This is a genomic window from Kitasatospora sp. NPDC001527 (assembly GCF_040298605.1).
In the GTDB taxonomy this organism is placed as follows: Bacteria; Actinomycetota; Actinomycetes; order Streptomycetales; family Streptomycetaceae; genus Kitasatospora.
In genome coordinates this window covers 1-103,746 of record NZ_JBEPAM010000029.1, presented here as the reverse complement: position 1 = coordinate 103,746, position 103,746 = coordinate 1, and the positions used below count along the sequence as shown (strand labels likewise).

Sequence of the window (103,746 nt, the reverse complement as noted above, 5' to 3'; positions counted from 1 at the left end):
CCGTCTTCCCCGCCGCCCCCCGCCCGGGGCCCCGGGGGGGGGCCGTGGTCGCGGCCCCCCGCGGGGGCGGGTGTGGTGTGGGGGGGGGGGGGGGGGGGGTGGGGGGCCCCCCCCCCCCCCCCACGCCGCATGGCGGGGCCGGTGGACCGGGAAGGTCAGTCGTTCCAGGTGACGGCCGTGAAGGCGGCGATCGTGATCAGCCAGGCGAGGGCGGGGAGGCCGAGGAGGAGGGCGGGCGGCAGCGAGGACCAGATGAGGCCGAAGCCCGCGAAGAACGCGAGGACGGCGGCGACGGCGCCGATGGCGGCGAAGCGGGCCGCGCTCGGGCCGAGCCGTGACCAGGACAGGCCGTGGGAGGTGAGTGTCGATCCCAGGCCGACCAGGAGCGCCACCCCGAGGAGGACCGCGAGGGACGACCTGTTCGGGTTGTCGGCGCGATGTCCCTGGTAAGCGACCGAGGCCACCCGTCCCCGGAAGATCATCAGGTCCACGGCCGCGCCGATCTCCACGTCCGCGTAGAACGCTGCGCCGACCTTGTAGCTCCGCGTGGGAGCCGCCTCGCGCGCCACGGTCACCGTGTGCGTGGCCTCGGGGTTGTCGGCGGCTGGACCGGCGCCGGCGTGGACGGCCTTGGCCGTCACCCGGCCCGGCTCGTGCCGCACGCAGTGCGTGCCGGGCCCGCGTGCCGCCGCCGTGTCGCACGCGGGGGCGGAGCGGTAGGCGTGCACCCGCATGTCGGCGGCGGCGAACCAGCCGAAGCCGAGAGCGGTGGTGGCCAGTCCCGCCAGGACGAGCAGGGCCGGTAGTTTCGTCCTCCTGATCCGAACGTTCAAGGCAACCCCCACAGATCGCCGTCCACGGGCACCTCCCCGATGCCCAGCAGCGATGGTCCCAGGGAAGCGGCGGCCGGGGAGCGGGACGGGTGAACCTGTCGCGAGGTTGTCGAAGTTCCGGCCTCAGATGTCGGTGGCGGCGGCGAAGTCGATGAAGGCCTGCCATGCGGCGGGCTCGAAGGTGAGGTGGGGGCCGGTCCTGTCCTTGGAGTCGCGGACGTGGACGGTGCCGGGGGCCGACCTCCCTGGAACCCTGGAGGTGCTGCCCGGCCGGGAAGCTCGGCTCCGGGGGTCAGGCGATGCGGTGTTCCCAGCGCATCTTGGGCTTCTCCCCGATCCAGTAGGTGTGCGCGCGGGGGGTGACGTGGAGGCGGACCTCGGTGATGTCGGGTCGGCCGGCGTCGTGCCAGGCGGTGATGGCGTCCTCGACCGTGTCCCAGAGGGCGACGGGACCGCCCTGCCGGACGGTCCACGCGCCGTCGGTCTCGGCCAGGGCGGCGAAGGACTCCCGGCCGGTATCGAAGAGGTAGGTCGTCGCGCTGCCGTCGGCGGCGACGGCGCGGACGAGCTGCGCGTCGGGGGCGGCGAGTTGGGCGAGGAACGCCGGCATCCATTCGGCGAGGAGGGCCGGACCGATCGGGGTGGGGCGCTCGGTGTCGGCGTAGGCGGCGCGGGCGGCGAGGTCGCCGTCGAGAGGGCGGGCGGCCTGGGAGCGGGCGGGCATGAACGAGCTGCGGCCGGTGATCCGACCCTCGGCGGTGCCGTCGTCGTTGACAGTGACCTTGGCCAGGCCGGTGCCGTAGGCCCAGGAACCGACGGTGGCGAGCACGATACCGCCGGGCCGGGTCTGGCGGATCCAGGCCTAGGGGATGCGGCGCACCGCGCAGGTCGCGATCACCCGGTCATAGGGAGCGCGACGAGGGTGGCCGAGGAGGCCGTCCCCGGTCACGGTCCAGGTGGAGTGCCCGGCCTCTTCGAGGGCGGCGTCGGCGCGCCGCGCCACGTCGGGGTCGACTTCGATGGTGGTCACGTTGTCGTCGCCGAGGCGGTGACACAGGAGCGCGGTGGAGTAGCCGGTGCCGGTGCCGATTTCGAGCACGGTGTGGCCGTCGTGGAGGCCGAGGGCTTCGATCATGGCGACGACGGTGACGGGAGTGGTGGAGGAGGACGTGGGGAAGCCGGCGAGCGGTTCGGCGGCCTGGTCGGCGGCGAACCGGGCGTCGGCCGGATCGAGGTGGTCGAATGCGGGCCAGTCCGGGCGGCGCCAGTACAGGGCGCGGATGCCCGTCAGGTCGGCGTTGCGGGAGGGGGTGCGCAGCTGCCCGGCCGTGCCGGCCGGGCAGCTGCCGAAGCGGGCGGAGACCAGCAGGCCGGTCCCGATGTCGGCGGGGTTGAAGCGGATCACCTCCGTGCCGCGCCGGTTGAGTTCGGTGATCACCATGTCGGCGGTCATGTCGTCCGCCGCAGTGGCGACGGCTACCGGTCCCGTGCCCGTCATCGTCATCAGTCCTGCTCGGAGTCCTGGTCGTGGTCGGTGTCGTTGCGGGAGTCCTGGTTGGTGGACTCGGGCTTGGTCTCGGTGCCCTTCGCGGTGCCGTGCTTGCCCATATCCACCACCCGGCCGTCCTGGTCGAGGAACACGGCGACCTGGGTGTGCGGGTCGAGGACGACGTCGGTGTAGGGCTCGACGGTCACCGACGGGTAGCGGCGGAGCCTGGTCAGGCCCCAGGGGGCGAGCGTGCTCGTGGTCATCGCTTCCTTCCTCTCACGCTGCTGGTGCGTGGAACGGGGTGTCCGGCGATCCCGGAACCACCGGCCGCAAGGTGTGATCGACCGTAGCGGGCCGGTTGCGGACAGTGCCAGAAAGTTGCGCGGAATTGCGAGTCCGGTCCGCACCGCAGGCGTAATCTCGCTCCCGAGAGCACGAGTTGAACGTCGGGCGAATCTGCGTAACTCGCGAGGAAGGGCCGACATGAAGAAGCTACGGTTCATTGGGATCGACCCCAACACGGGAGACGATGAGTGCCCGACGGTCTGGTACGACGAGGAGGCCGGAGAGATCGTCATCCAGGGCTGGAAGGCCGACGACGAGCTGCGCACCGCATGCCGGGAGACCGGAAGCATCCCCGACTCAGAGGATGGGGTCCGGCTGCCGGCCCGCATGGTGCCGATCTTGAGGGAGGCGTGCGATGCCGCCGAAGGTACCGACGTTCGCTGAGCAGTTGGCCGCCGCTCGGTCCAGCGCCGTGCACCTGGAGATGCGCGACTCCTACAGCGTCGTGAAGGAAGCGGACGCCTTCGCCGCGTGGCGGGACGGATTCCGGCACGACCCGAACGACCGCGCCTCGTGGTGGCGGCCGTGGCTCACCCTGATCCAGGAGACCGTCGCCCGCGGCGTCGAGGTCCGCCGGGCCAGGATCGTGTCCGAGCCGGTATCGGAGTACATCCGGTTCGAGCACTCCGGCACCTTCACCAACATCGCCGCCGGGGAGCAGATCCGCTGGCTGCCCCGGCGGCAGGCATCCGACATCGCCCTGCCGGGCAACGACTTCTGGCTGTTCGACGGCACGCTGGTCCGGTTCAACCACTTCACCGGCGACGGCGAGTCCGCCGGCCCGTCGTTCAACGACGACCCGGCCGTTGCCCGGCTATGTGCGACGGCCTTCGAGACGGTCTGGCAGCGGGCCGTGCCGCACGAGAAGTTCACCGTCTGACCCGTACCAGCGACAACCGCACCGATGTCGACCTCCCCGTCCTCCAGCGCCCAGGCGGTCCGCGTCGCGTTGGCCGCCCGCCTCGGCGAGCTGATGCGCGACGCCGGCCTGAAGGGCGGGGAGCTGTCCGCCCGCTGCGGCTGGCACGCCGCCAAGACCTCCCGCATCCTCCACGCCAGGGTCGCCCCCAGTGACTCCGACATCCGGGCCTGGTGCCAGGCCTGCGGCGCCGACGGCCAGGCCGACGACCTGATCGCCTCCAATCGCGCCGCCGACTCCCTGTACGTCGAGTGGAGGCGCATCACCCGTGCCGGCCTTCGGCAGGTCCAGCAGGCCCGCGTCCCGCTGTACTCCCGCACCAGCCTCTTCCGGGCCTACTCCTCCCGAGTCGTCCCCGGCGCCCTGCAGACCAGGGAGTACGCCGGCGCCCTGCTCCGCACGGTGGCCGATGTGCGCCGGACGCCGGACGACGTGGCCGATGCGGTCGAAGCCCGCCTGGCCCGTTCTCGGGTCGTCTTCGAGGGCGGGCGCCGCTTCGTCGCGGTCATCGAGGAATCCGTCCTGCGTTACCGAATCGGCGACGAAGCGGTGATGGCCGGACAACTCGGCCACCTGCTCCAGGTCATGTCGATGCCATCGGTCTCCCTCGGCATCATCCCGTTCACCGCCGGCCGCACCATGTGGCCGGCGGAGACGTTCAACCTGTTCGACGACGGGCAGGTCGGCGTGGAACTGCTCTCGGCCCAGGTTACGGTGACGGCGCCGAGCGACCTTGCCTTGTACGTGCAGGCGTTCTCCCGGTTCACCGGACTCGCCGTCCACGGAACTGCGGCACGCGCACTGATCACCGCGGCGATCGACACCCTGGGATGACGGGACAGTGTGGCTTCAGGCTTCAGGCTTCGGTGGCGGCGGCGAAGTCCACGAAGGCCTGCCAGGCGGCGGGTTCGAAGGTGAGGTGGGGGCCGGACTTGTCCTTGGAGTCGCGGACGTGGACGGTGCCGGGGGTTTCGGCGACTTCGACGCACGCGGCGTCCTCGTTGCTGCTGTGGCTGCTCTTGAACCAGGTCGGCTCGGTCATGGGACCAGGATGCGCCGACGGCCCGCCGCAGGGAAGCGGCGGGCCGTCGGTGGGGTGCTGTTTCAGACGTCAGCGTTCGCGGCGAAGTCCACGAAGGCCTGCCAGGCGGCCGGCTCGAAGGCCAGCTGCGGGCCGGACTTGTCCTTGGAGTCGCGGACGTGGACGGTGCCGGGGGTTTCGGCGACCTCGACGCACTGGGCGCCCTCGTTGCTGCTGTAGCTGCTCTTGAACCACGCGAGTTCGGCCATGCCTACCGCTCTCCCAGAATCTTCTCGATCAAGGCCAGGGACTCCCTCATGGTGAGCGCCTGTCCCCTGAGGGTGCCGTACCGTGCTGCCATCTTACGGATTTCCTCCGGATCCGTGATCAGCCTGTTCACGTGCTGCACCTCGACGTAGGCGATCTGCGGGCGACCGTTCGGCGTGAGGAGAGCGAACGAGCCACCCATGCCCGCGTTCTCCGTGCGATCGAGCGGCATGACCTGCAGCTCCACTCCGCGAATTTCGGCAACCTGGAGCAGATGGCGCAGCTGGGCATGGTGGACATCCCAGCCGCCGAGGGGGCGACGCAGGGCACTCTCGTCGATGACCCAGCTGAGGACGGGCAACGGCCACCGGTTCAGGATGTCCTGTCGGGCCATCCGCGCGGCCACCCACGCCTCGACCTGCTCGACGGAGAGCCACGGCCTCCGCATGTCGTACAACGCCCGCGCGTGCGCCTCCGTCTGGAGCAGCCCGGGAATGTGGAGGCTGCTGTACTCGTGGATCTCGATCGCCTTCGACTCCTCGGCCGTGAAGGCCTTGGAGAACGCCGGATGGCGCTCGCTGATCCGGATCTTCGCCTTCATCACGTCGTCCGCGATGAGCTTCAGCACGCCGCCCGCGTTGACGGCGTCGTCCACCTTCGCCAGGATCTCGATCCTCGGCGTCCGCTTGCCCCGCTCGACCGCGCCGATCATGTCCTCGCTGTAGCCGATGATGTCGGCCAGTTCGCGCTGCGTCAGCCCCGCCCGCTCGCGGAACATCTTGATCAACTTGCCCACGGCGCTGTAGAACTCCGCGACCCCGTCCGAGTTCTCCGCCGTCTCGCCGTCGTCGAAGACCGTACGCTCGACACCACTCACCATGGGAATCACCCCTGCTCACACGTGTTTGCGACCGAATGATCCGAGCCGCCCCGACCGGTCGACCCTCCGCGTCCGGACAAGCACCCTCCGTGCCCGCCTGACTCGTGGTCAGCGTACGTCCGGGCCGCCACGATTTTCTCCATGACGACCGAAATTCCGCTCGACAACTCCCGCCGTCACACCATCACACTCGCCGCCACGCCGAAGGGGGCCTGCCTCTGCCGCGCTGTAACGAGACGTCAACTCTCCCTCTGGGGAGTCGATTCCACGTTCGGAGAGCCCTTCCACTCCGCGCTGATCATCGTCGCGGAGCTGGCCTCGAACGCGATCAGACATGGGCGCGTTCCGGGGCGCGGGTTCGAGTTGCACCTCAGTCTCACCACCACTGTGCGCCGGGGCGCCACCCTCCGGATCGAGATCTCGGACTGCCGGGGCGACCGCCTGCCCGTCCTCCCCGTCCTCCCGACCGCCCGCAGTACGTCGCAGGCCCAGTCCGGCCGGGGCCTGGTGCTGATCGACGCCCTCGCCGACCGCTGGGGCACGCTGCCCCGGCACCCCAACGCCAAGACCGTCTGGGCCGAGGTCGACCTCACCGATGCCGGCTGAACCCCGCGACAGCGGCGGGAGCGCCGCACTCTGCACCCTGCTCCCGTTCGTGCTGCTCCTCGCCCTGCTGGCGTGGGCCTACCCGCTCACCACCCGCCACCACGACCGCCACCCGCGCCCCGTCCCGTTCCCCGTCCCCACCTCCACGATCACGGCCACGCCCCGGTGATCCCGGTGGCGTAGGACGTGGCCGCCGGGCTTCGAGACAGGTCTCGAAGCCCGGCGGCGGGGGGACCGGGGTCGCGCCTCCGGGGGCCGTCGGGGTTGCGCCCTGCTCGGGTCGTAGCAGCCGGTCGGGGAGGTGCGACCTGATGGGGAGGAGGGGGTGGACCTGAGTCCGACGACCCGCTGTCGTGACGCTGGGACCCCGGGCGGTGCCACCGCCGCGCTCCATCCTGCTCGGCAGGCTCATCGGGAGGACCACCGGCCGCAGTTGGCAGCAGGAGGTCGAGCACCGGATCATCCGCCCCCTCGGCCTGAGCGGGACCACCATGCCGGAGAACGACCCGACCGTCCCCGGTCACCACCCCCGCGCCTACGCCGCCATGCCCGGGGGCCCGGTGGACATCACGCTGTTCAACCCGACCGTCGCCGACCCCTCCGGCGCCGGCATCTCCACCGTACGACCCCGCCGGGCTGCCCGCCTCGGAGGCCGCCTTCGGCCACCTGGTGACCGCCGCGGCCTGCGCCGGCAGGCCGTAGGGTCCGTGCGGCGGCGCGGCGGTCACGCGAACGACGGCCACCGGTTGGCGGCCCACTCGCGCCAGCCCGTCCAGCCGGGTGGTGGGTCGGCGGTCCTGAGGCCCGTCAGTTCCGCCGCGTCGGGCTCCTCGAAGTTCGCCCGCCCGTACAGGATGTCCGCCTCCGACAGAGGCAGCGTCTCGTCGGGGGTGGTCGCCCAGCGATGGGCGATGCGGGCGCGTTGGGTCTCGTCGTCCACCGGCAGGTAGACCATGTGGAAACGCGCGCCCTCGGCCTCCACCAGTCGGCGGATCGCGGTCCGTTCGTCCCGTGACCAGCAGCCGTAGTCCAGGACGACGTTGGTCCTCAGCTTGACCGCCTCCAAGGCGAGCCAGAGCATGCGTCCTTCCAGCACGTCGCGCTTCCCGTCCGCCTCCACCTGGTCGAACAGGGGAATCATCCAGTCGTCGGTCGTCAGGCGCAGCGCGCCGTGCTCCGCGGCGAGCTGTCGAGCCCTCGTGGTCTTTCCGGCCCCTGGCAGGCCGACCATCAGGAACAACGTGGTCATACCCGGATCCTGGCAGGGAAGCCGGCCGGAGGACCACCCCTTTGTCGGCGCGCGCCCACCGGCCGGGGGCGAGCAGCGCCGGAGGGGGCGGGAAGCGTCGGCCCCGGCGGCCGGCTGAGGTACGTCCGCAGGACGAGGTGGTACGGGACTTCGGGATCACGAGGAGTCGATCTTGGTCGTCCGGTGAGCTGACGACGGGGCGTCAGGGCGCGTGATGTCGTGGGGATCACCGAGCACCCGCACCACCGTGGGAGAGACACCTCATGAACGCGCACACCTTCCGCTGGAAGGCGGTCGTCGCTGCCGCCGTCGCCGTCGGAACCCTCGCCGCCGCCCCCTCCGCCGTCGCGGCGCACCGGCCGGACGCCGTTCAGCGGCAACTCGACGCGCTGGTGGGCCAGGACGGCGCGCCCGGGGCGCTGGCGGCGGTCAAGGGATGGGACGAGCGGACCCGCAGCTACACCGCCGGCGTCGGGGACGTGGCCACGGGCGCCGCCGTGCCCAGGGACGGGCAGGTGCGGATCGGCAGCAACACCAAGACGTTCACCGCCGTCGTCGTGCTCCAACTCGTCGGCGAGGGGCGGATCGAGCTGGACGAGCCGGTGGAGAAGTACCTGCCGGGCGTGGTGCGCGGGGACGGCATCGACGGCAATCTCATCACCGTCCGCCGGCTCCTCCAGCACACCAGCGGACTGCCCGACTACACCCGCTACCTCGGCGACGACGTCCGCCCCTACCAGCCGCGGGAACTGGTCGACATCGCGCTGCGCCACCCGGCCGACTTCGAGCCGGGGCGGGGCTGGGCGTACAGCAACACCAACTACGTGCTGGCCGGCCTGATCGTCGAGGCGGTCACCCACCGCCCGCTCGCCGAGGAGATCGAGCGGCGCGTCGTCCGGCACCTCGGCCTGCGGCACACCTACTTCCCGGCGCCCGGCGACGCGACCATCCGCGAGGCCCACCCGCACGGCTACTACCGGGAGTCGGCGGGCGGGCCGCTGATCGACATCACGGACATGGACCCGTCGTGGGCGTGGGCGGCGGGGCAGCTGGTCTCCACCCCCTCGGACCTCAACCGGTTCTTCGCCGCGCTGGCCGGCGGGGACCTGCTCCAGCCCGCCCAACTCGCCGAGATGCGGCGGACGGTGGACGCGGGGAAGCCCTTCGCGCCCGGCGCCGGGTACGGGCTGGGGCTGGTGAGCACGCCGCTGTCCTGCGGCGGGGTGTACTGGGGCCACGGCGGCAGCATCCCGGGCTACGAGACGCGCGGCGGCGCGACCGAGGACGGCCGCGCCGCCAGCATCACGATCACCGTGCAGCCCGACGACGAGGCGACGGCGCGGCACCTGGAGGCCGCGGTGGACACGGCGCTGTGCGCGATGAAGCACGACAGGTGGTTCGGTACCCCCGCAGGGGGATGACAGCCTGCGGCGGCGCCCCTATGGTCCAGACCTATGTTGACTGGACAACGCATGACCAGGCCCTTGAGAGCCGTCGGCGCCGCACTCGCCCTGGTGCTCGCGGGCGCCGGAGTGGCGGAGGCCGCGCCGGAGCAGCGGCCCCGGCCGCTGGTGTGGACGGACTGCCCCGCCGACCCGTCCGGGGCGCCGGTGGACCCGAGGCTGCGCTGCACCACGCTGCGCGTGCCGCTGGACTACCGGGCCCCGCACGGGCGGACCATCGAGATCGCGGTGTCGAAGCTCGCCACCGCCAAGCCGGGCGTGCGGCGCGGCATCCTGGTGCACAACGGCGGCGGCCCGGGGGTGGCCAGCCTGCACCTGCCCAGCGCCCAGGAGGCCGGCTACCCGCAGGAGGTGCTGGACCGGTACGACCTGGTGAGCTTCGACCCGCGCGGCGTCGGCCGCAGCACGCCGGTGAGCTGCGGCCGGACGGCGGCCGAGGTTCCGTACGAGCTGGTCTTCCCGTTCCCGGCCCCGGACGGGTCGATCGCCCCCAACGTGCGCTTCGCGCGCGACCTGGCGCGCGACTGCCTGGCCCGCAACGGCGAGTTCATCCGCCAGTTGACCACCGCGAACACCGCGCGCGACCTGGACCGCATCCGCGCCGCCCTCGGCGAGCAGAAGATCTCCTACCGCGCCGCGTCGTACGGCACCTACCTGGGCGCGGTCTACGCCGAGCTGTTCCCGGGGCGGACGGACCGCTTCGTGCTCGACGCCAACGTCAGCCCCAACGTGACCTGGCAGGACCGGCTGGCCACCTGGGACCACGCCAGCGAGCTGCGCTTCGAGGACTTCGCCGCCTGGGCGGCCGAGCGCGACGCCACCCTGCACTTCGGCGCGACCCCGGCGGCCGTGCGCGCCAACTACCTCGCGCTGGCCGCGAAGCTGGACCGGACGCCGGTGACCCACCCGGTGGCCGGGCCGGTCAACGGCAACCTGTGGCGGACGCTCTACCGCCTGGACTCCTACCACTCCGCGCTGTTCCAGGAGATCGCCGACTGGTGGCGCTTCCTCGCCGACGACGGCGCGGGGCCGGTCCCGTACTGGTGGCTGGCCAAGGGCGACACGGGCATCCCCGAGGACAACGACGTGGCCGCGCTGGTGGCGGTGCTCTGCGCCGACACCCCGGCGCCGCGCGACCTCGGGCGGTACCAGCGGAACGTCACCGAGAGCGGGAGGCGCAACCCGATCCTGAACGGCATGGGCGCCAACGTCTGGCCCTGCGCGTTCTGGCCCGCCCCGGTCGAACCCGCCGTCCGGGTCACCGACCGGGGCGCCGCCAACATCCTGCTGCTGCAGACCACGCGGGACCCGGCCACCCCCCTGGTCGGCGCGCTGGGCATGCGGGCGACGCTCGGCAAGCGGGCCCGGATGGTCACCGTCGACGGCGGCAACCACGGCGCCTACGACCGGTGGACGCCGTCCTGCGCGGTGACCGCCGCCGACCGGTTCCTGAGCACCGGGGTGCTGCCCGAGCGGGACCTCTCCTGCAGCCCGGACCCCGCCCCCGCCCCGGACCCCGCCCCGGCCGCCGCCCTCAGCGGATCAGCCGGACCTCGGGGTGAGCAGGCGAGGGCGCGGTGAACAGCGGCGTGGGCCGGTGGCGCAGCTGGAGGTCGAAGAAGGCCGCCAGATAGGCGCGTTGGGCCGCGACGGCGCGGGCGGGGTCGATCACGCCGAGCAGATGATCGACCTCGTCGGCGGGCCAGGCGATGGCGGGGCGGGCGGCGCTCAGCAGGACCTCCAGGTCGGCGAAGCTGCCGTGCCCGGAGCCTTCCAGCACGATCTGCCGGCGCCAGGAGGTCAGGCGCGGCCAGAGCGCGTCCCACATCGCGTCGCGGGCCGGGCGCACGTCCGAGGCGCCGAACAGCAGCAGCGGGCGGTCCAGGCCGTCGGTGGCGGCGGTGCCGAAGACCGGGCCGTCCAGGGAGGCGCCGGCCCGTACGCGCGGGTCGTCGTGCAGGGTCTGGACGGCGGTGGCGCCGCCCATCGAGTGGCCGGCCACGCCGACGGCGCCGAGGTCGAGGGCCGCGCCGAGGCCGGGCGGCAGGGGGCGGTGCTCGGCGTCGGGGTCGGCGCCCGCGGCGAGGTCGGTCAGCCGGTCGAGGACGAAGCGGGTGTCGGCGGTGCGGTAGGCGACGATCTCCTCGTCGGTCATGGCGAACACGGCGGGCTTGTTGCGGACCTCCAGCCGGCCGTCGGGAAAGGCGACTTCACCGGCGTCGAAGGTGTGGTCGAGGACGGCGACCACATAGCCGCGGGAGGCGAGGTCCTCGGCGGCGAGGGTGGCGAAGGAGCGGTCGGCGCGCGAGCCGGGCGAGTACAGGACCACCGGGTGGCGGGCGGTGCGGTCGACGGGCGCGTCCTCGCGGGAGTGGGTGGCCGGCCAGGTCAGGCTACCCGGGGCGGCGCCGAGGTAGTCGGACTCCAGGTGGGCCCGCTCGGCGGCTCCCGTCCACGGCGCGAGCCGGTGGGCGGGGGCGCCGCAGGCGGCGGCCGGGTACCAGAGCTGCGCCATCAGCTCGCGCGGACGCGGGGTGGGCGCCCAGCGGTCGGGGCGCCGCGGGTCGACGAGGTGGAGCGTGGTCGTGCCGACGGGCTGCGGGCCGGTCGGCGCGGGCAGGGTGAGTGCGATCGGGGCGGCGGTGGTGGCGGCGGGAGGCCGGGCGTAAGCCGTGGAGGTGGGGGCGAGGGCGCCGGAGGCCAGCAGGACGGCGAGCGCGGCGGCGGTGCGGTAGCGGTGGTGCGGCATGAGGGGATTCCTCCGAGGAACGGGTCGGTCGGTGCCGTCACCACCGTGGCGGCCGGGCCCCGCCCGGCGCGTCCCGCCGTGGGCATACGACCGTGGTCGGATGCCGGCCCGCCGGGCCGTGGCTAGCCTGGCCGGATGCTGAACGACGAGCGGGTCGCGCCCGTCCCGTGGACCAAGCGGCTGGCGCCCGTGCACCGGGCGTGGACGGACCCGTTCGCCGCGCTGGCCGGCACCGCCGTGACCGCCGCCCGGGTGCTCGACGCCGTGCGGGACTTCGACCCGCACGGGCGCGGCAACCCGCCGCCGGCCGGACCGGCCGCCGTGGCCGTCGCGCTGCTCGCCACGGCGCTGCTGGGCCTGGCGCTGGCCGCCCGGCGGCGGGACGGGGCCGGGGCGTGCGTGCTCGCGCTCTGCGCCTGGGCGGGGGCGGTGGCGGGGTGCCGGCAGCCCGCGATCGGGCTGGTCGTGGGGTTCTGGGCGGTGCTGGTCGGCGTGCTGGCGGCCTACACGGCGGCGGCCCACGACCGGCGGGCCGCGCGGGTGGCGCTCGGCGCGGCCGCGGCCGGCTGGGCGCTCACCCTGGCGGCGCCCTCCGAGGTGGGCGGCAATCTGCTGCTCGCGGTGATCGGGCAGACGGCCGGCTGGGCGGCGGGGGACGCGGTGCGCCGGCACCGCGCGCACACCACCGCGCTCGCCGCGCACCGGGCGGCCCTGGAACGCGCCGCCCGCTCGGAGGAACGGCTGCGCCTGGCGAGGGAGTTGCACGATGTGGTGGCCCACAGTCTGGGGGTGGTGAGCGTTCAGGCGGGCTACGGCCGGTACGCGCTGGAGCGGGCCGCGCAGCAGGACGGTCCGGCCGGGGCGGCGCTCGCGGCGATCAAGACGGTGAGCGCGGAGGCGCTGCGCGAGATCCGGGCGCTGCTGGCCGTGCTGCGCGAGGACGCGGAGCACGGGGCGCCGCCGCCCGCCCCCGTGCCCGCACCCGGTCTGGCGGCGGCGGATCTGGCGCGGTTGGCGGACCGGACGGTCGCCGCGGGCGTCGCGGTGCGGGTGCGGATCCGCGGCCGGGAGCGCGAACTGCCGCCCGGCGTCGGCCTGTCCGGCTACCGGATCGTCCAGGAGGCGCTGGCCAACGTGGTCCGGCACTCGGGCGCGGCCTCGGCCCGGGTGGAGGTGGAGTACCGGGACGGCGAGCTGTGGCTGGAGGTCACGGACGACGGTCCCGCCGGTGGTCCCGCCGGCGGCGGCGCCCGGGTGGCGGCGGCGCCCGGCGGCACCGGCCTGGTCGGGATGCGCGAGCGGGTGGCCCCGTACGGCGGCTGGTGCCTCGCCGGGCCGACGCCGGCCGGCGGGTTCCGCGTCACGGCGGGGCTGCCACTGGACGCGGCGGTGGTTCGGTCGTGACGATCCGCGTCGTGGTCGCCGACGACCAGGCCCTGGTGCGGGCCGGGTTCGCCGGCATCCTGCGCCTGGCGCCCGGATTCGAGGTGGCCGGCGAGGCCGCCGACGGCGCCCGGGCCGTCGAACTCGCCCACCGGGAACGGCCGGACGTCGTCCTCATGGACATCCGGATGCCCGGCCTGGACGGCATCGAGGCCACCCGCCGGATCACCGCCGGACCGTCCGGCAGCCGGGTGCTGATCCTGACCACCTTCGAGCTCGACGAGTACGTGCGCGGCGCGCTGCACGCCGGGGCCGGCGGCTTCCTGCTCAAGGACGCCGAACCGGCCGAACTCCTCGCCGCCACCCGGGCGGTGGCCGCCGGTGAGGCCGCGCTCGCGCCCAGCGTCACCCGCCGACTGGTCGCCGCGCTGCTCGCCGGGGATCAGCCCGCCGCCCCCGAGGACCCGGCGCGGACCCGGGCCCGGGCGGCCGTCGCGGCCCTCACCGCCCGCGAGCGCGAGGTGCTCGCGCTGGTCGGCGACGGCCTCACCAACCCCGAGATCGCCGCCCGCCTGCACATCACCGAGGGCACCACCAAGACCCACATCGGCCGGCTGCTGCACAAGCTCGCCGCCCGCGACCGCGTCCGCCTCGCGATCCTCGCCCACCACGCGGGCCTGTCCCGCTGACCTCGCGGCGGGTTGACACGCTTCTTCGTATCGAGAATATTAGATGCGTCTTGAGGGATCGGGCTTGCCGAAGGAGGTGGACGGTGGATCCGCTGGCCGTTCACAAGGCGCTCGCGAACCCCGCGCGGGCGGAGTTCCTGCACTGGCTGAAGACGCCGGAGCGCTACTTCGACGAGGAGTACTACCGCGAGCGCGGCGTCGGGTTCCACATCGGCGTCTGCGTGACGGACATCCGGGAGCGCTCGGGGCTGGCCCAGTCGGTGGTCTCCGGCTACCTGCAGATCCTGCGGGACGCCGGACTGCTGGTCTCGGAACGGGTCGGCAAGTGGACCTTCTACCGTCGTGACGAGGAGACGATCGCCGCCTTCGCGGCGTACGTCCGCGACGAGCTCTGACGCCCGGACGAGGGCGCGCCCGTGCGGGCGCGCCCTCGTTCTTCGGCAATATTCATCTAACTATCTAGATTTGTAGGTTGGTCTGCCATGGGAAAGACCGGTCCTGTCGTCCTGACCCTCTCCCTGGGGGTGTTCGGGATCATCACCACGGAGATGGGCGTCGTCGGCGTCCTGCCCCGGGTGTCGGAGGAACTCGGCGTGCCGCCGTCCACGGCCGGCTGGCTGGTCGGCGTCTTCGCGCTGGTGGTGGCCGTGGCCGGCCCGTTCGCCACACTGCTGGCCTCCGGTATCCGGCGCAGGGCCGTGCTGGCGACCGCCCTCGCGGTGTTCGCCGTCTCCAACGCGGTCTACGCGCTCACCGACAGCTTCGCGGTGATGCTCGTCTTCCGGATCGTGCCGGCCGTCTTCCACCCGGTGTTCTTCGCGGTGGCGCTCACCGCCGCCGCCCGGCTGGTGCCCCCGGAGAAGGCGACCCGGGCCGCCACCACCGTCTTCGCCGGGGTGACGCTCGGCTTCGCCTTCGGCGTGCCGATCACCTCCTACCTCGCCGAACACCTCTCCCTCGCCGCCGCGTTCTGGTTCGGCGCGGGCGCCAACCTGCTCGCGCTGATCGGCATCCTGGCGCTCTTCCCGGCCATGCCCGCCGAGCGGCGGCTCTCCTACGGCAGCCAGCTGGGGATCCTGCGCCGCCCCCGGCTCTGGCTCGCCCTGGCGGCCGTGGTGCTGGTCTTCGCCGCGATGTTCTCGGTCTACGGCTACTTCGCCGAGTACCTGGAGCGCGTCACCCACCTCGGCGGGTCCACGATCGGCGCCCTGCTGATGGCCTTCGGCATCGTGATGGTCCTCGGCAACCTCGTCTTCGGCCGGCTGCTGGAACGCCACCCGGTCGGGACGGTGACCGCCTTCCCGGTCCTCTACGTGCTCGTCTACGCGCTGGTCCGGGTGGTCGGCCCGTGGCCCGCGCCGATGGTCCTCGGGGTGCTGATCTGGGGGGCGGTGCACTCGGGAGGGCTGGTCGTGAGCCAGACCTGGCTGGCCCGGGACGCCGGGGACGCGCCGGAGTTCGGCAACAGCCTCTTCATCTCCTTCTCCAACCTCGGCATCACCCTCGGCAGCGCGATCGGCGGCCTCGTCGTCGCCACCGCCGGGGCACACCGGCTGCCCTGGGCCGGAGCGGCGTTCGCGCTGGCGGCGCTGGCCGCGGTGCTGCTGCGGCGCCGGCTCGGGCCGGAGCCCGCGAGATTTTACCGAACGGTCGACCAGCCGGCCGAGGCGCTCGGGTAGCGTCCGAGACCTCCCTTCCGAACACCACCGCGAGCCCCGCTCGCCGAGGAGGCCCGCCATGAACCCGGTCGACCTGTACGAGGCGGCGTCCGCGCTGCCCGCCCCGTGGAACTCCGTCGCGCTCGGGCGGGTGGGGACGGCCGCCGTGAAGGTGCTGCGGATGGACGGGCGGCCGCTGCCGGTCGAGGTGCACGACGACGCCGAGCTGCTGGTCGTGCTCGACGGCCGGCTCGAACTGCTGGTGGACGGCGCCGAGGTGACGGTCGGCCCGGGCGGGCTCTACCGGGTCGCGGCGGGCGCCCGGCACGCCGTCCGGCCGGGCAGCACGGGCACGCTGCTCCTGGTGGAGGCGGCCGGGCAGGCCGCTGTCGGTGGTGCGGAGTAGGTTGCCGCCATGGACGATGCCGAACTCGCCTCCCTGCTGGCCGGACGCGCCGGGTGCCCGTACCCCGGCACGTGGCAGGACGCCCCGTTCGAGGACCGCGCGGTCGACGGCGTGCGCTACGCGCTGGTCGCGGTCGACCCGGGGCTGACCGCGCTCGGGGTGCGGCGCGACGACGGTTCGCTGTGGTACCTGGCGGACGGCGGCGGGCACGGCCTGCTGAACAGCGGTGTCGCGGCCTTCGTCGCGTTCACCCGCGCCTACGCGGCGGCCGCCGCCGAGGCCGCCGCGTACGACGGCCCCGGCGACGACCTGGACGACGACGCCTCGGAGGCGGCGGAGGCGGCGGCCGACGCGCTCACCGACCGGCTGCTGGAGCGCTTCGGCGAACTCGACGCCGCCGCGGTCGCCGACGAGAACGGGTTCTGGCACGTCGCCGCCGAGGAGCTCGGCTACGGCATGAGCGCGTGAGACGCGGCCGGCCTCGGGGCGGCCGACCTCAGGGGCGCCAGACCGCCGTCACGTGGGCGGGGTAGAGGCTGCCCGGTGAGCGGAGCAGCGCGAGGCCGACGACCAGTCCGGCGTTGTTGACGAACAGGGTGGTGTTGCCGGCGGTGTTGGCCGGGTCGAGGTCGGTGAGGGTGGTGTCGGCGGCCCAGATCCGGCCCGACTGGTACTGCCGGGCGGGGATGCCGTCCCACGCGTAACCGATCGCCGTCCCGGCGTCGTTGATGCCGACGGCCGTCGAGTTGCCGCCCGTCTGCGGCTGCCGGGGGAGCGGGGTGCGCGTGCCGTTCGGGCTCCAGCGGGCGGCGTGCGAGGCCAGGGCGGCCGGGTCGGGCTGGTAGCTGCCGACGACGGTGCCGGAGGCGTTGATCGCGGTCGGCTGGGTGTACGCGCCCAGGTCGCGCAGCTGCCCGCCGGGCGAGCGGACCAGCCCGTGCCGGCTGCTGCCGGTCCCCTGCGGACGGTCGGCGACGCCGGCCACCGTGCCCGCGTCGTTGATGGCGACCGGCCAGTCGCCGCTCCCGGCGGTCGGGCCGGCCTGGAACCGGACCGGGGTGCCGTCGGGGCGCCAGACGATGCCGTGGAACGCGCCGATGCCGGTGCGGGAGCGGCCGATGGCGACACCGGCGCTGTTGACGCCGATGACCTCGCTGGTGGTGTCGCCCGGCAGCGGGGCGAGGGTGACGGTGGTGCCGTCCGGGCGCCAGGCCACCGCGCGGGTGTCGACGGAGGAGGCGTAGGAGGTCCCGACCACGACGCCGTTGCCGGCGATCGCGACGGCCCTGCTGTACAGGTCGCCGGGCAGCGGGGGCAGCGCGGTGGGCGTGCCGTCGGCGGCCCAGCGGACGGCGGTCGACTGCCAGGAACTGGCGGCCGCGGGCCAGGAGATGCCGATGGCGAGGTTGGCGTCGTTCACCCCCAGGGCCTGCGCGTGGTCCGTGCCGGGCAGCGGCGGGAGGGTGGCGGGGGTGCCGTCGGCGGCCCAGCGGACGGCGCTGGCCTCGGCGCCCTGCCCCGAGGCGTAGGCGTAGCCGACGACGACGCCGTCGCGGTTGACGCCGGTGGGGTCGCTGTAGGACTTCCCGGGCACGCCGGTCGGCAGCACGGTCATGGTGGGGGCGGCGGTGGCGGCAGTGCTGGAGGCGGTGGCGGCGGGTGCGGCAGGGGCGGCCCCCAGCAGCGCTCCGGTACCGAGGGCGGCGGCGACGACGGCGGTGGCCGTCCGGCGGCCCGGTCGGATGGTCATGGCACGGGTTCCCTGTCTGCTCGGCGGCATGTCGGCCCGGCCCGGGGACGATCGTGGTGGGCGGGCCGCTGGTGCGTACGGGTGGTGCGGGGTGCGCCCTGTGCTCCCGCCGGCGGTCGGGGCGGCGGTCGTTACGGGCGCGACTCTAGCCCGGCCGTCTCACGTTCGCAGGTGAATCGGCCACTCCGGATGCGTTCCCGAGGTACTGGCCGGGCGTCGCCCGTGTCGCCCGCGTTGTCCGGCCGGCGTCCGACGGTCGATCAGATGATCCCGCGCGGGCGCTTCTGGGGCATGGTTTCGGTTTCCCGGCAGCAACGGGCCGGGGCCGGTCGCGGGGGGAGATCGCGACCGGCCCCGGCTGTCGGGGAGGTGGGGGGAGCGGGGTCAGCGGAGCCAGGCGTGGTCGCGGACGACCGGGAGGGCGGCCCAGCGGCGGGCGAGGCCCCAGGTGCGGCCGGCGCCGGTGGTGGCGAGGGCGATGAACAGCAGGGCGTAGACGACGTGGTAGTCGAGCAGGGGATTGGTCGATCCGCTCGCGGCGCCGTCGGCGAGGTGGCGGGCGGGCGGCCACTCGGCGGCCCACATCAGGGCGAGCAGGAGGGTGCCGCCGGCGGCGGCGATCCGCAGGGCGACACCGCCCACGAGGGCGAGCCCGAGGCCGAGCAGGCCGAGCATGAACATCCAGTCCGCCCAGGCCTGTCCGGCCATCGCGTGGAAGGTCTCGCGCAGCGGCCCGGCGGCGACGTGGCTGAGGAAGCCCTTGGTCGGCGACGCGCCGTCGATCCACGCCTTGCCGTCGGCGGTGGAGTAGCCGAGCCCGAAGGTCTTGTCGGCGAAGGCCCAGAGGAACACGGCCCCGAGGGCGATCCGGGCGGTGGCGAGGGCGGCGCCGGCGGTGGTGAGGGCGTGCGGGGCGGCGTCGGTGGCGGCGGCGGTGCGGCGCGGGGAGATGCCGAAGCTGCGGTGGGCGGCGGCGTGCTGAACGGCCATGGCGGGGCTCCTCGGTGGGGGTGGGTCCGCGGGCGGGACCGGGGCGGACCGACGGGCGTCGGACCGGGCCGTGCGGCTGTGCGGCGGTGCGGCGGTGCTGATCGTTCGGGCAACCACCCTGCGGTGTCGCCGAGTTGGGGTCTTTCTCGGTGCCGTGTTGTCCTTCTGGTGTCCAGCCTGCCGTGCCCGGGGCGGTCGCGCTGCGGGCCGTTGGTCCCGGTCGGGGGAACAAGGGTCCCGAAGGCGGGCGGGAGCTCCGCGAAAACGCCGAACCCGCAACGGCGTTCGCCGTTGCGGGTTCGGTCGGGCCGGTGGTCGTCCGGCACGGGGGCGGTTACAGGATGACGTCGAAGAACGAGGTCCAGCCGATGCCCACCAGGGTGCGGCCGGACGGCAGGAAGTCGTACAGCTCACCGCTGTTGGTGATGCCGACCGCTTCCGCCGCGCCGTCGTTGTTGAAGTCGCTGACGAACGGGTCCCACTGTCCGGGCCAGAATCCGTTGCCCCAGAAGTAGCGCCCGCCGAAGCTGGTGCCCGTGGCGTCGCTGGTGTTCGGGAAGATGTAGAGGTCACCGCCGTCGGTGCGCCCGACGATGTCGGGCTTGAAGTCGCCGTTGACGTCCGCGACCCGGATGGTGATCCAGCCGGACGGCCACCAGCCGTTGCCGATGAAGACCCGGCCGCCCAGGGTGGAGGTGCCGGTGCCGCCGGTGCCGGGGTAGACCCAGAGGTCGCCGTTGGCGTCCCGGGCCACGACGTCGGTCTTGCCGTCGGCGGTGACGTCGCCGAAGGCCAGCGTGGTGTAGCTCCAGCCGTTGCCGATCAGGCTGCGGGCGCCGACCGTGTTCGTGCCGGTGCCGCCGGTGCCGGAGTACAGCCACATGTCGCCCTCGCGGGTGATGCCGACGATGTCGGTGTGGCCGTCGTTGTTGAGGTCGGTGCTGTAGGCGCTGGTCCAGTAGTCCCGCCACCAGCCGTTGCCGGCGAAGTAGCGGCCGCCGAAGGTGGAGGTGCCGGTGCCGCCGGTGCCGGGGTAGACCCAGACGTCGCCGTTGGCGTCGCGGGTGAGGATGTCGGTCTTGCCGTCCGCGTTGAAGTCGGGCCGGCCCTGGGTGCCGCTGGTCCACTGGCCCTGGCCGATGGCGTTGTAGATCACCAGGACGCCGTGTTCGAGGACCATCGCGTAGGAGTTGGGCTTGCCGTTGGTGCGGGAGCTCCAGAGCGCCTTGGAGCCGTCGGCGCTGTAGACCACGAGGTTGCCGTCGGCCTGCATCCGGGCGAAGGCGTTGGGGTTGCCGCCGGTGTTGGAGGCCCAGAAGACCTTGCCGGCCTTGGTGAGCACCAGGTTGCCGTCGGCCTGCATCGCCAGCTTGGCGGTGCCGGTGGCGAACTCCTGGCCGGAGCCCAGGTTGGTGCCGGCGGGGAGGCGGGCGCCGACGACGCCGTCGACGGTCCAGCCGCCGGAGAAGGAGTTGACGCTGCCGCCCCAGGCCTGGCCGTACCAGGCGAAGAGGGTGTTGTCGGCCTTGCGCGCCCACAGGTCGGTGACGCCGTCGCCGCTGATGTCGCCGACCGAGCCGACCGTCGGCCAGAGCTCCTTGGTGACGCCGACGCCCACCTTGGTGCGGTCCTTGGTGCCCCAGGTCGCCAGGTCGACGACGCCGTTGGCGTCCTTGCTGCCGTAGGAGCGCAGGATGTCGCCGTTGGCCTCGTCGCGCAGCCACAGGTCGGGGACGCCGTCGCCGTTGAGGTCGCCGGGGGCGATCACGGTGTACTTGTCCCAGTCGTTGCCGCCGACCAGGACCGGGTCGGTGTTGTCCAGGTAGTCGTTGCGCGCGCCGTAGTAGGCCCACAGGTACGAGCCCTCGCGCACCAGCAGGTCGGGGCGCCCGTCACCGTTGATGTCGCCGGGGGAGAGGATCTGGGAGTTGGCGTTCTGCCAGTGGTCGTTGCCGGACGGGCAGGTGCCCTCCGCGTCGGCGACCGGGCAGAACAGCTTGAGCTCCTGCTTGCGCTTGCCGAAGTTGACGCTCGCGGTGCCGAGGCCGTTGTTCGGGTAGCTCCACAGCTTGCGGCGCTTGTCGACGTTGTCGTACTCCAGGGTGACGAGGTCGTTGTAGCCGTCCTCGCCCCAGTCGCCGGAGTAGCTGATCCGCGGGTCGGTGAAGTTCAGGCCGCCGTTGGTGGCGGAGGAGAACTGGCCGTTGCCCTGGCCCGCGTAGGTCAGCAGGGTGCCGTTGGAGTCGACGCTCCAGATGTCCTTGTGGCCGTCGCCGTTGAGGTCGTAGGCCTCGTCGCGGGTCTGCGAGCGGCCGGCGTAGAACAGGTACGTCGCGGTGTCCGACCGGTTGCCGGCGGCGTCCTGGCTGAAGGCGTGCACGAAGTGCGGGCCCACGCCGGAGGGCTTGAGGGTGATCGTGGCGGTGCCGCCGGGGGAGGGGGCGTCCACGGACTTCACCGACTGGTCCCAGTCGGTGAAGTAGCTGTACCGGACGACGTCGCCGACGCCGTTGGAGGAGAGGGTGAAGGCGCCGGGGTTGCGGGCCTTGCCGGTGCCGGCCGGCCAGCCGTTGTCACCGTTGGGGAAGACCGAGGAGTCGATGTGGGGCGCCTTCGCCGGACGGGTCCGGTCGACGGTGAAGCGGCAGGTGGTGCTCCAGCCGGAGTACTCGCTCTGGTCGTACGCGCGGACCTGCCAGGTGTAGTCACCGGTGGGCAGTTCGGCGTCCGGCACGACCAGGGTGGAGACCCGGCCCTTGAGCGCCGGGATCCACTTGTCGGCGACCAGCGAGCCGCCGCGGAAGATCTGGAACTGCGCCGAGAGGTTGCCCGCGTTGGGGTCGTCGACGAGTGCGTACAGGCTGACCGTGGTGTTGCCGATCAGGCCGCCGGTGGCGCAGTCGGTGCGCGGGTTGGTGCCCAGGCCGGAGGGGGTCAGCGGCGGGTCGTTGTAGATCGTCTCCAGGTAGGCCGACTTGGAGTCGAACTTCTTCCAGCCGAAGGTGTCGCCCTCGTTCTCGGCGTACAGGCCGAGGGTGATGTTGGGGTCCCCGGCCGCGGCGACCCGCTGCATCTTCCAGGTGACGTCCCATTCGAGGTTGCCGCCGGGGCAGCTGCTCGAACTCCAGCCCTTGGACTGGTTGACGGTGCCCAGCCAGTCGATCTTCCCGGGCTGGTTGGTCCAGGTGGTGTTCTTGTCGATGCCGCCGGTGTGCCAGAGCTGGACCGGACGGGCCTGGCAGGACCAGGACCAGGTGTTGTTGATCCGGAAGGTGGAGGCGATCACCTTCCGGCCCTTGATGTTGCTGGTGTCCAGCTGGAAGAAGGACCGGGAGAGGCCGTTGGTCTCGCTCTCGTAGCCGACCCGGGCCACCTCGTTGGCGTTCCAGAAGCTCGACTTCGGGTACTTCTTGTAGACCCGGGTCCAGTTCTGCCGCCCGCCCCAGGCCCAGGACGGGTCGATGTACACCGGGTACTTGGTGTCGGCGGCCGTCAGCAGCGCCTGGTCCGGGGTGATCTGCAGGGTGTTGCCGCTGACCGAGGTCGGCATCACGGCGTCCTTGGCGCCGGCCGGCTGCTCGAACCCGCTCGCGGGGTCGGTGGCTCCGCCGGTCAGCGCCGTGACACCGGCCGCGGGGGCGGCCGCCGACTTCGCGGCCGGGGCGGTGGCGGGCGCGCTGCTGACCGTGGTGGAGTCCCACATCATCGGCGGCGGGCTGGTGAACACCGGGCGCCCGGCCGGGTCGGTGGCCTGGACGGCGCCGGTGTTGGCGTCGGTGGCGACCGTCACACCGACCGTGGACATCGTGTACTTGAGCGTCGCCAGCTCGGGGTTGGCCGCCGCCTGGGCGGTCTTGACGACCACCAGCTGCGAGAAGCCCTCGACCTCGGCCTTCAGCTGGACGTCGACCCCGGGCAGCACCTCGGCGTAGGTGGCGACATTGCCGGCCAGCGTGGGCGCGGGCAGCGGCTTGGGCCAGGACAGCGAGAGCGTGCGCCCGTCCTTGACACCCGTCAGCAGCGGACCGGTGCCGCCGCCGGAGAAGGCGACGGTGACCGAGGCGGCCTTCGGCTTGACCGACCCGTCGGCGGCGAACTGCAGCGTCGGGTCGGTGGGCACCCAGGCACCGCCGCGCAGCACGCGCACCGGGGTCCCGTAGTGGCGCACCGAGAAGGTGCCGTCGGGGTTGGCCCAGGTGTCCGACAGCTCGGTGCGGGCGACGACGAGTTCGACGGGAGCGCCGGCGGTCCTGGCCTCCTGGAGGGCCTTCTCCTCGGGGCTGACCGAGCCGTCGTCGGTGGGCGTGGTGCCGGCGACGGCCGGGGCGGCCGGGGCGTCCTGGGCGTCCTGGGCGGCCGGCAGCGCCTGGGCGACGGAGGGCGGCACGACGGCGAGGCCGGCCGCGAGCCCTCCCGCCAGTGCCAGGGCTATCGCCCCGGTCGGCCGCAAGCCTCTGCGGCCGGTCTGGGAATTGATGGTCACGCTGATTCCTTCGGGATGGGTTCCTTGCGCGAAGCGATAGGACTCTATACGCCTGGTCAACCCCCACCGGGCCGGGCAATTCCGCCCCCCGCACAGCGGTGACTGTGAGTCATGAAATGGCTTTTTGCCAAACGTTGACTTTCCATCAGTCGCAATCTCCGCGATCTTGATCAATGGCCGCACAATCGGACATCTCACCCTTTCGTTCGCGGTGAAGACGCGGGGAAATTCGCCGGTGCCCCTTGCTAGCCTTCGCCGGCTCATTCAGAATCTTTGGAGGGGACCGGAGTGAGACATTCCGCTGTCCGCTGGTTGGCGACCGCTGTCGCCGCCACGGCGTTCATAGGTGTGCTGCCGGGGGCGGCCGTGGCTGCGGGTTCGCGCAGCTCACGGCCCGACCTGCCGGCTCTGCAGGACGTCAGGCCGGTGCCGGTCGCGCCGGTCCGGTTCGGCGACGGGAAGCGGCCGAACCAGGCCGCGGCCGCCGAGGGACCGGCGCCCGCCGTCGTGTGGCCGGACGCCGGCCGCATTTCCGCGCGGGCGCGCGGAGCGGCCGACAAATCGCCGGGCCTGAAAGCGAATTCACTGCGGAAGCAGTCCGACGACGTGCCCGCCGGAAAGCTGGGCGTCACAGTCGCCGACCGGGAGAAGGCCCGGGCGGCGGGGATCGACGGTGTTCTGTTCTCGGTGGCCGGCCCCGGTTCGGGCGGCGCGGAGAAGGTCGACGTCTCCCTCGATTACTCCGCCTTCACCAAGGCGTACGGCGGTGACTGGGCGTCACGCCTCACCCTGGTGCGGCTGCCCGATTGTGCGCTGACCACACCGGAGAACGCCGAGTGCCGGACGCCGCAGCCGCTGGCGTCCGTCAACGAGCCCGCGAAGGGCACCGTTTCGGCCTCCGTGGACGCACCGGCCCGCCCGGCCGTGGCGGCGAAGAGCGCCCCGCTCGCCGCCGTGGCCGCCGCCGACGCCGGCGCGCCGATGGTGCTCGCGGCCACCGCCGCGGCCTCCGGGCCGTCCGGTGACTACAAGGCGACCTCGCTCCAGCCGTCCGGCGCCTGGACGGCCGGCGGCTCCACCGGCAGCTTCGACTGGTCCTACCCGATCAGCGTGCCCTCGGTGCCGGGCGGGCTCCAGCCCACGGTGACGCTCGGGTACTCCTCGTCCTCGGTGGACGGACGCACCTCGGCCTCCAACAACCAGCCGGGCTGGCTGGGTGACGGCTGGTCCTACGAACCCGGCTTCATCGAGCGGCGCTACAAGGGGTGCAACGACGACCAGTCCGGCGGGACCAACACCGCCAAGGTCGGCGACCTGTGCTGGTACACCGACAACGCGGTGCTGTCGCTCGGCGACAAGCACACCGAGCTGGTCCACGAGGCCGGCAAGGGCTGGCACCCGGCGAGCGACTCGGGCGAGAGGGTCGAGAAGCTCAGCGGCGCGACCAACGGTGACAACGACGGTGAGTACTGGAAGATCACCACGCTCGACGGCACCCAGTACTTCTTCGGCCTGAACCGCCTGCCCGGCCACCAGTCCGGCTCGGCCGAGACGAAGTCGGCGTGGACGGTGCCGGTGTTCGGCAACCAGTCCGGCGAGCCGTGCTACAACTCCTCGTTCGCCAGTGCCTGGTGCCAGCAGGCCTGGCGCTGGCAGCTGGACTACGTGGTCGACCCGCGCGGCAACGCGATGGCGTACTACTGGAACACCGAGTCCAACAACTACGCCCGCAACTGGAGCACCACCACCGGCAAGGGCACCACGACGCCGTACGTGCGCGGCGGCTGGCTCGACCGCGTCGAGTACGGCCTGCGCTCGGACACCGTGTACAGCGCGAAGCCGACCGGCGTCGTCAAGTTCGACGTCGACGAGCGGTGCCTGGCCTCCTGCGGCACCTTCGACGACACCAACGCCAAGAACTGGCCGGACGTCCCGTTCGACCAGTACTGCAAGGACGGCGCGGACTGCAAGACCAACGCCTCGCCGACCTTCTGGTCCCGCAAGCGGCTGACCGCCATCACCACCAAGGTGCTCACCGGCGGTGCCCACCAGGACATCGACGCCTGGAACCTGACGCAGAGCTTCCCGCCCTCGGGCGACGGCATCTCCACGCCGATGTGGCTTGCCTCGATCACCCGCACCGGCAAGAGCAACGGCTCGGTCCCGCTCCCGCCGGTCACCTTCGCGGGCGAGCAGCTGGCCAACCGCGTCGACAGGACCGGTGACGGCCTCGCGCCGTTCGTCCGGCTGCGGCTGTCCGAGATCACCACCGAGACCGGCGGCACCATCGGGGCGTACTACTCCGCGCAGGACTGCACCCCCACCACCCTCCCGCCCTCGGACGGCAGCAACACCACCCGCTGCTTCCCGGTGAAGTGGGCCTACGAGGGCACCACCGCCAAGCTCGACTGGTTCAACACGTACGTGGTGACCAAGGTCGTCGAGAGCGACAACATCGTCGAGAGCCCCGACAAGGTCACCGAGTACGCCTACCTCGACGGCGCCGCCTGGGCGAAGAACGAGGATGAGTTCACCAAGGCCGAGGACCGCGTTCACTCCGTGTTCCGCGGCTACGGCCGGGTGCAGACCCGGCAGGGCGCCGGCTACGACGCCCGGACCCTCACCGAGGCCCGCTACTTCCGGGGCATCGACGGCGCCCAGGTCGCCGACTCCACCGGCGCCGTGGTCACCGACCGCCCGCAGTTCGCCGGCCAGGTCCGCGAGAAGGTCACCTACAACGGCGACGGCGGCGCGCTGGTCGCCGCCACCTCCTACACGCCCTGGCGCTCGGCCGCGGCGACGGCGACCCGCTCCAGGAGCGGCCTGCCCGCCCTGGAGGCGTACCTCACCGGCGTGGAGAAGGAGCGCACCCGCACCGCGGTCACCGGCGGCGAGCGCGTCACCTCGCTGTCCCGGACCTTCGACCAGTACGGCCTGGTCGGATCCGTCTCCGACCTCGGTGACGAGGCGAACGGCAACGACGACACCTGCACGACCACGACGTACGCCCGCAACACCGGGGCCTGGATGCTCGACCGGGTCGCCCGGGTGGAGACCGTCGCCGCGGCCTGCGGCGCCGCCGTCAGCCGCCCGGCCGACGTGATCTCCGACCAGCAGACCTTCTACGACGGCGCGACCGCCCTGGACGCCGCGCCCACCAAGGGCCTGGCCACCGAGACCCGGACGATCAACGGGGCCGGCACCGGCTACGACACCGTCTCCCGCACCGGCTACGACGGCTACGGCCGGGCCGTCTCGGCCTTCGACGCCTACGGCAAGGAGACCACCACCGCCTACACCCCGGCGGCGGGCGAGGTGCCCACCCAGGCCGTCGTCACCAACCCGCTCGGCCACACCAAGACCACCACGCTGGACCGCCGGGGCCAGGAACTGGCGATCACCGACGCCAACAACAAGGTCACCACCACCGCGTTCGACGCGCTGGGCCGGGTCACCAAGGTCTGGCTGCCGACCCGCTCGGCGACCACCTATCCCGACTCGCCCAACTACTCCTACGACTACCAGGTCCGCAACGACGGTGTGAACGTCATCAGCACCGCCACCCTCCAGCACGACTCCACGTACCTCACCCGGTACGTGCTGATGGACGGCCTGCTGCGCACGCGGCAGACCCAGGAGCCCTCGCCCAGCGGGACGGGCCGGCTGGTCCAGGAGACCTTCTACGACACCCGCGGCCTGGCCTGGCGGGACTCCGGCAAGTTCTACGCCGACGGCGCCGCCGAGGGCGTCCTGGTCCTCGGCCAGGAGCTGAAGTACCCCGCCTCCACCGACACCCTGTACGACGGCGCGGCGCGCGCGACCGCCGTCATCAGCAAGCGGTTCGGCGACGAGACCAAGCGGACCACGACCACCTACCTGGGCGACGCCACCACGGTCGTCCCGCCGCAGGGCGCCGTGGCCACCACCACCTACACCGACGGCCGGGGCCGCAAGACCGAGGTCAAGGAGTACACCGACGCGGCCCGCACCACCTCGCAGTCGATGAGGTACGCCTACGACAAGCGCGGACGGCTGACCGAGATCAGCGACCCGGCCGGCAACAAGTGGACCACCGGCTACGACGTGCGCGGGCGCGTGGTGCAGACCGACGACCCCGACAAGGGGCGGAACACCACCGTCTTCGACGCGGGCGACCGGCCGGTGGAGACCACCGACGCGCGCAACGTCACCCTGCACACCGACTACGACGCGATCGGCCGGCGCACCGCGCTCAAGCAGGGCTCGACCGTCCTCTCCGAGTGGGTCTACGACACGGTGGCCAAGGGCCAGCTGTCGAAGACCGTCCGGCACGCCGACGGCTCGGACTACGTGGTGGAGGTGACGGCCTACAACAGCCTGTACAAGCCGACCGCCAACCAGGTCACCATCCCCGCCGCCGAGGGTGCCCTGGCCGGCACCTACAAGTGGACCACCTCCTACAACGCCAACACCGGCCAGCCGATGTGGAGCCAGCAGCCCGCCGCCGGCGGACTGCCCCAGGAGCGGGTCACCAACGCCTACACGCCGACCACGGGCCTGGCCGCGACCGTCTACGCGGGCAGTGACGCGATCCTCGCCTCCGCCGTGTACGACCACTACGGGCGCACCACCCGCGAGGAGTTCGGCGCGTTCGGCAAGCAGCTCTGGGCGTCGTACGAGTACGACGAGCACACCGGGGCGCTGACCCGGGCGGTCACCGACCGGGAGACCGCCCCGCAGCGCATCGACGACACCGGCTACAGCTACGACCCGGCCGGCAACGTCACCGGGATCACCACCAGCAGCGGCCAGGACGCGGCGCGGGTCACCGACCGCCAGTGCTTCACGCTGGACGGGCTGCGCCGGATCACCGAGGCGTGGACGGCCGGGGGCACCTGCGCGGCCGGCCCGCAGGGCAACGTGGCGGGCCCGGACGCCTACTGGACGTCGTACACCTACGACGCGCTGGGCAACCGCACGACCGAGGTGCGGCACGACAGCGCCACCGGCGGAGCCGGCGACGTCAGCCGCACCTACGCCATCCCGGCCCCGGGCGCGGGCCGCCCGCACGCGCTGACCTCGGTCTCCGAGGCCGGGCCGGGCGGCACCCGGGTCGACCAGTACGGCTACGACGCGGCCGGCAACACCACCTCCCGGCAGACCGCGAGCGGGTCGCAGACCCTCGAATGGGACGCCGAGGGCCACCTGGCCAAGGTCACCCAGGGCGCGGCCGTCAGCAGCTACCTGTACGACGCCGAGGGCACGCGGTTCATCCGCCGCGACTCCACCGGCACCACGCTCTACCTCCCGGGTGGCAACGAACTGCTGCTCCCGAAGAGCGGCCCGGTGGTGGGCACGCGCTACTACTCCGTCGGCACCAGGACGGTCGCCGTGCGGACCGGGGGCGCGCTGACCTTCCTGCTGGCGGACCGCCAGGGGACGGCGACCGTCCAGGTGGACGCCCAGACCCAGGCGGTGACCCGGCGCAAGACCACCCTGTTCGGCGGGCCGCGCGGCCCGCAGGCCACCACCTGGTCCGGCCAGCGCACCTTCGTCGGCGGCACCCAGGACGCCGACACCGGGCTGACCCACATCGGCGCGCGCGAGTACGACCCGGTCACCGGCCGGTTCATCAGCGTCGACCCGCTGCTGACCACCGAGGACACCCAGCAGCTGCACGCCTACGCGTACGGCAACAACAACCCCGTCACCTTCAGCGACCCGTCGGGTCGGAAGATGTGCGCGGACAGCTGCGCGCCGGGCGAGGCCTGGGTCGGCAGCAACGGCGTCTACCACGAGGGCACCTCGTCGGCGCCCTCGACGCCCTCGCCGACCTGGGGGGTGGAGGCCGGACGGGTCGCCACCGACGCGGTGAGCGCCTACACCTTCCTCTACACCGAGAACGCCAACCGCCGCCGCAACCAGTACCGGGCCTCCGACCGGATCGCCAGGGACACCGCGCAGGAGATGCGGAAGGTCTACGGCGACAGGGCGGCCGCCCAGTGGGCCGTCGACGAGCGCAACGCGCTGCGCAGCCACTACCGGACCCCGTTCGAGGACTGGTACCTGCCGCGCAAGCGGGGGGAGCGGGACTTCCCCACCTACGACGCGCTGCGGCAGCGCAAGTCGGACGCCGAGATCATCGAGAGCGCGGCGAAGACCAACCCCCGCGCGAACCAGCTGGCCAAGGTGTCCAAGATCGGCGGCCGGGTCATGCTGGGGGTCGACATCGGCATCGGGGTCTACGAGGTCGCGACCGCACCCGAGGGCGAGAAGGTCCGCACCGCGGCCCGGGAGGCGGGCGGCATCGGCGGTGCCCTCGCCGGCGCCAAGGGCGGTGCCGTGATCGGCGCGGCCGTCGGTAGCCTCTTCCCCGGTCCCGGGACAGCCATCGGGGCCGTCGCGGGCGGCGTCATCGGCGCGGCGGCCGGCAGTTACGTCGGCCGGAAGATCGGCGGCTGGGTGGGAGGACTGTTCAAGTGACGGAGCCGATGCGGGGCGCGGCCCCGGCGGTGGCGCTGCGGGAGGGCGACGACCTGGTCGTCGCCGAACTGCGGGCGGGCGGGCTGCACCGGCAATCCCGGCTGCCGGGCTGCCAGGCCCGTGAGCTGCGGCCGTATCCGGTGCGGATCGTCCGCCACGACCGCGGAGTCTCGGTCGTCGCGGCCTCCGTCGACGGCGGCGCTCCGGTGCACGTCGCGGACGGTGCGGGCGGGGAGTTCAGCACCCTCCCGGCCTCGCCGGCCACCGATCCGCAGCCGGGCCAGTACCACGTGCTGCGGGACGGGACGACCGTGCTGATCGGTGCGGAGCACCGGCCGACGCCCCTGGGGACGGTGCGCAGCGTGCACCGGCTGCCCTGGGGGGCGACGGCCTGGGAGGAGGTGCCGGTCCCGGAGCACTACCTCGTCCTGGGAGCCACCGGCACGCCCCGGGAGCCGCTGGTGCTGACCGGCGGCAGGCTGGAGCCCCCGGACCGCTCCGGCGAGCCGCGGCGGCGCCCCGTGCTGCTCACCCCGGCTCCCGCCGGGGACGGGTGGCGCGAGCTGGACCTCACCGGGTGGGGCCGGCCGTCGGTCGGCCTGGGCCTGCGGTTCGGCGGGGCCATGGTCGACGCCCGGACGGGTGCGTTCGCGACGGCGGCCGGCGCCGGGGACCTCTGGTGCGCGCTCACCGAGTTCGGCGAGTGGTGGGAGCACACCCTGCTCTACGGGGCGGACGCGGCCGCACGGTCGTGGTCCTTCCACCGCCTCTCCCACGACAGCGTGGCGGGGCGCCCCTCGGTCACGGCGGACGGTGTCACCGCCGTCTCGGCCGCCGGGCTGCTGCTGCGCTACACCCGGAAGAGCCACCGCTGGACGTCCGCGGACCTGCGGCCCGTGCTGCGCGGGCTGCTGCCCGGCGCCGCCGGTGCGGTCGTCACCGACATGGCGGTGACGGGGGACCGGATGCTCCTCGCGGTCGGCCCCTCCGGCGGGGAACCGCCCAGGGCCGGGCTCGTCTGCTCGCTCCCGCTGGACGGGACGGCCGCCGAGACCGTGTACGACGCGGCGGATCCGGACCGCGAGGTGCTGGCCCTGATGGCCTGACACCCGTGCGACCCCGGGGCCCCGCTCCTCCCTCGGGAGGAGCGGGGCCCCGCAGGCGATAACCTGGGGTGCCCCACAGGCGGGCCGGCCGACCCCAGAGGAAAGAAGCGTGGCGCACGACAGGCAGGACCCGGCCCTGATCGGGCGGCAGCGGGAGACCGGACTGCTGGCCGCCGCCCTGGCCCGGGCCGGGGACGGCACCGGCGGCGCCACGGTCCTGCTGCGCGGAGACGCGGGCGTCGGCAAGAGCACCCTGCTGGCCTGGACCGAGCGCGCCGCCCGCGAGCGCGGGTTCACCGTGCTGCGCGCCGTCGGCGCGGAGGCCGAGACCGACCTCGCGTTCGGCGCCCTGCACCAGGCGTTCTGGTCGCTGCTGCAGCGCTCCGGCGCGCTCTCCGCCCACCAGCGCGACGCCCTGGAGAGCGCGTTCGGCGCCCGCTCCGGCACCCCGAGCGGCTTCGCCGTCGGCGCCGCGGCCCTGACCCTGCTCGACGAGGCGGTGCGCACCGCCCCCGTCCTGCTGGTCCTGGACGACCTGCACTGGATCGACTCCTCCAGCACCACCGTCTTCGGCTTCCTGCACCGGCGCTGCGCCGAACTGCCACTGGTGATCGTCGGCGCCACCCGCCCGGACGGCCCGTCCGCCCAGACCTGGTCGGCCGAGGCCGTCGACGTCCGGGCGCTGCCCCGGGCGGACGCGGCCGCACTGCTCGGCACCCGCTACCCCGAGCTGGCCGGGCGCGCCCGTGACCGGGTGCTCGCCGAGGCGGCCGGCAACCCGCTGGCCCTGGTGGAGCTGCCCCGCCAGCTCGCAGCCGCCCAGCAGCGCGGGGTCGCCCCGCTGCCCGAACGGCTGCCGCTGGGCCGCCGGCTGGAGCGGCTGTTCACCGAACGCCTCGACGCGATGACCCCGGAGGTCGGCCGGCTGCTGCTGCTCGGCGCCCTGGCCACCGGGCCGGACCTCAGCAGCGGCGTGTGGCTGCGCGCCGTCCCGGACGGCGGCGTCCGGGAGACCCTGGAGCGGATCGAGGCGGACGGCCTGGCCCGGCTGGACGCCGCCGGGCAACTGGTGTTCCGCCACCCGCTGGCCCGCACCGCCGTGGTCTCCGCGGCCTCCGACGCCGCGCTGCGCGAGGCCCACCGGGCCCTGGCCGGCACCCTCGCGCCGGACGACCCCCGGCGCCTGGCCCACGAGGCCGCCGCCGCCCTGCTCCCCGACGCGGACCTCGCGCACCGCCTGGAGGAGGCGGGCCGCGACCTCGCCCTGCGCGGCGGCGACGCCGAGGGCGCGCTGCTGCTCGAACGCGCCGCCGTGCTCAGCCCCGACGAGGGCGACCGCGTCCGCCGGCTCACCTGGGCCGCGGTGATGGCCGCCCGCGGCGGGCGGCTGCGGCACACCGCCGCCCTGGTCGAGGAGCTGAAGACCAGCACCGTCCCGCCGGACGTCGCGCCGCTGTTCGCGTACGCGGTGGTCTACGCCGACCAGAGCCACCACGTCGACTTCGCCTCCTCGGCCGCCCTGCTGCCGGCCGCCCTGGACACCCTGACCGCGCCGGGCGCCGACACCTTCGGCGGGCTGGCCGAACAGGCCTTCTTCAAACTGGTGCTGGCCGCGAGCTACACCGACGACCCCTGGGTCTGGCAGGCGCTGCACCGGCACCGGGACGCCGTCTCCGAGATGGGCCGGCTCTGCCTGCGGGCCTGGACCGAACCGGGCCCGGGCGTCGCCGACGCCCTGATGGCGGCGGGCCGGGAGATGACCGCGGAGCAGGAGGCCGGCGTGGCCTGGCTGCTGCTCTGGACCACCTCGGCCCTCGACTGCCCCGAGCCCGGCCTGTGGCAGCGCTTCACCGGGCTGCACGGCTACGCGAGCCAGGGCTCGGTGGCCAAGGCCAAGTGCCACCAGGACTTCCTGCTCGGCGACTGGGACCGGGCCGGGGACTGCCTGCGCGAGGCGGAGATCGCCGAGGAGCTCGGCTACCACACCAACGCCCTGCTGTTCCGCCAGTACCACGCCCACTTCCTGGCCGGCCGCGGCGACGAGGCCGGGCTGGCGGCCGTCGACCGGGCGGTCCGCCCGGCCGCCACCCGCTCCCGGATGCGCTACGTCCTGGACCGCCTGACCCATCTGCGCGGACTGGCCGCGCTCGCCCACCAGCGCCACGAGGAGGCGTACGCGCACTTCTGCGAGCTCGTCGTGCCCGGCCGGCTCTCCGGCGGACCGCCCTGGCACCACGCGCTGGTGTTCGACCTGGTGACGGCCGCCGTGCACACCGGCCGCCGGGAGGAGGCACTGGCCCACCTCGCGGCGGCGCGGGCCGCCCGCTCCGCGGAGATCTCCGGCCGGCACGCCTTCCTGGTCGCGGCCGCCGCCGCGGCGGCGGCCGAGGACGACGACGCCGAGGACGCCTACCGCGCGGCGTACGAGGTGCCGGGCGCCGAGCGGTGGGTCTTCGACCTCGCCCGGCTGCGGCTCGCCCACGGCTCCTGGCTGCGCCGGCGCCACCGCTCGGGGGCCCGGGAGGTGCTGCGCACGGCGCGCCACGTCTTCCGCCGGCTGGAGGCGGCGCCCTGGGCGCAGCAGTGCGAGGAGGAGCTGCGGGCCGCCGGCGAGGCGGTGGTCCCGCCGCAGCGCGCCCGGGCCGCCGAACCGGCCGCCCCGGCCCTGCTGACCGGCCAGGAGCTGCGGATCGCCCGGCTGGCCGCGACCGGCCTCACCAACAAGGAGATCGGCCGGCGGCTGCAGCTCTCGCCGCGCACCGTCGCCGCGCACCTCTACAAGATCTTCCCCAAGCTCGGCATCACCTCCCGCGCCGCCCTCGCCCACGCCCTGAGCCACGGCCACGCCGGCCTGACCTAGCGCGGATCCCGGCCGCCGCCCGGTACGGCAGTCAGATGACCTAACCCACCGCTTGCCCGATCGGTCAGGCTGATCGGGCAGGGAGTCGAGGGAAGGGCGGTCAGATGGGCGTACGGGTGACGACCGCGTCGGTTCCGGACGGCGAGAAGGCGGCGTACCTCGGCGGGGCGGTGTCGCGCACCCTGGTGCCGCTGGAGCTGCGCCCGCTCACCGGGCGGCCGTTCGACGGGCTGCTCGTCTCCCACCGGCTCGGGTACGTGCGGGTCTCCACGCTGGAGGCGGACGCCGCCCGGTTCTCCCGCACGGCGGCGCTGATCGCCCGCGCCCCGCGCAGCGAACCGCAGGTCGGGGTCGGCGTGCAGGTGTCGGGCCGGGCCGTGCTGGAGCAGGACGGCCGCCGCGCCGAGGTGGCGGCCGGCGGGCTCGTCCTCTACGACACGGCCCGCCCGTACGCCTTCGACTACCCCGAGCGCTTCCGCACCCACCTGTTCCACCTGCCGCGCCGGCTGCTCGGCGTGCCCGAGCAGGACCTGCGGCAGGCCTCGGCGACGGCCGTCGGGCCCGGGGACGGCTGCGGGCCGGTGCTGCTGTCGTTCCTCGACGTGCTCGCCGCCTCCGCGCACTCCTACCCCGCGCAGGTCGGCGACCGGCTGGCCGGCGGCGTCGCCGACCTGCTCGGCGCGCTCGTCGCCCAGCTCACCCTCGGCCGGGCGGCGGAGGAGCCGGACACCCCCAACGCGCACCTGGTCCGCCGGGTGCGGGAGTACATCGAGCGGCACCTCGGCGATCCCGGCCTCGGGCCCGAGCGGATCGCCCAGGCCCACCACATCTCCGTCCGGTACCTGCACCGGCTGTTCGAGGGGGAGGGGGTGACGGTCGGCCGGCTCGTCCAGCAGCGCCGCCTGGAGGCGTGTGCCCGCGAGCTGGCCCGGCGCGGCCGGACGGCGCCGACGGTGTCGGCGGTCGCCCAGCGCTGGGGGTTCGTCAATCCGGCACACTTCAGCCGGGCCTTCCGTGCCGCCTACGGCGTGCCGCCGCGTGAATGGCGCGCGCAGCGGTTAGGAGCGGAGGGAGCCGGCTGACGATCCGGCCCACCGCGGCCCGTGCCCCGTTCCCCGGGGCAGCGCCGCAGCGCACCACCGACCGAAGCCAGGAGCGAAGAGTTGTCCGACCCCATCCCCCACCCCGACCGAGGACCGGTGCTCGACCGGGCGCTCCAGGAGTTCCTGGCCGCCCGGGCGGCCGACCGGTCGGCGGGGGAACCGCCGGACCTCGCCGTGCTGCTGCCCGCCGACGACCCGCCCGGCGGTGCCCCGCCCGGCGGTGACGGCTTCGGCGACTCCGGGGGCGGCTTCGGCGCCGGCCGCACGGACGGTGCGGGCGACGCGGACGATCCGGAGGACCCGTACGGCACCTCGACGGAGTGGTTCGCCCTGCCCTGCGGTCCCACCGGACGGGTGTCCGTCCAGGTGACCAGGCCGGCCGGCGCCGCCGGGCCCTGCCCCGTGGTGCTGTTCCTGCCCGGCCTCGGCTGGTCGCCCGGCGGCGGCGCCGGATACCGCCGGCTGGTCCGCGAGGTGGCCCTGGGCACCGACGCCGCCGTGGTGTTCGTCGACTACGCGGGGCCGCCCGCCGCGCGCTACCCGGTGGCCGTCGAGCAGTGCTACGCCGTCGCCCGGTGGATCCAGGCGCACGGCCACGAGATCGGACTGGCGGGGGAGCGGGTCGCCGCCGTCGGCGACTCCGCCGGGGCCAACCTGGTGGCGGCCCTGACGCTGCTGGCCCGCGAGCGCGGGGACGTCCGGCTGGTCCAGCAGGTGCTGGTCTGCCCGGTGACCGACGCCGACTTCGACACCCCGTCCTACCACCGCTTCGCCACCGGGTACTTCCTGCACCGCGACCACATGCGCCGGTACTGGGACGCCTACCTTCCCGACGAGCGGCGGCGCCGGGAGGCGACCGCCGCGCCGCTGCACGCCACGCTGGAGCAGCTCGCCGGGCTGCCGCCGGCGCTGGTGGTCACCGCCGAGGCGGACGTGCTGCGCGACGAGGGCGAGGCCTACGCGGCCCGGCTCAGGGCGGCCGGGGTGCCGGTGGTCGCGACGCGCTACCAGGGCACCGTGCACGGCTTCCTGCTGCTGGACGCTTGCTGTCCGACCGGTACCGCCCGGGCCGCGCTGATCCAGGTCGTCGACACCGTGCACGTCGCCCTGCACCGCCGCGCCTGGTGACGCCGGCCGGCCCGCCGCGACGACCGCGGGCCGCCCACGACGCCGGCGGCGGCCCGCACCCGGGTGACGCCGGGGCGGCCGCCGTGGCCCGGGCGGTCGCGGAGCCGATCCCCGGAGACCGCCCGGGCGAGCTGCGCGGGGCGTCAGTCGGCGGCGCGCGCACCGGTCACCGTGCCCGGGACGGGGCCCGGGTGGTGCAGGACGGCGCGGGTGAGCAGGCCGCTGACCGGGCCGAACACCGCGGCGGCGACGGCGAGCCAGAGCGGCCAGGAGGTCAGGCCCACGGCGTGGTCGACGGACCACCGGCCCGCGCCGGTGAGCGCGAGCGAGCCCGCGACCACCACCAGCACCATCGGGTACTCGTACCCGTCGTTCTGCACCCAGAGCCCGTGCGGCACCTTGACGGTGACCGCCACCGTCATCACGCCCATGGCGACCATGGCCGCCAGTGGCGTGAGCGCGCCCAGGGCCAGGAACAGGCCCGAGCCGATCTGCCCGGCGCCCGCGGCGAGCGCGGTGAGCGTGCCGCCGCGGAAGCCGTCGTGCCGGAACTCCTCCGTCCCGCCCGCGAGGCCGTTGCCGCCGAGGCGGAAGCTGACCTTCTGCACGCCGTGTCCGGCGATGAGCAGGCCCACCACCACGCGGATGATCAGCAGTCCGGTATCCATCGTGTCCTGTTCCTGTCCCTGGTTCTGTCGCGCTTCTGGGTGTGCTTCCGGACGTGGGCCCGGGTGTGTGTGCGGGGGTGCGTGCGGGTGCCCGCCGGGTCCGGCCTCAGAGGACGAAGCAGGGGTCGAACGGAAGCTCCCGCTCGACGGCCCGGCCGCGCGAGACCCGCCACCGGTGGTGCAGCTCGGACTCCGCGACGACCTCGCCGAGCAGCTCGGCCTGGCGGGCGCCGGTGGACTGGTAGCCGCCGAAGCGGGCGACCGGGCTCCAGGCGGGGCTGACCGGCGGGAGCTCCTCGTCCATGCCCTCGTACTCGGCCGCGGCGTGCACGATCCGGCCGCCGACGACGGTCAGCACCGACTCGATGTGCGGGATCTCCTGCTCGGGCACGGTGAAGAAGTCGTCGGACAGCACCGCCAGGTCGCCGTAGTACCCCGGCCGCAGCACGCCCTTGACGTCCTGCTCGCCGGTGAGGGCGGCGCCCGCGGCGGTGTACATCGCGAGCGCGGTCGAGCGGTCCACCCGGTTCTGCGGTGGCCGCAGCGCCAGGCCGCCGACCGTGCGGCCGGAGACCAGCCAGTGCAGGGCCACCCACGGGTTGTAGGAGGAGACCCGGGTGGCGTCGGTGCCGGCCGCGACGTTCAGGCCCCGGTCCAGCATGGCGCGGATCGGCGGGGCCTCGGCGGCGGCGCCGGCGCCGTAGCGGCGGGCGAAGGCCTCGCCCTGGAAGGAGAGCCGGTTCTGCACCGAGAGCGCGCCGCCGAGCGCCGCGATCCGGTCCAGGCTCTCCGCGGAGACGGTCTCCGCGTGGTCGAACAGCCAGCGGTTCCCGGCCGGGAAGAGGCCCTCGGCGGCGAGCTTCTCGAACACCGCGAGGTCGCGCCGGATCGTCTCGTCGTAGGTGGCGTGCAGCCGGAAGCCCCAGCCGTTCTCCATGAGCAGCCGGACGGCCTTCTCGAACTCCGGCTCGTACGGGCCGAGTTCGGGGCGCGGCTCGGTGAAGTTCTCGAAGTCGGCGGCGGCCCAGGTGAGGTTCTCGCCGGCGCCGTTGAGCCGCAGCCAGCCGTCGCCGTCCTCGGGGCGGACCGTCTCGATCCAGCGGGTGAGGTCGTCGAGTTCCTGCCCGGCGGTCTGCGGGAACAGGTGGTAGGCGATGCGCAGCGAGAGCAGGCCCTCGCGGGCGAGTTCGGTGACCGTCGCGTAGTTCTCCGGGAAGTTCTGGAACCCGCCGGCGGCGTCGATCGCGGAGGTCAGGCCGAAGCGGTTCAGTTCCCGCAGGAAGTGCCGGGTGGAGGCCTTGCGGTCCTCGGGCGCCAGGGCGGGGGCCTTGGCGAGCGTGGAGTAGAGCACGAGCGCGCTGGGGGCGGCCAGCAGCATGCCGTTGGGCTCGCCGTCGCGGCCCCGGACGATCTGGCCGCCCTTCGGGTCGGGGGTGCCCCTGGTGTAGCCGACGGCCTTGAGCGCGGCGCGGTTGAGGATCGCCGACTGGTAGAGGTGCAGGACGAACACCGGGGTGTCCGGCGCGGCCTCGTTCAGCTCGGCGGGCGTCGGCAGCCGGCGCTCGGCGAACTGCTCGGCCGACCAGCCGCCGACCACCCGTACCCACTGCCCGGCGGGCGTGCGGGCGGCCTGCTCGCGCAGCATCGCCAGCGCCTGGCGCAGCGACCGCACGCCGTCCCAGCGCAGTTCGAGCACGTAGCTGAGGCCGCCCCGGATGACGTGCAGGTGCGCGTCGTTGAGGCCGGGCACGACGCGCCGGCCGAGCGCGTCCACCACGGTGGTGGACGGTCCGACGAACGGGGCGACGTCGGCGTCGTCCCCGACGGCGGTGATCACGCCGCCGCGGATGGCGAGGGCGCCGGCCTGGGGGCGGCGGGTGTCCCCGGTGTGGATCCTGGCGTTGCGGACGACGACGTCGGCGGCGTTCGCGCCCGCGTCCTCCTCCGTGCGGGGGACGAGCCCGCCGACCGGCATGACAGACACCTCGAAAGCCTCCTGTGCTGGGGTGCGGCCGCCGCCCGGTGCGGGCGGTGGCGGACGGGGCGGGAGCGGGCCTGGACGCGTGGGTCCGGGGCCGGTCCGGCCACCTGACAGGACGGTAGGCAGGGGGCGGGGCGGGGGATTTCCCCACAGCGCACTGCCTCCGACCCGGCAGCGCACCGTCCGCGGAAGGGCGGCCGGACACGCGGCGAGCCCCGGCTCCCTGCGTCCGGGCGGGACGGCGGGAGCCGGGGCTCGCGGGGTGGCGGTGCGGGTGTGGGCGGTTCAGCGGGCCTGGCCGGGCCGGACGGGGGTGCGCGGGGCGGGTCGGCGCTGGGCCGGGACGACGGCCACCGCCGGGCGCAGCGGGTGCAGGGCGAGCACGGCGCGGGCGATCGCGTCGGAGTCGCCGAGGGTCACCGAGTTGACGCCCGGGCGGATGCCGGCCGCGGTGACCCAGTGCACCGCCTCGGTGGGGATCCCGTAGGCGAAGCGGCGCGGGTGGGCCCGCCCCCGCGCGTCCAGCAGGTGGTACGGGCGCTCGGTGACCGCCAGCCCGCCCGTCTCGTACCCGGGCCCGGCGGTGTCGGGGATCCGGTAGACGCCGGCCTGCCCGTCGTCCAGCAGGCCGCGCAGCAGGCGGTCGCCGGTGCGGCGCAGGTCGGGCTCGGGCAGCCGGGCCTCGACCAGGACGCCGGCGCGCAGCGGCGGGGCGTCGACGGCGGGCGAGTGGGCGGTGAAGGCGGGCTGGGTGCCGCGCGGGTCGAGGGTGATCCGGAGGTCCGGGCCGAGCAGGTCGACCACCCCGGCCTCGATCAGGGCGCGCAGTTCGTCGATCCGGGAGGCCGGCGGGCCGATGGACAGGAAGGCGTTCAGCGGGGTGTACCAGGACTCCAGGTCGTCGCGGTAGGAGGAGCCCTCGATGCCGCCGTGGTCGACCGCCAGCCGGATCTCGTTGCGCAGGTCGCGCAGCACGTCCAGGGCGGCCTTCAGCGGGCCGCTGAGGTTGCCCGCCCGGGCGTCGCGGACGTCGCGCTCCAGGCGCTCGATGATCCAGGCGCGGTGCGCCGCCCGGGAGGGGAAGCGCCGGCCCGCGTACGGGTTGGCCAGCGTCTGCCAGTCCCAGCGCTGTTCGGCGCGCACGCCGTAGCGGTCGAGCAGGCCCGTGGCGCGGCCGGGGCCGTCGGCGGCCAGGTACTCCTCGGCGAGCCGTTCGCCGTCCTCCGGGCGGCCGGCGGCCGCGAGCAGGGTGGCGTAGTAGACGGCCTCGACCTCGCGGGCGACCAGCGGCCACAGGTCGCGGGCGAAGCGCACCGGCTCGCCGGCGGCGGCCCGTTCGCGCAGCCGGGCCGCGTACGCCTCGGTGAGCAGCCGGGGGCGGTGGCGGCCGTGCGGGCCCTTCTCGTTCTCGCCGCGCGCGTGGTACGGGACGCCGCGCCGGGAGCCGGCCAGGATCAGCGGCTCCTGTCCGGAGGGGTGGTAGACGAGCCGGCCGTCGCGTTCGGCGAACCGGCCGCCGCGGCCGCGGGTGAGCAGGGCGAGGTGGTCGAAGAAGTTGAGGCCCAGGCCCCGGAACAGGACCGGGCGGCCGGGCAGCAGGGCGGCGAGGTCGAGGTCGGCGGGGTTGGCGGGCGGCAGGTGGACCAGGCCGTGCGCGGTGGCGGACCTGGTCAGGGTGCGTTCGGCGGTGGTCGGGGCGGTCGCCAGGTGGCCGAGCGCCAGTACCACCGCGTCCAGGTCGGCGATCCGGCGGCCGTTGGCGAGCACGAGCACCTGGGCGGCGCCGGGCAGCGGGTCGGCGTCGGTGAGCCGCACGGCGCGGGTGCGGTGCTCGACGATCCGGCAGTGCGCCGGGGCGGCGGCGCGCACCCGGCGGTGGACGTCGCGCAGGTAGCGGCCGTAGAAGGCGCGGGTCGGGTAGGCGTCGGGTGTGAGGGCGCGGGCCTCGGCCCGCACCTGCTCGTCGTACTCGCCCGGACCGCCTTGCGGGACGGTCGACTTGGCCCACTCGTAGAGGCTGGGGCCCTGCTCGACCGGGCCCTCGATGGTGACGCTCGGGTCGGTGTAGACGGTGACCTGGGAGGCCACGGTGTTCATCAGCAGCAGGCGGGACTGGTTGGTGCGCCAGACCCGGCCGGCGCCGGGCGGGTAGGGGTCGACGAGGTGGACGGTGAGGGCGGCGGCCGAGGGGCGGGCCCGCTCGTTGGCGAGCAGGCGTTCGAGGACGGACAGGCCGCGCGGGCCGGCGCCGACGACGGCGATCCGGCGGTGGCGGGCGGTCGGGCCGGGGGAGTGGGGAGCCATGGGGTGAATGTCCTCCCGTGCTTGGGGCCGTTCGGACGGTGCGGCCCGGTCGGGCCGTTCATCGGGGTGACGCCCCGCCGGCGAAGGCGGAGTCCGGCGGGGCGTCGGTACCGGAGGGGTGGGGCGGGTGCGTCCTACGGGTGGCGCAGCAGGATCTTGCCGAGGCTCTCCCGGCCCTCCAGCCGGGCGTGCGCGGCGGGGGCGTCGGCGAAGTCGTAGGTGCGGTCGATCCGGGCCCGCAGGGTGCCGTCGAGGAGTCCGGCGAAGACGGCTCCGGTGCGGGCGGTGAACTCCTCGCGGGTGAGCACGTGGTCGGTGAGGCTGGGCCAGGTGAGCCGCAGCGAGCCCTTCTGGACCAGCGTGAACGGGTCGATCGGGTCGGGCTTGCCGCTGGCCCGGCCGTAGACGACGAGGGTGCCGCGCGGGCGCAGCGAGTCCAGGCTGTCGAGGAAGGTGTCTTTGCCGACCGAGTCGTAGACCGCGTCGGCGCCGGCGCCGCCGGTGAACCGGCGGACGGCCTCGCGGAAGTTCTCCCGGTCGTAGCGCACGACGGCGTCGGCGCCCAACTCGGTGACCAGCGCGGCCTTCTCGTCGCTGGAGACGGTGCCGATGACGTGCGCCCCGGCCCGCTTGGCGAACTGGACCAGGAACTGCCCGACCCCGCCGGCGGCGGCGTGCACCACGACCACCTGGCCCTTGGCGACCGGGTGCGAGTCGTGCGCCAGGTAGTGCGCGGTGAGCCCCTGGAGCATCGCGGCGGCGGCCGTCCCGGAGTCCAGGCCGTCCGGCACGGCGGTCGCCAGCCGGACCGGTACGGTCACGAACTCGGCGTAGGCGCCCGGGAGTTCGCCGTAGGCGACGCGGTCGCCGACGGCCAGCTCGGTGACGCCGGGGCCGACGGCGTCGACCGTGCCGACGGCGTCCATGCCCGGGACGAACGGCAGGGCGACGGGGAAGACGCCCTGGCGGTGGTAGACGTCGACGTAGTTGACGCCGATGACCTCGGTGCGGATGCGGATCTCGCCGGCGGCGGGCTCGGTCACCGGCACGTCGTCGACCTGCAGCTGCTCGGGGCCGCCGGGGGCGTGGACGCGGATCGCCTTCATGGGGTGGTACCTCGGCTGTTCTGGTAGGCGGGTCGGGTGGTGGTGTTGACGGGAACGGGCGGCGACGGGATGCCGTCGCCCGGGAGCGAAGGGTGGTCGGGGTCGGCCGGGGCGGGCGTGTCGCGCGCCGCGGCGGCGGGGCCGGATGCCGTGCCCGGCGCCGGGGCGGGCCGGTTGGCGAGCAGCCCGCCGCCGATCATCAGGGCCCCGCCCAGCAGTTGCAGCGGCGTCGGCGCCAGGCCGAGCGCCAGCAGGGCGACGAGCACCGTGAACGCCGGCTCCAGCTGGAGCACGCTCGCCGTCTCCCACGGCCGCAGCCGCTCCAGCGCCAGGTGCAGGGTGACGTAGGCGAGGCAGAAGTTGGTGACGGCGAGCAGGAGTTGGAGGCCGAGGGTGCCGGCCGTGGGGTGCCAGCGCAGCGGGCCGGGCGCGAGCAGCAGGACCGGCAGCAGCACGACCGCCGCCGGGACCAGCCGCCACAGGCCCAGTTGCAGCGCCGGCACCTTGGCCATCAGCGCCTTGGCGGGCAGGAAGGCCAGGCCGGCCAGCACCGCGCCCGCCAGCACCAGCGCGTCGCCGGTGCCGACGGCGGTGAAGCCCGCGCCGGGGTCGCGCAGCACCACCAGCACCCCGCCGGCCAGGGTGACCGCGAGTCCGGCCGACTGCCACCCGCGCAGCCGGTCGCCGAGCAGCAGCACGGAGGCCAGGACGGCCGTCGGGCCCTGGAGCTGGATGAGGAAGCCGCCGTTGACCGGGCTGGTCCGGCTCAGCCCGCTGATCACCAGGGCCAGCGAGAGGCCGGTGCCGATCACCGAGACGAAGCCCAGCCGGAGCCACTCCCGCCTGGTCAGGCCGCGCGGGACCAGCGGCCGGCGCCGTGCCGCCAGCTGGGTGGCGAGCAGCACGGCACCGATCGACAGGTTGATCTCGGTGGTCAGCAGCGGGTCGATCTCGCGGGTGACCCGGTTGGCCAGCACGGCGCCGGCGCCGAAGAAGGCGGCGGTCAGCAGCGCGAATGCGTACCCCTGCGCGCGCACGGTGGGCTCAGCGCGCCTTCACGCGGACGGTGTGCCCGCGCTCGACGCCGTACCGGGCCGCGAAGTCGCCCTGGTTGAGGGCGAGTCCGAGCTGGTCGCGGCTGGCGATGTAGGCCAGCGGCTCGCCCTCGCCGGTCTCGCCGAAGGTGCGGCGCAGCGGGGTGGTGATGCGGCTGTCGCCGATCTCGATCTCCAGCTCGGTGTCGAAGGCGATTCCCCGGGCGTCCAGGAATTCCCGGGTGATGCTTGTCCAGACGTTCCCGTAGTTCTTGTCGAGAATCGCCACCTCGCCGATTATCCAGTCGCCCTCGACGACCGGCTCGGCGACCTCCAGAAGGGTGATTTCGGAGGCGTCGATTTCCTCGCCTATTTCGCTGAACGGTACTCCGTCGGCGATGTGCGCGGCGGCCGAGATGACGATGTCGCGGCCGTAGAACGTCGGGTCGATGACGGGCCGGCGGACCTTCTCGGCGGTGATCCGGCGGACCTCGGCGACGCCCGCCTCCCGGACGATCCGGGTGAGCAGGCCGTTGTTGGGGGCGAAGTAGGTGTGGCCCTGCGGGGTGCGCAGGCCGATCGCGTTGTCCTGGACGCCGGTGTGCGGGAAGGTGACGCAGGCGAAGACCGCGTCGGCCGGGAAGTAGCGGAACGAGTCGCGGATGTACAGGCCGGCCTCGTAGATGTCGAACGGCGTGACGTCGTGCGTGATGTCGACGATGTTGGCGTGCGGGGCGATGCTGAGCACCATCCCCTTGCAGATGCCGACGGCGTCGTCGACGAGGCCGAAGTCGGTGAGCAGCCCGACGATCGGTCGGGGCGCGAGCAGGCCGGGGCCGGTGGACGTGGCGGGGGCGCTGGTGGAAGCGGACATGCTGAACCCTTTCAGGATTACCGAAACGGGGTGGCGTGCCAGGCGGTCCGGGATTTTTTCCGGCGGTGAATCGCCCGGGTAAAGGACGGTTCAAGCGGCGCGAGATTGAAGCGAGGCTAGCACCCGGTCGGCCGCGAAGAAAGCGTGTGCTGTTTCGGCTGTATGAAGTCGTTTTGAAGAAACGGAACGATACCGGCCGTTTTCCGGGAAAGCGGCCGCGCCGCTCGTGTGTTCGTGTGCCGGTGGATGCGGTGCGGGCGTGAACCGCCGCGGGCCGGGGCAGCCATCCGGGAGCCCGTGTCGCGCCCACCGCGGAGGTCCCGGATGCCACCCCTTCCCCAACGCGCCCTGCTCGCCGTCCTGTTGGCCGTGCTCGCCGCCGGCTGGGCGCCGACCCCGCCGCGGTGACCGGCACCGGACCGCTCGACCGCTGGAACACCAACCTCACCGGCGCACCCGTCGGTTACCCCGACCGCGCCACCACCGCCGGCACCCCGGACTGGCGCCGGCTGCGCACGCCCCGCTCCTACGCCGCCACGGCCGCCGCCCCCTTCCCCCCGGACACCCCCCAGCGCCTCGCCTTCGACCTGCTCCCCACCTCCGCCCTGTTCCGCCCCGGCGACCGCGTCCGCCTCACCCTGGCCCCCGCCAACCCCTCCTCCTTCGAGCCCCGGCCCGCCGCCGTCACGGCCCTGTCCTGGTGGGAGCCGCGCCGGCCGCGCCGCCGCCACGGGCTGACGGTCCGCGTCCCGCTGGGGCGGGAACGGCCGGATTATTCGCCGTGCCAGGCTCAATGACGGACCGTCGGCCCGTTCGAGCGGCCGGGTTGCGGGTGGGCGGCACGGCGTGATTGGCTGCGGCCCGTTCGCCGTCGTGATCACATCCGGCACACCGGCCGGACCGCCGCCGAACTCGCGCCGCCGTCCTGGTGGGATGCCCTGACAGGGTGGGCGGGGGGCGCTACGGTGGGCGGGGGCGAGAGGGGCGCGTGGGGGCAGGCGTGGAGCTGGCGGTGACGACGGGCGTGCGGCCCGAGGGCGGGCTGCCGCCGGTGAGGCAGGGGCACGAGGTGTCCGGGCGGCGACCGGGCGGAGCCGCGGCGGTGAGCGGGGGGAACCCGCACGCCGAGCAGCGCGCCGTGGTGCTGCCCGCCGAGGCCGCGCAGGCCGCCGTGGACATCGCCGCGCCGCCCGGGACGGACAACCTCCCGCCCCTTGTCTCCGGGGAACTGATCGGCCGGGCCAGGGAGCTGGAACAGATCGCGGACGCCTCGGCGGCCCGCGCGGTCACCGTGCTGCACGGGCTCGCCGGCGTCGGGAAGACGGCGCTCGCCCTGCACCACGCCCACGCGCGGCGCGCCGATCACCGCCTGGTGTGGTGGATCACCGCCGAGTCCGCCGAGCAGCTCGCCGAGGGCTTCGCCGACCTCGCCGTGCGGCTGCACCCCGCGTGGGCGCTCGGCGCGCCGCCCAGCCGCCAGGTGGAGTGGGCGCTCGCCTGGCTGCGCGCGCACGACGAGTGGCTGCTGGTGTACGACAACGTCGAGGACCCGGCCGACCTGACGCCCTACCTGGCACGGCTGGCGGGGCGCGGGCGCCACCTGGTCACCAGCCGCCGGGTGAGCGGCGCCCACCCGGCGGTCCGGGCGGTGCGGGTCGAGGTGCTGGACGGCACTCAGGCGGCCCGGCTGCTCTGCGCCACGGCCCGCCCCGGGGCGCCGGCCGACGACGCCGACCTCGCCGAAGCCCGGGCGCTGGCCGATGAGTTGGGCCATCTGCCGCTGGCGCTGGCACAGGCCGGCGGGTACCTGCAGCAGACCGGGGCCGACTTCGGCGCCTACCGGGACCTGCTGCGCTCGGCCACCGCGGTGCGGCTGGAGAAGCGGACGGCCGCCGACCCCGTGCCGGACGCCGTCGGCACCCTCGCCCGGCTGTGGCGCACCACCCTGGCCACCGTCCGGCACACCGCCCCGTTCGCCGTGGAGCTGCTGCGCGTCCTCGCCTGGTACGCGCCCGAGGCGCTGCCGCGCGAGGCACTGCTGCCGTTCGGCGAGCGCCGCCCCGAGGAGGTGGACGCGGCGCTGCGGGTGCTGGCCGACTACCACCTGATCACCCTCGGCCCGCGCACGGTGGCCGTCCACCGGCTGCTGCAGACCGTCCTGCGCGGCACCGACCCGGACGGGCGGGTGCGCCGGCGCGCCGAGCGGAACCTGGCCGGCGCGGTGACCGGACTGTGGGCCGCCGCCGACCGGCCGCTGCGGCGCGCGCTGCTGCCGCACATCCGCGAGCTGGCCGCCACCGGCCCGTCGGCCGCGCCCACCGAGCGGACCGTGGCGCTGTACCGGCTGGCCGCCGACGCCCTCGCCGAACCGGAGCAGCGGATCTTCGCGGTGCCGCTGCTGGCGGCGGTGGCGGACGGCGAGAGGCGGCTGCTGGGCGCCGGGCACCCCCGCGCGCTCGCCACCCGGGGCCGGCTCGCCGAACTGCACGCCCGGGTCGGCGACCCGGTGCAGGCGGTGGCGTACTGCGCGGCGCTGGTGGCCGAACGCGAGCGGGCGCTCGGCCCGGACGACCCGGCCGTGCTCGCCGACCGGCACTGGCTGGCCCACGCCCGCCGCCGGGCCGGCGAACACCGGCGGGCCGTCGAGGAGTTCCTGGCGGTGGCCGCGGACCGGGCGCGGGTGCTGGGCGCCGACCACCGGGACACCCTGGCCGCCCGGCGCGGGCTCGCCTACGCGCTCCAGGTGGCCGGCCGGCACCGGGAGGCGGTGGCGGAGTTCGAACGGCTGCTGGCCGACCGCGTCCGGCTGGGCGGCCCCGACGACCCGGCCACCCTGGCCTGCCGCAACAGCCTCGCCTACGCGCGGCTGACCGCCGGGGAGCACCGGCGGGCCGTGGAGCTCTACCGGCAGGCGGTCGCCGACCGGGCGCGGGTGCTGGGCGCCGAGCACCCCGACACCCTTACCGGCCGCTGCTGGCTGGCCGCCGCGCTCGCCGTCTCCGGCGACCACCCGGCGGCGCTCGCCGCCTACGAGGAGGTGGTGCGGGACCGGGTGCGCACCCAGGGCGCCGATCACGCGCAGACCCTGGACGCCCGGGTCCGGCTGGCCGCGGCCCGCGCCGAGGCCGGGCAACCGGCCCTTGCGGTCGCCGAGTTGGCGGCCGTGGTGGCCGACCTCGGCCGGGTGCTGGGCGCCGGCCACCCGGACACCCTGGACGCCCGCACCCGGCTCGCCCGGTCCTGCGGCGAGGCCGGTTCCCACCGCCGCGCCGTCGCCGAGCACGCCCTGCTGGCCGCCGACCGCGCCCGGGTGCAGGGCCCGGACCACCCCGACACCCTGGAGGAGCGGAACGCGCTGGCCGAGGCCCGGCAGGCCGCCGGGCAGTACGGCCGGGCCCTCGCCGAACGGCGGCGGCTGGTCGCCGACCGCGAGCGCGTCCAGGGCCCGGACCACCCCGACGCGCTGGAGGCGCGGGCCGCGCTGGCCCGGCTGCACGGCGAGGCGGGGGAGCGGCGGACGGCGGCCGTGCTGTGCGCGGAGCTGGTGGCGGACCGGGTGCGGGTGCAGGGTGCGGATCACCCGGACACCCTGGACGCCCGGTGGTGGCAGGCGTGGCTGTTCTCGTCGGCGGGTGAACACGCCCGGGCGGTGGAGGAGTTCGAGCTGCTGGCGGCCGATCGCGGGCGGGTGCAGGGGCCGGACCATCCGGCGGCGCTGAACACCCGGTGGTGGCTGGCCTGGTCCTGCCGCGAGGCGGGCAGGCCGGCGCGGGCCGTCGCGCTGTACGAGGCGCTGCTCGCCGACCGCGAGCGGATCCAGGGCGCCGAGCACCCCGACACCCTCAACACCCGCTCCGGGCTGGCCTGGGCCTGCCGGGAGGCCGGTGACCCCTGGCGCGCCGTCGGAGTGAACACGGCGCTGCTCGCCGACCGCGAACGGATCCAGGGCCCCGGGCACCCCGACACCCTCAACACCCGCTCCGGCCTGGCCCTGGCCCGCCACGAGGCGGGGGAGCGGCGGGCCGCCGCCGAGCTGTGCGCGGAGCTGGTGGCGGACCGGGTGCGGGTGCAGGGCGCGGATCACCCGGACACCCTGGACGCCCGGTGGTGGGAGGCCTGGCTGCTCTCGTCGGCGGGTGAACACGCCTGGGCGGTGGAAGAGTTCGAGCGGCTGGCGGCCGATCGCGGGCGGGTGCAGGGGCCGGACCATCCGGCGACGCTGAACACCCGGTGGTGGCTGGCCTGGTCCTGCCGGGAGGCGGGACGCTACGGGCCGGCCGTCGCCCGCTACGAGGCGCTGCTCGCCGACCGCGAGCGGATCCACGGCCCGGACCACCCGGACACCCTCAACTGCCGCTCGGCGCTGGCCTGGTCCCACCGGGAGGCGGGCGAGCACGCGCGGGCCGTCGCGCTGGCCGAGGCGCTGCTCGCCGACCGCGAGCGGATCCACGGCCCCGATCACCCCGACACCCTCAACTGCCGCTCGGCGCTGGCCTGGTCGTACCGCGAATCGGGGGACCACGCGCGGGCCGTGGTGCTGGCCGAGGCGCTGGTGGCCGACCGCGAGCGGATCCACGGCGTCGGGCACCCCGACACCCTGGCCGCCCTCGCCGACCTCGCCACCGCCTGCCGGGAGGCCGGCGACCACCGCCGCGCCGTCCTGCTCTGGACGTCCGTCGCCGCCGACCACGAGAACCTCCAGGGCGCCGCCGGCCGCCCGAAGCAGTTCGCCGCCCGGCTCGGCCTCGCCCTGACCCACCGGGCGGCCGGCGACCACCCGCGCGCCCTCGACGTGCTCGCCGAGCTGGTCGCCGACCGGACGCGGACGCAGGGCGCGGACCACCCGGACACCCTGGACACCCGCGGCTGGCAGGCCCGCGCCGCCCACGAGGACGGCCGGCACACCCATGCCGTCGCCCTGTACGAGGCGCTGCTCGCCGACCGCGAGCGGGTCCAGGGTCCCTTCCACCCGGCGACCCTGGACACCCGGGCCGGGCTCGCCTGGTCCTACCGGGGCGCCGGCCGGCACCGGGAGTCGGTCGCGGCCTACCGGGCGCTGCTCGCCGACCGCGAGCGGCTCCAGGGCCTCTCCCACCCTGCGACTCTGGACACCCGGGCGGGGCTCGCGCTGTCCCACCGGGCCGCCGGCGACCACGCCGCGGCCGTCGCCGGGCAGACCGAGGTCGTCGAGGCCCGGCGGCGGCTCCAGGGCGCGGACCACCCCGCCACCCTGCAGGCCCTCGCCGACCTCGCCCAGTGCCACCGGGAGGCCGGCGACCGGTCCCTGGCGATCGAGTCCTACACCGCCCTGGTCGCGGACCGCGAACGGCTGCAGGGCCCGGACCACCCCGCCACCCTCAACACCCGCTGGTGGCTCGCCCAGACCTGCCGCCAGAACGGCGAGCACGCGCGGGCGCTCGCGCTGTACGAGGCGCTGCTCGCCGACCGCGAGCGCGTCCAGGGCCCCGACCACCCGGACACCCTCAACACCCGCTCCGGCCTGGCCTGGGCCTGCCGCGAGGCGGGCGACCACCGGCGCGCCATGGAGCTGAACGAGGCCCTGGTCGCGGACCGCGAGCGCGTCCAGGGCCCGGACCACCCCGCCACCCTCAACACCCGCACCGGCCTCGCCCTCGCCCTCCAGGAGGCCGGCCGGTACGACCGGGCCGCCGAGCTGCACGCCGGGATCGTCCGGTGCCGCGTCCGGCTGCAGGGCGCGGACCACCCGGAGACCCTCAACGAACGGGCCAACCTCGCCGAGGCCCGCCAGCGCGGCGGACACCTGCGGCAGGCCGTCGCCGACTGGGCGGAGCTGGTCGCCGGCCGCGCACGCCTGCACGGACCCGACCACCCCGAGGTGCTGCGCGCCCGGCTCTGGCACGCCTGGGGCCTGCAGAAGGCCGGCGACGACCGGCAGGCGCTCACCCTGCTCCTGGCCCTGCTCGCCGACCGCGAACGGCTCCAGGGGCCGGACCACCCCGACACCCTGCACACCCGCTCCGCCGTCGCGTACGCGCTGCGCGAGGCCGGCCGGCCGCTCGCCGAGCTCGCCGAACGCGCCCGGCTCGCCGCCGACCGCGCACGCCTGCACGGACCCGACCACCCCGAGACGCTCGGCGCGCGGGCCGGCGAGGCCTGGGCCCACCGCGAGGCCGGCCGGCACCGGTCCGCCCGGCGCCGGTACGAGGCCCTGGTGGCCGACCGCACCCGCCAGCAGGGGGCCGACCACCCCGACACCCTCGCCGAGCGCGCCAACCTGGCCCTGCTCCACCGGTTCGCCGGGCGTCACGGTGAGGAGGCCGCCGCCCGCACCCGGCTGGTCGCCGACCGCGAGCGCGTCCAGGGCCCCGACCACCCGGACACCCTGACCGCCCGGCAGTCCCTCGCCAACGCCCTGCGCTCCGGGTACGCGTACGCCGCGGCCGAGGAGGCGTACCGCGCCGTCCTCGCCGACCGCACCCGCCTGCTCGGCGCCGACCACCCCGACACCCTGGACTGCCGCGAGGGCCTGGCGCGCACCGCCCGCGAGGCCGGCCGGCACGGCGCGGCGGTCGACGCCTACCGGCAGCTGCTCGGCGACGCGGCGGCGGCGCTCGGTGCGGACCACCCCCGGACCCTGGCGCTGCGCGGCGACCTCGGCGACACCCTGCGCGTGGCCGGGCGCCCGGCCGAGGCGGTGGCGGTGCTCGGCCCGCTGGCCGAGGACTGGCGGCGCGTCCTGGGCGCCGGCACCCGGGGCTTCCTGCGGACCGCCCGCCGGCTGGCCTATGCCACCCACCTCGACGGCCGGCCCGAGGACGCCGTCACCCCGCTGGGTGCGCTGCTCGCCCCGGCGGCGGAGGCCCTGGGGCCGGACCACGACGCCGTGCTCCGCTGCCGGGAGGCGCACGCCCTGCTGGTGGCGGTGGGCGACCGGCCGTTCCGGGGCGTGGTGCTGCTGGAGGAGCTCGCCGAGGAGTGCGAGGCGAGCCACGGCCCCGAGCACCGGCTCGCCCTGAGCATCCGCCAGAGCCTCGGCTGGGCCCGGCACCGGGCCGGGGACCACGACGGCGCCGTCCGCCAGTACCGCGCCGTCCTGACCGCCCGGACCCCGGAGGCCTCGCCGGCGCTGCTGGCGGAGGCGCACCGGGACGGCGGCGGCCCGCTGCCGGAGGCCGGGACGACGCGCCCGGGCGGTGTCGAGTTGTTCCCCACGCTTGCGGTCGGACTCGCGGAGGCGCTGGCCGGCGCCGGTCACCGGGGCCCGGCCGAAGACCTGCTGGTCGGCGTCCGCACCGGCCGGGAGGCCGTGTTCGCGGACGGCCACCCGCTCGCGGTGGAGGGACGGGCGGCGCTCGCCCGCCTGCGCGCGGGCATGACCGGCGGGCCGAGTGGGGCGGGCGGGTCCGCGCCGGCCGCCCCGCTCGGGACGACGGGCGGCCCCGGCGGGCCGGCCCTCGGCGCGGGGCCGGCCGGTCCGGCGGGACCGCTTCCGCCCGCGCCCGCGGCCTCGGCCGCACCCGCACCCGTTCCGGCACCTGTCCCGGCGCCCGCGCCTGTTCCCGCGCCCGTACCCCGTACGCCCTGGCGGCCCCGGGTCACCCTGGTCGACGAGTGGCCCGAGGTGGGCGTCCCCGCGCGGCTGGAACTGCGCTGGGAGCACGACGGCGCGGCGGCGGGCGATCCGTGCCCGCTGCCGGAGCTGTACCTGGTCGCTTCGACGGCCGGCGACGCGGTCGTCGAACCCCCCGCCGTCGACCACGATCCGGCCGAGGGCCCCGCGGAGTTCACCCTCACCGCGGGCTCGCCCGGCTCGCACCGGGTCCGGTTCACCGTCTACGAGCGGGAGTCGGGCGTGGTCCTCCAGGACCTGGCGACGGTGGTCGAGGCGGCGCGGGCGATCCGGGTCACCCGGGTCGGGTGGGGGAGGGACGACGGCGCGTTCGGGGTGGTCGTCGTCAATCCCTGGTCGCACCCCCACTCCGGCACCGAGGTCCACGGTCGGGAACGCACGTTCCACCACACCGGTTCCGGCCACGTGTACGTCCACGCCGAGGACCGCGACCCCTCCACCCACCACGCGCCGTGGCCCCCCGAGTCCGCCGACGAATCCGTCCACCCCGCCCACGATCAGGAGTAGCCAGGTGTCCCGGGACCTCGCGGTCGAGATCCGGCGGAACCCTTCCGCCGACTACACCCAGCTGCCCGGCCCCTCCCGCCGGCCGGGGCCGCTGGACCTGCTGGTGTCGCTGCGCCGCTCCAACGGCGGCCTGTACGTGCACGCCTTCCGCCCCGCCGAGCGCTCCCCGCGCACCCGCGCCCACCACGCGCAGCTCGACATCGGGGAGGCCGAACTGCTGCGCCGGGCCGGCCGGCTGCGCGGCATCTGGCGCGACCGGCTGGTCGGCTACGCGCAGGTGGACGAGCACGGGCTGCCGGTCGGCTACCCCTTCGCGCAGGCCGCCAACCTGGCCGCGACGCCGGGGCTCGCCGAGAACCGGATGGGCGAGCTGGTGGAGGAGGGCCGCTTCGTGCTGCAGAAGCTGCTCGCCGGCCCGGGCCGCGACCTCGGGGGGTTCCGGGAGTTCCTGCTCGGCGCGCTCACCGAGGAGGGGCCGCTGCGGATCAGCTTCGACTCCGAACTGCACCTGCCCTGGCCGCTGCTGGCCGTCGACAGCGGCGCCGCCCAGCCGTGGGAGGACTTCCTCGGCCACCGGCACCAGGTCGAGCAGACCGGCGACGCCTACCCCCGGGTCCAGGCGCCGTACCCGGTGCGCGACCGTCCGGTGACCAGCCTCAACACCGACGCCACCCTGGAGTCGGTGGGCCGGGCGCCGGAGGTCCGCAAGCTGCTGGAGGAACGCACCCAGCTGACCGTGCGCACCGAGTCCGAGCGCTTCCTGGAGGCGCTCTCCCGCGCGGTGCTGGACGAGGACCTGATGTACTTCTGGTGCCACGGCCAGTTCGTCGAGAACGGCACCGCCTACGCGCAGCTCGCCGTCCGGCTCTCCGACGGCCGGGACATCGACGCGGACCTGGTGCGCCGCTACCGCGAGCCGCACCAGGACGCTCCGGAGGCGCTGTTCCAGCCGTTCGTGCTGCTGAACGCCTGTCACACCGGCCAGTCGGCGGCCGCCGAGCTGGAGCACCTGGGGCGCGCCCTGGTGGAGCTGGGTGCCACCGGAGTGCTCGGCCCGCAGATCGAGATCCCCCAGGTGTTCGCCGCCGAGTACGCCTTCGCCTTCCTCGACCTGTACCTGACGGGGGAGCTCACCGCGGGGGAGATCGCCCGCGGGCTGGCCCGGCACTTCGCCGACGTCTACCGCAACCCCCTCGCCCTCACCTACTCCCTGCACTGCGGGATCGACAGCATGCTGGAGCTGACGTCATGACGCACGCCGTGGTGGATCTCGACGAGAACGGGCGGCTGCTGGTGCCGGGCACCCGGACGCCGGTGCCGGAGGCCAGGGTGGCCGAGCACCTGGCGCGCCATCTGAAGGTGCCGGAGCGGGCCACCGACCTCTACGTCTACGTGCACGGCTGGCAGACCGGCGCGCAGGCGGCCGGGCGGACGGCGGACGCCCTGATCGCGCGGGCCGTCGAGCTGGGGCGCGCGGCGCCGACGGCGTACCCGGGGCTGGCGGCGCGCGGGTACCGGCCGTGGTGCGTGGTGGTGCGCTGGCCGTCGTCGAGCCTGCCCACGCCGGCCGGCTACCGGCGGATCCGGGACCGGGCGCACGCGATGAGCGGGCCCGGGCGCGGGCAGGCGGGCTTCGTGATCGGGCACCTGCTCGGCTACCTGGACGCGGCGCGCGGCCGGCCGGACGCCCCCGAGGTGCTGGCGAACCGGTCGGGACAGTACCTGCACCTGGTCGGGCACTCCTTCGGCGGCCGGTTCCTGTGCGAGGCGCTGCAGTGGGCGGCCGAGCGGCCGGCGGCGGGGCCGCAGGTGCTGGGGTGGAGCGGGCGGACGGACCCGGCGCGGCCGTTCACGGTGGACAGCGCGCTGGTCTTCCAGATGGCCGCGCCGAGGGACGCCTTCGACCGGCTGTTCCCGCGGCTCTTCCCGGCGCCGGGGCGGCCGGGGGCGCCGCTGCGCGGGCCGCTGGTGCTGACGCACTCGCGGTGGGACCGGGCGACCGGCTTCTGGCACCTGCGGGCCGAGGGCCTGCCGGGGATCGGGCACTCGGGGGCGGGGACGGCGCCGGTCGGGCAGTTCTCGACGGCGCTGCTGGCGACGGAGACGCCGTACGCCAAGCGGCTGCTGGACCATCCGATCGTCAACGTCGACGCGGGCCGGGTGTTCCGGGGGAGTGCGGCGTCCCGCCGCCTGGCGCCGGCGGGCGCGCACTCGGACTTCCAGCACCCGGAGTCGGCGCACCTGCTGCTCAGCCTGGCGGCGTTCTCCCGCTGACACGGGGGCATTGCGTCCGTTTGCCCGATTCGGTCCGTCTCATCACCTGATGATCACTTGTCCGCCGGAACCGCGACGCCCCCCGTACGGCGCGGGCCGGTCCAATCCCCTCCGTACACAGCCGGTGTGTCCAGCCGGTCCAGTCCAGCGTACGGAAGGCAGTCCAGACCATGGCCCGCACAGACGACCAGGCCTCGCACGACCAGGAGTTCCGGGAGGCCGCGACCCGGCTGGGGATCGGCCGCCGCCGCTTCCTGACCGTCACCTCGGCCGCCGCCGCGCTGGCGTTCACCACCAACCTGCCGGGCGCCCACGCCGCGGACGCCGAGATCGCGCCCCGCGCGCTGACCGAGAACCCGTTCACCCTGGGCGTCGCCTCCGGTGACCCGCTCAGCGACGCCGTGGTGCTCTGGACCCGCCTCGCCCCCCGCCCGCTGGAGCCCGGCAACGGCCTGCCGCCCACCGGCGTCGTCCGGGTCGACTGGGAGATCGCCCGCGACGACCGCTTCCGCAAGGTCGCCCGCCGCGGCACCGCCAAGGCGTACGCCGAGTTCAACTACGCGGTGCACGTCGACGCGGACGGCCTCGACGCCGACCGCGTGTACTGGTACCGCTTCAAGGTCGGCGGCTGGACCAGCCCGGTCGGCCGCACCCGCACCTCCCCGGCGCGCGGCCGCCACATCGACGAGGTCCGCTTCGGCCTGGTCTCCTGCCAGGCCTACGAGGACGGCTACTTCACCGCCTACCAGCACCTGGCGAACGAGGACCTCGACGCGGTCTTCCACGTCGGCGACTACATCTACGAGTACGGCATCGACGCCGTCGGCGGCGACCGCAAGTACACCGACCGCACGCTGCCGTCGCTGTTCAACCACGAGACCACCACCCTGGAGGACTACCGCCTGCGGTACGCCCTCTACAAGAGCGACCCGGACCTCCAGGCCGCGCACGCCGCGCACGCCTGGTACGTCACCTGGGACGACCACGAGGTGGAGAACAACTACGCGGCCGGCGTCCCGGAGAAGAACCAGTCGGTGGACGCCTTCGTCGCCCGCCGCGCCGCCGCCACCCGCGCCTACTGGGAGAACATGCCGCTGCGCATGCCCAAGCCGGACGCCACCGACCTCAAGCTGTACCGCCGCCACCACTACGGCAGGCTGGCGCAGTTCGACATCCTCGACACCCGCCAGTACCGCTCCGACCAGGCCAACGGCGACGGCTGGCAGTTCCCCACCCCGGAGTCGGAGGACCGGACCCGCACGCTGATGGGCGCCACCCAGGAGCGCTGGCTGCTGGACGGCTTCCGCAAGTCCAAGGCGGTGTGGAACGTCGTCCCGCAGCAGGTGGTCTTCTCCCGCCGGAAGAACACCACCGAGGCGAAGTCCCGGCTCTCCATGGACGCCTGGGACGGCTACCCGGCCGCCCGGGAGCGGCTGCTGGCCGGGGCCGAGGACATCGGCGTGGAGAACCTGGTCGTCCTCACCGGCGACGTGCACGTCGCCTACGCGATGGACATCAAGCGCGACTTCGACAACCCGGACTCGCGGACCGTCGGCGTCGAGATCGTCGGCACCTCGATCGCCAGTGACGGCGACGGCCAGGAGCACCCGGGCAACTGGGCCACCCTGACGGCCGCCAACCCGCACATGAAGTTCTACGACGGCCGGCGCGGCTACACCGCGATCACGCTCAACGAGGAGCACGCCCGCGCCGACTACCGGGTGATCTCGCACATCACCCGCCCGGGCGGCACCGTCAGCACCGCCGCCTCCTTCGTCAGCGAGGCCTACAACCCGGGCATGCAGCGCGCCTGACGCCCCCCGCCTCCGGCCCGGCCGTACCGTTCCCCGACACGGTACGCCCGGGCCGGTCCGCGTCCGCCCCACCTCCGCCCCGCCGCTGCTCCCGGAACCTCCGTCCGTTCCCCGGGAGGGTTCGTGGACGATGCGGAGGAGTCGTGAACCTGCGGTGATCGGCCGTTGATCGGCCGTAGAGCAGGGCCGTGGACCATCTGCGGCAGGGGAAGCCCGGGTCGACGGTCACCACCGCTCGGCGCCGTCCTCGGCGTGCCACGCGGTGGCCCGAGCCCCTGGTCCCCGTAGTTGGCCAACCCACGGAAGGCGGACGGAGCATGGACGGCGTTCACACCCTGCAGTCGACGGCGGGCTTCGGAGAGCTGCTCAGGATCCGGCGCGAGCGCATCGGCCTGACCCAGCAGGTGCTCGCCGATCACGCGACCCTGAGCGTCCGGGCGATCCGCGACATGGAGAGCGGACGGGTGCAGCGCCCCCGGCAGGAGACGGTCCGGCTGCTGGCCGACGCGCTGCGGCTGGAGGGCCGCAGCCGCACGGTGTTCGAGGCGGCCGCGCGCCGCCAGGTGCCCGTCGAGGAGCCGCGCGACGAACCGGCCGCCCCGCCGGTGGCCCGCGGCGCGATCGTCGGCCGGGAGCCGGAGGTCGACATGCTGACCGAGGCCCTCGCCGACCACGGCGACCGGCTGGTCACGGTGACCGGCCTCGGCGGGGTCGGCAAGACCCGGCTGGTCCTGGAGGCGGCCCGCCGGCTGCACCTGACGGCCCGCTGGTCGGTGCGCTGGACGGACTGGGCGAGCCGGCCCGGCATGGGCCCCGAGCGCCGCGCCGAACTGGTCCGCGCGATCGGCAGCCGCCCCACCCTGCTGGTCCTGGACGGCGCCGACACCGGCGTGGAGCCCGCCCTGCTGGACGAGCTGTTCCAGCGCTGCCCCGGCCTGCGGGTGCTGATCACCGCCCGGGTCGCCCAGCCGCTGCCCGGCGGCCAGGTGATCCCGCTCGCCCCGCTGCCCACCCCCGGACCGGAACTCGACCACGACCCGGTGGCGCTCGCCGAGGTCGGCGCCGTCCGGCTGCTGCTGTCGCACCTGCGCCGGCTGCGCCCCGGCTACCGGCTGGAGCCCGAGGAGGCGCCGGCGGTCGCCGCGCTCTGCCGCCAGCTCGACGGACTGCCGGGCGCGCTGGAGCTGGCCGCCGGCTGGTCGACCGTGCTCTCGCCGCGCCAGCTGGTGGCCCGGCTGGCCGAAGGACCGTTCCAACTGGCGCCGCCGCCGGCCGGGTTCGGCGGACGCGGCGGGGTCGGCGAGGCGCTGGACGCGGCGCTCGACCGGCTGACGCTGGGCCAGCGCGACCTGCTGGCCCGGCTGGCCGCCGAACCGGGGGACTGGTCGGGCGAGGACGCCGTCGAGCTGAGCGGGCGACCGCCGCAGGAGTCGCTGGCCGCCGTGCACGAGCTGCTGGCGAGCGGGCTGATCCGCAGCGTCCCGGCCCGCGACGGTGTGCGGTTCACCGTGCTCAACCTCTGCCGCCGCCTCTTCGGCGCCGCCGGCGTGTACCCGGTGCTGGCGGCGGCGAGCTGAGGCCGGCGCCTCCCCGCACCTCCCGCGCCTCCCCAGCCTCCCCAGCCTCCCCGCACCTCCCCGCACCGATACTGCCCGTCACTTGCCGGACGAGCTGCCGGTCCGTCCGCCGGTACCTCCCTAGCGTTCTGTCCGTCACCCACCGACCACTCACCGACAGCAGAGGTTTGCGCCGTGGACCAGTTGGAGCAGCAGCGCACAGAGGCCGAACCGGCCGGGCTGGACGTCGTCGTGTCGACCATGGCCTCGGACTCGCACACCTGGAACCTGGTCTTCCTGCAACTGCTGCTGGAAGAGCTCGGCCACCGGGTCACCAACCTGGGCGCCTGCGTGCCGGACGAGTCGCTGGTCGCCGAGTGCCGCCGGATCGAGCCGGACCTCATCGTGCTGAGCAGCGTCAACGGGCACGGCCACCGCGACGGTCTGCGGGTGATCGGCGCGCTGCGCGGCTGTCCCGAACTGGCCCGCACGCCGGCGGTGATCGGCGGCAAGCTCGGCATCGCCGGGCCGGGCGACCCGGACCGGCAGCGGTCGCTGCTCGCCGCCGGGTTCGACGGGGTCTTCGAGGAGGGGCGCTCGGTCGCCGACTTCCGCTCCTTCGTCCGGTCGCTGCCCTCGGCGGCAGCGCCGCCCCTGTCCGTGCCGCCCCTGTCCGCCCCGCCGCTGGGCGCCCCGCTGTTCGTGCGGACCGCCGTCGGAGGGGCGCGATGACAGGACTCGCCGCCCCCGCCAGAACCGGCTTCGGCGCCTTCGTCGCCCGCGCCCGGGCCGCCGGCGCCCTGGTGGTCCAGCCCCGGATGGGCATGGCCGACCCGCTGCGGATGCGCGACGGCCTGCTCGCCACCCGGGGCGCGGACGCCGTCACGGTCGGCACCATCACCCTGGACAGCTACACCCGCACCGGCGACCTCGCCGCCGCCCGCCGGGCGCTGGCCGACGGCGTGGGCCTCAACGGCTACCCGATCGCCGGCCACCCGGTGGACGTCACCCGGGCGGTGCTGCGCGGGGTCGCCGGCGAGGGCTTCCCGGTGCAGGTCCGGCACGGGTCGGCGCAGCCCGAGCACATCGTCCGCGCGCTGCTCGCGGTCGGCCTGGACGCCACCGAGGGCGGCCCGGTCTCCTACTGCCTGCCGTACAGCCGCACACCGCTGCGCGAGGCGGTGGAGAGCTGGCGGCGCAGCTGCGAACTGCTCGCCTCCATCCGGGAGTTCGGCGCCGAGCCGCACCTGGAGACGTTCGGCGGCTGCCTGATGGGCCAGCTCTGCCCGCCGAGCCTGCTGATCGCGGTCAGCGTGCTGGAGGCGCTGTTCTTCCGGCAGCACGGACTGCGCAGCGTCTCGCTCAGCTACGCCCAGCAGCCCGACCCGCGCCAGGACGAGGAGGCGCTCACCGTGCTCGGGCGCCTCGCCGGCGAGCTGCTGCCCGACGTCGACCGGCACCTGGTGCTCTACGCCTACATGGGCGTCTTCCCGCGCACGCCCGGCGGCGCCCGGCTGCTGCTGGAGGACGCCGCCCGGCTGGCGGTGCGCACCGGCGCGGCCCGGCTGATCGTCAAGACGACGGCCGAGGCGCACCGGATCCCGACCGTCGCCGAGAACGTCCGGGCGCTGGAGACGGCCGCCGCGGCCGCCGGCGCGGAGCACCGGCGCCCGCCGCTCGCCGTGCCGGACACCGGCATCGAGGCGGAGGCGCGGGCGCTGATCGGCGCCGTGCTGGAGCTGGACGCCGACATCGGCCGCGCCCTGGTGCGTGCCTTCGCGGCCGGCTACCTGGACGTGCCCTACTGCCTGCACCCCGACAACGCCGGCCGGGCCCGCAGCTCGCTCGGGCCGGACGGGCGGCTGCACTGGTCGGACGTCGGCGCGATGCCGATCGCCGGCCTGGCCGGCGGCCCGCGCCCGCCGATCCTCGGCTCGGCCGAACTCCTCGGCGCGCTCTCCCACGTCCAGTGGAGCTACGACAGCCGCGCCGCCGACACCCCGGACCTCGACCGAACACCCGCCGCACCACGAGAGTTGGGACTCACCACGCCATGACCACCGACGGGCCCATCCCCGCGACCGCCGCGACGCTCCCCGACCCCGGCCGCCACCTGACCTCCCCGACCACCCGCGCCGCGCTGCGGATCCAGCACCAGCTGCTCTCCGCCGCCCGCGAGTTCCTGCGCGGCCGGGGCTTCACCGAGCTGCTCCCGCCGATCATCGGCCCGGTCACCGACCCCGGTTCGCGCGGCTCCAAGCAGGTCGACGTCGACTTCTACGGCCACCGCTACAAGCTGATGACCAGCGCGATCCTCTACAAGCAGGCCTCGCTGCTGGCCTTCGACAAGATCTTCTGCATCGCGCCGAACGTCCGGCTGGAGCCGCTGGAGACCGCCGGGACCAGCCGCCACCTGGCCGAGTTCCACCAGCTCGACGTCGAGGTGGCGGGCGCGAGCCGGGACGACGTGGTGCGGCTGGTGGAGGAGCTGGTGGTGCACATGGTCGCCCGCGCGGTGCGCGAGCTGCCCAAGGAGTTCGCCGAACTCGGCCGTGACACGGACGCGTTCGCCGAGCTGCTGAAGGGCTCCTTCGGCCGGATGCGGCACGCCGAGGCGGTCGCCGAGCTGCGGGGGCTGGGCCACCCGCAGAGCCCGGACGCCGAACTCGACTGGGACGGTGAGGCGCTGCTCTCCGCGCAGCGGGACCGGCCGTTCTTCGTCACGGACTACCCCAAGGGCTCGCGCGGCTTCTACGACCGCGAGAACCCCGAGGACCCGGGCCTGCTGAGCAACTTCGACCTCATCGCGGCCGAGGGCTACGGCGAGCTGTGCAGCGGCAGCCAGCGCACCAACGACTACGCCGAGATCGTCACCCGGATGCGCGAGACGGGGGAGAACCCGCAGAAGTACCGCTGGTACCTGGACCTGGTCCGCGAAGGCGTGCCCGGCAGCGCCGGCTTCGGCATCGGCGTCGAGCGGCTGACCCGCTACGTGGCCGGGCTGGACGCGGTCTGGCAGGCCAGCGCCTTCCCGAAGGTGGCGGGGGTGGTGTCGCCGTGAGCGAGCGAACCACCAGGGGCGGCGTCCATCGCGAAGCGGCTGCCGTGCGAAGCGAGGCGGGAGCATGAGCGACCTCTCGGCACCCGGCTTTCCGGAGGAGGAGGTCCGGCAGCGGGCCCGGGCCGGGACGGCGGCGGCCTTCCCGCCGCCCGGCACGTACGGGCAGGTGCTGTTCGGCGCCGGGCGCCCGGCCGGCGGGCCCGGCGCGGACGCCCTGGACGCGCTGCGGATCGTGCCGCCGGTGTTCGTGCCGCAGCGGCTCGCCAAACTGATCGACCTGGGCCGCGAGCCGGACTACCGGGACGTCGAACTCACCACTGCCATCGGCGGGTTCGGCTCGTCCCTGCCGGTGTACGTGTCGGCGACCGGCTCCACCCGGGCGGCCGGCGGGGATCTCGGACTGGCGCTGAGCCGGCAGGCGGGCGCGCTCGGCCTGCCGATGGTGATCGGCGAGAACGTCGTCCCGGTGAACGGCTACGGCCGGCTCGGCGAGGCCGCCGACCGCGCCCTGCTCGGCCGGCTGCGCGCCTACGCCGAGGACCTGCCGGACGGGCTGGGCGGGGTGGCCGTCCAGCAGTCCACCGAGGACGCCGACGCCGAGGTGTGGAACCTCGTCTACAGCGACCCGGCGGCCCAGCCGCTGCTCGAATCCGGGCGGCTCGCCTTCGAGTTGAAGGTCGGGCAGGGCGCCAAGCCGGGCCTGGGCGGGATGACCGTGCTGGACGCCGAGGCCGCCGCCCGGCTCGGCGACCGCTACGGCATCGACCCGGTCTTCGGCGAGGACGGCCGGGTGCTGCGCGCGAGCACGCCGGGCACCTTCACGGCGGAGATCCTGCGCCAGCAGGTCCGGCTGATGCGCAACAACTTCCCCCGGGCCCGGGTCTGGGTGAAGCTGCACCCCGGCCGGGACGTCGCCGAGGCCGCCCGGGTGGCCGCCGAGGCGGGCGCGGACGCCGTCACGGTGGACGGCGCGGAGGGCGGCACCGGCTGGGCGCCGGGCGCCTTCCCGGCGCAGGTCGGGCTGCCGCTGGCGGAGTGCCTGCGCCGGCTGGCGGCCGCCGGGCCGCCGCCCTGCCTGCTGGTGTCGGGCCGGATGTGGGAGGGCGGCCGGGCGGTCAAGAGCCTGGCGCTGGGGGCGCGCGCGGTGGGCCTGGGCCGGGCGGCCCTGCTGGCCGCGGCCGAGGACCCGCAGGCGGGACTGATCCGCTTCGCCGACTGCCTCGCACTCGAACTGCGGCTGCTGATCAGCGCGCTCGGAAAGTACGCGCCGGCCGATCTGGACCGGGCCGACGTGTGGTCCCCGGATTTCCCGTCGGAATTCTGAGCAGCACCCCCTCGATCATCGAAGAGCGGATTTCCCCGAGCCCGCCGAGGCGCCCCCGTGCGCCCCGGCGGGCCGCTCGGGTTTCCTCAAGTCCTTTTCTCCAAGCGGCAGTTGAAACTGCCGATCGTCTTCCGGGAGTTCTGCCGATCGGCCCCGGAAAGCCGCCCTATCGTCGAACCACTGCCCGCAGCGTCGTCAATTCATCGGGGTTGGATGATGGAATCTCGCGGTTTCCCCTTCATATCCGTCGCGCGCCGGTTCCCGGACCGGCCGGCCGTACGGCTCGGCGCCCGGACCGTCAGCTACCGGGAGCTGGACGAGCTGAGCGGCGCCCTCGCCGCCCGGCTCGCCCCCGGCCGGACGGTGGCCGTCACCGGCCGCGACCGGCTGGACCACCTGGTCGGTCTGCTCGCCGCCCTGCGCGCCGGGGCCGTCTGCCTGCCGCTGGACCGGGAGGCCCCCGAGGAGCGCAACCGCTGGATCCGCGAGGACGCCGGCGCCACCCTCGCCCTCACCGACGGCGAGCTCACCGGGCTCGCGCCGTCCGAGGGCGCGGCCGCCGCCCCCGGCTACCTCATCTACACCTCCGGCACCACCGGCCGCCCCAAGGGCGTGCACGTCCCGCTCGCCGCGCTGACCGGCCACCTGGCGGCCGCCGTCGGCCGCTTCGGCCTCACCGCCGAGGACGTCGTGCTGCACCTCGCCCGCCCCACCGTGGACGTCGCCGTCGAGCAGACCCTCACCGCGCTGTCCGCCGGCGCCTGCCTGGTCGTCCCCGAGCGGCAACTGCTGGGCCCGGACGCCCTGCTGGACCTGCTGGACGCCGAGGGCGTCACCGTCGCCAACCTGCCCGCCGGCTACTTCCAGGAAGTGGTGCCGGCCCTGCGCCAGCGCGACCGCGCGCCGCGCGCCCTGCGGCTGATGATCTCCGGCAGCGACCGGCTGCACCCCGGGGCCGCCGCCTCCTGGTGGGCCGCCACCGGAGTCCCGCTGCTCAACGCCTACGGGCCCACCGAGACCGTGATCACCGCCACCGTGCACGAGCTGGCCGGTGCCACCGGGGCGGACGCCGTCCCGATCGGCACCCCGCTCGGCGAGCGCCGCGCCTACGTGCTGGACGACCGGCTGCGGCCGGTCACCGCGCCCGGCGAGGCCGGCGAGCTGTACCTGGGCGGGCCGCTGCTCGCCTCCGGATACCACGGCCGCCCCGGCCTGACGGCCGGCCGGTTCGTCGCGGACCCGTTCGCGCCCGAGCCGGGCGCCCGGATGTACCGCACCGGCGACGTCGTGCGCCGCGAGGGCCCGGACGCCCCGCTGGAGTTCGTCGGCCGCGCCGACCACCAGGTGAAGATCCGCGGCTTCCGGGTCGAGCCCGGCGAGATCGAGCAGCTGCTCGCCGCCCGCCCCGGCATCGCCGGCGCCGTGGTCACCGCCCACGAGGGCCGGCTCGCCGCGTACGTCACCGGCGAGGCCCCCGACCCCGTGGAGCTGCGCGCCCACCTGGCCGAGCGGCTGCCCGAGCACATGGTCCCGGCCACCGTCACCGTGCTGGACGCCTTCCCGCTGACCACCGGCGGCAAGGTCGACCGCGGCGCGCTGCCCGAGCCGCAGGCCGTGCCCGCCGCCGCCCCGGCCGGCCGCCGCCCGCCGCGCACCCCCGCCGAGCAGCTGATCGCCGCCGTCTGGGCGGACGTGCTGGGCGTGCCCGAGGTCGGCGCCGACGACAACTTCTTCCACCTGGGCGGCGATTCGCTCACCGCCGTGAGGGTGGTCGGCCGGGTCTTCGACGTCTTCGGGATGATCTCCCCGTACCTCATCTTCGACGCCCCGACGCTCGCTGAGTTCGCCGCCGCCGTCACCGCCTCCGCGCAGGGGGAACGGCCGCCGCTGACCCGGGCCGGGGCCGGTTCGGCGCCGCTCTCCCCGTACCAGCGCGGGCTCTGGTTCCTCGACCAGTGGAACCCGGGCGCGCCGACCTACATCGTGCCGTGGGTGTTCCGCTTCGCCGGCCCGGTCGACGCGGAGCTGCTGCGGCGGGCGCTGGAGGGCGTGGTGGCCCGGCACGAGGCGCTGCGCACCACCTTCGCGTTCACCGAGGACGGCCCCCGCCAGCTGATCCACCCCGCCGTGGAGGTGCCGTTCGCTGTGACGGACACCGAGGCCGGGCGCGTGGACGCGCTGGTCGCCGAGGCCGCGCTGGTCCCCTTCGACCTGGAGGAAGGCCCGCTGCTGCGCGCCCACCTCTACCGCACCGGCGGGACCGCCACCCTGCTGCTGCTCTGCCACCACATCGTCTGGGACGAGGGCTCGCTGCCCGTGCTGGAGAGCGAACTCGCCGAGCTGTACGCGGCGCTGGCCGAAGGACGCCCGGCCGACCTGCCCGGGCCCGCCGTCCAGTACGCCGACTACAGCGCCTGGCAGTACCAGGACCCGGCCCACGCCGAGCGCCAACTCGCCCACTGGCGCGAGCACCTGGCCGACGCGCCGACCGAGGCCGCGCTGCCCACCGACCACCCGCGGCCCGAGGTCCAGCGTTTCCGCGGCGACTTCCACCGCTTCGCGATGCCCCGCCCGGTCGCCGAGGCGGTCCGAGCGCTGGCCCGCAGCGAGGACGCCACCCCGTTCATGGTGCTGCTGGCCGGCCTGGCACTCACCCTGCACCGCCGCACCGGGCAGCGCGACCTGGTGCTCGGCTCCCCGGTGAGCGTCCGCGGCAGGGCCGAACTCGACGCCCTGGTCGGCTACTTCGTCAACCTCCTGCCGCTGCGCGTGCGGATCGGTGAGCCGGCGGACTTCCGCGAGCTGGTCCGGCACGTCCGCGAGGTGGCGATCGCCGGCTACCGCCACCAGGAGGCGCCGTTCGACGACATCGCGGCGAGCGTGCTGGAGGACCGCCCGGACGACCGGGCCGAGAACCGCAACCCGCTCTGCCAGGTGCTGCTGGAGCTGCACCCGCTGGACACCCGGCCGCTGACCGTCGGCGGTACCGAGGTGACCCGCGAGCTGTACTCCAACCCGGTCTCCCGCTTCGACCTGTCGATCTCCGTCGACGACCGGGGCACCGACTTCACCGGCCGCTTCGAGTACGACTCCGACCTCTTCGACGCCGCCACCATGGCCGAGCTGTGCGAGGCCTGGCTGGGCACCCTCGCCACCGCCGTCGAGGCGCCCGTGCACGCCCTGTTCGAGGCCCGCGCCGCCGGTGCCCCGGACGCGCTCGCCGTCGTCTCCGGGGAGCAGCGCCTCGCCTACGGGGAGCTGAACACCCGGGCGAACCGCCTCGCCCACCACCTGGCCGAAGCCGGGATCGGCCGCGGCGACACCGTCGCCGTGCTGGTCGAACGCGGACCGGACCTGGTGGTCGCCCTGCTCGCCGCGCTCAAGACCGGCGCCGCCTACACCCTGCTGGACCCGGACTTCCCGGCCGAACGGCTGGCCGGCGCGGTCGCCGACAGCGCCGCAGCCCTGCTGGTCACCCACCGGCACGCGAGCCCGCCGTTCCCGGTCGGGCGCCACCTCGACCTGGACGCGCAGGCCGCCGCGATCGCCGCCCGCCCCGGCCACGACCCGGGCGTGCCGGTCAGCGGCGACGACCTCGCCTGCGTGATGTTCACCTCCGGCTCCACCGGCCGCCCCAAGGGCGTCGCCGTCCCGCACCGCGCGCTCACCACCACCTACCTCGGCCAGGACTACGCCCGCTTCGGGCCCGGGGAGGTCTGGCTGCAGTGCTCCCCGGTCTCCTGGGACGCCTTCGCCCTGGAGCTGTACGGCGCGCTCTCCTTCGGCGGCGTCTGCGTGCTGCAGCCCGGCCAGCGGCCCGACCCGCAGGCCGTCGCCGAGCTGACCCGGCGCCACGGCGTCACCCAGCTCCAGCTCTCCGCCAGCCTGTTCAACTTCCTGCTGGAGGAGTTCCCGGAGACCTACGACGACCTGAAGGTGGCCTTCACGGCCGGCGAGCGGGCCTCCGTCACGCACGTCGGCAAGGCGCTCGGCCAGTACCCGGACCTCGTCGTCGCCAACGGCTACGGCCCGGTGGAGAGCCTCGGCCTGACCACCTGCCACCGCGCCACCCCCGAGGACGCCGCCGGCAGCACCATCCCGATCGGCACCCCGCTGCACGGCAAGGCGATCCACGTGCTGGACGAGCGGCTGGCGCCCGTCCCCGACGGCACCACCGGCGAGCTCTACGCGGCCGGCGGCGGCCTGGCCCTCGGCTACGTCGGCCGGCCCGCGCTGACCGCCGAGCGCTTCGTCGCCTCCCCGTTCGGCGCCCCCGGCGAGCGGCTCTACCGCACCGGCGACCTCGGCCACCGGCGCCCGGACGGCCTGCTGGAGATCACCGGCCGGATCGACGACCAGATCAAGATCCGCGGCTTCCGGGTCGAGCCCGGCGAGATCGAGGACGCGCTGACCCGCCACCCCGCCGTCCGGGAGGCCGCCGTCACCGTCCACCGGCCCGCCGGCGGCGACCAGCGGCTGGCCGCCTACGTCACCCTGGACCGCGCGGACGGCACCGGTGCGGAGACGCTGCTGGACCACCTCGCCGGGCTGCTGCCCGAGCACATGGTGCCCGCGACCCTCGACGTGCTGGACGCGCTGCCGCTCAACGCCAACGGCAAGGTCGACCGCAAGGCCCTGCCGGCCCCCGCCGAGCGCCGGGCCGCCGCGCCGGCCGACCCGCTCACCCCGCACGAACGGCTGGTCGCGGACGCCGTGCGCGCCGTCCTGGACCTCCCGGAGGACCTCGGGCCGGAGGCCAACTTCTTCCGGATCGGCGGCAACTCGCTGGCGGCCGTGCGGGTCGCCATGAAGCTCTCGCAGCAGACCGGCACCCGCGTCCCGCCGCACGTGGTCTTCCGCGGCCGGACCGTGGGCGCCATCGCCGAACGGCTGGCCTCGTGATGACGGGCCGCCCCGACACCAGCCGGACAGGAAGGAACGACACCGTGAGCCCGTCAGCCGACCCCGTGGCCGCACCCCTGGTCGCACCCGTCACCGATCCCGCGACCGACCCCGCGACCGCACCCGCCCGCACCGCGCCGGTCTCCGGCCTCCAGCGCGGCCTCTGGTTCCTCGACCACCTGAACCCGCGCACCCTCACCTACACCACCCCCTGGACGTACGAGGTCACCGGCCCGCTGGACCTCGGCGTGCTGACGCGCGCCCTGGGCGCCGTCACCGCCCGGCACGAGGCGCTGCGCACCACCTTCGCGCTGCACCCCGACGGCCCCCGCCAGCACGTCCACGACACCCTCGCCGTCCCGCTCACCGTCACCGACCTGCGCAGCCTCCCGGAGGACCAGCGGGCGGACCGCGCCGAGGAGTTGATCGAACTCTGCGCCGCCGAGCCGTTCGACCTCGGCACCGGCCCGCTGCTGCGCGCCGAGGCGATCCGGCTCGCCGACGAGCGCACCACCCTGCTGTTCGTCGTCCACCACATCGTCTGGGACGGCTGGTCGGCCGAGCTCTTCGAGCACGAACTCGCCGAGTTCTACCGGGCGTTCGCCGAGCAGCGGACGCCGGAGCTGCCGGCCCTCGCCGCCGGGTACGCCGACTGGTCCGAGGAGGAGCGGCACACCTCCTACGAGGAGCACCTGGCCTACTGGAAGGACCGCCTCGACGGCGCCCCCGCCCTGCTCGACCTGCCCGCCGACCGGCCCCGGCCCGCCGAACGCGGCGACCGCGGCGCCACCGAGCACTTCGCCCTGGCCCCCGGTACCGCCGCCCGCGTCCGGGCCCTCGCCGAACAGGAGGGCGCCACCCCGTTCACCGTCCAGCTCGCCGCCTTCGCGCTGCTGCTGAACCGCTGGACCGGCGCCGACGACCTGCTCGTCGGCACCCCGGTCACCACCCGCAACCGCCCCGAACTCGCTGACCTCATAGGCTACTTCGTCAACCTGCTGCCGCTGCGCATCCGGCTCGCCCCGGGCGCGACCTTCCGCGGGCTGGTCGCCGACCTCCAGGACGGCGCCTTCGACGCCTTCGGCTACCTCGACCTGCCCTTCGACCAGCTGGTCGACCACCTCGGCACCGCCCGCACCCCGCAGCACCCGCCGCTGGTCCAGGTGGTGTTCGGCGCCCACGGCGAGGACCGCACCCCGCTCGCCCTCGGCCGGGCCACCGCCCGGCGCACCGTCCGCTCCAACGGCACCAGCAAGTTCGACCTGACCTGGTCCGTCTTCGAGCCGGCCGAGGGCACCGGCGGGGACGCGCTGCGCGGCGAGGCCGAGTACCGCACCGAGCTCTTCGACCCCGCCACCGTCCGCCGCCTCGCCGCCGACTACGCGGCCCTGCTGGACGCCGCCCTCGCCGACCCGGACGCCACCGTCCTGCGACTCACCGCCGCCCCCGCGGCCGGGCAGCGGCCCCGCCCCGCCCGGCTCGACCCCGGCCACTGCCTGCACCACCTCTTCGAGCGGGCCGCCGACGCGCACGGCGAGCGCCCGGCCGTCGACGACGGGCGGGAGACCCTCGACTACGCCGAACTCGACCGCCGCGCCAACCGCTTGGCGCACACCCTGCGCGCCCGCGGGGTGCGCCCCGGCGACCGGGTCGGCCTGCTGCTGGAACGCACCGTCGCCGTCCCGGTCGCGATCCTCGCCGTCCTCAAGACCGGCGCCGCCTACGTCCCGGTGGACCTCGCCGCCCCCGCCGACCGGGCCGCCCTGGTGTTCGGCGACACCGCCGTCACCGCCGTCCTCACCGACCGCCCCGACCGCGCCCCCGACGGCCCCTGGCAGACCCTCGACCTGACCGCCCGGGCCGCCGAGATCGCCGCCCACCCCGACACCCGCCCGCCCGCCGCCGGCCGCCCCGGCGACCTCGCCTACCTGATCTTCACCTCCGGCTCCACCGGCCGTCCCAAGGGCGTCGCCGTCGCCCACGAGCACGTCAGCCGGCTGCTCGACTCCGGCCGCGAGCACTTCGGCTTCGGCCCCGACACCACCTGGACGCTCTTCCACAGCTACGCCTTCGACTGGACCGTCTGGGAACTGTGGGGCGCGCTGCTGCACGGCGGGCGCCTGGTCGTGGTGCCCTACCTGACCAGCCGCTCGCCCGAGGAGTTCGCCGGACTCCTCGACGACCGGCGGGTCACCCACCTGTGCCTCACCCCGTCCGCGCTGCGCCAGCTCGAACCGGCCCTGCGCCGGCGCCCCCGGGCGCTGCCCGCGCTGCGCTGGATCATGCTCGGCGGCGAGGCCCTGGACCCGGGCGTCGTCCAGCGCTGGCACGACCTCGACCCGCTGCCGCCCGCCCGGCTCTGCAACCTCTACGGCATCACCGAGACCACCGTCCACGTCACGATCCACGACGTCGCCGAGGGCGGCGCCGGCTTCGAGCGCAGCTTCGTCGGCGACCCCATGGCGCACCTCACCGCGGCGGTCCTGGACGACTGGCTGCGCCCCTGCCCGCCCGGCGTCCCCGGCGAGCTGTACATCGGCGGCGGCAGCCTCGCCCACGGCTACTGGGGCCGCCCCGGCCTCACGGCCGGCCGCTTCGTCGCCGACCCCGCGGGACCGCCCGGCGCCCGCCTGTACCGCACCGGCGATGTCGCCAGGCGGCTGCCGGACGGCGGCCTGGAGTACGTCGGCCGGGCCGACTTCCAGGTCAAGCTGCGCGGCTTCCGGATCGAGCTCGGCGAGATCGAGAACGCCGTCGCCGCCCATCCCGACGTCGACGCCTGCGTGGTGACCGTCCACGACGAGCGGCTCGCCGCGTACGTCACCGGCCGCGCCCCCGAGGACCTCCGGGCCTTCCTCGGCCGCTCACTGCCCGCCTACATGGTCCCGGCGAGCGTCACCGTGCTGGACGCGCTGCCGCTGACCGTCAACGGCAAGGTGGACCGGGCCGCGCTGCCCGCCCCCGGGCGCGCCGCACCCGAGCGGACCGGGCGGCACGTCGAGCCGCGCAGCCCCGAGGAGGAACTGTTCGCCGCCGTCTGGACGGAGGTGCTCGGGGTGCCCGGGATCGGCGTCCACGACGACTTCTTCCACCTCGGCGGCGACTCCATCCGGGCCGTCCAGCTCGCCGGCGCCCTGCACGACCGGGGCTGGGAGCTGTCCCTGCGGGACGTCTTCAACGCGCCGACCGTCGCCGCCCTGCTGCCGCTGGCCCGGCCCGTGCGCTCCGACCCGGGCGCCGACCGGCCGTTCGCGCTGATCGCCGAGGACGACCGCGCCGAGCTGCCGCCCGGCATCGTCGACGCTTACCCGATGGTCTCCATGCAGCTCTCGATGGTCTTCCACATGGAGGTCGCCGGCGGCACCGACAGCTACCACAACGTCAACTCCTACCGGATCGGCGGCGACCTCGACGAGACCGCGCTGCGCCGCTCCGTCAACGAGGCGATGGCCCGGCACGCCGTGCTGCGCACCGGCCTCGACCTCTCCGGCTACGGCGAGCCGCTGCAGCTGGTGCACGGCACGCTGCCCGCCCCCGTCGAGTTCGCCGACCTGCGCGGGCGCACCGGACAGGAGCAGGACGCCGCGATCCGGTCCGTCTTCGCGCACCACCGCGACCGGCCGTTCGACCTCACCGCGCCCCCGCTGTTCCGGATCACCGTGCAGCGCCTCGCCGCCGACGCCTTCCAGCTCACCGTCTCCGAGCACCACGCGATCCTCGACGGCTGGAGCTTCACCTCCCTGCTCACCGAGATCCTCGAACGGCACGCCGCGCTCGCCGCCGACCCGGTCTCCGCGCCCACCCCGCCGCCGCGCACCGCCTTCCGCGACTTCGTCGCCGTCGAACGGGCCGCGGCCGCCGACCCGGACTCGCTCGCCTACTGGCGGCAGCGCCTCGACGGCGCCACCGGCCAGCTCTGGCCCGGCAGCGAGCACGTCCACGAACTGCCGCGCACCGTCGAGCGGGTGCTGCCGGACGCGCCCGGGCAGCTGCGCGCCGTCGCCGACGCGCTCGCCGTCCCGGTCAAGTCCGTCGCGCTCGCCGCCCACCTGCACGCCCTCGCGCACATCACCGGGCGGCGCCGGGTCACCACCGGGCTGGCGATGAACGGCCGGCTGGAGCGGCTCGGCGGCACCGAGGTGTACGGGCTCTTCCTGAACACCGTCCCGCTGGTCGCCGAGCCGGGGGAGGACCTCGCGGCGCTGGTGCGGCACGTGCACCGCGAGGAGCTGGACATGATGCCGCACCGCCGGGTGCCGTTCGCCCGGCTGGCCCGGATGATGGCCGACACCGCCCTCGACAGCCAGTTCGGCTACCTGCGCTTCCACGCCCTGGGCCGGCTCAGCTCGGCCCGCATCGAGGACGGCCGGATCGGCACCGAGCCCACCTACCGGCACGAGCCCAACAGCTTCACCTTCGGCGCGTCGCTGATCCAGGACCCGGTCACCCAGCGGGTGCTGCTCGCCGTGGACCACCAGCGGTCGCTGGTCGACGACGCCACGGCGGAGGAGTTCATGGACGCCTACGCGGCGGCCCTGGCCCGCCTGGCCGCCGGCGCCTGACGGGCCCCGACGCCGAGGACCACCGTTCCGCCCCCACCCAGCCCTTCACCGAGGAGTACCCCGCCATGACCACCTTCGCGGAGCCGGCCACCATCGCCCCCGCCACGGCCACCGACCTGCTGACCCGGCTGCGCGCCGCCGTCGCCGCCCACCCCGACCGGCCCGCCGTGCACGCCGCCGACGGCAGCCTCGACTTCGCCGCCCTGAACCGGCGCACCGCCGCCCTCGCCGCCGCCCTGCGCGCCGCCGGCGTCCGGCGCGGCGACCGGGTCGGCGTCCACCTCGCCCGCACCCTCGACCTGCCGGTCGCGCTGCTCGCCGTCTGGCGGGCCGGCGCCGCGTACGTCCCGCTGGACCCGGCCTATCCGGCCGAGCGGATCGCCTTCATGGCCGCCGACGCCCGCCTCACCGCCGTGGTCAGCGCCGACCCGGCGCCGCCCGTCCCGGCCGGCGTCGCCGTGCTGCGCCCGGACGCCGAGGGGCCCGCGGCCCCGGACACCGTCACCCACCCGCTGGACCCCGCCTACGTCATCCACACCTCCGGCTCCACCGGCCGCCCCAAGGGCGTCGAGGTGCCGTTCGGCGCCGTCGCCCGCCTCGCCGCCAACCTGGAGGCGATCGGCGCCCACCGGAGCGAGCCGGCCGTGGTCGCCTGGAACGCCAGCGTCTCCTTCGACGCCTCCGTCCCGCAGTGGATCCGGATCTGCCGCGGCGACACCCTGGTGGTCGTCGACGACGCCCGGCGCGCCGACCCGGCCCGGCTGGCCGCGCTGCTCGCCGAGCACGGCGTCACCGACCTCGACCTCACCCCGTCCCACTGGCAGCTGCTGCGCGAGCCGCTGCTCGACCCGAGGAACGGCGCCGGCGTCCCGCGCCTGTTCATGGGCGGCGAGCCGGTCCCCGAGCGCACCTGGCGCGAGCTGGCCGACGGCCGCGTCGAGGCGTTCAACCTGTACGGGCCGACCGAGTGCACCGTGGAGGTGATCGCCGCCCGGATCACCGGCCCCGGCCCGCACCTCGGCGAGCCGATGCCCGGCGTGCGCGCCTACCTGCTGGACGAGCGGCTGGTGCCGGTCGCCGGGCCCGGCGCGGTCGGCGAGCTGTACCTGGGCGGGCCCGTCCTCGCGCACGGCTACGCCGGACAACCCGGGCTGACCGCCGGGCGCTTCGTCGCCGACCCGTTCGCCCCGGAGCCGGGCGCCCGGATGTACCGCACCGGCGACCAGGCCCGCCGCACCGCCGAAGGCCTGCTGGAGTACGTCGGCCGGGTGGACCGGCAGGTCAAGCTGCGCGGCTTCCGCGTCGAACTCGGCGAGGTGGAGCACGCGGTGGCGGAGCTGGACGGCGTCACCGCCGCCGCCGTGACCGTGCACGAGCCCGCGCCCGGGGACACCCGGCTGGCCGCCTACGTCACCGGCCCCGCGGCCGACCCCGCCACGCTGCTCGCCGCCCTGCGCCGCACCCTGCCCGCGCACCTGGTGCCGGCCACCGTGACCGTGCTGGACGCCATGCCGCTCACCCCGAACGGCAAGACCGACCACCGCGCGCTGCCCGCGCCCGCCGCCGAGCCGGCCGCGGAGAGCACCGGCGGGGGAGTGGCGGAGCAGGTCGCCGAGGTGTGGCGCACCGTGCTCGGCGTCCCCGAGGTGCTGCCCACCGACGATTTCCTCGGCCTCGGCGGCCACTCGCTCGCCGCCCTGCGCGTCGTCCACCTGCTGCGCCGCAAGCTCGACGTCGAGCTCCAGCTGCGCCACCTGCTGGACGCCGCCGACCTGGCCGCCTTCACCGAGGCCGTCCGGCGCGCCACCACCACCGCCCCGGCCGCCGCCCGCCCGGCCCTCACCCCCCGCCGCCCGGCCACCCGGTGACCGCCCCGGCCCCGGGGGTTCGACCGCCCCTCACCGCCCGGCCCCGTCCGGCCGCCTCCTCCGCCCCGCTCCGCCGGGGCCCGGCACCCGCGGCGTCCGCCGCCTCCGCCCGGGCCGTTCCGGCCACCCGGCCGCGCGTCGAGGGGGACTGGTTCCTCCTCCCCGCACCCCAACCCGCCGCCCCCGTCCGGCTGTTCTGCTTCCCGCACGCCGGCGGTGACGCCACCGCCTTCACCCCGCTGGCCCGGGCCATCGCCCCCGCCGCCGAGGTGTGGGCGCTGCGCCCGCCGGCGCGGGGCGGGCGCAGCCGCGATCCGATGCCCGCCGACTTCGCCGCCCTGGTCGAGGCGGTCGCCGGGGCCCTGGCCCCGCACCTCGGCCCCGGCCGGCGGGCCGCCTTCTACGGGCAGAGCTTCGGCGCCCTGCTCGCCTACGAGGTGGCCCGGGCGCTGCCCGCCGACCGCCGCCCCGAGCTGGTGGTGGTGGCCGGGGCGCCCAGCCCGGCCGAGTGGACCGAGCGCGAGACCAAGGACCTCGACGCGGCCGAACTCCTGCGCCTGACCGGGATGGAGGAGTTGCTCCGGGCCGACCCGGAGCTGGTCGAGCTGGCCCTCGGCGGCATCCGCACCGACCTCGCGGTCAGCGTCACCTACCGCCACCGGCCGGGCCCGCCGATCGGCTCCGCGCTGTACGCGGTGGCCGGCGCCGAGGACCCGATGCTGGCCACCACCGGCCTCACCGGCTGGGCCGCCCACACCCGGGGCGCCTTCGGCCACCGGGTCCTGCCCGGCGGGCACCTGCTCGCCACCGTCGACCTGCCCGGCCCGGTCGACCTGCTGACCGCGCTCCTGACCACCTGACCTCCCGTCCCAGCACCCTCCCGAGCACCACCCCGCCCCGTACCGCCCCGCCCCCTCCCGGCCGGCCGTCGCCCGGCCGACCCGACCGCCACCGAGGAGCCGTACCCATGGTGACCACCACGACCGTCGACCTCACCGACCCCGGCCTCTGGGCCCGCCCGGACATCCCGGAGCTGGTCGCCGACCTGCGCGCCGAGGCGCCCGTGCACCGCACCGACACCGTCGACGACGGCCCGATCTGGTCGGTGATGACCTACCGGGAGTCGGCCGAGGTGCTGCGCAACGCGGCCGTCTTCAGCTCGGAGTCCGGCTCGCTGCTGGGCGCGGGCGTCGGCAACGTCCCGGTCGGCTCCGGCCGGATGATGGCCCTCACCGATCCGCCCCGGCACCGCGAACTGCGGGCCCCCGCCAACCCGTTCTTCTCCAAGGGCGGGGTGCGCGGCGCCTCCCGCTCGATCGCCGACCGGGCCGCCGAGCTCTTCGACCGGGCCGTGGAGCAGGGCGAGGCGGACCTCGTCGACGTGGTCTCCGCGCTGCCGCTGGCCGTCATGTGCGACCTGCTGGACGTCCCGGAGAAGGACCGCGACATGGTGGTCCGGGTCTGCGACGTGGCCTTCCTCGGCGCCACCCCGGAGGAACGCCGCGCCGGGCACCAGCAGTTGATCCCCTACCTGCTGCACCAGGTGATGCTGCGGCGCACCGACCCGCGCGACGACCTGATCTCGATGATGGCCACCTACAAGGTGAACGGCCGCCTGATGCCGGTCGAGGACGTCGTGCTCAACCTGGACAACATCGTGGTCGGCGGCGTCCAGACGGTCCGCCACACCGCCGCGATGGGGCTGCACACCCTGGTCAACCGCCCCGATCTGTGGCGGCGGTTGCAGCGCGGCGAGGTGTCCATGGACTCCGCCGTCGACGAACTGCTGCGCTGGACCTCGGTCGGGCTGCACACCCTGCGCACCGCGACCCGGGACACCGAACTGGCCGGGCGCCGGATCCGCCGCGGCGACCGGGTCGCGGTCTGGGTGTGGTCGGCCAACCGCGACCCGGAGGCCTTCGAGGCACCCGAGGAGATCCGCCTGGACCGCTCGCCCAACAAGCACCTGGCGCTCGGCCTGGGCGCCCACTACTGCATCGGCGCGCCGCTGGCGAAGACCGAGCTGAGCGCGCTGTTCACGGCGGCGCTGGAGAAGGCGGCGTCGATCGAGCCGGCCGGTCCGGCGGAGTTCAACCGCTCGATCATCAACTTCGGCCTGGACCGCTTCCCGGTCCGCCTGACGCCCCGCTGAGCGCGTCCCGCGCCACCCCGCGCGGCACCCGTCCGCCCAGCCCGTCCGTCCGACCGAGCCACCCACCCGACCCGCCACCCGACCCACCACCCGACCCACCCCCGATCCGCCCCCGCGCGAGGCCCGCGCAGGAGGACGGCAGTCCCGGAACTGCCGCTCTCCTGCCGGGCCTCGTGCCGCTTCCGCGCCCGCCGCGCCCCTACCTTCGAATCACCGCACCACGACCACCACTTCACCGAGGAGACCACCGTGAGCAACCCGTTCGAGGACGACAACGCCGGCTACCTCGTCCTGGTCAACGACGAGAACCAGCACTCGCTCTGGCCGGTCTGGATCGACGTGCCGGCCGGCTGGACCAGCGTCCACGGCGAGGCCCCCCGCCAGGAGTGCCTGGAGTGGATCGAGGCCAACTGGACCGACATCCGCCCGGCCTCGCTGGTCGCCGGCCTCGAAACCCGGTGAGCGCCGCCATGGTCACCTGGGAGCTGAACCCCGGCCGCCCGGCCCTCGCCCACGTGCCGGCCGTCGCCGACCTCGCCGAGGGCTGCGCCTGGCTGCGGGCCCACGAGGCCGAGCTGACCGCCGCGCTGCACGAGCACGGCACGATCTTCCTGCGCGGCCTGCCGGTCGCCGCCACCGAGGACGTCGCCGCGGTGCGCGACGTGCTGATCCCCGAGCCCACCCCGTACCGGGAGAAGGCCACCCCGCGCAGCGACTTCGGCAACGGCGTCTTCTCGTCCACCGACCTGCCGCCCGCGCAGCCGATCCGGATGCACAACGAGAACAGCTACACGCTGACCTTCCCCGGCCGGCTGCTGTTCGCCTGCCTGATCGCCCCCGAGCAGGGCGGCGCCACCCCGACCGCCGACGTCCGCAAGGTCCTCGCCGCGCTGCCGCCGCACCTGGCGGCGCGCGGCCGGACCTCCGGCTGGACGCTGCAGCGCAGCTACTCGGACTACGTCTCGCTCGGCTGGCGGACCGCCTTCGCCACCGAGGACCACGCCGAGGTCGAGCGCTACTGCCGGGAGAACGGCATCTCCTGGGAGTGGACCGAGGACGGCAACCTGCGCACCAGCCAGCTGCGCCCGGCCACCATCCACCACCCGCACACCGGCGAAGAGGTCTGGTTCAACCACCTGGCCTTCTGGAACGAGTGGTCGCTGGACCCGGAGATCCGGGAGGCCATGGTCGAGGAGTTCGGCCCGGACGGCCTGCCGTTCAACACCGGCTTCGGCGACGGCGAGCCGCTCACCCGCGAGGACGTGGACGCGCTGAACGCCGCCTACGAGGCGGCCACCGTCCGGGAGGCCTGGCAGGTCGGCGACGTGATGCTGGTCGACAACGTGCTGTGCTCGCACGGCCGTGACCCGTACCGCGGCGACCGCAGGATCGCCGTCGCGATGGGCCGCCCGGTCGACGTCCTCGACTGCCGCCCCTCGGTCCTGCCGACCACCGCCGTCGCCGCGTGACGGCGCCCCCCACCCGCCCGTGACGTGAGCAGAGGAAGCACCGTGATCCCGGTTTCGTACGCACAACAGCGTCTGTGGCTGATCGACCAGATCGAAGGGCCGACCGCGCTCTACAACCTGCCGTTCGCGGTCCGCCTGCGCGGCCCGCTCGACACCGCCGCGCTGCGCGCCGCGACGGCGGACGTGGTCGCCCGGCACGAGGCCCTGCGCACGGTGTTCCCGGTGGACGGGGAGGGCGTGCCGGTGCAGCACATCCTGCCGCCGGCGGAGGCGGCCGTCGCCTTCGCCACGGTGGAGTGCGCACCGGCCGACTACCCGGCCCTGCGGGACGCGGAAGCCGCTCACACCTTCGACCTGAGCGCCGAACTCCCGCTCCGGGTCACGGTCTTCTCGCTCACTCCGGCCGCCCCCCGCGGCGCCCACGACCCCGCCGGCACCCCCGAGCACGTGCTGCTCGTGGTGCTGCACCACATCGCCGGCGACGGCTGGTCGCTCGGCCCGCTGCTGCGCGACCTCGCCGAGGCCTACACCGCCCGGCTCGCGGGCGGCGAGCCGCAGTGGGAGCCGTTGCCGGTCCAGTACGCCGACTACGCCCTGTGGCAGCGCGAGCTGCTCGGCGAGGAGTCCGACCCGCACAGCCTGATGAGCCGTCAACTCGACTACTGGAGAGGAGTTCTCGCCGGTCTTCCGGAGGAGCTGGAGCTGCCCGCGGACCGGCCCCGGCCGCCCGTGCCGACCGGCGCCGCCGACGCCGTCCCGTTCGCCCTCGCCCCCGAGCTGCACGCCGCGCTGGCCGAGCTGGCCCGCACCCACCGCTCGACCCTGTTCGCCGTCCTCCAGGCCGGCCTGGCCGCGCTGTTCACCCGGCTCGGCGCCGGCACCGACATCCCGCTCGGCACCGGTGTGGCCGGCCGCTCCGACGAGGCGCTGAGCGACCTGGTCGGCTTCTTCGTCAACACCCTGGTGCTGCGCACCGATACGTCCGGCGACCCGTCCTTCGCCGAACTCCTGCGCCGCGTCCGGGAGTCGCAGCTGGACGCCTTCGCGCACCAGGACGTGCCGTTCGAGCGGCTGGTCGAGGAGGTCAACCCGGCCCGCGCGCTCGGCCGTCACCCGCTGTTCCAGACCCTGCTGGTGCTCCAGAACCACGAGGAGGGCGAACTCGGCCTGCCCGGGCTGGAGTCGGCGCCCGAGCCGCTCGGCCTGCGGGTCGCCAAGTTCGACCTCAACATCGGCGTCACCGAGCGGCACGGCCCGGACGGCGCCCCGGCCGGCCTGGAGGGCTCCGCCGAGTTCGCGGCCGACCTCTGGGACCGCGCCACCGTCACCACCCTGTTCGAGCGCTACGCCCGGCTGCTCGCCGCCGCGGTGGCCGACCCCGGGGTGCCGATCGGCACCCTGGACATCCTCGCCCCCGAGGAGCGCACCCGCCTCGCCCGGGAGTGGACCGCCACCGCCGCGCCGGTGCGCCCCGGCGCGCTGCCCGCCCAGGTCGAGGAGCAGGCCGCCCGCACCCCGGACGCCGTCGCCCTCGCCCACGACGGCGGCACCGTCACCTACGCCGAGCTCAACACCCGCGCCAACCGGCTCGCCCACCACCTGACCGCCGCCGGCGTCGGCCCCGAGTCCCCGGTCGCGCTGCTGATGGAGCGCTCGGTGGACCTGGTGGTCGCCACCCTCGCCGTGCTCAAGGCCGGCGGCTGCTACGTGCCGATGCACGCGAGCCTGCCGCCCGAGCGGATGGCCGCGCTGCTCGCCGACACCGGCGCGCCGGTGCTGCTCACCGACCGCGCCGAGCCCGGCTTCGCGCACACCGCCACCGTGGTGCGCCCCGGCGACGAGGCGGGCCGGCCGGACCACGACCCCGCCCTGCCCGTCCACCCGGACCGGCTGGCCTACGTGATGTTCACCTCCGGCTCCACCGGCACCCCCAAGGGCGTCGCCGTCCGCCACCGCGACGTGGTCGACCTCGCCGACGACCGCCGCTGGCGCGACGGCCGGCACGAGCGGATCCTGCTGCACTCCCCGCACGCCTTCGACGCCGCCACCTACGAGCTGTGGACGCCACTGCTGCACGGCGGCACGGTGGTCGTCGCCCCGCCCGGCACCCTGGACGCCGCCGCCCTGCACGCCCTCGCCACCCGGCACGCCGTCAGCGCGGTCTTCCTCACCAAGGCCCTGTTCGACCTGGTCGCCGAGCAGGCCCCGGAGACCTTCCGCGCCCTGCGCGTGGTCTGCACCGGCGGCGAGGCCGCCTCCGGCACCCTGATGCGCCGCGTCCTCGACCACTGCCCGGACCTGCTGCTCGCCCACGTCTACGGGCCCACCGAGGCCACCACCTTCGCCACCTTCCACCACCTGGTGCCCGCCGACCTGGACGGCGCCCGGGCGCCGATCGGCCTGCCGCTGGACAACATGCGCGCCCACGTCCTGGACGCCCGCCTCCAGCCCGTGCCGCCCGGCGTGCCCGGCGAGCTGTACGTCTCCGGGGCGGGCCTGGCCCGCGGCTACTGGCGCCGGGCCGCCCTCACCGCCGAGCGCTTCGTCGCCGACCCGTACGACGAGGGCGGCCGGATGTACCGCACCGGCGACCTGGTGCGCCGCCGGGCCGACGGCGCGATCGAGTTCCTCGGCCGGATCGACGGCCAGGTCAAGCTGCGCGGCTTCCGGATCGAGCTGGGCGAGATCGAGGCCGTGCTCTCCCGCCACCCCGCCGTCCGCCAGGTCATCGTGGTCGCCCGCGAGGACCGCCCCGGCGACACCCGGCTGGTCGGCTACTGCGCGGTGCCCGCCGCCGCCCTCGACGCGCACCCGGACCTCGCCACCGGGCTCAGGCGGTTCGCCGCCGACACCCTGCCCGGCTACATGGTCCCCTCCGCCGTCGTGGTGCTGCCCGCCCTGCCGCTGAACGCCAACGGCAAGGTCGACCGGCGCGCCCTGCCCGCCCCCGACCTCGGCGCCGACACCGCCGGCCGCGCCCCGCGCGACGAGCGCGAGCAGGCCCTGTGCGCGCTGTTCGGCGAGCTCCTCGGCATCGACGACATCACCATCGACGACGACTTCTTCGCCCTCGGCGGCCACTCCCTGCTCGCCACCCGCCTGGTCGGCCGGGTCCGCGCCGACCTCGGCGCCGAACTCGCCATCGCCGACCTCTTCCAGGCCCCGACCGTCGCCGCCCTGGCCGCCCGGATCGCCGGCGCCTCCGCCCGCCCCGCGCTGCGCCCCGAGCCGCGCCCCGAGCACCTGCCGGTCTCCTTCGCCCAGCGCCGCCTCTGGTTCCTCGGCAAGGCCGAGGGCCCCGCCGCCACCTACAACGTCACCTTCGCCCTGCGGCTGACCGGCCCGCTCGACACCGCCGCCCTGGAAGCCGCCCTCGGCGACGTCGCCGCCCGCCACGAGAGCCTGCGCACCGTCTTCACCGAGCACGACGGCGTGCCCCACCAGCGGGTGCTGGCCGCGCCGCCCGCACCGCTGCTCACCGTCACCGACCGCCCCGCGCAGGACCTCGTCCAGCACACCTTCGACCTGGCGACGGACGTCCCGCTGCACGCCTACCTGACCCCCGAGGGCCCCGAGGAGCACGTCCTCACCCTGGTGATGCACCACATCGCCAGCGACGGCTGGTCACTGCGCCCGCTGTTCCGCGACCTCGCCGAGGCCTACACCGCCCGCCGCACCGGCGCAGCCCCGGCCTGGCGGCCGCTGCCCGTCCAGTACGCCGACTACACCCTCTGGCAGCACCGGCTGCTCGGCGCGGACGACGACCCGGCGTCGCTGCTCGGCGGTCAGCTCGCCCACTGGCGCGAGGCGCTGGCCGGCCTGCCCGACGAGCTGCCGCTGCCGCTGGACCGCCCGCGCCCGCCGGTGGCCGGCCACCGCGGCGACGTCGTCGAGCTGGAACTCGACGCCGCCCTGCACGCCCGGCTCGCCGCCCTGGCCGCCGAGCACGGCGTCACCCTGTTCATGGTGCTCCAGGCCGCCTACGCCGCCCTGCTGCACCGCTTCGGCGCCGGCGACGACCTGCCGATCGGCACCCCGCTGGCCGGCCGCCTGGACACCGCCCTCGACGACCTGGTCGGCTTCTTCGCCAACACCCTGGTGCTGCGCACCGATCTCAGCGGCGCGCCCACCTTCGCCGAACTGCTGGCCCGGGTCCGGGAGGCCGACCTGGCCGCCTACGCCCACCAGGACGTGCCGTTCGAGCGCCTGGTCGAGGAGCTGAACCCGGCCCGCACCCTGGCCCGGCACCCGCTGTTCCAGGTGATGATCGCCTTCGACAACACCGCCGGCGACGGTCCTTCCTTCCCCGGCACCCGCGCCGCCTACGAGCCGCTGGGCCTGCCCACCACCGCCTTCGACCTCACCCTCACCCTCTCCGAGCGCCACCACCCCGACGGCGCCCCGGCCGGCCTGTCCGGCGGCCTGGAGTTCGCCGTCGACCTGTTCGACCGTGCCACCGCCGAGCGGCTCGCCGCCGCGCTGGTCCACCTGCTCGCCCAGGCCGCCGCGCAGCCGCACCGCCCGGTCGCCGAACTGGACGTGCTCGGCGCGGCGGGCCACGCGCAGCTCGCCCGCTGGCACGACACCGCCCGCCCCGGCGCCGAGGTGCTCCTCCCGGCCGTCTTCGCCGCCCAGGCCGCCGCCACCCCGGACGCGACCGCCCTGGTCTCCGGCGGGCTGCGGCTGAGCTACGCCGAGCTGAACGCCCGCGCCAACCGCCTCGCCCACGGCCTGACCGCCGCCGGCATCGGCCCCGAATCGCTGGTCGCGCTCGCCGTGCCCCGCTCGGCCGAGTCGATCGTCGCCCTGCTCGGCGTGCTCAAGGCCGGCGCCGCCTACCTGCCGCTGGACTCCGACTACCCGCGCGACCGGCTCGCCCACATGCTGGCCGACGCCCGCCCGGCCGCCGCGCTGAGCACCGACGGCTGGCCGCTGCCCGAGGTGCTGGAGGGCCTGACCGTGCTGCCCGCCGACGCCGCGGCCTGGGCCGACCGGCCGGCCGGTGAGCCGCCCGTGCGGATCGACCCCGAAAGCGCCGCCTACGTCATCTACACCTCCGGCTCCACCGGCCGCCCCAAGGGCGTCGTGGTCCGGCACGGCGGCCTCGCCAACCTGCACGCCTTCCACCGCGACGAAACCCTGAGGCTCGCCCGGCAGGCCCACCCCGGGCGGCGGTTCACCTTCGCCGCGACCGCCTCGATGTCCTTCGACACCTTCCTCGAAGGGATGCTCTGGCTGGCCACGGGCCAGGAACTGCACCTGATCGGCGACGACCTGCGCCGCGACGCCGGCGCCATCGTCCGGTACCTCGCCCGCACCGGCGCCGACGTCCTCGACGTCACCCCCGGCCAGGCCGAACGGCTGGTCGAGGAGGGCCTGCTCACCACCTGCCCGCCCGCCGTGCTGATGATCGGCGGCGAGGCCTGCGGCCAGCAGCTGTGGACCACCCTGTCCGCCGCCCCCGACACCCTCGTGCTCAACATCTACGGGCCCACCGAGTGCACCGTCGACGCCCTGCACCACCGCCTCGACGCCACCGTGACCCGCCCGGTGATCGGCCGCCCGCTGTCCAACCTGCGCGCCCACCTGCTCGACGCGCGGCTGCGCCCGGTGCCCGTCGGCGTGCCCGGCGAGCTCTACCTGAGCGGTGCCGGTCTGGCCCGCGGCTACCTCGGCCGCCCGGCGCTGACCGCCGAGCGCTTCGTCGCCGACCCGTACGAGGAGGGCGCCCGGATGTACCGCACCGGCGACCTCGCCCGGCGCCGCGCCGACGGCTCGGTGGAGTTCCTCGGCCGCACCGACCATCAGGTCAAGGTGCGCGGCTTCCGGATCGAACCCGGCGAGATCGAGACCGTCCTGGCCGGCCACCCGCAGGTGCGGCAGGCCGCCGTGCTGCCGCACCGGGACGGCACGGCCGGCACCCGGCTGGTCGCCTACCTGGCCACCGGCGCCGACCCGGCGGAGCTGCGCGCCCACGCCGCCGCCGCGCTGCCCGACTACATGGTCCCGGCGGCCTTCGTCACCCTGGAGGCGCTGCCGCTCAACGTCAACGGCAAGCTCGACCGGGCCGCCCTGCCCGCCCCCGACTTCGCCGCGAGCGCGGGCGGCCGGGCCGCCCGCACGGCCCGCGAGGAGATCCTCTGCGGCCTGTTCGCCGAGGTCCTCGGCCTGGACGGCGCCGTCTCGATCGACGACGACTTCTTCGCCCTCGGCGGCCACTCGCTGCTCGCCACCAAGCTGCTCAGCCGGGTCCGCTCGGTGCTCGGCGCCGAACTCGGCATCCGGGACGTCTTCGAGGCCCCGACCGTCGCCGGCCTGGCCGAGCGCCTGGACGGCGCCGAGGTCCGGCCCGCGCTCAGCGCCGCGGCGCGCCCCGAGCGGCTGCCGCTCTCCTTCGCCCAGCAGCGGCTCTGGCTGATCGACCGGATGGAGGGCCCCAGCGCCCTCTACAACATGCCGCTCGCGCTGCGGCTGACCGGCGAACTCGACCGCGCCGCGCTCACCGCCGCGCTCGGCGACCTGGTCACCCGGCACGAGAGCCTGCGCACCGTCATCGCCGAACACGACGGCGAGCCCTACCAGCGGATCCTCCCCGTGGCCGGCCCCGAAGCCGCCGTCCCGGTCGAACTCCTCGACTGCGCACCGGAATCCGTCGACGCCGAGGTGGACCGCGCCGCCCGCCGCCCCTTCGACCTGGCCGCCGAACCGCCCGTGCGGGTCACCCTGCTGCGCCTCGCCGAGGACGAGCACGTGCTGGTCGTCGCCCTGCACCACATCGCCGGCGACGGCTGGTCGATGGGCCCGCTGCTGCGCGACCTCGCCGAGGCCTACACGCTGCGCCTCGGCGGCGAGCCCCCGGTCTTCGAGCCGCTCGCCGTCCAGTACGCCGACTACGCGCTCTGGCAGCGCGGGCTGCTCGGCGACGAGGCCGACCCGCAGAGCCTGCTCGCCCGTCAACTCGCCTACTGGCGCGACACCCTGGCCGATCTGCCGGAGGAGATCGCGCTGCCCCGGGACCGCCCGCGCGGCGCCCGCGCCGACCACCGCGGCGGGCGCGTCGCCCTGCCGATCGACGCCGAGCTGCACCGCGCTCTCGTCGCGCTCTCCCGCGAGCACCGGGTCACCCTCTTCATGACCCTGCAGGCCGCGCTCGCCGCGCTGCTCACCCGGCTGGGCGCGGGCACCGACGTGCCGATCGGCTCGGTGGTCGCGGGCCGCTCGGACGAGGCGCTGGACGACCTGGTCGGCTTCTTCGTCAACACCCTGGTCCTGCGCACCGACACCTCCGGTGACCCCAGCTTCGCCGAACTCCTGGGCCGCGCCCGGGAGACCGGCCTCGGTGCCTACGCCCACCAGGACGTGCCGTTCGAGCGGCTGGTCGAGGAGCTCAACCCGGTCCGCTCGCTGGCCCGCCACCCGCTCTTCCAGGTCGCGCTGGTCCTCCAGTCCGCCGGCGAGGGCGCGCTGGAGCTGCCCGGCCTGACCGCCGAGGCGCTGCCCTCGGACACCGGTGTCGCCAAGTTCGACCTGAACGTCACCCTGGAGGAGTTCTTCGGCCCCGACGGCACGCCCGCCGGCCTGGACTGCGCGCTCGACTACGCCACCGACCTGTTCGACCGGGAGACCGCGGCGACGATCGCCGCCCGCTTCGGCCGCCTGCTCGCGGCCGTGGTGGCCGACCCCGACCGCCCGATCGGCCGGGCCGACCTGCTGGCCGAGCACGAGCGGGCCGAACTCCTCGCCCCCGAGGCCCCGTTGCCCGCCGAGCTGCCGCTGCTGCCGGCCGCCTTCGCCGCCCAGGCGGCCCGCACCCCGGAGGCGACCGCCCTGGTCTTCGGCGCCACCCGGCTGAGCTACGCCGACCTCGACGCCCGCGCCAACCGCCTGGCCCACGGCCTGACGGCGGCCGGGATCGGCCCGGAGTCGGTGGTCGCGCTCGCCCTGCCGCGCTCGGCGCAGACCGTGGTCGCCCAACTGGCCGTGCTCAAGGCCGGGGCCGCCTTCCTGCCGCTGGACGCCGAGTACCCGCGCGAGCGCACCGCCCACATGCTCGCCGACGCCCGCCCGGCGGCCGTCCTCACCACCGACGGCTGGCCGCTGCCCGAGGTGCTGGACGGCCTGACCGTGCTGCCCGCCGATGCCGCGGCCTGGGCCGACCGGCCGGCCGGTGAGCCGCCCGTGCGGATCGACCCCGAAAGCGCCGCCTACGTCATCTACACCTCCGGCTCCACCGGCCGCCCCAAGGGCGTGCTGGTCAGCCACGGTTCGATCGCCGCGCTGCTGGCCCACCACCGGGCGCAGACCTTCGGCGAGCCCGAGCGGGCCCACGGCCGGCTGCGCGTCGCCCTGACCGCCTCGCTCTGCTTCGACGCCTCCTGGGACAGCCTGCTCTGGCTGATCGCCGGCCACGAGCTGCACCTGATCGGCGACGGGCTGCGCCGCGACGCCGCCGCCCTCGTCCGGTACGTCCGCGGCGAGTCCGTCGGCGTCGTCAACGTCACCCCCAGCTACGCCGAACAGCTGCTCGCCGAGGGCCTGCTGGACGGCGAGGCGGCCCCGAAGGTGCTGCTCCTCGGGGGCGAGGCCGTCGGCCAGGCGCTGTGGACCAGGCTGCGCGAGGCCCCGCACACCGAGGCCCGCAACCTCTACGGCCCGACCGAGGCCACCGTCGACACCCTCACCCACCCCTTCGCGGCCACCGACCGCCCGTCCCTGGGTCGGGCCGTGCTCGGCACCCGGGCCTACGTCCTGGACGAGCACCTGGCCCCCGTCCCGCCCGGTGTCCCCGGCGAGCTCTACCTGTCGGGCCGCAGCCTGGCCCGCGGCTACCTCGGCCGCCCGGCGCTGACCGCCGAGCGCTTCGTCGCCGACCCGTTCACGCCCGGCGCCCGGATGTACCGCACCGGTGACCTCGTCCGGCGCACCCGCGACGGCGGTCTCGACTACCTCGGCCGCACCGACCACCAGGTCAAGATCCGCGGCTTCCGGATCGAACTCGGCGAGATCGAGCACGCGCTCACCCGCCACGAGAGCGTCCGCCAGGCCGTGGTCACCCTGCACGAGAGCGCCGACGGGGACCGCCGACTGGTCGCCCACTGCGCCACCACCGCCCCGCCGAGCTCCGAACTCGCCCAGGAGCTGCGCCGGTTCGCCGCCGAGTCGCTGCCCGGCCACATGGTCCCGGCCGCCGTCGTCCCGCTCGACGCCCTCCCGCTGACCGGCAGCGGCAAGGTCGACCGGCGGGCTCTGCCCGCCCCCGACTTCGGCCTCCTCAGCGGTGGCCGAGCGGCCCGCACCGCCCGCGAGGAACTGCTCTGCGGACTGTTCGGCGACGTCCTCGGCCTCGACCGGGTCTCCATCGACGACGACTTCTTCGCGCTCGGCGGCCACTCGCTGCTCGCGATGAAGCTGGCCGGCCGGGTCCGCTCGGTGCTCGGCTCCGAACTCGGCATCCGGGACGTCTTCGAGGCCCCGACCGTCGCCGGCCTGGCCGAGCGCCTGGACGGCGGCGCCGCGACCAGGCCCGCCCTCACCGCGGGCCCGCGCCCCGAGCGGCTGCCGCTCTCCTTCGCCCAGCGCCGGCTCTGGCTGATCGACCGGATGGAGGGCCCCAGCGCCCTCTACAACCTGCCGCTCGCCCTGCGCGTCGGCGGCCCGCTGGACCCCGCCGTGCTCGCCGCGGCCCTCGGCGACCTGGTCGCCCGGCACGAGAGCCTGCGCACGGTGATCGCCGAGCAGGACGGCGAGCCGTACCAGCGGATCCTCCCGGCCGCCGGGGCCCGCGTCCCGCTGGACCACCGCACCACGGCGCCGGCCGACCCGGCGGACGCGGTCGCCGCCTTCGCGGAGGTCCCCTTCGACCTCGCCGCCGAGCTGCCGATCCGCGCCCACCTCCTCCCGGCGGGCGACGGCACCGACGACCACCTGCTGGTCCTGGTGCTGCACCACATCGCCGGGGACGGCTGGTCGATGGACCCGCTGCTGCGCGACCTCGCCGCCGCCTACGCCGCCCGCCGTGACGGCACCGCGCCCGCCTGGCGCCCGCTGCCCGTCCAGTACGCCGACTACGCGCTCTGGCAGCGCGGGCTGCTCGGCGACGAGGCGGACCCGCAGAGCCCGGCCGCGCGCCAACTCGCTTTCTGGCGCGACACCCTGGCCGGACTGCCGGAGGAGATCGCGCTGCCCGCCGACCGCCCCCGGCGCGCCGACAGCGGCCACCGCGGCGACCGCGTCGTCCTGCCGCTCGGCGCCGAACTGCACCGCGGCCTCGTCCGGTTGGCGCGCGAGCACCGGGTGACGATGTTCATGACCCTGCAGGCCGGCCTCGCCGCGCTGCTCACCCGGCTGGGCGCGGGCACCGACGTGCCGATCGGCTCGGTGGTCGCGGGCCGCTCGGACGAGGCGCTGGACGACCTGGTCGGCTTCTTCGTCAACACCCTGGTGCTGCGCACCGACACCTCCGGTGACCCCAGCTTCGCCGATCTGCTCGGCCGCGTCCGGGAGAGCCAGCTCGACGCCCACGCCCACCAGGACGTGCCGTTCGAGCGGCTGGTCGAGGAGCTCAACCCGGTCCGCTCGCTGGCCCGCCACCCGCTCTTCCAGGTGATGCTGCTGCTCCAGGGCGGCACCCCGGGCGCCGCCGGGGTCGGGGACGCCCCGCCGGACCTCGCCGGGCTCCCGGCGGTGGTCGAGCCGGTCGGCGGGTACGCCGCCAAGTTCGACCTCTCGATCGGCATGGGCGAGTCCTTCGACGCCGACGGCGCGCCCGCCGGGCTGGAGTGCGCGATCGACTACGCCACCGACCTGTTCGACCGGGAGACCGTCGAGGCGATCGCCGCCCGCTTCGGCCGCCTGCTGGCCGCCGTCGCGGCGGACCCCGGCCGGCCGATCGGCCGGGCCGACCTGCTGGCGGACGGCGAGCGGGCCGAACTCCTCGCCGCAGCCGCGCCGTTGCCCGCCGAGCTGCCGCTGCTGCCGGCCGCCTTCGCCGCCCAGGCGGCCCGCACCCCGGACGCGACCGCGCTGGTCTTCGGCACCACCCGGCTCGACTACGCCGAACTGGACGCCCGCGCCGAGCGGCTCGCCGCCCGGCTGCGCGCGGCCGGCGCCGGGCCGGACCGGGTGGTCGCCCTGGCCCTGCCGCGCTCGGCCGAGACGGTGGTCGCCCTGCTCGCCGTCCTCAAGTCCGGCGCGGCCTCGCTCCCGCTGGACGCCGAGTACCCGGCCGAGCGGACGGCGGCGACGCTCGCCGACGCCGCGCCCGCCCTGGTCGTCACCGACGACGGCTGGCCGCTGCCGGAGCTGCTCACCGGGCTGCCGACCCTGCCGGTGCACTCCGACGAACCGGCCGTCCCGGCTCCGGCACCCGCCGCCGCCCCCGACCCGGCCCACGCCGCCTACGTGATCCACACCTCCGGCTCCACCGGCCGCCCCAAGGGCGTGGTGGTGACCCACGGTTCGATCGCCGCGCTGCTGGCCCACCACCGGGCGCAGACCTTCGGCGAGGCCGAACGCGCCCACGGCCGGCTGCGCGTCGCCCTGACCGCCTCGCTCTGCTTCGACGCCTCCTGGGACAGCCTGCTCTGGCTGATCGCCGGCCACGAGCTGCACCTGATCGGCGACGAGCTGCGCCGCGACGCCGCCGCCCTCGTCCGGCACGTCCGCGCCACCGGCATCAGCGGCGTCAACGTCACCCCGAGCTACGCCGAACAACTGGTCGCCGAGGGCCTGCTGGACGGCGAGGCCGCCCCGAAGGTGCTGCTGCTCGGCGGCGAGGCCGTCGGCCAGGCGCTGTGGACCAGGCTGCGCGAGGCGGCCCCGCACACCACCGCCCGCAACCTCTACGGCCCCACCGAGTCCACCGTCGACGCCCTCACCCACCCCTTCACCGCCACCGACCGGCCCTCCCTGGGCCGGACCGTGCTCGGCACCCGCGGCTACGTGCTGGACGAGCACCTGGCCCCCGTCCCGCCCGGCGTCCCCGGCGAGCTGTACCTCGCCGGCGCGGGCCTGGCCCGCGGCTACCTCGGCCGCCCGGCGCTGACCGCCGAGCGCTTCGTCGCCGACCCGTTCACCCGGGGCGCGCGGATGTACCGCACCGGTGACCTCGTCCGGCGCACCCGCGACGGCGGCCTGGACTACCTGGGCCGCACCGACCACCAGGTCAAGATCCGCGGCTTCCGGATCGAACTCGGCGAGATCGAGCACGCGCTCACCCGCCACCCGCGCGTCCGGGCCGCCACCGTGACGGCCCGCGAGGACGGCCCCGGCGGCCCCCGCCTGGTCGCCTACGCCGTCCCCGAGGGCGCCGGCGCGCCCGACCCGGCCGAGCTGCGCGCCTTCGTCGCCGAAGCGCTGCCCGGCCACATGGTCCCGGCGGCGGTCGTCCTGCTCGACGCCCTCCCGCTGACCGGCAGCGGCAAGGTCGACCGGCGCGCCCTGCCCGCCCCCGACCTCACCGCCTCGCCCACCGGCCGCGCCCCCCGCACCCCGCGCGAGGAGCGGCTCTGCGCGCTCTTCGCGGACGTGCTCGGTGTCGGCGGCGTCACCATCGACGACGGCTTCTTCGACCTCGGCGGCCACTCGCTGCTCGCCATGAAGCTGCTCGCCCGGATCCGCACCGCCTTCGGCGCCGACCTCGGCATGCGGGCCCTGTTCGAGGCCCCCACCCCGGCCGGCCTCGCCCGCCGCCTGGACACCGCCGGGGGCGAGCGCTCCGACGCCCTGGACGTGCTGCTCCCGCTGCGCGCCGAGGGTGCCGAGGCGCCGCTGTTCTGCGTCCACCCCGCCGCCGGCATCAGCTGGGTCTACTCCGGCCTGCTGCGCCACCTCGACCCGGAGCGCCCGGTGTTCGGCCTCCAGGCCCGCGGCCTGCGCGGCGGCTCACCGGCCGCCGTCAGCGAGATCGCCGCCGACTACGTCCGGGAGATCCGGGCCGTGCGCCCGCAGGGCCCGTACCATCTGCTCGGCTGGTCCTTCGGCGCCGTGGTCGCCCAGGAGATGGCCGTCCAGCTCCAGGCGGCGGGCCAGGAGGTCGCCCTGCTCGCCCTGCTCGACGGCCTCCCGGCCGGGGCGGTCACCGAGGAGCGCCCGGCCTCCGACGACCCGGTGGAGACCCTCGCCGAACTCCTCGCCTCGCTCGGCTACGACCCGGCCGACGGGCGCGGACAGGCCGACCTGGCCGCCCTGCTCGGCGAGGCCGCGGGCCTCCTGCCGGACGTCTTCGAGCACCACCGCAAGCTGATGGCCGAGCACGTGCCCGGCCACTACCGGGGCGCGGCCGTCTTCGTCGGCGCCACCGCCGACAAGCCCGCCGACTGGCCCTACGAGGCCGCCTGGGCCCCGTACCTCGGCGGTCCCGTCACCGCCCACCGGATCGACTGCGCGCACGGCGCCCTGACCCAACCCGAGCCCCTCGCACGGATCGCCGCCGTGCTGGCCGACACGCTGGAGAGTGACCCGCGATGACCACGACTACCGTCCCGGTCGAGCCGCCCGCGGTGGACGACGGACCCCGTCGCAGCCGCTGGGGCCTCTGGGCCCAGGCGAACTTCCGCAAGCTCTGGGTCGGCGAGACGACCAGCGGGCTGGGCACCGCCGTCGGCAACGTCGCCCTCGCCCTGGTGGCGGTGGTGACCCTGGACGCCTCGCCGTTCATGGTCGGCGTGCTGACCGCCTCCGCCTGGGTGCCGTGGCTCTTCCTCGGCCTGCTGGCCGGCGCCTGGGTGGACCGCTGGCCCCGGCTGAAGGTCATGCTGGTCTGCGACCTGCTGTTGCTGGTGCTGTTCGGCAGCGTGCCGGTGGCCGGCTGGTTCGGCGCGCTGACGATGGCCCAGCTGATCCTGGTCGCGCTGCTGGCCGGGGCGGTGAAGGTGTTCTTCTCCACTGCCTACGGGGCCGTCCTGCCGTCGATCGTCGCCAAGGACGACCTGCTGGAGGCCAACGTCAAGCTGCGCTCCGGGGACTCCGCGGCGGAGATCGCCGGGCCCGGCCTGGCCGGCCTGCTGTCCCAGGTGTTCGGCGCCGCCAGCGGACTGCTCGCCGACGCGGTGACCTATCTGGTCTCGGCGCTCTGCCTGGGCACCATCAAGGTGCAGGAGACCCCGCCGCCGGTCTCCGAGCGGCGCGGCATCCTGCGCGAGATCGGCGAGGGCGTGCGCTTCCTGGCCCACGACCCCTACCTGCGGAACCTGGCGGTCTTCGGGACGGTCGGCAACCTCGGCCTCAACGGCATCCAGGCCGTCCAGACGATCTTCCTGGTCCGCAGCGTCGGGGTCTCGCCCGGTGGCATCGGCGCCGTCTTCGCGGTGGTCTCGGTCGGCGGCCTGGCGGGGGCGGCCCTCGCCGGGCGGATCGCCCGCCGGTTCGGCACCGCCCGCGGGCTGCTGCTCTGCGAGCTGGTCGCCGCCCCGTTCATCCTGCTGCTGCCGATGGCCGGCACCCGGCTGCCGCTCGCGGTGAGCGCGGTCGCCTGGTCGGTCGCGGTCTGCGGGGTGATCGCCGGGAACGTCCTGGCCGGCAGCTTCTACCAGTCCTACTGCCCGCCCGCGATGATCGGCCGGATCCGGGCCAGCGCCTCCACCGTCAACTTCAGCGCCATCCCGGTCGGCGCCCTGCTCGGCGGCTGGCTGGGCGAGGTGCTCGGCGCCCGCACCACCATCTGGATCATGGCGAGCGTGCTGCTCTCCGCCGGCGCCGTCCTGCTGGCCGGCCCGCTGCGTACCCGGCGCGACTTCCCCGAGCGCCCCGCCGCCCTCTGAACCCCCGCCTCCCGCTCCTCCCGCCCTCACCCTCACCTCCGGAGCCTGCCGTGACCCGCACCGCCCGCCCGCGCCACTACCTGATGTGCCGTCCGACCCACTTCGAGGTCAGCTACGCGATCAACCCGTGGATGGACCCGGCCAAGCCCGTCGACACCGGCCTCGCCGTGGCCCAGTGGGAGCGCCTGTACGAGCTGTACCTCGACCTCGGCCACCGGGTCGACCTGATCGACCCGCTGCCCGGCCTGCCCGACATGGTGTACGCGGCGAACGGCGCCACCGTCGTCGACGGCCGGGTGCTCGGCGCCCGGTTCCGCCACCCCGAGCGGGCCGCCGAGGGCCCGGCGTACCTGGAGTGGTTCCGGGCCCGCGGCTTCGCCACCCACGACCCGGTGCACGTCAACGAGGGCGAGGGGGACCTGCTGCTGACCGACCGCTACCTGCTGGCGGGCCGGGGCTTTCGCAGCGTCTCCGCCGGGCACGCCGAGGCGCAGGAGTTCCTCGGCCGCCCGGTGGTCGGCCTGGACCTCGTCGACCCGCGCTTCTACCACCTCGACACCGCGCTCAGCGTGCTCGACGGCGACCGGATCATGTACTACCCGGGCGCCTTCTCGGCCGGCAGCCGGGCGGTGCTGCGCCGGCTCTTCCCGGACGCGGTGCTGGTGGGGGAGGAGGACGCCGAGGCGTTCGGGCTCAACGTGGCCGGCGACGGGCTGAACGTGGTGCTCCCGGAGGCGGCCACCGGCGTCGCGGCCCGGCTGCGCGAGCACGGCTACCGGCCGATCGGGGTGGACCTGTCCGAGCTGCTCAAGGGCGGCGGCAGCGTGAAGTGCTGCACCCTGGAGATCCGGCACGCGGCCTGACCCGGCCGGCCGGCCGTCAACGCTCCGATCAACGCTCCGATCAACGCTCCGATCAACGCTTCGAACAACGCTCCGGTCGGAGCTCCGGTCAACGCGGCCGATCGACGCACGCTGCTCCTGCGTCGATCGGCCGTTGAACGCCCCTTGCCATGCTGATCACGTCAGCCGGGGAGAGCCCGGCACAGCCCCTTCCCGGCAGGGAACAGCACCCGAGGAGCAGTCATGGCGAAGCGCTCGATCACCGGTACCGCCCGGATCAGCCTGGCCGTCGCGGGCCTCGGCCTCGGCGCCCTGCTCGCCCTCGGCGCGGCCGGCACCGCGATGGCGGACGGCGCGACCGGCACGGGCACCGGCACCACCGCCCCCACCGCCACGCCGACCCCGACCCCGACCGACGGCAGCGGCCACTCGGACTGGAACAGCACCGGCTCCTGAGCCCCGCCCGCCCTCACGACCGCACGCAGAACCGTTTCTGCCACCCCCGCACCACCCGCCGCTCAGGGATCCACCAGCGCGAACGCCGGCTCCGCGAGCAGCCCCGCCACCTCGGCGGCCTCCGGCAGCCCCAGCCGCCGGAAGATCGCGAGCGCCTCCCGCAGCCTCGCCCCCGCCTCGCCCCCGCGCCCGAGGTCCGCCAGCGCACAGCCCAGCACCACCAGCGCCTGCGCCTGGTCCCGCTCCGCGCCCAGCTCCACGCAGAGCGCCAGCGCCTGTTCCGCGTGGTCCAGCGCCTCGTCCGCCCGGCCCAGCTCGCGCAGGCTGTCCGCCAGCCGGTAGCGCGCATGCGCGGCCCGGTCCCGCAGACCGGCCGCCACCGACACCGCCAGGCACTCGCCGAACCAGGTCACCGCCTCCTCGTGCCGCCCCAGCGCGTGCAGCGCCAGCCCCAGCACGTACAGCGTGTACGCCCGGCCCGGGTCGTCCTGCCGGGTCCGCAGCTCGGCCAGCACCTCGTGACAGATCGTCACCGCCTCGTCCGCCCGCCCGCTGCGCACCCGCGCCAGCGCCGCGTTCACCGTCGTCACCAGCGCACCCGAGCGGTGCCCGAGCCGGTTGGCCAGCAGCAGCGCCTCGTCGTAGTGGTCCACCGCCTCGTCGTAGCGGCTCAGGAACTGGCAGATCAGCCCGAGGTCGTTGAGCGCCTGCCGCAGCACCACCGAGTCCCCGGCCGCGCGGGCCGCCTCCACCGCCCGGCTGGACGCCGCCTCGGCCGCGTCCAGCCGGGTCGCGGCCAGCGCGACGTTGCCGCGCAGGAAGTGCGCCCGCCCCTCGGCCCGGCCGTCGCCGTCCCGGGCGGCGGCCTCGGCCAGCGCGTCGGCCGTCGCGGCGAGCTGACGGCTCGGCGGGGTGAGCACGAACGGGGTGAGCGCGATCAGCAGGTCGATCGCCGCCCGCAGCGCCGCGCCCCGCCCGGTGGCGGCGTCGGCGGCGACCTGCGCGGCCAGCGCCACCGCGCCCGTCCCCTCGACGGCCGCCCACTCGCGGGCGGCGTCGCGCCCCGGCAGCGGGACGCCGGGGGAGCGGGCCGGGCCGAGCGCGCCCGCCGCCGGGTCGCCCGGCACGGCGTGCTGGAAGGCGGTGCAGGCGGTGGCCAGCAGGTGGTCCAGCAGCCGGTCCCGGGCCGCCACCGCCTCGGCGCCGTCCGCCTCCGGGCCGGCCGTCCCCCCGCCGCCCGTCCCCCCACCGGGGCCGGGGCCCTCGGCCGGTCGTCGGCGCGCGAACGCCCGCAGCAGGTCGTGGTACCGGTAGCGGCCCGGGAACGGCGACTCCACCATCGCCACGTCCACCAGGGCCTCCAACAGGTCCTCGGCGTCGTACTCGTCGAGGTCCAGCAGCGCGGCCGCCGCCGGCAGCCCGATGTCCGGCCCGTCCACCGAGGCCACCAGCCGGAACGCCCGGGCCTGGTCCTGGGCCAGCTGGCGGTAGCTCAGTTCGAAGGCCGCCGCCACCGCGAGGTCCCCGATCCGCAGCTCGTCGATCCGCCGCCGCTCCACCTGGAGCCGGCGGCTGAGCGTCTCCACCGTCCAGCCCGGCCGGGCGGCCAGCCGGGCGGCCACGATCCGCACCGCCAGCGGCAGGTGCCCGCAGGCGACCACCAGCTCCCGGGCGGCGTCCGGCTCGGCCGCCAGCCGCCGCGCGCCGATCGTGCGGCCGAGCAGGTCCAGCGCCTCCTCCGGCTGGAACACGTCCAGGTCGACCTGCACGGTCGCCGGCAGCCCGGCCGGCCTGGTGCGGCCGGTGGTCAGCACCGCGCAGCCGACCGCGCCCGGCAGCAGCGGGCGGATCTGGGCCGCGTCCTTGGCGTTGTCGAGCACCAGCAGCAGGCGACGGCCGTCCACCACCGAGCGGAACAGCGCCGAGCGCGCGTCCAGCCCGTCCGGCACCGCGTCCGCCGCGACCCCGAGCGCCACCAGGAACCCGCTCAGCACCGCCTCCGGGTCGGCCGGCACCGGATCCGAGCCGCGCAGGTCCACGTACAGCTGGCCGTCCGGGTAGGCGTCCCGGACGCGGTGCGCCACGTGCAGCGCCAGCGCCGTCTTGCCGACCCCGCCCATGCCGACCACGGTCGCGACCACCAGCGCCTGCGGGTGGCCCGGCGCGCCGCCCGCGCCGTCCACGCCGTCCGCCGCGGGAGCGGCCAGCGCCTCGCACAGCACCCGCACCGGCGCCGTCCGCCCGGTGAAGTCGGCGGCGTCCGGCGGCAGCTGGGCCGGCCGCGGCGGCGCGCCGGACGGCCGGACGGCCCGGCCGGGGGCCGGCGGGCCGTCGGCGGCGCCCGCCTCCGCGCCGTCGGCCGCCTCGGCCTGCCCACCGGCCGGGCTCTGCGCCGGGGCCGGGGCCGGCCCCGCCACCGCCGTGCCCGGCGCCACGGCCGCCACCGCACCGCCGGCGGGCGCCTGCGGGGCGGCCAGGGCCGGATCGGCCTCCAGGATCCGCCGGTGCAGCTGCTCCAGCTCCGTGCCCGGCCCCACCCCCAGCTCCGCCAGGAACAGCTGCCGCACGCCCCGGAACACCGCCAGCGCGTCCGCCTGCCGCCCGGCCTGATACAGCGCGCGCATCAGCAGCCCGTACGCCCGCTCGTGCAGCGGGTGCTCGGTGGTGAGCGCGGTCAGCTCCGGGATGCACCGCGAGTAGCGGCCCAGCGTCAGGTCCAGGCCGATCCGCTCCTCCAGCAGCGTCAGCCGCAGCTCCTCCAGCCGCTGCCGGTGCCGCTCCGCGAACGGCCCGGGGATCCCGGCCAGCGGCTCGCCCTGCCACAGCTCCAGCGCCTGGTTGAGCAGGTCGCGGGCGCGCAGCGGCTCGGCCCGGGCGGTCCGCTCCGCCTCGGCGGCCAGCGCCTCCGCCTGCGCCGCGTCCACCGCCAGCTTGGGCAGCACCAGCCGGTAGCCGTCGCCCATCGAGACCAGGACGCTGCCCGCCGCCTTCTCCCCGGAGGCGCCGGGCGCCCCCGGCTCCCCGGGCTCCGCCGCGGGCTCCACCGCGTCCAGCACCTTGCGCCACCGCCACGCGTACGTCCGCACGGTGGTCATCGCCGCGCCCGGCGGCTCCTCGCCCCACAGCGCGGCGATCAGATCCGTGGCGCTCGCCGAGTGACCGGGCCTCAGGAGCAGGACGGCCAGCATCGCCTGTTGCTGTGGGCTGCCCACCTTGAGCGCCGTCGCGCCGCGGTGAGCCCGCATCAGACCCAGTACGGAAAAACGGAGATCGCCCATCCTGCCCCCTGCTGCCCAGGACAGTGCCCGCCCCGCTCGTGCACATGTCAGATTCTCTGTGACGCTATCAACCACAAGGTCACGCGCGGTGTCGAGACTCCGTTGAGCCTGTGGTGACCGCGCGTTGAACCCGACCGGCCAGAATCACCGTGCCGGGGCCCGCCGGAGACGGTCCGGTCCGCCCCTCCTTCACCTCCCGCGACCGGATACCCCCAGTGCCCGGCCGTGCTCGCCCCGCCCTCGGCCGTCGGAGGCGTCGGGCGCCATGACGATACCTTCGGAGGCGGACGTCCGTGAACACCGCTTTGCTGTACAACCTGCTCGACGTCGACCCGGCCGACGGGCCGGCCGAACTGCTCCACCGCGCCCGCGGCAGCCGCCACCTGCCGCACCTCGTGCTCTCCGCCCTGGCCCGCGACGACGTCCGGATGGGCGAACCCGCCCGCGCCGAGCTGCGCCGCGCCCGCACCCGCGCCGACCACTACGCCCGCCTCGCCCACGACCTCGCCCGCTCCACCGGCGTGCGCGCCATTCACGGCATCCCGCTGGCCGGCTACTACCCGGCCGACCTGCTCCGGCCGCAGGCCTCCCTGGACCTGGTCGCCCCCGGCGAGGCCGCGCTCTGGCAGGCCGTCGTCCGGCTGGTCACCGACCACCCCGTGGAGACCGTCGACGTCACCCTCCTCGGCGACCGCCCGCACCACACCGCCGTCACCGTCCGCTGGCCCGCCGAGGACCCGCTGCTCGACCCCTGGTACCGCGTCCACCTCACCACCGCGGCCCTGCCCGGCGACCGCGCCACCGTGCCGGTCCGCCCCTACCTGGTGGCGGACGACCACGTCGAGTGCCTGATCGCCCTCGCCGAGGACCGCCTGCACCACCCCGCCGAGGAGCTCGACCCGCTCACCCTCCTCGACCTCTCCTGTCTCACCCACCAGCCCTACGAACCCGCCGAGACCGCCGCCGTGCTGGCCGCCTACCGCCTCGCCCCCGAGGCGGCCGCCCTGCTCGACCTCGCCGCCCCCCGCCTCCCGCTCGGCGCCCTGGCGGCCGTCCGCACCGCGCTCGCCCCCGAACTCGCCCCCGAGCGCCGCCGCCGCGCCGAGGCCGCCACCGGCCCCCGCCTGCCCCGCCGCAAGGGCACCCTGCTGCGCCGCACCGTCATCCGCCACACCTGGGACGAGGCCCGCCTGCTGCCGGGCCCGGACCGCGGCACGCTGCTGCTCACCCCGGTCGCCGACTACCTGCTCGGCCCGGCCGACCGCACCGCCGCGCTCGCGGCCCTCCAGCAGTGGGACGCGGTGCAGTGACCGCCGGTCAGTCCTCGATCTCCTCGGCCTCGCCCAGGTCCTCCAGGCGCACCGGCCGCAGCCCCTCGAACCACACCCCGACCCCGTACGGCTCGCAGAGCGGCAGATCCCCCTCCGCGAACCGCAGCATCCAGCCGTCGGTGTAGACGTTCACCTCCGGGGCGTCCAGCGCCGCCTGATCCTCCGTCACGCCGCACGCGGCGCAGACGAACCGCCGGGCCTCCTCCACCGCCTGCTCCAGGTGCTCCAGCACCTCAGCGAGCAGTCCGAGATCCACCGCCCCGACGTCCTCGCCCGCCTCCAGCATCACGTTGACGTCCACCGCCCACCGCTCCGGCTCGGCCACCCCCCACACCGTCAGCCCACCCGGCCCGTCACACACCCGCACCAGCGGCCCCACACCCATGCTTCGCCTCCGCAGTCTTCGCCTTCGCCACCCGGCTCCCCGACCCCTGCATCATCCTCCCAGGGCGAGGTGACGGCCACGCGGTGGGGCCGGCCCCTTCCGTGCGTGCTCGCGCGGCGCCGCGCGCCGCCGGAGACGGGACTGCCGGTCCCGACCGGAGGATCCGCGAACTCCCCGGGCCGTAGGCTGACATCACGGGCATTCTTCGACGGGAGGCGGGCGGCATGGCGGACGATCGGGTGGCCGGGGTGCGGGCGGAGCTCGGGGTGATCGGCGGGTCGGGGCTGTACGCGCTGCTGGACGACGTGGTCGAGGTGGCCGTGGACACGCCCTACGGGGCGCCGAGCGACTCGCTGTTCGTCGGCGAGGTGGGCGGCCGGCGGGTGGCGTTCCTGCCGCGGCACGGGCGCGGGCACGGCATCCCGCCGCACCGGATCAACTACCGGGCCAACCTCTGGGCACTGCACGCGCTCGGCGTGCGGCAGGTGCTCGGGCCGTGCGCGGTGGGCGGGTTGCGCCCGGACTACGGGCCGGGGACGCTGCTGGTCCCGGACCAGTTCGTGGACCGCACCGCCGCCCGGGCGCAGACCTTCTACGACGGCGTGCCGCTGCCGGACGGCTCGGTGCCCGGCGTGGTGCACGCGCCGATGGCGGACCCGTACTGCCCGGCGGGGCGCGCCGCGGTGCTGGGCGCGGCGCGCGGCAGCGGCTGGGAGCCGGTGGACGGCGGCACGCTGGCGGTGATCGAGGGCCCGCGCTTCTCCACCCGCGCCGAGTCCCGCTGGTTCACCGCCAACGGCTGGTCGACGGTCGGCATGACCGGCCACCCGGAGGCCGTGCTGGCCCGTGAACTCGCCCTCTGCTACACCTCCCTGAACCTGGTCACCGACCTGGACGCGGGCGTGGAGAGCGGCGAGGGCGTCACCCACGCCGAGGTCCTGGAGGTGTTCGGCCGCAACGTCGACCGGCTGCGCACCGTGCTCTTCAAGGCCCTGGAGGCGCTGCCGGCCGTCCGCTCCTGCCCGTGCCGGAACGCCCTCGACGGCTTCACCCCCGGCCTGCCGGGCGTGCCGGGGGAGTGAGGCCGGCGCGGCCGGTCCCCGGCCCCGGGGCTCAGCCGTCGAGCAGCGCCCGCAGCCACCGCTGCTCGCGCTGCTCGATGTACCCGGTGTTCGCCAGCCAGGTCTCGCCGTGCCCCTCCTGCCACAGCCGCGTCCACGGCTGGACGCCGAGGCCCGCCCGGGCGCGCAGGAAGTCGTGCATGGCCCGGGTGCGCCGCCCCAGCGTCGGGACCAGCCGCCGCCGTTCGTCCTCGTCGAGCCCGTAGGCGTCGACGAAGGCGCGCAGCCGCTCGGCGGCGTCGGCGCGGCCGTGCGCGGGGTCGGCGGCCAGCGGGACGAAGCCGTGCGCGGCGTAGGCGAGGTCCCAGAGCCGGGAGCCGGGCGCGGCCGTGTCCCAGTCGATGAACGTCCACCGGTCCGGTCCGTCGTCGACCACCAGGTTCCACGGCGCCAGGTCCTGGTGGGCGATGATCTCGCCGTGCCCGGCCCGCGCCGGGTCGTCGCGCATCAGCACCTGCCACCGGGCGTCGGCCGGCGGCGTGAAGCCGGCCACCGCGTCGTGGAACTCCCGGATCAGCCGGGCGACCCGGGCCAGCCGGGCCACCGGGTCCAGCAGGGCGAACCGCTCGCCGTCCCCGACCACCCGGCCCGGCACGAAGCTCAGCACCTCGCGCCCCTGCTCGTCGATGCCCAGCGGACGCGGCGCGGCCCGGAAGCCCACCCCGTGCAGATGCGTCAGCAGCGCGTGCACGGCGGGCGTCCACGGCCCGGCGGGGCGGCGCACGGTGTCCCCGACGCGCACGACGCCGGCCGTGGCGTTCCCGCCCGTCAGCCGCTCCTCGCCCCCGTCGGGTGTCCGCCCTCCGCCGTTCGGCTCTCGTTCGCTCACGCGCGGACGGTACCGCGCCCGCCGTCCGGCGGCATCCGGATTTCCGCCGTGCGCGGAGCGCTTGGCCCGAAGGTCCGCTGTCACCCGCGTCAGGATTCTGACAGCATCTCCCCCATGGAGATCCGCCGCGTCACCCGCGCCGAGGACGTCCAGGCCGCCGGGCACCTCTTCGACTCGCCCCCGCTCCCCGAGGCCACCGCCCGCTTCCTCGCGGACGACCGCCACCACCTGCTCGTCGCCTACGTCGACGACGTGCCGGCCGGGATGGTCACCGGCGTCGAGACCACCCATCCGGACAAGGGCACCGAGATGTACCTGTACGAGCTGGGCGTGGACGGGAGGTTTCGCGGCCGCGGCATCGCCCCGGCCCTGACCGCGGAACTCGCAGATCTCGCCCGCGCCCTGGGCTGTTACGGCATGTGGGCGGTCACGGGCGGCGACAACATGGCGGCGCGCTCGGTGTACCGGCGCGCCGGGGGCGTCGCGGAGCCGGGGGCGCAGGAGGTGCTCAGCTGGTCCTTCGACGAGGCCGATCCCGCCTTCCCCTGAGAAAACCGGGTGGCGGACCGGCCCGCCGCCGACGACCATGTCCCGCATGACCGAGCAACCCGAACGCTGGACCGAGGCGACCGTCTACCCCGACATGTGGATGGACCCGGACGACGACCCCCGCAACAACGAAGGCCCCAGTCCGGACGGCGAACTGGCCACCCTGCGGGAGGCGATCACCAACTACCGCCTCACCCTGCGCCTGAAGTGCCAGGGGCTGGACGCCGAGCAATTGGCCCGCCGCTCGGTGCCGCCGTCCACGATGTCGCTGCTCGGCCTGGTCCGCCACCTCGCCGAGGTGGAGCGCGACTGGCACAACTGGATCACCGACGGCGAGCCGCGGCCGAAGCTCTACGGCCCGCGTGACGCCGACTTCGACGGTGCCGTCGCCGACCAGGCCGTGGTGGACGCCGCGTTCGCCGACCTGGCGCGCGAGCAGGCCGACCTGGACGCCACCCTCGCCCGGTACTCCGAGGACCTCGGCACGCGCCTGGGCCGCGAGAAGCTCTCCGTCCGCGAGGTGATGGTGCACGTCATCGACGAGTACGCCCGCCACTGCGGCCACGCCGACCTGCTCCGCGAGTGCGTCGACGGCCGCGTCGGCCAGTAGGACGGGACGGGACGGCCGCGGCGGCAGGGCGGCAGCGGGATGACGGTCGCCCTGCCGGTCTGACGACGGCGGGGCCGGGCAGGCTCCGGGAGGACCGGCCGTTCCCGGCCCCGTCGACATCGAGGAGCGCCCATGACGATCACCCTCCGACCGGGGAACACCGTGATGTTCACCGGCGATTCGATCACCGACGGCCTGCGGCGGCAGAGCGGGGACGGTCTCGGGTTCGGCTACCCGGCGCGCGTCGCGGGCGAGTGGGGCCGCCGCCACCCCGACCGGCCGGTGACCTGGCTGAACACGGGGAACGCGGGCGACAAGGTGATGGACCTCGAAGCCCGCTGGAGGGCGGACGTGCTCGACGCGCGCCCGGACGTGCTGTCGGTCCTCGTCGGCGTCAACGACGCGGGCTGGCAGACGCTGCACCCGGAGGACGGGCGCGCGATCCCCGTGGAGGAGTTCGAGGCGGGCTACGACCGCCTGCTCGCGCCCCTCGCCGAGGCGGGCACCGGGCTGATCCTCGTCGAGCCGTTCCTGCTGCCGATCCACGGCGTCGTCGAGGCCGGCGCCGTGCTCGTCGGGGAGGTGGAACGCGCGCGGTGGCGCGCCGACCTCGACCCGAAGATCCAGGCCGTCCGCAGGCTCGCCCGCCGCTACGGCGCGCTGCTGCTCGCCGCCGACGGCATGTTCGCCGAACTCGCCGCGAAGGCCGAGCCGGAGCACTGGGCCGCGGACGGCGTGCACCCGACGTCGGCCGGCCACGCCGCCCTCGCGGCGGCGTGGCTGGGCCGGGTCGCCTGAGCGCAGGCGCAGGCGCGCGCGTGGGCGGGGCCGCGTCCGGTGGGACGCGGCCCCGCCCACGGGTCACCAATTCACTCTCAGCGCACCGGCTGCGGAGCGGTGCGCGCGGGCCGGGCCACCCGGTCGGCGCGGCCGGGCGCGGCCGAGGCCGCACCGAGCGCCGTGCCGCGGGTCTCCTCGGCCCAGAGCACGGAGACCAGCAGGCCGCACGCGGTGACGGCGGCGGCGATCAGCATGGTCGGACCGGTGCCGATGCCGCTCAGCGACAGCGGCAGCAGGAAGGTGCCGACGGCCGCGCCGATCCGGCTGACCGAGGTGGCCACGCCCACGGCGGTGGCCCGGACCTCGGTGGGGAACAGCTCGTTGGGGTAGGTCCAGTCGAGCACGTTCGGCCCGCCGCACAGGAAGGCGTACGCGCACAGCGCGACGACCACGACGGCGGCCGGGGCGTCCGGCCACAGACCCAGGACGGCGAGCGGGACGATCATCAGCGCGAAGGAGCGGATGATCACCGGCCGGCGGCCCCAGGTGTCGATCAGGCGCAGCGCGGGGTAGCAGCCGAGCAGGAAGACCAGGCTGATCAGGCCGGTGCCGAGGGTTTCGAGCACGGTGCCGCCCGGCATGCCGAAGGCCTCCAGGAGCTGCGGCCCGAAGGTGAGCATCGCGAACAGCGGGCCGACCTGGCAGAGGAAGAACAGCCCGCAGAACAGCGTCCGCCGCCGGTAGGGCGGGGTCATCAGCAGCCGCAGGCCGGTCGGGGCGCCGGGGGCGGTGGGCTCGGGCATCAGCTCGCGGCCGTCGACCTTCACACCGAGGTGCTTCTCGACCAGGCGCACGGCCTCGCCGACCCGGCCGTTGGCGGCCAGCCAGCGCGGCGACTCGGGCGAGCCGCGGCGGATCACCAGGAACACCACGCACAGCAGGGCGGAGCTGCCGAGCATCCAGCGCCAGCTGCCCGGTCCGCCGAACGTCAGGAAGAGGTAGCCGGTCAGGTAGGCGAGCACGGCGCCGGCGTACCAGGCGACGATCTGCTGACCGAGCAACCGCCCGCGGTGCTTGGCGGGCAGCCACTCGGCGAGCAGGGACGTCGCGATGGGGTAGTCGGCGGCCACCGCCATGCCGAGCACGAAGCGCAGCAGGGCGATCGCCCAGACCGCGTCGACCCAGAAGGACAGCACCGAGCAGACGATCATCACGAGCAGGTCGGCGGTGTACATCACCTCCCGCCCGATCTTGTCGGTCAGCACGCCGAAGAGCGCGCCGCCGACGAACATGCCGACCAGCGCGGCCGCGCCGATCAGGCTGACGTCGGCGGTGGAGAGCCCCAGTTCGGGGCGCATGCCGATGAGGGCGACGCCCACGATGCTCAGGATGTACCCGTCGAGCAGCGGTCCACCGGAGCAGGCGAGGGCGAGCCTGCGGTGGAAGGCGGTATACGGGGCGTTGTCGATGGTGCGCGACATTCGTTCGGGTCCTCCGGAGCGCACCGCGTGCAACTGCACGCGTGCGCCGCGTAGACGGTCGTTGGCGGCCCGCCGAGGAGGCCGGGCCACTCGCCCGGGGTCCACCAGGCGACCGTCCACAGTTGCCCGGCGCCACACCGTGACCCCCGGGGCCGAAGGTCAGCGGAAAACAGGGCGAAAGTCCTGAATCGGACGGGCCCTCGGCCCGTACACAACGGCCTTCCGCCCCGCAATACCGGGCCGCACCCGCCCCGGGAGCGCCTCACCCCGCCCGATGTGACCCTCGGCACTCCGGCCTCCGGGATCGGGCCCCGGAGGCCGAATTCGCTCGCCCCGTGGTCGCTGCATCATCCGGAGAAACGGCCCTGCCCACCGACGGAGCCACCGTCGAGATCCGCCCGGTCACCGCCGCGGACCG

Annotated in this window: 64 protein-coding genes and 3 pseudogenes; 45 read left to right on the top strand and 22 right to left on the bottom strand. The window is 75.3% G+C overall.

Translation table 11 applies throughout. The features are described 5' to 3' along the window. Nucleotides 1-155 precede the first annotated feature (155 nt). The 4 genes and pseudogenes from ABT238_RS24415 to tgmA form a co-directional block, all read right to left on the bottom strand. The gene (locus ABT238_RS24415) at nucleotides 156-833 is read right to left on the bottom strand and encodes a hypothetical protein (protein ID WP_350788559.1); all 678 of its coding nucleotides are present in this window, start codon (nucleotides 831-833) and stop codon (nucleotides 156-158) included. 123 nt (nucleotides 834-956) lie between these two features. After that, nucleotides 957-1,076, bottom strand: a pseudogene (locus ABT238_RS24410) (DUF397 domain-containing protein); the annotation flags it as partial. 49 nt (nucleotides 1,077-1,125) lie between these two features. Further along, nucleotides 1,126-2,331, bottom strand: a pseudogene (tgmC, locus tag ABT238_RS24405) (ATP-grasp peptide maturase system methyltransferase). A 5-nt stretch (nucleotides 2,332-2,336) separates the two neighbouring features. Further along, nucleotides 2,337-2,585, bottom strand: coding sequence for a putative ATP-grasp-modified RiPP (gene tgmA / locus ABT238_RS24400; protein WP_350788543.1), 249 nt, complete (start codon nucleotides 2,583-2,585; stop codon nucleotides 2,337-2,339). A gap of 220 nt (nucleotides 2,586-2,805) precedes the next feature. Between tgmA and ABT238_RS24395 the strand changes: the two genes are divergently transcribed. The 3 genes from ABT238_RS24395 to ABT238_RS24385 are packed head-to-tail and all read left to right on the top strand — an operon-like array spanning nucleotide 2,806 to nucleotide 4,420. Beyond that, nucleotides 2,806-3,051 carry a hypothetical protein gene (locus tag ABT238_RS24395; RefSeq protein ID WP_350788521.1) on the top strand — a complete coding sequence of 82 codons (246 nt, stop codon included), beginning with the start codon at nucleotides 2,806-2,808 and terminating at the stop codon, nucleotides 3,049-3,051. Further along, nucleotides 3,023-3,547 (top strand): DUF6879 family protein, encoded by a 525-nt coding sequence (locus tag ABT238_RS24390; protein WP_350564349.1) that lies wholly within the window; start codon nucleotides 3,023-3,025, stop codon nucleotides 3,545-3,547. The genes ABT238_RS24395 and ABT238_RS24390 overlap by 29 nt, the downstream gene beginning before the upstream one ends. A gap of 24 nt (nucleotides 3,548-3,571) precedes the next feature. After that, the gene (locus tag ABT238_RS24385; RefSeq protein ID WP_350788496.1) at nucleotides 3,572-4,420 is read left to right on the top strand and encodes a helix-turn-helix domain-containing protein; all 849 of its coding nucleotides are present in this window, start codon (nucleotides 3,572-3,574) and stop codon (nucleotides 4,418-4,420) included. A gap of 22 nt (nucleotides 4,421-4,442) precedes the next feature. Here the strand turns inward: ABT238_RS24385 and ABT238_RS24380 are convergent, their stop codons facing one another. The 3 genes from ABT238_RS24380 to ABT238_RS24370 all read right to left on the bottom strand — a co-directional run bounded on the left by ABT238_RS24380 (nucleotide 4,443) and on the right by ABT238_RS24370 (nucleotide 5,754). Continuing rightward, entirely contained in the window at nucleotides 4,443-4,628 is a 186-nt protein-coding gene (locus ABT238_RS24380; protein ID WP_350788472.1) for a DUF397 domain-containing protein, read from the bottom strand. A 62-nt stretch (nucleotides 4,629-4,690) separates the two neighbouring features. Next, nucleotides 4,691-4,876 carry a DUF397 domain-containing protein gene (locus ABT238_RS24375; RefSeq protein WP_350788460.1) on the bottom strand — a complete coding sequence of 62 codons (186 nt, stop codon included), beginning with the start codon at nucleotides 4,874-4,876 and terminating at the stop codon, nucleotides 4,691-4,693. A 2-nt stretch (nucleotides 4,877-4,878) separates the two neighbouring features. After that, nucleotides 4,879-5,754 carry a helix-turn-helix domain-containing protein gene (locus ABT238_RS24370; RefSeq protein ID WP_350788447.1) on the bottom strand — a complete coding sequence of 292 codons (876 nt, stop codon included), beginning with the start codon at nucleotides 5,752-5,754 and terminating at the stop codon, nucleotides 4,879-4,881. A 141-nt stretch (nucleotides 5,755-5,895) separates the two neighbouring features. On the opposite strand from ABT238_RS24370, the gene ABT238_RS24365 reads away from it, so the two are divergent. The 3 genes and pseudogenes from ABT238_RS24365 to ABT238_RS24355 form a co-directional block, all read left to right on the top strand. Then, nucleotides 5,896-6,360 (top strand): ATP-binding protein, encoded by a 465-nt coding sequence (locus ABT238_RS24365; protein ID WP_350788431.1) that lies wholly within the window; start codon nucleotides 5,896-5,898, stop codon nucleotides 6,358-6,360. Next, the gene (locus ABT238_RS24360; RefSeq protein ID WP_350564339.1) at nucleotides 6,350-6,529 is read left to right on the top strand and encodes a hypothetical protein; all 180 of its coding nucleotides are present in this window, start codon (nucleotides 6,350-6,352) and stop codon (nucleotides 6,527-6,529) included. The genes ABT238_RS24365 and ABT238_RS24360 overlap by 11 nt, the downstream gene beginning before the upstream one ends. Nucleotides 6,530-6,713: 184 nt before the next feature. After that, nucleotides 6,714-7,061: pseudogene (locus ABT238_RS24355) on the top strand (serine hydrolase); the annotation flags it as partial. A gap of 23 nt (nucleotides 7,062-7,084) precedes the next feature. Here the strand turns inward: ABT238_RS24355 and ABT238_RS24350 are convergent. Next, the gene (locus ABT238_RS24350) at nucleotides 7,085-7,609 is read right to left on the bottom strand and encodes a P-loop nucleotide/nucleoside kinase family protein (protein ID WP_350564337.1); all 525 of its coding nucleotides are present in this window, start codon (nucleotides 7,607-7,609) and stop codon (nucleotides 7,085-7,087) included. A gap of 263 nt (nucleotides 7,610-7,872) precedes the next feature. On the opposite strand from ABT238_RS24350, the gene ABT238_RS24345 reads away from it, so the two are divergent. Further along, complete coding sequence (locus ABT238_RS24345) at nucleotides 7,873-9,030, top strand: serine hydrolase domain-containing protein (protein WP_350788385.1); 1,158 nt, start codon at nucleotides 7,873-7,875, stop codon at nucleotides 9,028-9,030. A gap of 51 nt (nucleotides 9,031-9,081) precedes the next feature. Further along, a complete protein-coding gene (locus ABT238_RS24340) occupies nucleotides 9,082-10,653 on the top strand; it encodes an alpha/beta hydrolase (protein ID WP_350788367.1) in 1,572 nt (523 codons plus the stop codon). Here the strand turns inward: ABT238_RS24340 and ABT238_RS24335 are convergent. Then, nucleotides 10,607-11,821 carry an alpha/beta hydrolase family protein gene (locus ABT238_RS24335; RefSeq protein WP_350788349.1) on the bottom strand — a complete coding sequence of 405 codons (1,215 nt, stop codon included), beginning with the start codon at nucleotides 11,819-11,821 and terminating at the stop codon, nucleotides 10,607-10,609. The genes ABT238_RS24340 and ABT238_RS24335 overlap by 47 nt on opposite strands. 135 nt (nucleotides 11,822-11,956) lie before the next feature. On the opposite strand from ABT238_RS24335, the gene ABT238_RS24330 reads away from it, so the two are divergent. From ABT238_RS24330 to ABT238_RS24305, 6 genes are all read left to right on the top strand, one after another. Next, complete coding sequence (locus ABT238_RS24330; protein ID WP_350788339.1) at nucleotides 11,957-13,225, top strand: sensor histidine kinase; 1,269 nt, start codon at nucleotides 11,957-11,959, stop codon at nucleotides 13,223-13,225. Further along, nucleotides 13,222-13,893, top strand: coding sequence for a response regulator (locus ABT238_RS24325; RefSeq protein WP_350564328.1), 672 nt, complete (start codon nucleotides 13,222-13,224; stop codon nucleotides 13,891-13,893). The genes ABT238_RS24330 and ABT238_RS24325 overlap by 4 nt, the downstream gene beginning before the upstream one ends. Before the next feature lie 83 nt (nucleotides 13,894-13,976). Further along, a complete protein-coding gene (locus ABT238_RS24320; RefSeq protein WP_350564326.1) occupies nucleotides 13,977-14,288 on the top strand; it encodes an ArsR/SmtB family transcription factor in 312 nt (103 codons plus the stop codon). Between the two features lie 87 nt (nucleotides 14,289-14,375). After that, on the top strand, nucleotides 14,376-15,572 hold the full coding sequence (locus ABT238_RS24315) for an MFS transporter (RefSeq protein ID WP_350564325.1): 1,197 nt from the start codon (nucleotides 14,376-14,378) through the stop codon (nucleotides 15,570-15,572). 58 nt (nucleotides 15,573-15,630) lie between these two features. Continuing rightward, nucleotides 15,631-15,957, top strand: a complete 327-nt coding sequence (locus ABT238_RS24310) for a cupin domain-containing protein (RefSeq protein ID WP_350564323.1) — start codon at nucleotides 15,631-15,633, stop codon at nucleotides 15,955-15,957. A gap of 9 nt (nucleotides 15,958-15,966) precedes the next feature. Beyond that, complete coding sequence (locus tag ABT238_RS24305; RefSeq protein ID WP_350788273.1) at nucleotides 15,967-16,425, top strand: SUKH-4 family immunity protein; 459 nt, start codon at nucleotides 15,967-15,969, stop codon at nucleotides 16,423-16,425. 28 nt (nucleotides 16,426-16,453) lie between these two features. On the opposite strand, the gene ABT238_RS24300 is transcribed toward ABT238_RS24305, so the two are convergent. From ABT238_RS24300 to ABT238_RS24290, 3 genes are all read right to left on the bottom strand, one after another. Further along, nucleotides 16,454-17,707 (bottom strand): hypothetical protein, encoded by a 1,254-nt coding sequence (locus tag ABT238_RS24300; RefSeq protein WP_350788254.1) that lies wholly within the window; start codon nucleotides 17,705-17,707, stop codon nucleotides 16,454-16,456. 384 nt (nucleotides 17,708-18,091) lie between these two features. Beyond that, entirely contained in the window at nucleotides 18,092-18,697 is a 606-nt protein-coding gene (locus ABT238_RS24295) for a hypothetical protein (RefSeq protein WP_350564318.1), read from the bottom strand. Nucleotides 18,698-19,031: 334 nt separating this feature from the next. Next, a complete protein-coding gene (locus tag ABT238_RS24290) occupies nucleotides 19,032-23,180 on the bottom strand; it encodes an FG-GAP-like repeat-containing protein (RefSeq protein ID WP_350788234.1) in 4,149 nt (1,382 codons plus the stop codon). A gap of 606 nt (nucleotides 23,181-23,786) precedes the next feature. Between ABT238_RS24290 and ABT238_RS24285 the strand changes: the two genes are divergently transcribed. From ABT238_RS24285 to ABT238_RS24265, 5 genes are all read left to right on the top strand, one after another. Further along, nucleotides 23,787-29,642, top strand: a complete 5,856-nt coding sequence (locus ABT238_RS24285) for an RHS repeat domain-containing protein (RefSeq protein ID WP_350788220.1) — start codon at nucleotides 23,787-23,789, stop codon at nucleotides 29,640-29,642. Beyond that, the gene (locus tag ABT238_RS24280) at nucleotides 29,639-30,748 is read left to right on the top strand and encodes a hypothetical protein (protein WP_350788204.1); all 1,110 of its coding nucleotides are present in this window, start codon (nucleotides 29,639-29,641) and stop codon (nucleotides 30,746-30,748) included. Before ABT238_RS24285 ends, ABT238_RS24280 begins: the two co-directional genes overlap by 4 nt. A 109-nt stretch (nucleotides 30,749-30,857) precedes the next feature. Beyond that, nucleotides 30,858-33,608: an AAA family ATPase gene (locus ABT238_RS24275; protein WP_350564311.1), complete on the top strand. Its 2,751-nt coding sequence runs from the start codon at nucleotides 30,858-30,860 to the stop codon at nucleotides 33,606-33,608. Nucleotides 33,609-33,724: 116 nt separating this feature from the next. Continuing rightward, entirely contained in the window at nucleotides 33,725-34,690 is a 966-nt protein-coding gene (locus ABT238_RS24270; RefSeq protein WP_350564309.1) for an AraC-like ligand-binding domain-containing protein, read from the top strand. Between the two features lie 81 nt (nucleotides 34,691-34,771). Then, entirely contained in the window at nucleotides 34,772-35,839 is a 1,068-nt protein-coding gene (locus ABT238_RS24265; RefSeq protein ID WP_350564307.1) for an alpha/beta hydrolase, read from the top strand. Nucleotides 35,840-35,982: 143 nt separating this feature from the next. On the opposite strand, the gene ABT238_RS24260 is transcribed toward ABT238_RS24265, so the two are convergent. The 6 genes from ABT238_RS24260 to ABT238_RS24235 all read right to left on the bottom strand — a co-directional run bounded on the left by ABT238_RS24260 (nucleotide 35,983) and on the right by ABT238_RS24235 (nucleotide 43,806). Then, complete coding sequence (locus ABT238_RS24260) at nucleotides 35,983-36,507, bottom strand: DoxX family protein (RefSeq protein ID WP_350564306.1); 525 nt, start codon at nucleotides 36,505-36,507, stop codon at nucleotides 35,983-35,985. A gap of 106 nt (nucleotides 36,508-36,613) precedes the next feature. Further along, nucleotides 36,614-38,482 carry an amidohydrolase gene (locus ABT238_RS24255; protein ID WP_350564435.1) on the bottom strand — a complete coding sequence of 623 codons (1,869 nt, stop codon included), beginning with the start codon at nucleotides 38,480-38,482 and terminating at the stop codon, nucleotides 36,614-36,616. 291 nt (nucleotides 38,483-38,773) lie between these two features. Further along, on the bottom strand, nucleotides 38,774-40,792 hold the full coding sequence (locus ABT238_RS24250; protein WP_350788144.1) for an FAD/NAD(P)-binding protein: 2,019 nt from the start codon (nucleotides 40,790-40,792) through the stop codon (nucleotides 38,774-38,776). Nucleotides 40,793-40,926: 134 nt separating this feature from the next. Next, nucleotides 40,927-41,898 carry a quinone oxidoreductase family protein gene (locus ABT238_RS24245; RefSeq protein ID WP_350564303.1) on the bottom strand — a complete coding sequence of 324 codons (972 nt, stop codon included), beginning with the start codon at nucleotides 41,896-41,898 and terminating at the stop codon, nucleotides 40,927-40,929. Further along, the gene (locus ABT238_RS24240; protein ID WP_350788118.1) at nucleotides 41,895-42,935 is read right to left on the bottom strand and encodes a DMT family transporter; all 1,041 of its coding nucleotides are present in this window, start codon (nucleotides 42,933-42,935) and stop codon (nucleotides 41,895-41,897) included. Before ABT238_RS24240 ends, ABT238_RS24245 begins: the two co-directional genes overlap by 4 nt. 7 nt (nucleotides 42,936-42,942) lie before the next feature. Further along, a complete protein-coding gene (locus ABT238_RS24235; RefSeq protein ID WP_350564299.1) occupies nucleotides 42,943-43,806 on the bottom strand; it encodes an SAM hydrolase/SAM-dependent halogenase family protein in 864 nt (287 codons plus the stop codon). Nucleotides 43,807-44,210: 404 nt separating this feature from the next. On the opposite strand from ABT238_RS24235, the gene ABT238_RS24230 reads away from it, so the two are divergent. From ABT238_RS24230 to ABT238_RS24130, 21 genes are all read left to right on the top strand, one after another. Next, on the top strand, nucleotides 44,211-44,603 hold the full coding sequence (locus ABT238_RS24230; RefSeq protein ID WP_350788087.1) for a hypothetical protein: 393 nt from the start codon (nucleotides 44,211-44,213) through the stop codon (nucleotides 44,601-44,603). 305 nt (nucleotides 44,604-44,908) lie between these two features. Beyond that, the gene (fxsT, locus tag ABT238_RS24225; protein ID WP_350788076.1) at nucleotides 44,909-51,925 is read left to right on the top strand and encodes an FxSxx-COOH system tetratricopeptide repeat protein; all 7,017 of its coding nucleotides are present in this window, start codon (nucleotides 44,909-44,911) and stop codon (nucleotides 51,923-51,925) included. A 4-nt stretch (nucleotides 51,926-51,929) separates the two neighbouring features. After that, nucleotides 51,930-53,177: a CHAT domain-containing protein gene (locus ABT238_RS24220; protein WP_350564294.1), complete on the top strand. Its 1,248-nt coding sequence runs from the start codon at nucleotides 51,930-51,932 to the stop codon at nucleotides 53,175-53,177. Further along, the gene (locus tag ABT238_RS24215) at nucleotides 53,174-54,199 is read left to right on the top strand and encodes a hypothetical protein (protein WP_350564292.1); all 1,026 of its coding nucleotides are present in this window, start codon (nucleotides 53,174-53,176) and stop codon (nucleotides 54,197-54,199) included. The genes ABT238_RS24220 and ABT238_RS24215 overlap by 4 nt, the downstream gene beginning before the upstream one ends. Nucleotides 54,200-54,369: 170 nt before the next feature. Then, nucleotides 54,370-56,013, top strand: a complete 1,644-nt coding sequence (locus tag ABT238_RS24210; protein WP_350564290.1) for an alkaline phosphatase D family protein — start codon at nucleotides 54,370-54,372, stop codon at nucleotides 56,011-56,013. 317 nt (nucleotides 56,014-56,330) lie between these two features. Then, on the top strand, nucleotides 56,331-57,590 hold the full coding sequence (locus ABT238_RS24205) for a helix-turn-helix domain-containing protein (RefSeq protein ID WP_350788026.1): 1,260 nt from the start codon (nucleotides 56,331-56,333) through the stop codon (nucleotides 57,588-57,590). A gap of 240 nt (nucleotides 57,591-57,830) precedes the next feature. Next, entirely contained in the window at nucleotides 57,831-58,301 is a 471-nt protein-coding gene (locus ABT238_RS24200; RefSeq protein WP_502884230.1) for a cobalamin B12-binding domain-containing protein, read from the top strand. After that, complete coding sequence (locus tag ABT238_RS24195) at nucleotides 58,298-59,626, top strand: methylaspartate mutase (protein ID WP_350564285.1); 1,329 nt, start codon at nucleotides 58,298-58,300, stop codon at nucleotides 59,624-59,626. The genes ABT238_RS24200 and ABT238_RS24195 overlap by 4 nt, the downstream gene beginning before the upstream one ends. Further along, the gene (locus ABT238_RS24190; protein ID WP_350564284.1) at nucleotides 59,623-60,630 is read left to right on the top strand and encodes an asparagine synthetase A; all 1,008 of its coding nucleotides are present in this window, start codon (nucleotides 59,623-59,625) and stop codon (nucleotides 60,628-60,630) included. The genes ABT238_RS24195 and ABT238_RS24190 overlap by 4 nt, the downstream gene beginning before the upstream one ends. A 64-nt stretch (nucleotides 60,631-60,694) precedes the next feature. Next, a complete protein-coding gene (locus ABT238_RS24185; protein ID WP_350787988.1) occupies nucleotides 60,695-61,954 on the top strand; it encodes a glutamate synthase-related protein in 1,260 nt (419 codons plus the stop codon). Between the two features lie 216 nt (nucleotides 61,955-62,170). Next, nucleotides 62,171-66,856, top strand: coding sequence for a non-ribosomal peptide synthetase (locus ABT238_RS24180; RefSeq protein WP_350787965.1), 4,686 nt, complete (start codon nucleotides 62,171-62,173; stop codon nucleotides 66,854-66,856). A 44-nt stretch (nucleotides 66,857-66,900) separates the two neighbouring features. Next, nucleotides 66,901-71,418 carry a non-ribosomal peptide synthetase gene (locus tag ABT238_RS24175; RefSeq protein ID WP_350787944.1) on the top strand — a complete coding sequence of 1,506 codons (4,518 nt, stop codon included), beginning with the start codon at nucleotides 66,901-66,903 and terminating at the stop codon, nucleotides 71,416-71,418. Between the two features lie 65 nt (nucleotides 71,419-71,483). After that, entirely contained in the window at nucleotides 71,484-73,286 is a 1,803-nt protein-coding gene (locus tag ABT238_RS24170; RefSeq protein WP_350787927.1) for a non-ribosomal peptide synthetase, read from the top strand. After that, entirely contained in the window at nucleotides 73,283-74,146 is an 864-nt protein-coding gene (locus ABT238_RS24165) for a thioesterase II family protein (protein ID WP_350787912.1), read from the top strand. The genes ABT238_RS24170 and ABT238_RS24165 overlap by 4 nt, the downstream gene beginning before the upstream one ends. Before the next feature lie 107 nt (nucleotides 74,147-74,253). Next, the gene (locus tag ABT238_RS24160) at nucleotides 74,254-75,438 is read left to right on the top strand and encodes a cytochrome P450 (RefSeq protein ID WP_350564273.1); all 1,185 of its coding nucleotides are present in this window, start codon (nucleotides 74,254-74,256) and stop codon (nucleotides 75,436-75,438) included. 249 nt (nucleotides 75,439-75,687) lie between these two features. Then, complete coding sequence (locus tag ABT238_RS24155) at nucleotides 75,688-75,900, top strand: MbtH family protein (protein ID WP_350564271.1); 213 nt, start codon at nucleotides 75,688-75,690, stop codon at nucleotides 75,898-75,900. An 8-nt stretch (nucleotides 75,901-75,908) separates the two neighbouring features. Then, nucleotides 75,909-76,907 carry a TauD/TfdA family dioxygenase gene (locus ABT238_RS24150; RefSeq protein WP_350564433.1) on the top strand — a complete coding sequence of 333 codons (999 nt, stop codon included), beginning with the start codon at nucleotides 75,909-75,911 and terminating at the stop codon, nucleotides 76,905-76,907. Nucleotides 76,908-76,949: 42 nt separating this feature from the next. Further along, complete coding sequence (locus tag ABT238_RS24145; RefSeq protein ID WP_350787838.1) at nucleotides 76,950-90,374, top strand: non-ribosomal peptide synthetase; 13,425 nt, start codon at nucleotides 76,950-76,952, stop codon at nucleotides 90,372-90,374. Then, nucleotides 90,371-91,666, top strand: coding sequence for an MFS transporter (locus ABT238_RS24140; RefSeq protein ID WP_350787819.1), 1,296 nt, complete (start codon nucleotides 90,371-90,373; stop codon nucleotides 91,664-91,666). Before ABT238_RS24145 ends, ABT238_RS24140 begins: the two co-directional genes overlap by 4 nt. A 50-nt stretch (nucleotides 91,667-91,716) precedes the next feature. After that, on the top strand, nucleotides 91,717-92,529 hold the full coding sequence (gene ddaH / locus ABT238_RS24135) for a dimethylargininase (protein WP_350787795.1): 813 nt from the start codon (nucleotides 91,717-91,719) through the stop codon (nucleotides 92,527-92,529). A 222-nt stretch (nucleotides 92,530-92,751) separates the two neighbouring features. Continuing rightward, nucleotides 92,752-92,964, top strand: a complete 213-nt coding sequence (locus ABT238_RS24130; RefSeq protein ID WP_350787780.1) for a hypothetical protein — start codon at nucleotides 92,752-92,754, stop codon at nucleotides 92,962-92,964. Between the two features lie 62 nt (nucleotides 92,965-93,026). Here ABT238_RS24130 and ABT238_RS24125 read toward each other — a convergent pair whose 3' ends face one another. After that, nucleotides 93,027-96,209 carry an AfsR/SARP family transcriptional regulator gene (locus tag ABT238_RS24125; RefSeq protein ID WP_350787764.1) on the bottom strand — a complete coding sequence of 1,061 codons (3,183 nt, stop codon included), beginning with the start codon at nucleotides 96,207-96,209 and terminating at the stop codon, nucleotides 93,027-93,029. A gap of 326 nt (nucleotides 96,210-96,535) precedes the next feature. Between ABT238_RS24125 and ABT238_RS24120 the strand changes: the two genes are divergently transcribed. Next, nucleotides 96,536-97,552 (top strand): hypothetical protein, encoded by a 1,017-nt coding sequence (locus tag ABT238_RS24120; RefSeq protein WP_350572417.1) that lies wholly within the window; start codon nucleotides 96,536-96,538, stop codon nucleotides 97,550-97,552. Nucleotides 97,553-97,559: 7 nt separating this feature from the next. Here the strand turns inward: ABT238_RS24120 and ABT238_RS24115 are convergent, their stop codons facing one another. Further along, entirely contained in the window at nucleotides 97,560-97,958 is a 399-nt protein-coding gene (locus ABT238_RS24115; protein WP_350572416.1) for a hypothetical protein, read from the bottom strand. Nucleotides 97,959-98,182: 224 nt separating this feature from the next. On the opposite strand from ABT238_RS24115, the gene ABT238_RS24110 reads away from it, so the two are divergent. Further along, entirely contained in the window at nucleotides 98,183-99,040 is an 858-nt protein-coding gene (locus tag ABT238_RS24110) for an S-methyl-5'-thioadenosine phosphorylase (protein ID WP_350787729.1), read from the top strand. Nucleotides 99,041-99,071: 31 nt separating this feature from the next. Here the strand turns inward: ABT238_RS24110 and ABT238_RS24105 are convergent, their stop codons facing one another. Next, the gene (locus tag ABT238_RS24105; RefSeq protein ID WP_350572414.1) at nucleotides 99,072-99,908 is read right to left on the bottom strand and encodes a phosphotransferase enzyme family protein; all 837 of its coding nucleotides are present in this window, start codon (nucleotides 99,906-99,908) and stop codon (nucleotides 99,072-99,074) included. A 114-nt stretch (nucleotides 99,909-100,022) separates the two neighbouring features. On the opposite strand from ABT238_RS24105, the gene ABT238_RS24100 reads away from it, so the two are divergent. The 3 genes from ABT238_RS24100 to ABT238_RS24090 all read left to right on the top strand — a co-directional run bounded on the left by ABT238_RS24100 (nucleotide 100,023) and on the right by ABT238_RS24090 (nucleotide 101,865). Next, entirely contained in the window at nucleotides 100,023-100,457 is a 435-nt protein-coding gene (locus ABT238_RS24100) for a GNAT family N-acetyltransferase (RefSeq protein ID WP_350572413.1), read from the top strand. Between the two features lie 46 nt (nucleotides 100,458-100,503). Beyond that, nucleotides 100,504-101,067 (top strand): DinB family protein, encoded by a 564-nt coding sequence (locus ABT238_RS24095; RefSeq protein WP_350572412.1) that lies wholly within the window; start codon nucleotides 100,504-100,506, stop codon nucleotides 101,065-101,067. Nucleotides 101,068-101,199: 132 nt separating this feature from the next. Continuing rightward, nucleotides 101,200-101,865, top strand: a complete 666-nt coding sequence (locus tag ABT238_RS24090; protein ID WP_350787669.1) for a GDSL-type esterase/lipase family protein — start codon at nucleotides 101,200-101,202, stop codon at nucleotides 101,863-101,865. A gap of 77 nt (nucleotides 101,866-101,942) precedes the next feature. On the opposite strand, the gene ABT238_RS24085 is transcribed toward ABT238_RS24090, so the two are convergent. Further along, nucleotides 101,943-103,328, bottom strand: a complete 1,386-nt coding sequence (locus ABT238_RS24085) for an MFS transporter (protein WP_350571997.1) — start codon at nucleotides 103,326-103,328, stop codon at nucleotides 101,943-101,945. Nucleotides 103,329-103,746: the final 418 nt, after the last annotated feature.

Coding starts and splice junctions, on each gene's coding strand:
- ABT238_RS24090 (WP_350787669.1), top strand. CDS start 101,200: ATGACGATCACCCTCCGACCGGGGAACACCGTGATGTTCACCGGCGAT.
- ABT238_RS24125 (WP_350787764.1), bottom strand. CDS start 96,209: ATGCGGGCTCACCGCGGCGCGACGGCGCTCAAGGTGGGCAGCCCACAG.
- ABT238_RS24245 (WP_350564303.1), bottom strand. CDS start 41,898: ATGAAGGCGATCCGCGTCCACGCCCCCGGCGGCCCCGAGCAGCTGCAG.
- ABT238_RS24235 (WP_350564299.1), bottom strand. CDS start 43,806: ATGTCCGCTTCCACCAGCGCCCCCGCCACGTCCACCGGCCCCGGCCTG.
- ABT238_RS24365 (WP_350788431.1), top strand. CDS start 5,896: ATGACGACCGAAATTCCGCTCGACAACTCCCGCCGTCACACCATCACA.
- ABT238_RS24330 (WP_350788339.1), top strand. CDS start 11,957: ATGCTGAACGACGAGCGGGTCGCGCCCGTCCCGTGGACCAAGCGGCTG.
- ABT238_RS24160 (WP_350564273.1), top strand. CDS start 74,254: ATGGTGACCACCACGACCGTCGACCTCACCGACCCCGGCCTCTGGGCC.
- ABT238_RS24340 (WP_350788367.1), top strand. CDS start 9,082: ATGACCAGGCCCTTGAGAGCCGTCGGCGCCGCACTCGCCCTGGTGCTC.
- ABT238_RS24115 (WP_350572416.1), bottom strand. CDS start 97,958: ATGGGTGTGGGGCCGCTGGTGCGGGTGTGTGACGGGCCGGGTGGGCTG.
- ABT238_RS24250 (WP_350788144.1), bottom strand. CDS start 40,792: ATGGCTCCCCACTCCCCCGGCCCGACCGCCCGCCACCGCCGGATCGCC.
- ABT238_RS24360 (WP_350564339.1), top strand. CDS start 6,350: ATGCCGGCTGAACCCCGCGACAGCGGCGGGAGCGCCGCACTCTGCACC.
- ABT238_RS24345 (WP_350788385.1), top strand. CDS start 7,873: ATGAACGCGCACACCTTCCGCTGGAAGGCGGTCGTCGCTGCCGCCGTC.
- ABT238_RS24370 (WP_350788447.1), bottom strand. CDS start 5,754: ATGGTGAGTGGTGTCGAGCGTACGGTCTTCGACGACGGCGAGACGGCG.
- ABT238_RS24085 (WP_350571997.1), bottom strand. CDS start 103,328: ATGTCGCGCACCATCGACAACGCCCCGTATACCGCCTTCCACCGCAGG.
- ABT238_RS24295 (WP_350564318.1), bottom strand. CDS start 18,697: ATGGCCGTTCAGCACGCCGCCGCCCACCGCAGCTTCGGCATCTCCCCG.
- ABT238_RS24190 (WP_350564284.1), top strand. CDS start 59,623: ATGACCACCGACGGGCCCATCCCCGCGACCGCCGCGACGCTCCCCGAC.
- tgmA (WP_350788543.1), bottom strand. CDS start 2,585: ATGACCACGAGCACGCTCGCCCCCTGGGGCCTGACCAGGCTCCGCCGC.
- ABT238_RS24350 (WP_350564337.1), bottom strand. CDS start 7,609: ATGACCACGTTGTTCCTGATGGTCGGCCTGCCAGGGGCCGGAAAGACC.
- ABT238_RS24140 (WP_350787819.1), top strand. CDS start 90,371: ATGACCACGACTACCGTCCCGGTCGAGCCGCCCGCGGTGGACGACGGA.
- ABT238_RS24215 (WP_350564292.1), top strand. CDS start 53,174: ATGACGCACGCCGTGGTGGATCTCGACGAGAACGGGCGGCTGCTGGTG.
- ABT238_RS24205 (WP_350788026.1), top strand. CDS start 56,331: ATGGACGGCGTTCACACCCTGCAGTCGACGGCGGGCTTCGGAGAGCTG.
- ABT238_RS24130 (WP_350787780.1), top strand. CDS start 92,752: ATGGCGAAGCGCTCGATCACCGGTACCGCCCGGATCAGCCTGGCCGTC.
- ABT238_RS24255 (WP_350564435.1), bottom strand. CDS start 38,482: ATGCCGGTCGGCGGGCTCGTCCCCCGCACGGAGGAGGACGCGGGCGCG.
- ABT238_RS24110 (WP_350787729.1), top strand. CDS start 98,183: ATGGCGGACGATCGGGTGGCCGGGGTGCGGGCGGAGCTCGGGGTGATC.
- ABT238_RS24390 (WP_350564349.1), top strand. CDS start 3,023: ATGCCGCCGAAGGTACCGACGTTCGCTGAGCAGTTGGCCGCCGCTCGG.
- ABT238_RS24395 (WP_350788521.1), top strand. CDS start 2,806: ATGAAGAAGCTACGGTTCATTGGGATCGACCCCAACACGGGAGACGAT.
- ABT238_RS24185 (WP_350787988.1), top strand. CDS start 60,695: ATGAGCGACCTCTCGGCACCCGGCTTTCCGGAGGAGGAGGTCCGGCAG.
- ABT238_RS24095 (WP_350572412.1), top strand. CDS start 100,504: ATGACCGAGCAACCCGAACGCTGGACCGAGGCGACCGTCTACCCCGAC.
- ABT238_RS24210 (WP_350564290.1), top strand. CDS start 54,370: ATGGCCCGCACAGACGACCAGGCCTCGCACGACCAGGAGTTCCGGGAG.
- ABT238_RS24200 (WP_502884230.1), top strand. CDS start 57,831: ATGGCCTCGGACTCGCACACCTGGAACCTGGTCTTCCTGCAACTGCTG.
- ABT238_RS24310 (WP_350564323.1), top strand. CDS start 15,631: ATGAACCCGGTCGACCTGTACGAGGCGGCGTCCGCGCTGCCCGCCCCG.
- ABT238_RS24385 (WP_350788496.1), top strand. CDS start 3,572: ATGTCGACCTCCCCGTCCTCCAGCGCCCAGGCGGTCCGCGTCGCGTTG.
- ABT238_RS24150 (WP_350564433.1), top strand. CDS start 75,909: ATGGTCACCTGGGAGCTGAACCCCGGCCGCCCGGCCCTCGCCCACGTG.
- ABT238_RS24195 (WP_350564285.1), top strand. CDS start 58,298: ATGACAGGACTCGCCGCCCCCGCCAGAACCGGCTTCGGCGCCTTCGTC.
- ABT238_RS24380 (WP_350788472.1), bottom strand. CDS start 4,628: ATGACCGAGCCGACCTGGTTCAAGAGCAGCCACAGCAGCAACGAGGAC.
- ABT238_RS24335 (WP_350788349.1), bottom strand. CDS start 11,821: ATGCCGCACCACCGCTACCGCACCGCCGCCGCGCTCGCCGTCCTGCTG.
- ABT238_RS24375 (WP_350788460.1), bottom strand. CDS start 4,876: ATGGCCGAACTCGCGTGGTTCAAGAGCAGCTACAGCAGCAACGAGGGC.
- ABT238_RS24260 (WP_350564306.1), bottom strand. CDS start 36,507: ATGGATACCGGACTGCTGATCATCCGCGTGGTGGTGGGCCTGCTCATC.
- ABT238_RS24100 (WP_350572413.1), top strand. CDS start 100,023: ATGGAGATCCGCCGCGTCACCCGCGCCGAGGACGTCCAGGCCGCCGGG.
- ABT238_RS24170 (WP_350787927.1), top strand. CDS start 71,484: ATGACCACCTTCGCGGAGCCGGCCACCATCGCCCCCGCCACGGCCACC.
- ABT238_RS24315 (WP_350564325.1), top strand. CDS start 14,376: ATGGGAAAGACCGGTCCTGTCGTCCTGACCCTCTCCCTGGGGGTGTTC.
- ABT238_RS24305 (WP_350788273.1), top strand. CDS start 15,967: ATGGACGATGCCGAACTCGCCTCCCTGCTGGCCGGACGCGCCGGGTGC.
- ABT238_RS24300 (WP_350788254.1), bottom strand. CDS start 17,707: ATGACCATCCGACCGGGCCGCCGGACGGCCACCGCCGTCGTCGCCGCC.
- ABT238_RS24180 (WP_350787965.1), top strand. CDS start 62,171: ATGGAATCTCGCGGTTTCCCCTTCATATCCGTCGCGCGCCGGTTCCCG.